Source organism: Citrobacter sp. CtB7.12 (genome assembly GCF_001297795.1).
Taxonomy (GTDB): Bacteria; Pseudomonadota; Gammaproteobacteria; order Enterobacterales; family Enterobacteriaceae; genus Citrobacter_A; species Citrobacter_A amalonaticus.
In genome coordinates this window covers 4,444-90,136 of sequence record NZ_LIFT01000018.1, presented here as the reverse complement: position 1 = coordinate 90,136, position 85,693 = coordinate 4,444, and the positions used below count along the sequence as shown (strand labels likewise).

The following is an 85,693-nucleotide window of genomic DNA, read 5'->3' as shown; positions in this document are numbered from 1 at the left end:
CGCTTGTCCGGGTTGTAAGTGCTGAGGATATCCAGAAGCAGCTTAAAACCCTTTTCACAGATTTATTCTTTACCCGCGCGGTAACGTTCGAAACACGCGATATCATCCTGGACACTATCGACGACCCAAATATTCCGATCGCAGCGTTTTGTTCACCTATGGTTGGTAGTAAGGTGGCGCGTGATGAGGGCTATGAATCAAAATCCATCCGTCCGGGTTACATGAAGCCCAAGAGTAGTATTGACCCAAATAAACTGGCCGTTCGCCCGGCTGGTGTCACACCAGAACAATACAGCACGCTCGACACCCGCAATATCAAGATTAAGCAGGCCATTCTTAAACAGTCGATTGCTATCCGGGCGCGTATTGAATGGCTTGCGGTTCAGGCTGTCACTACCGGGAAAAATATCATTGAAGGGGAAGGTATTGAGCGCTACGAACTGGACTGGAATATCAAAACCCAGAACATGATCATTCAGTCTGGTGGTGCAGCCTGGTCAGGTAAAGACAAGGCAACATTTGACCCAAATGACGATATTGAAGCCTATTCAGAACTGAGTGAAGGGGTAACAAATATCATCATCATGGGTGGAAACGTCTGGAAGAAATATCGCTCATTCAAAGCGATTAAGGATGTGCTCGATACTCGTCGCGGATCAAATGCTCAACTGGAAACGGCACTTAAAGACCTGGGTGATTCAGTGAGCTTTAAGGGATATATGGGAGACGTTGCAATCGTGGTTTATAGCGGTCGCTATACCGATGAAGACGGCACCGAAAAATATTTTCTCGATCCTGATTTGATGGTGCTTGGAAATACGGCCCTGCAGGGGATTGTGGCTTATGGTGGGATTCAGGACCCTGAACTTATCCGTATGGGGATCACCAAAGCAGAACTCGCGCCTAAAAATTACATCGTGCCTGGCGATCCGGCTATTGAATACGTCCAGACCCATTCCGCGCCGCAACCTATTCCGGCTCGTATTAACCGCTTTGTCACCGTTCGAGTGGCTTAAGGAGCATTCATGACTACGCATTACACTGAGCTGGTGGCTGGTACCGAGGCGCTGGTGTCTACTCTGGGGATATTTGTTGGTGGTAAGGGGGTTATCCCGGCGCTTACGCCGCTGATGCAGGATAACACCACTGGCGCTCTTGTTGTCTGGGATGGCGTGAACGCAGGACAGGCGGTGTATGTGTCGTGCTTTGCCGTTGATACCGCCAGTCAGACACAGGCGCAGGTCTATAAAGCGGGCGTGATGAATGTTGACGTGCTCAACTGGCCTGAGGCTGTGACGACCCTCTCTGCTAAGGTTGCCGCCTTTGTTGGCTCTGGTATTTCTGTTCAACCGCTGGCACTGGTGTAAGGGGATTACAATGAAAGAAAACAGCCTGATGGCAACTGCCGATGCCCTCTATCCGGATTCTGTTGTGCGCGAGCTACAAGAACTGGCAGACAAGATGAACGTAAGTGAGCGCCTGGTTGATATGAATCAGGTGATTGAACTGACCACACTAAGCCGCAGAACGTTACTGAACCTCGAGGCTCGTGGTGAATTTCCGGCGCGTGTACAGGTCACTGAGGGTCGCAAGGCCTGGTATCTGAGTGAAGTGATTGAGTGGATTAACAACATTCCCCGTTGCTCTGAGACATGCCAGATCCCTGTACCAGTCAAACCAGAAGCTTCGCTATGCCTCAAGACTGAACGAGTTCGCCGCCAGGTCCGTGATGGGAAAAGCAAGCTGGTAGGCTGATCGGACAGGCTCGATTGACCCGGTAATTGGGCGCGGGTCCTTTCGGGAGATCCGGCTTACTACGGGGCGGCGACCTCGCAGAATAGCGCTATTTATGAGATTTTCTGAGATGCTGGTGGTGGTGTTGTTGTTCGTTGTATCAGTATGATTTAGATGGTTTTTATTACTTCAATACACCCACCTGAGCATTAAAAAAACGGTATAAAGGTGGAAAATGGCTCAGCATCTACTGAATAAGAAGAACATGGCAAAAAGCTGTAAGGTCGGTGTGACAGCTTTCGACAAATGGGGCATCGAACCGATACAGCGTATCGGGCGTGAGGCATTTTATGATGTTGCCAGCGTGGTGAGTAACAGGGTTGAAAATGAGCTGAGTAAAATTATGGATCAGGGCGGCGACATTGATGACGCTGAACTGTTAAAGGCCCGGATTCGCCTGACGAACGCCCAGGCAGATGCGCAGGAGTTGAAGAATGCCCGTGAAACAGGCGAGGTTATTGATACTGCATTTGCCACTTATGTCCTTGCGAAACTTGCCGCAGAAATCGGTTCAATCATGGATAGTCTTCCTCTGACAATAAACCGTAAATTTCCGGACATGGAGACTCGCTACTCCAATGCTATCAAAGTTGAGGTAAACAGGGCGGTAAGCCGTGCTTCAACTGTTGCTGACCTTATTCCTGAAATGGCTGAGCGGTACATTGAAGAAAATCAGAAGGGCTGAATACTATGAATCCATGTGCAGAAGTCATGACAACTATCAAACTGAGTGGATCTTTAGCTTCTTTATTCGGCAGAGAACATCAGCGCCTTATCGGTCCGACGCGTGAAGCATTCAGAGCATTATCAGCCACTATTCCGGGATTTGAGAAATTCATGAACACCAGCAAGGCGCGAGGACTCACTTTCGCCGTGTTCGTGGATAAAAATAATGTTACGCAGGATGACCTCGATTTTCCAAATGGTGGTCGGACGATTCGAATCGTTCCGATCATTATGGGTAGTAAGCGTGCAGGTGTACTGCAGACCATTCTTGGTGCTGTCCTGGTGGTCGTTGGCGTACAGGGGTCAACGATAGGGCAAGCATGGGGCGGTGGTGTATGGGGGCCGGCAGCATGGAAAATTGGGGCGGCAATGATGGTGGGTGGTGTCGTGCAGATGTTGTCTCCTCAGCCCGCAGGGTTAGCCAGTAAACAGGATGCGGCTAATCAGGCCAGTTACGCGTTTGGTGGCGTGACGAATACCGTCGCACAGGGTTATCCGGTTCCTCTCTTATACGGAAAGCGTCTCATCGGTGGCGCGATTATTTCAGCTGGCATCTATGTAGAGGACCAGCAATGACCAACAAGGCACAATTATGGCCGGAAGGTGAGATATTTACCCGAGAGATATTGATACCGACCAAATACGAGCCTTTGCCAGTGCAGGTGACTTACACGGCTCCTCCTCTCGAGATCGTTGTCGAGACGTGGCAGAACAGAGACCCTGCGAAGGCTTACGCTCTGTTTCGACAGTTTATTGTTGACTGGGATCAGCAGGACAAACTTACCGACGATATTCTGATGCGCTTTCTGTCAGGCTACCCGGGTGCGGATGAGGCTATTTTTGCCGGGTGGTGTGAGTACATGAAAGAGGCATTAGCAACAAGATTGTCGATTTTACAAAATATTTCGACAGCGATACATTGACTTGAGCATTTGAATGAAATATTGGATTGATGGTATTTGATTTTTTATAGCAGTAATATAAAAAAGCATAGATTATGCACAGCTAACATTCTGTATAAACAAGGAATTTATATGTCATTAGCCCAGAAAATGAAGTTGCAAGACCTCAAGTCGAAAATTGAAGAACTGAGTACCGCCCGTCGTGACCTTTTAGCAAAACAGATGGGAGATGCCGCTACGGCAATTCAAGATGCCTCTTTAGCGTATTTTACTTCTAAAGGTTTTACCATCAGCGGACAGATGCCCAAAGTTAAGGCTACCTATAATGGCGGGATTGAGACTTCCATCGATTTTTCCAACCTCCAAGGTAATTTTTGGGGTTGTGATGGCGTAGTTGAATTTAAGTATGAGAAAAAAACTTTTGTACTTGAATATCAAGTAGCGCGAGGAAATGCTCCTGATCGAGGCACTTTAATAGGGAGTCCTGAGGAGGTAATGCAAAGGGAAATCGAGTATTACGAGGATAAACTTGTGCCTTACTTACAAAATGCTGGGGTTTCCGATCTGAGCGGGGCAGTGGTGCTTTATACAAGAGTGAAAAATGCAACAAATGGAGTGACCACGCAAAAATATCAAAGTGTTGAGGAGGCCCTTGACACTTTCATTGATTAAGTAAGCACCGATTTTTCGAGGTTTTTTTAAACCCTGAAGAAAATGTTTGATGTCTAAAGGTCGCGTGCGGCCTTTTTTTGTACCTGGTAATACTCTCCTTGAGTATCCTATGGGTATCCTAGAAATGACTAAGGGCCTACGTTTTACCGTAAGCCCTTGATATTTGGTGGCCCCTGCTGGACTTGAACCAGCGACCAAGCGATTATGAGTCGCCTGCTCTAACCACTGAGCTAAGGGGCCGTGGCGGTGAATTATAAAGTAACTCCTGCGCGCAATCCAGCCATAACCGTACGTATGCTGTTTTATTAAACAACGTATTTTCAATCCGTTATACTTTTCTCATGACGTATCGTTGTGAGGTATTCATGGTAAAAGATATTTTAGCGCCGGGGCTGCGGGTCGTGTTCTGCGGCATCAATCCGGGGCTCTCTTCTGCCGGGACGGGGTTTCCGTTTGCGCATCCGGCAAACCGTTTCTGGAAAGTGATTCATCAGGCCGGTTTTACCGATCGCCAACTCAAACCGGAAGAAGCAGAACACTTGCTGGATTTTCGCTGTGGTGTGACCAAACTGGTCGACAGACCGACGGTGCAGGCTAATGAGGTTTCGCGTAAAGAACTGCATGATGGTGGGCGTCAACTGATTGCCAAAATTGAAGATTATCAACCGCATGCCCTGGCGATATTAGGTAAGCAGGCGTTTGAACAAGGCTTCAGCCAGCGCGGCGTAGAGTGGGGAAAGCAGAGCATAACGATTGGCGCAACGCAGGTGTGGGTGTTGCCGAATACCAGCGGACTAAGCCGTATTACCCTGGATAAACTGGTGGAAGCCTTCAGAGAACTGGATGAGGCGCTGATCGTGCGCGGAATGTAAAAAAAAACGCCACCGGGAAGGTGGCGTTTGCAGTTTATGCGACGGGATTAATCGTCCAGGAAGCTACGCAGGACTTCAGAACGGCTCGGGTGACGCAGTTTACGCAGTGCCTTCGCTTCGATCTGACGGATACGTTCGCGGGTCACGTCGAACTGTTTACCTACTTCTTCCAGCGTGTGGTCGGTGTTCATATCGATACCGAAACGCATACGCAGGACTTTCGCTTCACGCGCGGTCAAACCGGCCAGTACGTCGTGTGTTGCTGCACGCAGGCTTTCAGTGGTCGCAGAATCCAGCGGCAGCTCGAGGGTAGTATCCTCGATGAAATCACCCAGATGCGAATCTTCATCGTCACCGATCGGGGTTTCCATGGAGATCGGCTCTTTAGCGATCTTCAGCACTTTACGGATCTTGTCTTCCGGCATCAGCATGCGCTCGGCCAGCTCTTCCGGCGTCGGCTCGCGACCCATCTCTTGCAGCATCTGGCGAGAGATACGGTTGAGTTTGTTGATTGTCTCAATCATATGCACCGGAATACGGATGGTGCGCGCCTGATCCGCGATAGAGCGGGTGATCGCCTGACGGATCCACCAGGTTGCGTAGGTGGAGAACTTGTAACCACGACGGTATTCGAACTTATCGACCGCTTTCATCAGACCGATGTTGCCTTCCTGAATCAGATCCAGGAACTGCAGACCACGGTTGGTGTATTTCTTGGCGATAGAGATAACCAGACGTAAGTTGGCTTCAACCATCTCTTTCTTCGCACGACGCGCTTTCGCTTCGCCGATGGACATACGACGGTTGATGTCTTTGACCTGCTCGATAGTCAGGCCGGTCTCTTCTTCAATCTGTTGCAGTTTCTGCAGGCCACGGTGAACGTCATCGGCCACATCGTGCAGTTTTTCGGACCACGGTTTGTTCATCGCGATAGCCGCGTTGAACCAGGTTTCACTGGTTTCGTTGCCGGTGAACAGGGTGATGAAGTTCTTCTTCGGCATTTTGCACTGCTCAACGCAGAGCTTCATGATCAGACGTTCCTGGGTACGAACCCTGTCCATCATGACGCGCATGCTGTTCACCAGGTAGTCGAACTGCTTCGGCACCAGACGGAACTGTTTGAACACTTCAGACAGCTTCAGGATCTCAGCCTGAGCATCGGCGTGGCTACGACCTTTCGCTTTGATGGTGTCACGCGTGACTTCGTACTGCGTACGCAGTTCACCGAACTTCTCGCGCGCCAGCTCAGGGTCGATGCTGTTGTCGTCATCGCTGCTGTCGTCGTCTTCTTCCTCGTCTTCGTCCTCGTCGTCATCCAGGTCTTCCTGAGACAACTCAGAGCCAACGTGAGTGGCGGTCGGCGCCAAATCTTCTTCCGCGTTCGGATCGACAAAACCGGTGATCAGATCGGACAGACGGGCTTCTTCAGCCTCAACACGATCGTACTGCTCAAGCAGATAGGTAATGGCTTCTGGATATTCGGCAACGGAGCACTGAACCTGGTTGATCCCGTCTTCGATGCGTTTCGCAATATCGATTTCGCCTTCGCGGGTCAACAGTTCAACGGTACCCATTTCACGCATGTACATGCGAACCGGGTCAGTGGTACGACCGATTTCTGACTCTACGCTGGACAGAACTTGCGCGGCCGCTTCTTCCGCGTCTTCGTCGGTACTGGTGGTGTTTTCAGCAAGTAGCAGATCATCGGCATCCGGTGCTTCTTCCATCACCTGAATACCCATGTCGTTGATCATTTGGATGATATCTTCAATCTGATCTGAATCGACGATATCTTCCGGCAGATGGTCATTGACCTCGGCATAGGTCAGATAGCCTTGCTCCTTACCACGGGTGACAAGAAGCTTCAGCTGTGACTGCGGGTTTTGCTCCATAAGACGGTATCCACACTTAATTCGTTTGATTAGCGTCAGCAAGCCGTTGCTGCCAACATTTAAAGCGAGGGCGTACTTATATTTGTGCCGCTGCCTCTCAGTGCGGCTGTCGGGGGCTTCCCGATCGCTATTCGGCACTTAAGCCGTTAAATAGTTCACCCTTCAAGTTGTCTCTGCGCTAGCGGCGTTCTCTTGCTGCCTTGATACAACTCGAATGATTTTGTCTGCTTCAGTTATTTCTTCGCCAGTTCCTGGTTTAATGTCCAGAGTTCCCGGCGTTCTTCGTTGCTTAAACCGTGTGTGCGCTCGCGGGCAATTAGCTCTTCCTGGCGCAGCTCAAGCATCGAATCAAACATATGGTTGAGTGAGTCGGTGAAGGTTTTTTCAGCAATATCCTTATCTGCTATATCGTCCCACATCGACAGTTTTTCAAGGGTGGCCGCATCATTTGTGCCACGATAGTGTTCTAAAAGCTGTCCGGTAGTCAGCCCGGGCTGGGACAAACACGTGTTGACCAGTTCGGCAAATAAACCAAGTCCGGGCAGTTTATTCTGATCCAGACCGCTTAACGGCGGCACCAGCGGCGCCAGTTCCGGATTTTGCACCAACAGTCCTATCAGTATACGCATGGTCGTGCGTTTTAGCTGCGGAGCGGGTCGGGAAGCCCCACTTTCAGACAATTTTGGCATCAATCGTTCAAGTTGGCTGTCATCCAGAATGCCAAGCTTGTTTCCCAATTCCTGGCGCAGATAAATGCGCAGCGTTTCACCCGGTACCTGTGTGATGAGCGGCAGCGCCAGCGTACTCAACTGCGCACGCCCGTCTGGAGTGCTCAGGTCCACCTGTGGCAGCAGGCTATTAAACAAAAACGCGGAGAGCGGCAGGGCCTGCTCCATCCGGGCTTCGAATGCCTCTTTCCCCTCTTTCCGCACCAGCGTATCGGGGTCTTCGCCATCTGGTAAAAACATAAAGCGTAGCTGACGACCATCTGTCATGTACGGCAAAGCGGTTTCCAGCGCGCGCCAGGCGGCGTCTCGTCCTGCCCGGTCACCGTCATAACAGCATATGACGTTATTCGTGGCGCGGAACAGGAGCTGGATATGATCGGCGGTGGTTGAAGTACCCAGCGAAGCTACGGCATAGTTAATGCCATACTGCGCCAGCGCCACCACATCCATATAGCCTTCCACTACTAACAGACGTTGCGGATCGGCGTTATCCTGCTGCGCTTCATAAAGGCCATACAGCTGGCGACCCTTATGGAAAATATCGGTTTCCGGGGAGTTAAGGTACTTAGGCAGGGCATCACCCAGCACACGACCACCAAAACCTATCACCCGACCACGCTTGTCGCGGATGGGGAACATCACCCGTTCGCGGAAGCGATCGTAACTGCGTCCCTGATCGTTGGTGACCAACATGCCCGCATCCACCAGTGACTGGCGATTTTCGCTATTGCCGCCAAACCGTTTCAGGACGTTGTCCCAACCGGGGGGCGCAAAGCCAATAGCAAAACGCGCGATCACTTCACTACTGAGTCCTCGCTTTTCCAGATACTGGCGCGCAGGGGTAGCGGCGGGTTGCATCAGAGATTGCTGATAAAACGTGTTCAGGCCATCCATCAGTTGATAAAGGCTTTGCCGTTGATGGCGCTCTATCTGGCTGGGACCTGTGCCTGCTTCAAACGGGACGTCAAGATTATGCATGGCCGCCAGTTCTTCGACGGTTTCCACGAACTCGAGCTTGTCGTAGTTCATCAGGAAGTCGATGACGTTGCCGTGCGCGCCGCATCCGAAGCAGTGATAAAACTGTTTTTCACCGTTTACGGTGAAAGAGGGGGTTTTTTCGTTATGGAACGGACAGCACGCATGATAATTCTTGCCCTGCTTTTTCAGCTTTACCCGCGCGTCGATGAGATCGACGATGTCGGTTCGTGCCAGCAGGTCATTGATAAATACGCGTGGGATTCGTCCAGCCATATGCCCCGTTTATTTTTTATGACTCATATACACAAAATCATTCAGGTTGCATCAAGGCGGCAAAAGAGCGAATCCTCAGGAACGTACATCAGTACGTGACTGGGGTGAGCGAGCGCAGAGGCAGCTTGAATGATGACGTATATAAACGAAAATAAGCCGCGCATTCCTTTCGGAAGCACGGCCTTACAACTACAACTCGGTCTGAATCGAGAGCCTCAGCCCCCGACAGAGATTAGTACAGACGAGTGCGGCGTGCGTTTTCGCGAGCCAGTTTCTTCGCGTGACGTTTCACAGCAGAAGCTTTAGCGCGTTTACGTTCGGTAGTCGGTTTTTCATAGAACTCACGACGACGAACTTCCGCCAGAACGCCTGCTTTCTCGCAGGAACGCTTGAAGCGACGCAGTGCTACGTCGAACGGCTCGTTTTCACGTACTTTAATTACCGGCATGTAACTCTCACCTTTAATAAATTCGGTTTGCCGCTGGCATCAGCGCCAGCTTATTTCAAAATGGTGCGGAATTTTACTGCAATTGCTGCTGCTTTGTAAAGCACCGATGCGATTTTGAAAGGGACTTTTATAAGGGGGGAGAGTATACACGAAATCGGGAGTGAGGGTATACATCTACCCGCATTCGACCTACACTGCGCGGTAATAAAGTGAGGTAGAAACAAGTCATGCGTGTACTGGGAATTGAAACATCCTGCGATGAAACCGGCATCGCCATTTACGACGACGAAAAAGGTCTGTTAGCCAACCAATTGTATAGTCAGGTGAAATTACATGCTGACTACGGCGGGGTCGTGCCTGAACTGGCCTCCCGCGATCATGTCCGCAAAACGGTGCCGTTGATCCAGGCGGCGCTGAAAGAGGCGGGACTGAGTGCAAAAGAGATTGATGCGGTGGCGTATACCGCAGGGCCGGGTCTGGTTGGCGCGCTGCTGGTCGGTGCAACCGTCGGTCGTTCTCTGGCGTTTGCGTGGAATGTGCCCGCTATCCCCGTACACCACATGGAAGGACATCTGCTGGCGCCAATGCTGGAAGATAACCCGCCGGAATTCCCCTTCGTGGCGCTGTTGGTGTCGGGGGGACATACCCAGCTTATCAGCGTGACTGGTGTCGGACAGTATGAACTGTTGGGTGAGTCGATTGATGATGCCGCCGGTGAAGCGTTCGATAAAACCGCCAAACTGCTGGGGCTTGACTATCCAGGCGGCCCGATGCTGTCGAAAATGGCGTCGCAGGGCACCGCTGGACGTTTTGTTTTCCCACGGCCCATGACCGATCGCCCGGGGCTGGATTTCAGCTTCTCAGGGCTGAAAACCTTTGCGGCGAATACTATCCGCAATAACGGCGGCGATGATCAAACCCGTGCTGATATCGCCCGGGCGTTTGAAGACGCGGTGGTGGATACGCTGATGATCAAGTGTAAACGTGCGCTGGAGCAGACCGGCTTTAAGCGTCTGGTGATGGCAGGCGGCGTCAGCGCCAACCGCACGCTGCGCGCGAAGCTGGCGGAGATGATGCAAAAACGTCGTGGTGAGGTGTTTTATGCCCGTCCGGAATTTTGCACCGATAACGGGGCGATGATTGCCTATGCCGGTATGGTGCGCTTTAAAGCGGGCGCCACGGCGGATCTCGGCGTGACCGTGCGTCCACGCTGGCCGTTGGCGGAACTGCCAGCAGCTTAAGTAGGGTTTGTCCTGCCCGGTGGCGCTACGCTTACCGGGCCTACGAATCTATTCTCTGCATTTACCGGATCGACAAGACCGCAGGCCGGGTCAGGCGAAGCCGCCACTCAGCAATACACCGCACTACATCCGCAACATTCCTCTGTCTTCCAGAAACGCAATAATCGTCGCCAGACCGTCACCCGATTTCAAATTGGTAAATGTCCACGGGCGCTCGCCGCGCATGCGCAACGTATCGCGCTCCATCACCTCCAGCGACGCGCCGACATAGGGGGCGAGATCGGTTTTGTTGATCACCAGGAAATCCGATTTGGTGATCCCTGGTCCGCCCTTGCGCGGGATCTTTTCCCCTTCGGCGACGTCGATCACATAGATCGTCAGATCCGCCAGCTCCGGGCTGAAGGTAGCACTCAGGTTGTCGCCGCCGCTCTCGACAAAAATCAAATCCAGATTGCCAAATTTTTCGCTTAATGCTTCCACCGCGGCCAGATTCATCGAGGCGTCTTCGCGGATGGCGGTGTGCGGACAGCCGCCGGTTTCTACACCGACAATACGTTCCGGCGCCAGTGCGCCCGCTTCGGTGAGAATCCGCTGATCCTCTTTGGTGTAGATATCGTTGGTGACCACCGCCAGTTGCCAGCGATCGCGCATTGCTTTGCATAACGCTTCCAGCAGGGCGGTTTTACCGGAACCGACCGGGCCGCCTACGCCAACGCGCAGGGGATGTTTGTACTCACTCATTGTCTCTCCTCAGGAGCGAAATAAACGGCAATATTGGGTTTCATGGCGTGCAGAGGCGATGGCCGCCAGCGGCGTGGCGGAACCCAGACGGTCGTCCGGACACGCCAGCGCTTGCGCCATGCCTTTGGCGTATTGCGCGCAAAGTGAAATAATCAGCCGTTGCGCGGCCTGTTGGCCAAACGGCACCAGCTTGACGCCGGCCATCACGGCGCTCTCGATCCAGCTGTAGCCGAGCGTTAACGCCAGGTCATGCAGCGGAATGCGCCACTGCACGCCGAGCCAGGCCATACCGCAGAGCTGACTGTCGGCAAAACGTGCGCGCCATTGCTGCGGGCACTCTGGCTGCCAGTCGACCACCAGTCGGGTGAACGCGACACCCCGGCTACGTTCTTCTTCCCGCAGCTCGCGGGTTTCCCTGCAGGCCAGCAGATACGCGCTCCAGCGTCGTGCGGCGTCAATATCATCCTGCTCACAGGCGTGATACAGACGGGCAAACAGCGGCAGGTCGACGGTGAAAACGTTATTTTCCATCTGTCGGGTTTGCCAGCATTCGAAGGTGTCCACGCTGTTCACCCAGCCGGTTTCAACCGCCCACTCCAGCCCCTGGGACCAGGTAAACGAGCCCACCGGCAGGCTGCTGCTGGCGAGTTGCAGCAAACGCAACTGCTGTTGTGCGTCACGCATCAGTGCGCATGGCTGTGGTGATGGCCGTGGGATTCACCGGCATACGCCCCGGCCTCGGGTTCAAACGGCAGATGGGCAAAGGTCACCTCTAACCTGAACTGGCGCAGCATGGTGTCCAGAACGTGATCGTGGTGATAGCGCAGTTCGTCCGGCAAAATTTGCAATGGGACGTGACGGTTGCCGAGGTGGTAGCAGGCTTTCGCAAGCAGGAACGGATCGGTGCAACGCACCACCGATACCGCTTCGCTGGCAGCGATAATTTCTACCACCTCCGTGCCATCTTCAGTGCTCAGGCAATCACCGCCGCGCAGCAGCAAGCCTCGGGGCAGCATCAGCCCCGCCTCACGCCCGTCATTGAGCTGTACTTTCGCCCGGCTCTTCACGCGGATATCAATCGGCAGCGTCAGCGTGGCGGTGATGTGCGCTGGGGTGTCAACGCGTTGCGTCAATAACAGCATCTCGGCTCCTCAAAATAAAAAGTAACGTTGCGCCATCGGCAGAACGTCAGCGGGGTCGCTGGTAATGAGTTCGCCGTCGATGCGGACCTCGTAGGTCTGGGCATCCACGGTGATAGTCGGTTGCAGGCTGTTGTGGATCATGTCGGCTTTTTTCACCGTCCGGCAGCCTTTCACCACGGCGGTTTGGCTTTGCAAATTGAGCTGCTGTGCGACACCGTTTTCTACCGCCGCCTGCGACAGAAAAGTCAACCGGGAATGATGACGCGCCGCGCCGAGCGCGCCAAACATCATGCGGTAATGCACCGGTTGCGGCGTGGGGATGGAAGCATTGATGTCCCCCATTGGTGCGCAGGCGATCATGCCGCCTTTCACGATCGTTGCAGGCTTCACGCCGAAAAAGGCCGGTGACCAGAGCACCAGATCCGCCAGCTTTCCGGCTTCAATGGAGCCGACTTCGTGAGCGATACCGTGGGTCAGTGCCGGGTTAATGGTGTACTTGGCGATATAGCGCTTCACGCGCAGATTATCGTTCTCCCCCGTCTCCTCGGCCAAGGGACCGCGCTGAACCTTCATCCGGTGCGCCACCTGCCAGGTGCGCAGGATCACTTCTCCCACGCGCCCCATCGCCTGTGAATCCGATGAGGTCAGAGAAAACGCGCCAATATCGTGTAACACATCTTCGGCGGCGATGGTCTCCCGACGGATCCGTGATTCGGCAAAGGCCACGTCTTCGGCAATATCCGGATCGAGGTGGTGGCAAACCATCAGCATGTCGAGGTGTTCATCAATGGTATTGACGGTATAGGGCAGCGTCGGGTTAGTGGAGGAGGGCAGGATATTCGGATGCGCGCAGGCGGTGATGATATCTGGCGCATGCCCGCCGCCGGCCCCTTCGGTGTGAAAGGTGTGGATGGTACGATCGCCAATCGCCGCCAGCGTATCTTCGACAAAGCCTGACTCGTTCAGAGTATCGCTGTGCAGCGCCACCTGAATGTCCATCTCATCGGCCACGGTTAGCGCGCAGTCGATAGCCGCAGGCGTCGCGCCCCAGTCTTCGTGAATTTTCAGGCCGATGGCACCGGCGGCAACCTGCTCGCGCAGTGCATCGGGGTGGGAGCCATTGCCTTTGCCCAGCAGACCGATATTGACGGGCAGCGTATCCGCCGCCTGTAGCATCCGGGCGATGTACCACGGCCCCGGCGTACAGGTGGTGGCGTTGGTGCCAGCTGCCGGTCCGGTACCGCCGCCAATCATTGTCGTCACGCCGGAGACCAGCGCCTCTTCCGCCTGTTGCGGGCAGATCCAGTGAATATGGGTATCCACGCCGCCTGCGGTCACGATCTTGCCTTCACCGGCGATCGCTTCGGTGGCGACGCCGATCGGGATCGTTACGTCAGGCTGAATATCCGGATTCCCGGCTTTGCCGATGGCAAAGATCCTGCCGTCTTTAATGCCGATATCCGCTTTGATGATCCCCCAGTGATCGACGATCAGCGCGTTGGTGATTACCAGGTCCACGCATTCCTGAGACGGCATCTGTCCTTGGCCCATACCATCGCGGATCACTTTGCCGCCGCCGAATTTCACCTCTTCGCCATAGGTGGTGAGGTCGTTTTCCACTTCGATCCACAGATCCGTGTCCGCCAGACGCACTTTATCGCCGGTGGTCGGGCCGAACATGTCGGCGTAAGCCTGCCGGGAAATCTCAGCCATGCTTCACCTCCAGCGCACCCATGACGTCGCCGCGAAAGCCAACAATACGCTGTGCGCCCGCCACTCGAACCAGTTCGACTTCTCGCTTTTGGCCCGGTTCAAAACGTACCGCCGTTCCCGCCGGAATATTCAGCCGAAAACCCAGCGCGGATTCGCGGGAAAAGCGGAGCGCCGGGTTGACCTCGTAAAAGTGGTAGTGCGATCCCACCTGAATAGGGCGATCGCCATGGTTTTCTATCACGATCGTGCGCGTTTCGCGCCCTGCGTTGATCGCAATGTTTCCCGCTGCGATCCGGTATTCGCCTGGAATCATGGGTTCTCCTTAGACGATCGGGCTGTGAACGGTGACCAGCTTCGAACCGTCCGGAAAGGTCGCTTCCACCTGGATGTCCGGGATCATTTCCGGAACGCCTTCCATCACCTGCTCACGGTTCAGAACGTGGCGGCCATCTTCCATCAACGAGGCGACGCTTTTACCGTCGCGCGCGCCTTCCATGATGAATGCGCTGATGAGCGCCACCGATTCCGGGTAGTTCAGTTTCAGACCCCGCGCCAGTCGGCGTTCTGCGACCAGTGCGGCGGTAAAGAGCAACAGTTTGTCTTTTTCTCTGGGGGTCAGTTCCATAAGCGTCTCTCAGGTTTGCCAGATGCGCGGCAGGTGCGGTGGTTTTTGGGTTAACAGCGGGCGTAAAAACTGCCAGATTTCGCGCATGACGCGCTGAACAATCAGGTTGTCGTCAGCCAGAAAACGAACCGTCAGCAGTGAGTCGACGAGCGTTGCCCCGGCATAATCACCGAGCGGAGCAAGACGTTCCCGCGCACCGTCGAGCATCTGTTCCGTAGCCGGATAGCAGAGCAGGGTACCGCACCACGGCTGGCTGGCGATGGCCGAGAGATCCCCATCCCTCAGCGTCAGGCGTTCAATGAGCAGCGGCTGCCCGTCGCGCCAGATCTCCAGACGGTTATGCAGCGTGCCGTGGCTGAACGTTTCTTGCATAACCGGTCGCCCGAGGCAGAGCAGATCCCAGCCCAGCAGGCGGCTTTCAGCGGTGAGATGAAATACGGAGCGGAGGCTGGCGTTAGCGCCGGGGAACAGGATCGTATCCTGCGGCAGCCATTCCAGCGTCGCGTTTGGGGCCAGTGTGAACGTCTGATGCAGGCACGCCTGTGGGCCTGCGCTACGATAAAACTTACCCGCGCCGGGCATGGTGATTAATACGTGACTGTTTTCGTCCAGCGTGACGGAAATGTGCAGCTCATCACCGCCGACAATTCCGCCGGGCGGGTGGAGTAAATAGAGGTGGCAAACATCGTCTTGCGGATAAAATGGCCGTTGAACCGTCAGGGGACCGACGTGGCGTGCGTGCGTGAGCACCGTTTTGTGCGCGGTATGGCTAAACCGCAGGTCGAGTTCGGCCTGCCAGCCCCGTGTCGGTGTCTTGTGCGCAAGGGTTTCCAGAGCGTTTCCCTTCTCAGCGTGAGGGTGTTTGCATAGCAAAAAGTATGCCTCAGCGCGGCGGGAAAACGGTCATATGAGACGCTTATGGAAAAAAGGGGCGACAGCCCTGCCGCCCCAACGGGGTTAAAGCAAAACGAGAGGCATCCAGATAAGCCCGGTCGCCAGCAGCAGCACCAGGAAAATCAGGCCGAAAATTGCCCCCAGCCGCCAGTAATCCACGGTCGGCAGATAACCGCTGCCATAGTAGATAGGGCTTGGTCCGGTCGCATACGGAGTGAGAATGCTGCCCAGACCAATAGCCGCACCGACCATCAGGCAGAAGACCGGTAAGGGAATTTCCGGCATCGCCAGCGCGGCGGCGATCATCATCGGTGCCAGCGCGGACGTATACGCCGTGGCGCTGGCAAAGAAGTAACGCAACAGCCAGAACACCACGATCAGCGCGATCATCACCATCACCGGTGAGTAGCCGCTCAATCCGCTCGCCAGCAGTTTGCCAAACCAGGTGATAAAGCCGGTGTTGTTCAGTCCGGTTGCGAGGGTGATAAGCGAGGCCAGCCAGAAGAAGACGTTCCACGCCGATTTATTACTGACGATGTCATCCCAGGAGATGATGCGCAGCACCAGCATCAGGGCAACGACGCTGTAACCGACCATCGCGGCATCGATGTAGTCCCCACCGAAGATCCACAGCACCAGGGCGCCTACCATCAGCACCAGCATCTTTTTCTCACGTGAGCAGAGCGGCCCCATCTCTTTGAGTTCCGATTCCGCCCAGCGTGGCACCTGATCGCCCGACTTCAGCACGGGCGGATATAGCACATAGGCGAGCCACGGCACCAACAGAACCAGCAGAATGCTCAGCGGCAGCATGCCTAAGAACCAGTCGCCCCAGCTCAGCGCCGTATGGGACGCGGTCTTCATCAGACCAATTAGCAGCAGGTTCGGTGCCATCGCCGTCAGGAAAATGGCGCTGGTCACGCAGTCGGCGGTGATCCCCATCCACATAATATAAGAACCAATGGAACGGGCGCTGGGATCGTTGGGTTTTGAGTTATAGAGCGGCGGCAGGTTGCGGATAATGGGGTAGATGATCCCTGCGCCGCGTGCGGAGTTAGACGGTGTAACGGGAGCAAGAATCAGCTCGGAGAACATCACCGCGTAGCCGAGAAACAGCGTGCGGTGCCCCATTTTTTTCACTAGCATCAGCGCGATACGCCGCCCGAGGCCGGTTTTTTCATAGCCGGTGCCAAACATGAAGGCGGCGAAAATCAACCAGATCACCGAGTTAGAAAAACCAGAAACTGCCCACGACAGCGCTTTGGACGTAAATTTGAATCCGTCCTGGGCGAGTTGTTCGGGGCTGAACAAAAGCCACGGCGAGAGAACCGCGATAATTGATATCCCAATCATCGCCACGACTGCGCCGGGTACCGGTTCCAGAATGAGTCCCACGATAACCCCGGTAAAGACCGCAAAGTAGAGCCAGGTGTGGCTCTCAAGACCGGTGGGGACGGGCAAAACAGCAATAATGGCGATGACCACCAGCGGAGCCAGATATCGCCACCAACCAGATAAAGGTGCCATTGTCGTATCCCTGCGAAAGAGGGAGAGGCCGAGGCCTCTCCGGAAGGGTTATTTGATGTAATGCACGTGTTCGCAGATTTCGTCGACGATGGGACCGCGACGTTCGGCGAACTGTTTTTTGTTTTCGGCGATCAGGTTGTTGCCGTGGGTGTCGATAGAGACAATCAGCGGACCGAACTCTTTCACCCGGCAAACCCACAGCGATTCCGGCATACCGAGCTCCATCCAGTGCACTTCTTCGATCTCTTCCACTTGAGTGGCTGCCAGCACCGCGCAGCCTGCCGGGAAGATCACGTGTAGCGCCTTGAACTTCTGGCAACCTTCTTCCGTTAGCGGCCCCATGCCGCCTTTACCCACCACCAGTTTGACACCCGTCTGCTCAATGAACTCTTTTTCAAAGGCTTCCATGCGCATGCTGGTGGTGGGGCCGACGGAGACCATCTCCCATTTTTCACCGTTCTTACGCACGATCGGTCCGGCATGGAAAATCGCTTTACCGTTGAGGTCGTAGGGGATCGGGCGCTTTAGTTCGATCAGGCGGCGGTGGCAGACGTCGCGGCAGGTCACCAGCGTACCGGTCAGATAGATCACATCGCCAACGCGGATGTCTTCCAGGTCTTCGGCTTTGATCGGGGTTGTGAGGATCTTTTTCATAACGCGCTCCGGGTGTGAGACAGGTTTTCGAAGGAGAGGTCAGAATGGACCAGCAGCGTACCGCGACGGTGCGCCCAGCAGCCGGTAGAGACAGCGACGCCAATGGTCGACGGGTGACGCGCGGCGGATTCAATATGCACGCCCATCACCGAACTGTTGCCGGTGAGCCCCTGCGGGCCAATGCCCAGCCGGTTCAACCCTTCTTCCAGACGCAATTCAAGCTCTGCCGCTTTGGGGTTCGGATGGCGGGTGCCGATCGGACGCAGTACCGCTTTACGGGACAGCACGGCGGCGGTTTCAACGGAGGTGGCGATCCCCACACCGACCAGCACCGGCGGGCAGGCGTTGACGGCCAGCGTCGAGATGTTTTCAAAGACGAACTTCACCACGCCTTCGTAGCCTTCGGAAGGCATCAGCACTTTGGAGCGCCCCGGCAACGTGCAGCCGCCGCCGGCCATGTAAACTTCAATTTCCGCGTCTTCGCCATCAGGGACAATGTCCCATGTCACCCACGGTACGCCGCTACCGGTGTTTTTACCGGTATTCACTTCGTCAAAAATTTCTACCGCGTTGTGGCGCAGCGGCGCTTTCACCGTGGCGTCTTCCACCGCTTGCTTGAGAATGCTTTGCAACTCACCCAATAGCGGGAAACGGGAGCCAACCTTCACGAAGAACATGATCTCACCGGTGTCCTGGCAAGCCGGACGGTTAAGATCGATAGCCTTCTGCATGTTGTCGAACATCGTGTGGTAGATGATTTGCCCCATCTTTGAGGTTTCGGCATCCCGTAGCTGTTTTAATTTGTCCACCACATCGTCGGGCATGCGCGTGGAAATCATGGCGGTAAAATTGGCGACTATTTCCGTCAGCGTACTAACCGCATTTTGATTATTTTGATTGCTCATCATGTCAACTCCAGTTCTTTTATTTGTCTGGAAATAAATTCTCCCTCACAAACTACCATTGAATGTGTGGTTTTATATTATTTGCCACTGTGTATATGCAATTAACAGTTCGTGAATGATGTTGAAGAAAGATGATGAAAATTGAGCAAAGGCAGAGATTAACCTTAGATTGAGAATTACACTTCAGGTATCAATTATCATGGACACCCCGAAAAATGCTCAAAAACTGGCCCTTAGCCAAAGACCTTCAGGTGTTGGTGGAAATCGTCCATACGGGCAGTTTTAGCGCCGCAGCATGCGCCCTCGGACAAACGCCTGCCTTTGTGACGAAGCGGATCCAGATTCTGGAAACTACGCTCGGCACTACGCTGCTTAACCGCTCGGCGCGCGGGGTGGCGCTGACGGAAAGCGGTCAGCGTTGTTATGAACAGGCACTGGTGATCCTGACGCAATATCAGCGCCTGATTGATGATGTGACGCAAATCAAAACGCGCCCGGAAGGGATGATTCGTATTGGCTGTAGCTTCGGATTTGGCCGCAGTCATATTGCACCTGCGATTACCGAATTGATGCGCAATTATCCTGAGTTACAGGTCCATTTTGAACTCTTCGATCGGCAAATTGATTTGGTTCAGGATAATATCGATCTCGATATTCGTATTAACGATGAGATCCCGGATTATTATATTGCGCATTTGTTAACAAAGAATAAAAGAATATTGTGTGCCTCCCCAGAATATTTACAAAAATATCCTGAACCCAAAACCTTGCAGGAATTAAGTCACCATGATTGCCTGGTGACAAAAGAGCGTGACATGACGCACGGAATATGGGAACTGGGAAATGGCACGACGAAAAAATCGGTCAAAGTGAGCGGGCATCTCTCTTCCAACAGCGGTGAAGTCGTTCTGCAATGGGCGCTGGAAGGCAAAGGCATTATGTTGCGTTCAGAGTGGGATGTGCAGCCGTTTCTGGTAAGCGGCAAACTGGTGCGAGTGTTGCCGGAATATGCGCAGAGCGCCAACATCTGGGCGGTATATCAGGAACCACTGTACCGCAGCGTGAAGCTCAGAGTCTGTGTGGAGTTTCTGGCAGCATGGTGCCAGCAGCGCTTAGGCAAGCCGGACGAGGGCTATCAGGTGCTGTAGGCCGGGCTGGACAACGCCATTTCCGGCCAACTTCACTCGGGATCTTTCTCGCGTCTCTTGCGCAGTTTGGTCCAGATTTTCGTTTCCTGGCGGCGCCACAGGCGCTGGATGTTGTCATGATGGCGCAGCAAAATCAGGCACGACAGCATGGAGACCGGGAAGGTGAACTGCGGTTTGAACCACCAGACATAGAACGGGGCAATCAGCGCGCTGACGATCGCTCCCAGCGATGAATAGCCGCTTAACAGAACGGTGAGCAACCAGGTGCCCGCCATTACGCCGGTGAGATCCCAACCGATAGGCGCGATAGCGCCAAAGGCTGTTGCCACGCCTTTTCCTCCTTTGAAGCCAAAGAAGACTGGCCAGATATGCCCCAGACAGGCGGCGATGGCGATAAGACCCAACCAGAACGGGCTAACGCCCAGCGCATACGCGCCCCAGACGGGCAACATCCCTTTCAGGACGTCGAAAATCAGGACCGCTGCGGCTGCTCCCTTGCCACCGATTCGTAACACATTGGTCGCGCCAGGGTTGCCGGAGCCGCTGCTACGCGGATCGGGCAAGCCAGCAATGCGGCAGACCAGAATGGCACTGGAAATGGAGCCGCAGAGGTACGCGAAGAGGATCATTCCAGGCGCGATTGCACTCATAAGCTGTTCCGTTTTGAAAATGTCGTGTAAAACGCTACTTCTGTGGATAATACGCATATTTCGCCGGAAGTGGTATCCGGGTTAGCCAAAAAGCAGGCAGGTCGTGATGGATATTGTATTTATAGAGCAACTTTCGGTAATCACCACTATTGGTGTTTACGACTGGGAACAGACGATTGAACAGAAGCTGGTGTTCGATATCGAAATGGCATGGGATAACCGAAAATCAGCAAAAAGTGACGATGTCGCCGATTGCCTGAGCTATGCGGATATCGCCGAGACGATTGTTAATCATGTAGAAGGCGGGCGTTTCGCGCTGGTGGAGCGCGTTGCCGAAGAGGTGGCCGAACTGCTGCTGACGCGCTTTAATTCGCCGTGGGTGCGCATCAAACTCAGTAAGCCCGGCGCGGTGGCGCGCGCGGCCAATGTGGGCGTAATCATTGAGCGTAGCAATAATCTGAAAGAAAAATAATTATCTTCATATTTGTTAAACCAAACGGATATAAAAGAGTCCTATACCCGTCATACTTCAGGTTGCATGTGCGTTGGCTGCACGCAAATTATTGAGGGTATGAAGCTGGATCATTTTGCGCTGTAAATTTTTCTACTTAGGGGTTTATTGATGAGCGATATGCACTCGCTGCTGATTGCGGCAATTTTGGGTGTGGTCGAAGGATTGACGGAGTTTTTGCCAGTTTCCAGCACCGGACACATGATCATTGTGGGCCACCTGTTGGGATTTGAGGGTGATACGGCAAAGACGTTTGAAGTGGTGATCCAGTTGGGGTCCATTCTCGCGGTAGTGGTGATGTTCTGGCGGCGTCTGTTTGGCCTGATCGGTATTCACTTTGGTCGTCCGTTGCAGCGTGAAGGGGAAAGTAAAGGCCGTTTAACGCTGATCCACATTCTGTTGGGGATGATCCCGGCGGTGGTGTTGGGACTGGTCTTCCACGATACGATCAAATCGCTGTTTAACCCGGTTAATGTGATGTATGCGCTGGTGGTGGGCGGTTTACTGTTGATCGCTGCAGAGTGTCTGAAACCGAAAGAACCGCGCGCACCGGGTCTGGACGACATGACTTACCGTCAGGCATTCATGATTGGCTGCTTCCAGTGCCTGGCGTTGTGGCCGGGTTTCTCCCGTTCCGGGGCGACCATTTCCGGCGGGATGCTGATGGGTGTGAGCCGTTATGCCGCGTCTGAATTTTCGTTCCTGCTGGCTGTACCGATGATGATGGGGGCCACCGCATTGGATCTCTACAAAAGCTGGTCGTTTCTGACGGCGGCTGATATCCCCATGTTTGCCGTCGGTTTTGTCACCGCCTTCGTAGTTGCATTGGTTGCCATCAAAACCTTCCTGCAATTGATTAAGCGGATCTCCTTCATACCGTTCGCGATCTATCGTTTTATCGTCGCCGCGGCGGTCTACGTGGTGTTTTTCTGACCGACCTCTCATGCCGGATGAGCGCAGCGCCATCCGGCATTCACACCTTAATTGACCGCCTTCGGGAAGCGAGTCTCTTTCCAGCGGGCAAGCGCCGCAATCCGGCGTCGGGTCAACTCCTCGCGAATCTCAATACCTTTAAATCCGGCCTCGACAACGTCTTTGGTGGGCACCGATTGCGCCACTTTCCACGCTTCCCGCAGCAAACGCCCCTGCGGATAATCCGCGGCTTCAAATCCCGTCCGTCCGCGCACGTCAGCTTCGCTGGTGAGCGCAATTTGCTCCACGCGTTGCGGTTTGCGCCAGGCATCGATTGAATCAAACAGTTTCACGATGGTTTTAGGTTGCAGTATCGGGAAGGTATGAATGAGATCGTGGAACTCCGCCACCAGTTTGGCTAAATCACGGATTTCATTCGGGACGCGCAGGCGCTGGCATAACTGTTCGACCAGTCTGACGCCCGCCGGGCCGTGCCCGTGGTGACGCGGCCAGAGCTCCGGCGGAGTCAGGCCTTTGCCGAGGTCATGACACAGCGTGGCAAAACGCACGTCAACTTCCGGACTGAGCAGCGCCGCCATCGACAACGTCATCAGGGTATGAATCCCGGTATCGATTTCCGGATGCCACTTCGCCGGAGCAGGGACGCCAAACAGCGCATCAACCTCCGGGAACAACACGCGTAGCGCGCCACAGTCGCGTAAGACCTGGAAATAGACCTGCGGGTTACGCGTGGTTAACGCGTTCTCGGTCTCTTTCCACACGCGCTCTGCCGTCAGGTGTTCCAGTTCACCGGCGTGCGTCATTTCGCGCATCAGGGCCATGGTTTCGTCAGCAATGCGGAAGCTCAGATGCGCATAGCGGGCGGCAAAACGCGCCACCCGCAGGACGCGAAGCGGATCTTCATTAAAGGCTGGTGAAACATGGCGCAGCAGGCGTTGCTCCAGATCGCGCCGACCGTGATAGGGATCGACGATCTCACCGTCACCATCTTGCGCCAGGGCATTAATGGTCAGGTCACGGCGCTGGAGATCGTCTTCCAGCGTGACGTCCGGCGCGGCATAACAGGTGAATCCGGTATAGCCCGAGCCAGACTTACGCTCGGTACGCGCCAGGGCATACTCTTCGTGGGTTTGCGGATGGAGAAAAACAGGAAAATCACGACCTACCTGCTGGTAGCCCGCGTCGAGCATTTGTTGCGGCGTGGCGCCAACCACCACCCAATCTTTATCTTTAACCGGTAGCCCTAACAGCGTATCCCGAACCGCACCACCGACCAGATAAATCTTCACGCCACACCACCTCTCCAGGGAAATACAATCCCTTAATCATATGACAGTGTGGCGGAGAAGGCGATTTAGTTCATCCAGCGGTCTTTGCGTTTTCGGCTTGGGATCATGTGCGGCAGGATCAAACCGAGCAGCAGGCCAAGCCCCAGCACGCCGCCGCCATACATAAACCACTGCATGATGATGGTGCGTTGCTTATCATCAAGCTGCAAATTCGCGGCGCTGACCTTCTTCTGCGCCACAATCAGCTCGTTCTTCAGCTTCTGATTCTCTTCTTTCAGCCCATTGATCACGCTGTCGCTCTGCGACACTTTCTGCTGCATGTCAGCCGTGCGTTGATTCCAGGTGGTGTCAATATTGTTGAGCTTATCGGTCAGCGTTTTGACCTGATTTTCCAGATCCGGCACGCGGGTGCGCAGGCTGGGCGTGCTGTTCAGCTCTTTCATCGGGATCCAGGCCGTCCGCCCGGTGCTGTCTTTAACCTGCGCGTAGTTTGTGTTGGCGTCAGTTTGTAACAGTGTGACTTCTTCGCCCGCGTTGACCGTGCCAACGAGGCGATAATTATCCCCCGGACCACTGCGGACCCAGGTGTTCAGTTCATCAGAGACATAGCGCTTTTCTTCGGCGTGAGACACGGCAGTAGCGCTAAGTGCGAGTAACATAAATCCAATCAGGCGTAATTTTGGCATCAGGCTGTCGTTATTGTCATAGAAAGTGGAACGATAGTAGTGGTATCAGTGTCTCTACGCAAAGCATTCAACATCAATCGGAATCATCTGTGTCCGGTTTACCGCTACTTCAAAACTTTTACGCCCGTCAAATTGCTCGTTGCATGGCAATTTGGCGCAAAATACTATCTACTGACAAAAAAGATCACCGTAAGTTCGTCGTGATTCTCTCTTATGTGACATAACCGGTAAGTACAAGGCCATGGCTCAGGAAATTGAATTAAAATTTATCGTTAATCACGACGCCGTGAACGCGCTGCGTGACCATCTGAATACGCTCGGAGGCGAGCATCATGCACCCAGCCCGTTGTTGAATATTTACTACGAGACCGAGGATAAGTGGTTGCGTGGTCACGATATGGGGCTGCGTATTCGTGGGGAGAAAGGTCGCTATGAGATGACCCTAAAAATTGCCGGACGAGTGACCGGCGGTTTACACCAGCGACCGGAATACAATGTTCCCCTGAATGAGCCCACGCTGGATTTAACGCAATTTCCGCCGGAGGTGTGGCCCAACGGTGAGCTGCCTGCCGATCTCCTCTCCCGCGTGCAGCCGCTGTTCAGCACCGATTTTGAACGTGAAAAATGGCTGTTGACCGTGGATGGCAGCCAGATTGAAATCGCCCTCGATTTAGGCGAAGTGAAAGCAGGTGAACTGGCGGAGCCGATTTGCGAGCTGGAGCTTGAACTGCTGAGCGGCGACACCCGGGCGGTTCTGAAGCTGGCGAATCAGCTGGTGAACCAGGCGGGTCTGCGCCAGGGCAGCCTGAGTAAAGCGGCGCGTGGATATCATCTGGCGCAGGGGAATCCTCCACGCGAGATCAAACCGACTGCGGTGCTGAAAGCACCCGCGAAAGCCAGCGTGGAACACGGGCTGGAAGCCGCTCTGGAGCTGGCGCTGGCACAATGGCAGTACCACGAAGAACTCTGGGTTCGCGACAATAAGGCCGCGAAGGCGCATGTGCTGGCCGCGATGGGCCTGGTGCGTCACACCCTGATGCTGTTTGGCGGCATCGTTCCGCGTAAAGCGAGCGCTCACTTACGTGATCTGCTCACCCAGTCGGAAGCGACCATCGCTTCTGCGGTTTCTGCCGTGACGGCGGTGTATACCACCCAAACGGCGATGGCGAAACTGGCGCTGACTGAGTGGCTGGTGACCAAAGCCTGGCAGCCGTTTCTGGATGCAAAGGCGCAGGCCAAAATGGCGGATTCTTTCAAGCGCTTCGCCGATATCCATCTTTCGCGTACCGCCGCTGAGCTGAAAAGCGTTTTTGGACAACCGCTGGGTGACCAGTATCACGATCAGTTGCCGCGTTTACGCCGCGATATCGACACCGTTTTACTGCTGGCGGGGTATTACGATACGCCGGTGGTTCAGGCCTGGCTGGAGAACTGGCAAGGGCTGTATCACGCTATTGCCAACGGCCAACACATTGAAATTGAACATTTCCGCAATGAGGCGAACAACCAGCAACCGTTCTGGTTGCACAGCGGGAAACGATAACCGGAGTGCCTGATGGCGCTGCGCTTATCAGGCCTACGGATCGACATGTTTTGTAGACCGGATAAGGCGTAATGCCCCCATCCGGCAACGTTACAAGGAACCTTTTAATGAAGCCGCTTTCGTCACCGTTACAGCAGTACTGGCAAACCATTGCAGAGCAGTTACCTGAATCCGTATCTGGCGTACAAGCGAAGTCAGTACTTACATTCAGTGATTTTGTGCGGGACAGCATCATTGCACATCCTCACTGGCTGACGGAACTGGAAAGCGCGCCGCCGCAGGCCGATGATTGGCAACAATACGGCGAATGGTTACAGGCGGCGCTGGCAACGGTGAATGATGAAGCGGCGCTGATGCATGAGCTGCGTCTGTTTCGCCGCCGCGTGATGGTGCGCATTGCCTGGGCGCAGGCGCTGTCGCTGGTGGACGATACCGACATTCTGCAACAGTTAAGCCATCTGGCCGAAACGCTGATCGTCAGCGCACGCGACTGGCTGTACGACGCCTGCTGTCGGGAATGGGGAACGCCGTGCAGTCAGGACGGTATCCCACAGCCGCTGCTGATTTTGGGCATGGGCAAACTGGGCGGCGGTGAGCTGAATTTTTCTTCGGACATCGATCTGATCTTTGCCTGGCCTGAGCACGGCTCTACCCAGGGGGGACGCCGCGAACTCGATAACGCGCAGTTTTTTACACGCATGGGGCAGCGGCTGATCAAGGTTCTGGATCAGCCTACCCAGGATGGTTTTGTCTATCGGGTGGACATGCGGCTGCGTCCGTTTGGCGACAGCGGCCCGCTGGTGCTGAGTTTTGCGGCGCTGGAAGATTATTACCAGGAGCAAGGGCGCGACTGGGAGCGCTACGCGATGGTCAAGGCGCGGATCATGGGCGATACCGACGGTCGTTATGTCGATGAACTGCGCGCCATGCTGCGCCCATTCGTCTTCCGCCGTTATATCGACTTCAGTGTGATCCAGTCGTTGCGCAATATGAAGGGGATGATTGCGCGTGAAGTTCGTCGCCGGGGGCTGAAAGATAACATCAAGCTCGGCGCGGGCGGCATTCGCGAAATCGAATTTATTGTGCAGGTATTTCAGTTGATTCGCGGCGGGCGTGAGCCGTCGCTGCAATCGCGTTCACTGCTGCCGACGTTAAGCGCGATCGCCGCACTGCATTTGCTTCCGGAAAACGATGCCGAACAGTTGCGACTGGCCTACCTCTTCCTGCGTCGACTGGAAAACCTGCTGCAAAGCATTAACGATGAACAGACGCAGACGCTGCCGGGCGATGAACTTAACCGGGCGCGGCTGGCCTGGGGAATGAATGCGGATAACTGGTCGCAGCTGATGGAAACGCTGGAAGGGCACATGGCGAACGTCCGGCGCGTGTTTAACGAGCTGATAGGCGATGACGAAACTGACACGCAGGAAGATGCGCTCTCGGAACAGTGGCGCGAACTGTGGCAGGACGCCTTGCAGGAAGATGATACGCCGCCGGTGCTGTCGCATCTTACGGATGACGATCGCCTGCGTGTGCTGGCGTTGATTGCCGATTTCCGTAAAGAACTGGATAAACGCACGATAGGCCCGCGCGGTCGCCAGGTGCTCGACCACCTGATGCCGCACCTGCTGAGTGATGTCTGTACGCGCCAGGACGCGTCTCTCCCGCTGTCGCGCATTACGCCGCTGCTGGTGGGGATTGTCACCCGAACCACCTATCTGGAGTTGTTGAGTGAATTCCCCGGCGCACTGAAGCATCTGATTTCGCTCTGCGCAGCGTCGCCGATGGTCGCCAGTCAGTTGGCGCGCTATCCGCTGCTGCTCGATGAACTGCTCGATCCGAATACGCTCTATCAGCCGACGGCGACCGACGCGTATCGTGATGAGTTACGTCAGTATTTACTGCGCGTCCCGGAAGATGATGAAGAACAACAGCTGGAAGCCCTGCGGCAGTTCAAGCAAACGCAACTGCTGCGTATTGCCGCCGCGGATATTGCCGGTACGCTGCCAGTGATGAAAGTCAGCGACCACCTGACCTGGCTGGCGGAGGCGATGATTGACGCCGTTGTGCAACAAGCGTGGCTGCAAATGGTGGCGCGCTACGGCCAGCCGACGCATCTTACCGAGCGGGAAGGGCGCGGTTTTGCGGTGGTGGGCTACGGCAAGCTGGGCGGTTGGGAATTGGGCTACAGCTCCGATCTCGATTTGATCTTCCTGCATGACTGCCCCGTTGACGTGATGACCGACGGTGAACGGGAAATTGACGGGCGGCAGTTCTATCTGCGGCTGGCGCAGCGCATTATGCATCTGTTCAGCACCCGCACCTCCTCGGGCATCCTGTATGAAGTGGATGCCCGGTTGCGTCCGTCAGGGGCGGCGGGGATGCTGGTGACTTCCACAGAGTCCTTTGCGGATTATCAGAAAAATGAGGCCTGGACGTGGGAGCATCAGGCGCTGGTGCGCGCACGAGTGGTTTACGGCGACCCGCAACTGACCTCGCAGTTTGATTCGGTGCGTCGCGATATTATGACGCAGCCTCGCGATGGCAAAACGTTGCAGAACGAGGTGCGCGAAATGCGTGAAAAAATGCGCGCGCATCTGGGCAATAAACATCGCGATCGCTTTGATATTAAAGCTGATGAAGGCGGTATTACGGATATCGAATTTATCACGCAATATCTGGTGCTACGTTATGCCCATGACAAACCCAAACTGACCCGCTGGTCGGATAATGTGCGCATTCTGGAACTGTTAGCGCAAAACGACATTATGGACGAGCAGGAGGCGATGGCCTTGACCCACGCCTACACCACGCTGCGTGATGAGTTACATCACCTTGCCTTACAGGAGCTGCCAGGCCATGTGGCGCAAACGTGTTTTGAGGCGGAACGTACGCTGGTGCGGGCAAGCTGGCAGAAGTGGCTGGTTGAAGAATGAAGTGTGCTATTATCGCGCGCAAATTTTGAATCTCTCAGGAGACAGGAATGAAAGTAACGCTGCCAGAGTTTGAACGTGCAGGAGTCTTGGTTGTCGGTGATGTGATGCTGGATCGCTACTGGTACGGGCCCACCAGCCGTATTTCACCTGAAGCGCCGGTACCGGTGGTGAAAGTCGATACCATCGAAGAACGTCCGGGCGGTGCGGCGAACGTGGCGATGAACATTGCCTCTCTGGGCGCAAATTCGCGCCTGGTCGGGCTGACCGGTATTGACGATGCCGCGCGCGCGCTCAGCAAAACGCTGGCGGACGTGAACGTGAAATGCGACTTTGTTTCTGTCCCGACCCATCCTACTATCACCAAACTGCGCGTGCTTTCACGCAACCAGCAACTGATTCGTCTCGACTTCGAAGAAGGTTTTGAAGGTGTGGATCCGCAGCCGCTGCATGAGCGTATCAACCAGGCGCTGAGCTCGATTGGGGCGCTGGTGCTGTCTGACTATGCGAAAGGCGCGTTAGCCAGCGTTCAGCAGATGATCGCGCTGGCGCGTAAAGCCGGAGTGCCGGTGCTGATCGATCCGAAAGGAACTGATTTTGCCCGCTATCGCGGCGCGACGCTACTGACGCCAAACCTCTCTGAGTTCGAAGCGGTGGCAGGAAAATGCAAAAGCGAAGAAGAAATTGTTGAACGTGGCATGAAGCTGATTGCTGATTTCGAGCTTTCCGCGCTACTGGTCACCCGCTCCGAGCAAGGGATGACGCTGCTGCAGCCGGGCAAGGCCCCGCTGCATATGCCGACGCAGGCGCAGGAAGTGTATGACGTGACCGGTGCGGGTGACACGGTTATTGGTGTGCTGGCGGCGACGCTGGCTGCCGGTAATTCGCTGGAAGAAGCCTGCTTCTTTGCCAATGCGGCGGCGGGTGTGGTGGTCGGTAAGCTGGGGACCTCCACTGTGTCGCCTATTGAACTGGAAAACGCGGTACGCGGCCGTGCGGAAACCGGCTTTGGCGTGATGACAGAAGACGAGCTGAAGCAGGCCGTTGCCAGTGCCCGTAAGCGTGGTGAGAAAGTCGTCATGACCAACGGGGTGTTTGACATTCTGCACGCCGGTCACGTCTCCTATCTCGCAAACGCACGTAAGCTGGGCGATCGCTTAATTGTCGCGGTCAACAGCGATGCATCGACGAAACGGCTGAAAGGGGAAACGCGCCCGGTGAATCCGCTCGAACAGCGGATGATCGTGCTGGCCGCGCTGGAAGCCGTTGACTGGGTGGTTTCCTTTGAAGAAGATACGCCGCAGCGCCTGATTGCAGGCGTATTACCGGATCTGCTGGTGAAAGGCGGTGACTATAAGCCAGAAGAGATTGCCGGTAGTGAAGAGGTGTGGGCCAACGGCGGCGAAGTGCTGGTGCTCAACTTTGAAGACGGTTGCTCCACCACCAATATCATCAAAAAAATTCAGAAAGACAGCGATAAATAACCACTGGCGGTGATGTCTGGAAATCGGGCATCACCCGTGTTCCCAAAGTGTGACATCAGGCAACTGATTTGCGCACAATATGTACAAACCTGCTACGCCTCCCGGTAAATACTGGTATCAGAAAAAAGCATATGACCTTAACAGAGATTCACCGACTGGAGGATATGCTAATGAACAACAGTGTTTATTCGATGAACAATTTCGATTTCCTGGCGCGGAGCTTTGCCAGAATGCAGGCTGAAGGTCGCCCTGTTGATATCCAGGCGGTTACCGGCAATATGGATGAAGAGCACCGCAGCTGGTTTTGCAAACGCTACGCGCACTACTGCCAGCAGGCAATGAACGCCAGAAAGTTAGAAGTGGAACATTGATATGTCAACGGGCCTTGCGGCCCGTTGCTGTTTTTACGCTTGCGGTTCTACTGGTGGGATGGCGGGCGCAGGTTTGACTTCTTCAGTGGCCTGACGCGCTTCCAGCTCGCTCAAACGTTGCTCCAGCAGCGCCAGCTTTTCACGGGTGCGTAGCAGTACCTGGGTCTGAACATCAAACTCTTCGCGGCTCACCAGATCGAGACGCGTCAGCTGAGATTGCAGCGTTTGACGGATTTTCTTCTCGACATCTTCCCCGAACTCCCGGATCCCTTTCGGCATCGACTCGTGAACCTGGCGAGCGATCTGCTCAATTTTTTTCGGGTCAATCATAGTGGTTTCCCTGAACTGGTAAGTGTTAACGCTCATTGTAGTGCGATCTGCGTAAGGCATAAACCAGAATTGTGTGATGTTAATGCGGGTAAAGGCGTTGATGAAGGTAATCAATAGGGTTATAGTTAATCCGCTTATTCTCAGGGCGGGGCGAAATTCCCCACCGGCGGTAAATCAACTCAGGTTGAAAGCCCGCGAGCGCTTTGGGTGCAAACCTAAAGGTCAGCAGATCCGGTGTAATTCCGGGGCCGACGGTTAGAGTCCGGATGGGAGAGAGTAACGATCCAGTCGGGCATGGACCCGCTCACGTTATTTTTTTGCCGCTTGTCGGTACTCCTAAGACTGCCCTGATTCTGGTAACCATAATTTTAGTGAGGTTTTTTTACCATGAATCAGACGCTACTTTCCTCTTTTGGTACGCCTTTTGAACGTGTCGAACACGCTCTGTCTGCGCTGCGCGAAGGCCGCGGTGTGATGGTGCTGGATGACGAAGATCGTGAAAACGAAGGCGATATGATTTTCCCGGCAGAAACCATGACCGTTGAGCAGATGGCACTGACCATCCGTCACGGTAGCGGTATTGTCTGCCTGTGCATCACCGAAGATCGTCGTAAACAACTCGATCTGCCGATGATGGTGGAAAATAACACCAGCGCTTATGGCACCGGTTTTACCGTGACTATTGAAGCGGCGGTAGGTGTTACAACCGGCGTTTCCGCAGCCGATCGCGTGACCACCGTTCGTGCGGCGATCGCCGATGGCGCAAAACCTTCCGATCTGAACCGTCCGGGACACGTTTTCCCATTGCGCGCTCAGCCGGGCGGCGTATTGACCCGCGGTGGCCACACCGAAGCGACCATCGATCTGGTGACGCTGGCGGGCTTCAAACCGGCGGGTGTCCTGTGTGAACTGACCAATGATGATGGCAGCATGGCGCGTGCGCCGGAGTGCATCGACTTTGCAGGCAAACACAATATGGCTGTTGTGACGATCGAAGACCTGGTGGCTTACCGACAGGCGCACGAACGTAAAGCCAGCTAACTCTGCCTTGCCGGATACTGGTGCAAGCACCTTATCCGGCAAATTTCGCTTTTTCAAACATCCTGTCGGTTAATAAACATCCAATCTTTTTCTCTATGATCGAAATCATCTTTTCGATTTCATACTATGCCAGTATATAATCCTACCTACTTATAGGTATGTTAAATTTTAACGCTAAATATCTGTTAATGTTAAATTTTAAGGGTAAAAGGATGTTTATTGCCTGGTACTGGATTGTATTAATTGTTCTGGTGGTCGTGGGATATGTTTGCCACATGAAACGCTACTGTAAGGCGTTTCGGCAGGATCGTGATGCGCTAATGGAAATCCGCAATAAATTACTTCGTCGTGATGATGAAGAACGCGTCATGACTAAAGAGCAGGAATAACCGCTTCCTGCCCTCTCTGTTACCCGATCCCCATCGTCTGAAGTATGACCAGACTCAGCCCCATCACCGACATTCCGCACAGAACGCCATAGCTGGGGTTGTTGTTGGGATCGATCTCTTTTGCCAGCGGCATCAGTTCATCCACCGACAGCGCAACCATAATGCCGGCGACTGCGGCCATAATCGCCGCCATAACGACAGGTGACACCAGGCTGCCAAGAATTAACCACGCCAGCACGCCGCCCAATATTTCCGCCATTCCGGAAATGCCCGCCCAGAAAATCGCGGTACGTTTAGAACCAGTGGCCGCATAGACCGGCCCGGCGACTGCCAGACCTTCCGGAATATTATGCAGGGCAACCGCCAGCGCGACGCCGAATCCTAACTCCAGGTTACTGCTGGCGGTGACGTAGGTGGCAATTCCTTCCGGGAAGTTGTGCAGACTGATCCCCAGCGTCAGCAGGATGGCGGTACGTTTAATCGAGCCAGGAATCGGCTGCGTTCTTTTTTGCATCAGATCCTGCGGGTGGGCATGTGGAAGCAGACGATCCAAACCAAAATAACCCAGCAGGCCGATGATAAACATGCCGTAGCCCAGAACTGGCGGCATTCCCTTTGTACCCAGCGCGGCGGGCAGCATCTCCATCAAAGAGATCAGCAGCATGATCCCGGCGGCAAATCCGAGCGAAAACGCCAGCAGGCGATTAGAGGGCTTTTGCCCCAGTACGCCAAGAAACGCGCCAATGAACGTGGCGGCCCCCGCCAGTAAGGTCAGAATTAAAGGTACTGACATCAATGACTCCTTATACATCTCGCTGACCTTCAAAATAACTGATGTTCATCATCATGGTTATCAGAGTTCTTCATTCATCGAAAGAGGGTATTGTAAGACCATCAAAATGACTCCCTGAGTAAGGATATCATCATGTCTTCAATTCGTATGCCAGCATTGTTTTTGGGACACGGCAGTCCGATGAACGTTCTGGAAGATAACCTGTATACCCGCGCCTGGCAGCAGCTTGGGGAGACACTGCCGCGTCCGAAAGCGATTGTGGTGGTGTCTGCCCACTGGTACACCCGAGGTACCGGCGTCACCGCGATGGAAGCGCCTAAGACCATTCATGATTTCGGCGGTTTCCCGCAGGCGTTGTACGACACGCATTACCCGGCGCCCGGCTCACCTGAACTGGCGCAGCACCTGGTTGATTTGCTTGCACCGGTGCCGGTTGCGCTCGACAAAGAAGCCTGGGGCTTTGACCACGGTTCCTGGGGGGTGCTGATAAAGATGTACCCGAATGCCGATATCCCCATGGTGCAGTTGAGCATTGATAGCACCAAACCGGCGGCCTGGCATTTTGAAATCGGGCGTAAACTGGCGGCGCTGCGTGATGAAGGCATCATGCTGGTGGCCAGCGGCAACGTAGTGCATAACCTGCGCACGGCGCGCTGGCACGGCGATAATAACCCGTATCCGTGGGCGACATCGTTCAATGATTTTGTCAAAGCGAACCTGAGCTGGCAGGGACCGGTTGAGCAGCATCCGTTGGTCAATTATCTCGATCATGAAGGCGGCTCACTGTCGAACCCGACACCGGATCACTATCTGCCGCTGCTGTATGTGCTGGGCGCATGGGATGGTAAAGAACCGATGACGATCCCGGTTGATGGTATCGAGATGGGCAGCCTGAGTATGCTGTCGGTACAGGTGGGATGATTAATGCCGGGTAAGGCGGAGTCGCCACCCGGCGTTCTCAATTACTCGACAAAAATATGCGGGTAGAAGCGGGACAGATCCTGAGTGATCAGCGCTCTGTCTTCGCGAATACCGATCCCGGCAGGCTGATCGTTGATCAACCAGCTACCGATCAGCATATAACTGTCGCCAAATTTCGGCAGTTGATGAAACTGCTGTACGATCATGCCTTCTTCACCGTACGGTCCTTCCACTGCTTCGATCGTTTTACCGTTCTCGATAATGGAGACGTTTGCGCCTTCACGCGAGAAGATCGGTTTCACGACGAATTTTTCCATCTGCGGATAATCGTCTTCGGCGAAATAAGCGGGAAGCAGGTTCGGATGGTTCGGGAACATTTCCCACAGCAGCGGCAACAGCGCCTTGTTGGAGATAATGCTTTTCCAGGCCGGCTCCAGCCAGCGCACGCCAGCGTCTTCCAGCTTAGTGGAAAACATCTCGCGCAGCATAAACTCCCACGGATAGAGTTTGAACAGGTTGGCTATCACCTGATCCTGTAAATCCGTGAACTGACCTTTTTCACCCAGCCCAATATCTTCGATATAGAGGAATTCAGTGGCGATCTCCGCTTCCGCTGCACAATCCTGCAGATACTGAATGGTGCCGCGATCTTCAACCGTATCACGACAGCAGGTCAGATGCAGAAGCTGGAAGCCGTACTGCTCACGCAGCTCGGCGAAGCGCTCGATGAGCTTTTCCTGCAGGCTGTTAAACTGGTCGCTGCCTTCCGGCAGATTGCCCGCATTGATCTGATCTTCAAGCCAGATCCACTGGAAAAACGCCGCTTCGTACAGCGAGGTCGGAGTATCGGCGTTGTTCTCCAACAGCTTCGGTTCGCCAGAGCCATCCCACGCCAGATCAAGACGCGAGTAAAGCGACGGCTGGTTTGTCTGCCAGGACTGACGAACAAAGCCCCAGGTGTGCTTAGGAATACGGAATTTGGTCATTAGTTCGTCGCTGGCGATCACTTTCTCGACCACCTTGAGACACATCTGGTGCAGCTCAGCGGTCACATCTTCCAGCTTTTCAACCTGGGCCAGCGTGAGTTTGTAATAGGCATCTTCACACCAGTACGGTTCGCCGTACATGGTGTGAAAATTAAAACCGTATTCCGTGGCTTTATCGCGCCAGTCCGGGCGTTCGGTAATACTGACTCTTTCCATGCGTATCAGCCACCCATTGAACGCGTGGAGGTGCCGCTTGCGCTACGCTGCATGGCGCTCTGTTTGGCTACAGATTCACCGAAGCCGCCGCGCGTTACGGTAGAGGTGGTTGCCGGTTTCGGCGCCATGGCGGTTTTAGGAACCGTCATCGTACGACCAGGCTGTGCGGCGCCGTAGTTTTTACCACCCGCATCGGTGTATTTACCGTAAGCCGGGCTGGCCGGGTTTTTCGAGCTGAACAGCGGTTGCTGCGCAAAGCCCGCGCCGCCGCCCATCATGCGGCCCATCATATAACCCGCCATCAGCGGCATCCAGAAACTGCCGCTGGACTGCTGTGCCTGCGCTTCTGGCGCCATGCCTGCCTGAGCAGGGGCTTGCTGACACTGGCCTTCACCGAACTCAGCGATACAATCTTCGCGAGTGGCATATTTTGGCGCGGTACGTTCCGCTTCTTTCAGCGCATTGTTGTATGTGGTGGTACATTCTGCACTTTTACCCGGATTGGCTGCCGAGCAGTCATCCGCATTCTGATACAGCGATACGGTTTCATCGCTTTTCTCACAGCCCGCCAGCATAAACACAGCGGTAACGGCTAACGCCACAGGCGTCAGATGGCGTGCGCTCCAGCTTTTGCGGAACGAGGCGTGATGGATGGATTTTGTCCGTTTCATTTTCGTCTTTCCTGGACCCAGTGGTTATTACTGCTCAGGATAGAGGATGAGTGGTTGAAAATGAAGCGAGAAGAGGCGGGAATGCGGAACAATGGCGGGATCTTTACGTTGCCTTACGTTCAGACGGGGCCGCAGCCCCGTCATCGCGTTTAATTACGGAACGGATTTTTACCGTTGCTGCTGGAAGAACGTACCGACGCCGGTTGCGTGGCGGGCGCTGTCGCGTTGGCGGCATAGCCGTCAGCGTTCGCGTCCATCTGCGGGGTTTCCGGCGCGACGTGTTCCGGCGAGGTGGAGATCGGTTTGCCCAACGTGTTGTTCAGCGCCACCAGATCCTGCTCGTTCAACGTACCCAGCGCTGACTTGATATTCAGCTGGTTGATCAGGTAGTTATAACGCGCATTCGCCAGTTGCTGCTTGGCGTTGTACAGCGTGGTGGTCGCATCCAATACATCAACGATAGTACGTGTACCCACGGAGTATCCTGCTTCCATCGCGTCTAATGAGCTCTGGGCGGAAACCACCGCTTGTTTGTACGCGTTAATGCTGCTGATTGACGCATTGATATTGTTGAAGGAAGAACGTACGGTCTGCACTACGCTACGGTGGGCACTTTCCAGTTGCTCACTGGCGCCAACAAAGTTGTATTGCGCCTGTTTCACCTGCGAGTTCACCATCCCGCCCTGATAAATCGGCAGCGAGAAGCTCAGGCCGACTTTGTTCTGGCCCATGTTGCTGTCGTCATACTGGGAGCCTACCGCGCTGCCGCGGGTTTTCGAACCACTGTAGGAGGTATCAGATACGCCGGTAGAGGCAGTTAAGTCCAGCGTTGGCAGGTGACCATCCTGCGCCTGGCGAATCTGCTCACGTGCCAGATCCTGGCTCAGACGCGCCTGCAACAACGTCAGGTTGCGGTTTTCGGCTTCTTTCAGCAGGGCGTTCACCGCCTGCGGCTTGTCGGTTTTGAAGCTGTCAACGTTCAGCGATGCCAGCTCCGGGTAGTAGTTGCCGGTAACCTGACGCAGTTCTTCAACCGCATTGTCGAGATCGTTACGGGCGGTCACTTCGTTGGCCAGCACGGTATCGTATTGCGAACGGGCGTTTTGCACGTCAGTGATGGCCACCAGACCCACGTTGAAACGCTGGGTGGTTTGATCCAACTGACGATAAATCGCCTCTTTCTGCGCCTGGGTGTAAGAGAGAACGTCAATGGCGTTCAGCACTTTAAAATAGGCGCTCGCGGTGTTGAGGATCAGCGTCTGCTGGTCCGTCTGGAAAGTCACGTCCTGAATACCCGCCGATTTTTCCTGCAGGGTCAGCGCACGCCATTTCGACATATCGAAAAGGGTCTGCGTTAATTGCAAGGACGCGCTGGTGGCATTTGAGTTCACGCCGTTAGCATCGCGGTAGCCGTTGCTGTAGGTGTAATCGGCACCTAAGCCCAGTTGAGGCAGTAAAGGACTACGTGCTTCGTTGATTTTTTCGAATGCAGCATCGCGATCGGCGGCGGATTTACGCAATTCCGGGTTGCTCAGGCGTGCTTGCTGATAAACTTGCATCAGGTTCTCTGCCTGGCTCAGTGTGCTGAACCCCGACAGGCTCAGGCCGATAAGGATGGGGAGCAATTTCTTCATTTGCATTCCTTGTTGTGAAGCAGTATTTAGCGCTGATCAAATTTTAAAAATAATTGCTGATTCTAGCAGAATCCGCCACCGCAAAAAGTTGGCGTTCTGTGCCATCAGGCGTTAATTTGCACCAATTTACCACAAGGTCGATGAAACGGCAGTCAAACGCCCTTGAAATTCACATTTAAATCACTATTGGTACAGGACGGCACAATGCGCAAATCAGGCAACTCGCCAGTAACTTTCGCCAAAAACGATGTAGAAATTATTGCACGAGAAACGCTATATCGCGGTTTTTTTTCGCTGGATCTTTATCGCTTTCGCCACCGTTTGTTCAACGGTGAAATGAGCCAGGAAGTGCGTAGAGAAATTTTTGAGCGCGGCCATGCGGCAGTCTTGCTACCCTTTGACCCTGAGCGGGATGAAGTGGTGTTAGTTGAGCAGGTGCGCATCGCGGCCTATGACACCAGTGAAACGCCGTGGCTACTGGAAATGGTGGCCGGGATGATCGAAGAGGGTGAAAGCGTTGAGGATGTGGCCCGCCGTGAAGCGATGGAAGAGGCCGGCATTGAGGTAAAACGGACGAAACCGGTGCTCAGTTTTCTGGCAAGCCCTGGCGGCACCAGTGAGCGCTCGTCAATTATGGTGGGTGAAGTGGACGCCACGACCGCAAACGGGATTCACGGTCTGGCTGATGAAAACGAAGACATTCGGGTTCATGTGGTAAGCCGGGAGCAGGCTTACCGTTGGGTAGAAGAGGGGAAAATTGATAACGCGGCTTCGGTCATCGCCCTGCAATGGCTGCAACTGCACTATAAAGAGCTAATAAACGAGTGGAAAAAATGAAGCGCTATACACCTGACTTCCCTGAAATGATGCGTCTTTGCGAAACGAACTTTTCGCAACTGCGACGTCTGCTGCCGCGTAATGATGCGCCTGGCGAAACGGTGAGTTACCAGGTGGGCAACGCACAATATCGGATTACGATCGTTGAATCGACCCGATACACCACGCTGGTGACCATCGAGCAGACGGCGCCGACCATCACCTACTGGAGCCTGCCGTCACTGACTGTACGGCTCTACCATGACGCAATGGTCGCCGAAGTGTGTTCAAGTCAGCAGATCTTTCGCTTCAAAGCACGGTATGATTATCCAAATAAAAAGTTGCATCAACGCGACGAAAAGCATCAAATTAATCAGTTTCTGGCCGATTGGCTGCGATACTGCTTAGCACATGGAGCGATGGCGATTCCGGTTTACTAGCGTCGTGAAACCTAAGGACACCATTTGGAAAGCCTGTTAAACCTTTCTCTGGCTGGTGAGGCCAGGGTCAGGATCTTACAAATTACTGATACTCACCTGTTTGCCGAAAAGCACGAAACGCTATTGGGCGTAAACACCTGGGAAAGCTACCAGGCCGTGTTGGATGCCATTCATGCCGAGGGGCAGGAATACGATCTGATCGTGGCGACAGGTGATTTAGCTCAGGATCAAACCGCTGCGGCTTATCAGCATTTTGCTGAAGGCATCGCAAGCTTTCGTGCGCCTTGCGTTTGGTTGCCCGGTAATCATGACTTCCAGCCTGCGATGTATAGCGCATTACAAGAGGCGGGGATCTCCCCTGCAAAATGCGTCATGGTTGGCGAGCAGTGGCAAATTCTGCTGCTGGACAGTCAGGTCTTCGGCGTACCTCACGGTGAACTGAGCGAATTTCAGCTCGAGTGGCTGGAGCGTAAACTTGCTGCGGCCCCTGAGCGTCACACTCTGTTGCTTCTGCATCATCACCCCATGCCTGCGGGATGCAGTTGGCTGGATCAACACAGCCTGCGTAACGCGGCGGAACTGGACAACGTGCTGGTGAATTATCCGCGCGTGAAATATCTGCTTTGCGGGCATATTCATCAGGAACTGGATCTCGACTGGAATGGCCGCCGTCTGCTGGCGACGCCCTCCACCTGCGTTCAGTTCAAACCCCATTGTGCGAACTTTACCCTTGATAGCATCGGCCCTGGCTGGCGTACGCTGGAGCTGTTTGCCGACGGTACGTTGAAAACAGACGTCTGTCGTTTGCAAGGGACTGAGTTCCGACCTGATACCGCTTCTGAAGGCTACTGATGTCTACGCTTCTCTACCTGCACGGCTTCAATAGCTCGCCCCGTTCGGCGAAGGCCTGCCTGCTGAAAAACTGGCTGCACGAACACTATCCTCATGTCGAGATGGTTGTGCCGCAGCTGCCGCCGTATCCGGCCGATGCCGCAGAGATGCTGGAGTCTATCGTACTGGAGCATGGCGGCGAGGCGCTGGGCGTGGTGGGATCATCATTAGGCGGTTATTACGCCACCTGGCTGTCACAGTGCTTTATGCTGCCCGCGGTTGTCGTCAACCCGGCTGTCCGGCCATTTGAACTGTTGACTGACTACCTCGGTCAGAACGAGAACCCCTACACGGGGCAGCAATATGTGCTAGAGTCACGCCATATTTACGATCTTAAAGTCATGCAGATCGACCCGCTGGAAGCGTCGGATTTAATCTGGCTGCTGCAACAGACGGGAGATGAAGTGCTGGACTACCGCCAGGCAGTGGCGTATTACGCCTCATGCCGCCAGACTGTTATTGAAGGTGGAAACCATGCATTCACGGGCTTCGAAGATTATTTCAACCCGATTGTCGATTTCCTTGGACTGCACAGTTGCTGACAATCATTTCGAATTGCTATTAAAACCATGACGCAAACTTATAACGCTGATGCCATTGAGGTACTCACTGGGCTTGAGCCGGTACGCCGTCGCCCAGGGATGTATACCGATACGACCCGCCCTAACCATCTTGGGCAGGAAGTGATTGATAACAGTGTCGATGAAGCACTGGCGGGCCACGCGAAACGCGTGGATGTGATTTTACATGCCGATCAATCTCTGGAAGTTATCGACGACGGTCGCGGCATGCCCGTGGACATTCACCCGGAAGAGGGCGTTCCGGCGGTTGAACTGATCCTCTGTCGGCTGCACGCGGGCGGCAAGTTCTCGAACAAGAACTATCAGTTCTCCGGCGGCCTGCACGGCGTAGGGATCTCCGTGGTCAACGCCCTGTCGAAGCGCGTGGAAGTGAACGTGCGTCGTGATGGTCAGGTGTATAACATTGCGTTTGAGAACGGCGACAAGGTTCAGGATTTGCAGGTTGTTGGCACCTGCGGCAAGCGTAATACCGGCACCAGCGTCCATTTCTGGCCTGACGAAACCTTTTTCGACAGCCCGCGTTTTTCTGTCTCGCGCTTAACGCACGTGCTGAAAGCCAAAGCTGTGCTGTGCCCTGGCGTTGAAATCACCTTTAAAGATGAAGTTAATAACAGCGAACAGCGCTGGTGCTATCAGGATGGCCTGAACGATTATCTGCGCGAAGCGGTAAACGGCCTGCCGACGCTGCCGGAAAAACCGTTCATCGGCAATTTTTCCGGTGACACGGAAACGGTCGACTGGGCGCTGCTGTGGTTGCCGGAAGGCGGCGAACTGCTGACCGAAAGCTACGTGAACCTGATCCCGACCATGCAGGGCGGGACGCACGTCAATGGTCTGCGTCAGGGGCTGCTCGACGCGATGCGTGAGTTCTGCGAATACCGCAACATTCTGCCGCGCGGCGTGAAGCTCTCAGCGGAAGATATCTGGGATCGCTGCGCCTACGTGCTGTCGGTGAAAATGCAGGATCCACAGTTTGCCGGACAGACCAAAGAACGTTTGTCGTCGCGTCAGTGTGCAGCGTTCGTCTCTGGTGTGGTGAAAGATGCCTTCAGCCTGTGGCTGAACCAGAACGTCCAGTCAGCCGAGCAGTTAGCGGAGATGGTGATCTCCAGCGCTCAGCGCCGACTGCGCGCGGCGAAAAAAGTGGTGCGTAAAAAGCTGACCAGCGGTCCGGCGCTGCCGGGAAAACTGGCGGACTGTACCGCGCAGGATCTGAATCGTACCGAACTGTTCCTGGTGGAAGGGGACTCGGCGGGCGGCTCCGCCAAGCAGGCGCGCGATCGTGAATATCAGGCGATCATGCCGCTGAAGGGTAAGATCCTGAACACCTGGGAAGTCTCTTCTGATGAAGTACTGGCCTCACAGGAAGTGCACGATATTTCTGTCGCGATCGGCATCGATCCGGACAGCGACGATCTGAGCCAGTTACGTTACGGTAAGATCTGTATCCTGGCGGATGCGGACTCCGATGGTCTGCACATCGCCACGCTACTGTGCGCGCTGTTTGTGAAGCATTTCCGCACGCTGGTGAAACACGGACACGTCTACGTCGCGCTACCGCCGTTGTACCGAATTGACCTCGGCAAAGAGGTTTATTACGCGCTGACGGAAGAAGAGAAAGCGGGCGTACTGGAACAGTTGAAGCGCAAGAAAGGCAAGCCAAACGTACAGCGCTTTAAAGGACTGGGTGAAATGAACCCGATGCAGTTGCGTGAAACCACGCTGGATCCCAACACGCGTCGTCTGGTCCAGCTCGTCATTGATGATGAGGACGATCAGCGCACTAACGCCATGATGGATATGCTGCTGGCGAAGAAACGCTCTGAAGATCGCCGTAACTGGTTGCAGGAAAAAGGCGACCTCGCAGATATCGACGGGTAATTATACGTTTCATTGTTAATAAAAAGGGTAAGCCATCATGGCTTACCCTTTTGCTTTCAGGATATCTGATTGATCTTGCCAGAGAGGTCTATTAGGCTCAATCGAGGCGAGAACGCGGATTGACGTTATGGCACTGACCGGGGATGGACGCCAAAAATACATAATAAGGAAACAGGATGAACAACACACATCTGTCTAAGAGCGTCGACGCCCTTAAACCCTCCGCTATCAGGGAATTACTCAAACATAGCAAAATGCCTGGCGTGATATCGCTGGGCGGCGGCATCCCCAGCCCGGAACTGTTTGATAATACAGGGCTGGAAATGGCCACGCGTAACATGATGGAAAACCAGTTTCTGGATGCGTTCCAGTACGGTCTGAGTGAAGGTTTTCCGCCTCTGCGGGAAGCGATCGCTCAGTTGTGTCAGAAGCGAGGCATTCAGACCGCGTCCGACGCCATTCTGGTGACCAATGGGTCCCAGCAGTCGCTGGATATTCTGGTGAGAACGCTGATCAATCCGGGCGACAAAGTGGTCGTCGAACGTCCGACCTATCTTGCCGCCTTGCAGGTGCTGCAACTGTCTCAGGCGGATATTCTGTCTGTTGGTACCGATAAAGACGGCATGATCGTAGACGATCTGGAAGTTTTGCTGCAGAACAACACGATCAAGTTTGTGTACATCGTGCCGACGTTCGGTAACCCGGGTGGCGTGGTTCTTAGTGATTCCCGTCGTCAGAAGTTGGTTCAACTGGCGAAACAGCATGACTTTGCCATCATCGAAGACGATCCCTACGGTGAAATCAATTTCACCAGCGAGACCTATAAAACGCTGTTCCAGCATGCCCGAGAGAGCGGATGCCTGAGCAGGTGATTTATACCTCGACTTTTTCCAAGATTCTGGCTCCAGGCCTGCGTGTGGGTTGGGTGGTACTGCCGGAATGGATCAGACAAAAAGCGACCATCGTTAAACAGGCGACCGATCTGCATACCAGCGCGCATTCGCAGGCAATGGCCGCCAGCTATTTGACGTTAGGTCGTCTGGACGATCAAATTCAGCTCATTCGTCAGGCGTACCGTGAGAAGTGCTATTTGCTGGCGGACGCGATTCGCAGTGAACTGGGCGAGCATATCTCATTCCATATGCCGCAGGGTGGGATGTTCCTGTGGGGGACGTTCCGTGATGATTTTGATACCACGGCATGGCTTTCCCGCACACTGCAGGAAAAAGTGGTATTCGTGCCGGGAGAGTTCTTCTTCTGTGATAAGCCGGACAAACGGACGCTACGGATGTCTTTTGCGACGCCAACGGCGGATGAGCTTGAAGAAGCGGTACGGAGATTGAAAAAAGCGTTGCCCTGAGGTCGCTGTTGCCGGGTCTGACACTAATGGCTGACCCGGCGCAACGCGGTATGTTTAAATACCGGATTCCAGAATACGAATATTCATCTCCAGCACATCGCCTTTAACGGCTTCGCTGTAGGCTTTCATATGCGGGGTTTGCAGGTGCGCTTCAAGATGCGCGATGCTTTCCCACTGCTCAATCATCACGATTGAATCAGGCGCCATGGTCTGAAAACTCACGTTTGCCGCATGATCTACCATCGGCGCGTAGCCGTGGCAGCCTTCTTCTTTCAGTACGGTTGGAACAATTTTCGCAAACTGATCGAGGACGGCCTGACGGTGATGTTGTCCCGGACGGGTGCGGATTTCAGCAATAACTGTAAGCATGGTTAACTCCTTCTAATTCCAGGTTACCAGTTAACCAAAAATCGCCTGCAGATGCTCGCGATATTCTGCAACAGAACGTGGTACATCCGGCATTTTAATGACGTCATTGGTAATAAAGGTCGGCAGCGCTTCCATTCCAAGGAATTGATTCGCCTTATGGAACGGCAGATAAACGCCATCAACGCCCACGCCGTGGAAAAACTGATCTTTATCGGTGAAGGCTTCCATCGGTGCGTTCCAGGTCAGAGAAAGCATGTATTTTTTCCCCTGAATCAGACCGCCGGAGCCGTATTTCTTCGAAGCATCTGAGCGGGTACGACCATCGCTGGCATACAGTGTACCGTGGCCTTCGGTGAACACGTCATCAATGTATTTTTTCACGGTCCACGGCGCACCCATCCACCAGCCTGGCATTTGCCAGATAACCACGTCCGCCCAGACGAAGTTCTGCACTTCTTCTTTTACGTCGTAATCGCTGTCAGCGCGGACGATTTTGACGCTATGCCCGAGGTCGCGTAGCGTGCCGTCAGAGACTTCCGTCAGGGTGTCGTTCAATTGGCCGTTGGAGTGTGCGAATTTTTTCGCGCCGTTGATAATCAGGATGTTGCTCATTATTAATCCTCTGAAATGCGTTTGAGGCTAATTTTACGTCAACAGCCGGTAGGGTGAAATTAGCAAAATGTGCAAAGTCTTTTGCATCTGGCGCAATAATCGACGATTACCACTTCACTGTCGCGATAAAACCCCCGTCTGGCGCATTGTCAAACGACACTGTCATTGTGTGCAGGGCTGCAATGCGACGGACAATCGACAGGCCCAGCCCGCTGCCGGTAACCTGCTGTCCGGGCGGGCGATAAAAGCGTTCGCCAATGTGAGGCAGGACTTCTGCCGTGACGCCGGGGCCGTTGTCTCTGACCGTAAACTGCCGGGCGTCAAGCGTGACATCCACCTCGCTACCTTTGGGGCTGTAGCGGATGGCGTTATCCAGCAGATTGCGCACCAGCAAACTGAGCAGTAGCGGTTGCCCGGTGTGCGTCACATTATGAGCGTTGATCTGCAAACGCACATCAATCTGCGCCTGCTGCGCGGGTTGCCAGATGTCCATTACCGCAGACTGAAGCACTTCCTCAAGAGAGAGCGTGGCGACGTCCTGCAGGTTATCCAGCGAGTCGAGACGGGAAAGCGTCAGCAACTGGTCGACCAGACGCGTGGCACGATCGATGCCCGTATGGAGTTGCATCAGCGCTTTATCGCGTGCCTGCGGATCATCATCAGAAAGCTGCGCCACCTCCGTCTGGACTTTTAGCGCCGTTAACGGACTACGCAGTTCGTGGGCGGCGTCTGAGGTAAAGCGCCGTTCGCGCACCATCATCTTATGGGTACGGGTAAAAAGCTGGTTGAGCGATTCGACCAGCGGGCGCACTTCACTCGGGACGCCGTGTGAGCTGAGCGGCTCGCTGGATTCCGGATCGCGCAGACGCAACGCCTGCGCCAGCTTTTTAAGCGGCATGAGCTCCCGATGCAGCAGCATAATCAACAACAGCAGCATCAGCGGCAGGGCGATAAGCCAGGGAACCAGTTGCGCCGTCACAATCGCCAGCGCCATATCTTCACGGTATTCCCACTCCTGACCGACCACGATGCGGTACTTACCATCGGAGGAAGTCAGCCAGATAAAACGCCATTTATCGTCATCGCCATTTAACTTGCCGTCATCAAAGCCTTCCCGGCGGTAGCTATAGGGGATGTTCTGACCATTATCGCCGTCGTGCAGCACCATCTTGCCGTCCGTGGTGTAGACGGCAAAGGTCAGCGCATCATCATCAACATGACCGTGCTTGAATTTCTTTGGCGTATGCGCCATCCGTTCGGTGGCGTGCAGTTCATTGATATCGAGCGTAACCAGGCGTTTGGCGAAGAGCATCAACTGGGTATCAAACAGTTCATCAACGTTATCCGTTGTTTTTTTCCAGGCGACAAAACTCGATGCCGCCCAGGTAATGGCTGACAGAATCAGAAAAATAAGGGTAAGCCTGACGCGCAGGCTGAGTCGCTGGGTCACGATGATACCTCGCCAAGCGTATAGCCGATGCCGTGAACGGTGCGAATGAAATCGCTGCCCAGTTTGCGCCGCAGATGGTGGACGTGCACTTCAACGGCATTGCTGGTGACCTCTTCGTCCCAGTTATACAGCTTCTCTTCAATGAGCTTGCGCGGCAGCACGCGACCTTTATTACGCATCAGCAATTCCAGAAGCGCGAACTCTTTTGGCTTGAGTATCAATGGCTCACCCGCCAGCGTCGCGACCCGATCGCCGGGACGTAAGCTCACTCGCCCATGGCGTAATTCACTGCTGGCCTGACCGCTGGCGCGACGCATCAGCGCCTCCAGTCTGGCGGCGACTTCTATCAGTGCAAAGGGTTTACACAGATAATCATCGGCCCCGAGTCGAAGCCCTTCGACGCGTTCGGCCAGCGCATCGCGTGCGGTGAGGATCAGCACCGGCTCGCGCTTTCCCTGTTCGCGCCAGTCGCGCAGAATATCGCGCCCGTCCATTCCCGGCAGCGTGAGATCGAGGATCACCGCGTCGTAAGGCGCGCTGTAGAGCGCTTCTTTTCCCTGACGACCTTCGGTAAACCAGTCGACGCTAAAGCCCATTTTACTCAGCCCGGTTTTAATGCCGTCACCAATCAACGCATCATCTTCAACCAGTAAAATTCGCATATTTTCATCCCTGCACCCGCTGTGATAAAGGCAAGTAAACCGCGATGTTGCACGTGATGTACAGCAAAAAAGAGACTTTTTTTGCCTTAAGAACTTGTTAAGGATTACCGTATTTAATGGATGTGAAATGACATCAAAGGGAGAAATGATCATGAAAAAACTGGCTGCAATTGTTGCCGTCATGGCGCTCTGCTCCGCACCGGTTCTGGCCGCGCAGCAGGGTGGTTTTTCTGGCCCGTCCGCGACGCAAACGCAGAGCGGCGGCTTCCAGGGGCCTAACGGTAGTAGCACGACGGTAGAAAGTGCGAAATCCTTGCGTGATGACACTTGGGTGACGCTGCGCGGCAACATCGTTGAACGTATTTCCGATGACCTCTATCTGTTTAAAGATGCGACAGGCACCATCAATGTCGATATCGACCACAAACGCTGGAATGGCGTGACGGTTACCCCGCAGGATACCGTTGAAATTCAGGGTGAAGTGGATAAAGACTGGAATTCCGTTGAAATTGACGTGAAGCAAATCAGTAAAGTCAGCAAATAATCCCTGTCAGGGCCGCGTTCGCGGCCCTTTTCTTTGTGACTCAACGCGTCAGATAAGGTAGTATCTGCGGCAATATTGCCTGAAAAGATACCGGGTATCTGGCGGGCTTACAGTTGAGGAATCACGATTAATGAGCGATATGGCAGAGCGCCTTGCGCTGCATGAATTCACGGAAAACGCCTATCTGAATTACTCCATGTACGTCATCATGGACAGGGCGTTGCCGTTTATTGGTGATGGTCTGAAACCCGTTCAGCGCCGCATCGTCTATGCGATGTCAGAGCTGGGGCTGAATGCCAGCGCCAAATTTAAAAAATCCGCCCGTACCGTCGGCGACGTGTTGGGTAAATATCACCCGCACGGAGACAGCGCCTGCTATGAGGCCATGGTGCTGATGGCGCAGCCGTTCTCTTACCGTTATCCGCTGGTTGATGGCCAGGGGAACTGGGGGGCGCCGGACGATCCGAAATCCTTCGCGGCGATGCGTTATACCGAATCCCGCCTGTCCAGATACGCCGAACTGCTGCTGAGTGAACTCGGCCAGGGAACCGCTGACTGGGTGCCAAACTTCGACGGAACAATGCAGGAGCCGAAAATGCTGCCTGCGCGTCTGCCGAACATCCTGCTTAACGGTACAACCGGTATCGCGGTCGGCATGGCGACCGATATTCCGCCGCACAACCTGCGTGAAGTGGCAAAAGCCGCGATCACCCTGATTGAGCAGCCGAAAACCACGTTGGACGAGCTGCTGGATATTGTCCACGGCCCAGACTACCCGACCGAAGCGGAAATCATTACCCCGCGCGCCGAGATTCGTAAAATTTATGAAAACGGGCGCGGCTCTGTGCGCATGCGCGCGGTGTGGAAGAAAGAAGACGGCGCGGTGGTAATTACCGCGCTGCCGCACCAGGTTTCCGGCGCGCGCGTGCTGGAGCAAATCGCCGCCCAGATGCGCAATAAAAAGCTGCCGATGGTAGACGATTTGCGCGATGAGTCAGACCACGAAAACCCGACCCGTCTGGTGGTGGTGCCGCGTTCCAATCGCGTGGACATGGAACAGGTGATGAACCACCTGTTTGCCACCACCGATCTGGAAAAGAGCTATCGCATTAACCTTAATATGATCGGTCTTGACGGGCGTCCGGCGGTGAAAAACCTGCTGGAGATCCTCACCGAATGGCTGGCGTTCCGTCGCGATACCGTGCGTCGTCGCCTGAACTATCGCCTCGAGAAAGTCCTCAAACGCCTGCATATCCTGGAAGGTTTGCTGGTGGCGTTTCTCAATATTGACGAAGTCATTGAGATCATCCGTACGGAAGATGAGCCGAAACCCGCGCTGATGTCGCGTTTTGGTATTACCGAAACGCAGGCCGAAGCGATCCTCGAACTGAAATTGCGTCATCTCGCCAAACTGGAAGAGATGAAGATTCGCGGTGAGCAGGATGAACTGGCGAAAGAACGCGATCAGCTACAGGCGATCCTCGCGTCTGAACGCAAAATGAATACCCTGCTGAAGAAAGAACTTCAGGCCGATGCCGACGCCTATGGTGACGATCGTCGTTCACCGCTTCGCGAGCGCGAAGAAGCGAAAGCAATGAGCGAACACGACATGCTGCCGTCTGAGCCTGTGACGATCGTGTTGTCGCAGATGGGCTGGGTGCGTAGCGCCAAAGGTCATGACATCGACGCACAGGGACTGAACTACAAAGCGGGCGACAGCTTTAAATCCGCTGTGAAAGGGAAGAGCAACCAGCCAGTGGTGTTTATCGATACCACCGGACGTAGTTATGCCATTGATCCGATCACGCTGCCGTCGGCGCGCGGTCAGGGCGAACCGTTGACCGGCAAACTGACGCTGCCGCCAGGCGCGACCGTTGAGCACATGCTGATGGAAGGCGATGAGCAGAAACTGCTGATGGCATCCGATGCGGGTTACGGTTTTGTCTGTACGTTCAACGATCTGGTGGCGCGCAACCGTGCCGGTAAGACACTCATCACGCTGCCGGAAAACGCCCGCGTGATGCCGCCGGTGGTGATTGAAGATGAAACGGATATGCTGCTGGCGATAACGACGGCCGGACGTATGCTGATGTTCCCGGTCAGCGATCTGCCGCAGTTGTCGAAAGGCAAAGGGAATAAGATCATCAACATTCCGTCTGCGGATGCGGCGCGTGGTGACGATGCGCTGGCGCTACTGTATGTTCTGCCGCCGCAAAGTACGCTGACGATTCACGTCGGGAAACGCAAAATCAAGCTGCGCCCTGAGGAATTGCAGAAAGTGACCGGCGAGCGCGGCCGTCGCGGGACGTTGATGCGCGGTTTGCAACGCATCGATCGCATCGACATTGATTCGCCGCGTCGTGCCAGCAGTGGCGACAGCGAAGAGTAAAATGCTGTTAAACGCCTGAAGGCATAAGTAGGCCTGATAAGAGGCAACGCGCCGCCATCAGGCAACACTATCGTGCCGGATGGCGGCGTTAATACCTTATCCGGCCTGCGGTTGTAACGATACCGCCAAGCCGGATGACAGTAAAATTTCCCGTAAAACCGTTGTTTATTCGTGAGTCGCGATTAACAATACAGTTTTCCAGAGAGCCACATTAACAATACCCTAACCTGATAGCAGGTGACGTAGAATCCCGGGCTCTTAGGCCTTCAGAGGTTGTTATGCTATTTATTTTTCGACTTATTATTACCGTTATCTATTCCATTCTGGTTTGTGTTTTCGGTTCTCTTTACTGCCTGCTCAGCCCGCGTAACCCAAAACACGTCGCGACCTTCGGGCATATGTTTGGTCGCCTGGCGCCGCTGTTCGGCCTGAAGGTAGAGTGCCGTAAACCCGCGGATGCGGAAAGCTACGGCAACGCTATCTATATCGCTAACCATCAGAATAACTACGATATGGTGACCGCCGCGAATATCGTGCAGCCGCCCACCGTGACCGTCGGGAAGAAGAGCCTGTTGTGGATCCCGTTTTTTGGTCAGCTTTACTGGTTGACAGGGAACCTGCTGATCGACCGTAATAACCGCGCAAAAGCGCACGGCACGATTGCTGAAGTGGTGAATCATTTTAAAAAGCGTCGTATCTCCATCTGGATGTTTCCGGAAGGCACCCGCAGCCGGGGTCGTGGCCTGCTGCCGTTTAAAACCGGGGCGTTTCATGCCGCGATTGCGGCCGGCGTCCCGATTATTCCGGTGTGCGTTTCCAATACCTCGAATAAAATTAATCTGAATCGCCTGAAGAATGGTCTGGTGATTGTGGAGATGCTGCCGCCGGTGGATATCAGTCAGTATGGCAAAGATCAGGTTCGTGAACTGGCCGCGCACTGCCGCTCGTTGATGGAACAAAAGATCGCTGAACTGGATAAAGAAGTCGCCGAGCGCGAAGCCGCCGGAAAAGTGTGATTCAGCGATAAATGCTTACTCATTCGTGCTGCAAGCCAACGCGCATGCAGCCTGGAGTATGACGAGTTTTTGCAGGAAACGAGTTCCTGCCCGTAATTTAGCCAGTTTTACATGGAGCTTATATGTCACTCAGTCGGCGTCAGTTCATTCAGGCATCGGGGATCGCGCTGTGCGCAGGTGCCGTTCCGCTGAGGGCCCATGCTGCCGGTCAGCAACAGCCGCTGCCCGTTCCGCCGCTACTGGAGTCCCGCCGGGGCCAGCCGCTGTTTATGACGCTGCAGCGTTCGCACTGGTCCTTTACCCAGGGCACGCGAGCGCCGGTCTGGGGGATTAACGGGCGTTATCTCGGGCCGACGATCCGCGTCTGGAAAGGGGATGACGTTAAGCTGATCTACAGTAACCGTCTGGCAGAAAACGTCTCGATGACTATCGCCGGTCTTCAGGTGCCGGGTCCGCTGATGGGCGGTCCGGCGCGCATGATGTCGCCAAACGCGGACTGGGCGCCGGTACTGCCCATCCGCCAGAACGCCGCCACGCTGTGGTACCACGCCAATACGCCGAACCGTACCGCGCAGCAGGTTTATAATGGCCTGGCCGGGATGTGGCTGGTTGAAGATGAGGTCAGTAAATCGCTGCCGATCCCCAACCATTACGGTGTCGATGACTTCCCGATTATTATTCAGGACAAGCGGCTGGATAACTTCGGCACGCCGGAATACAGCGAGCCTGGCAGCGGCGGTTTTGTCGGCGATACGCTGTTGGTCAACGGCGTCCAAAGCCCTTACGTGGAAGTGTCCCGCGGCTGGGTGCGTCTGCGTTTGCTGAATGCCTCTAACTCCCGTCGTTATCAGTTGCAGATGAGCGACGGTCGCGCGCTGCATGTTATCTCCGGCGACCAGGGCTTTTTGCCGGCACCGGTGTCAGTAAAACAGTTGTCGCTGGCACCCGGCGAGCGCCGCGAAATTCTGGTTGATATGACCAATGGCGATGAAGTGTCGATTACCTGTGGTGAGGCAGCGAGCATTGTCGACCGGATCCGGGGGTTCTTTGAACCGTCGAGCATTCTGGTGTCCACGCTGGTGTTAACGCTGCGCCCAACTGGTCTGTTGCCACTGGTGACCGACAGCCTGCCGATGCGTCTGCTGCCGACCGAGATCATGAGCGGTACGCCAATTCGCAGTCGCGACATCAGTCTGGGCGACGATCCAGGCATTAACGGCCAGTTATGGGACGTCAACCGCATTGATATCACTGCGCAGCAGGGTTCCTGGGAGCGCTGGACGGTGCGGGCCGATATGCCGCAGTCATTCCACATTGAAGGGGTGTCGTTCCTCGTGCGTAACGTCAACGGCGCGATGCCATTCCCGGAAGATCGTGGCTGGAAAGATACCGTCTGGGTGGATGGGCAGGTAGAGCTGCTGGTTTACTACGGACAGCCGTCCTGGGCGCATTTCCCGTTTTACTTCCACAGCCAGACGCTGGAAATGGCGGACCGTGGTTCAATCGGTCAGATTCTGGTGAATCCGGCGGCGTAATCCTCCTCTCTCTCGCGACGATGCGAGAGAGATTATCCTTCGATTTCTCATTCGTTCCGGCATATAATCGCCGGCCTTTGATTATTTTTTTACCATTTTTGGAAGCACTATGAGCGCAATATCCCTGATCCAGCCAGACAGAGATCTCTTCTCCTGGCCTCAGTACTGGGCGGCCTGTTTTGGTCCCGCTCCTTTTTTGCCGATGTCACGCGACGAAATGGATCAACTTGGCTGGGATAGCTGCGACATTATTCTGGTAACCGGCGACGCCTATGTCGATCACCCGAGTTTTGGTATGGCGATTTGTGGTCGAATGCTGGAAGCACAGGGCTTCCGTGTCGGCATCATTGCGCAGCCGGACTGGAACAGCAAAGACGACTTTATGCGTCTGGGCAAACCGAACCTGTTCTTTGGCGTAACCGCTGGCAACATGGACTCGATGATCAACCGCTACACTGCCGATCGCCGCCTGCGCCATGACGATGCCTACACGCCGGATAACGTCGCGGGCAAGCGCCCGGACCGCGCCACGCTGGTCTATACCCAGCGCTGTAAAGAGGCGTGGAAAGATGTGCCGGTGATCCTCGGTGGTATTGAAGCGAGCCTGCGTCGTACCGCGCATTACGATTATTGGTCTGATACCGTGCGCCGTTCCGTGCTGGTGGATTCTAAAGCCGATATGCTGATGTTTGGCAACGGCGAGCGTCCGTTGGTGGAAGTGGCGCACCGTCTGGCGATGGGTGAAACCATCGATCAGATCCGCGATGTGCGTAACACGGCGATTATGGTGAAAGAAGCGCTGCCTGGCTGGAGCGGCGTCGATTCCACGCGTCTGGATACGCCGGGGAAAATCGATCCGATCCCGCATCCGTATGGTGAAGATTTGCCGTGCGCCGACAACAAACCGGTTGCCCCGAAAAAGCAGGAAGCGAAAGCCATTACCGTGCAGCCCGCGCGTCCGAAACCGTGGGAAAAAACCTACGTTCTGCTGCCGTCCTTTGAAAAAGTGAAGGGCGACAAAGTGCTGTATGCGCACGCTTCGCGGATCCTGCACCATGAAACCAACCCAGGCTGTGCGCGTGCGCTGATGCAAAAGCATGGCGATCGCTACATCTGGATCAACCCGCCGGCGATCCCACTCTCTACTGAAGAGATGGACAGCGTTTTTGCCCTACCGTATAAGCGCGTGCCACACCCGGCATACGGCAACAGCCGCATCCCGGCCTACGAGATGATCCGTTTCTCGATCAACATCATGCGCGGCTGTTTCGGTGGTTGCTCGTTCTGTTCGATCACCGAACACGAAGGACGCATTATTCAGAGCCGTTCTGAAGATTCAATCATCAATGAGATTGAAGCGATCCGCGATACCGTGCCGGGTTTTACCGGCGTGATCTCCGATCTCGGCGGACCGACGGCCAACATGTATATGCTGCGCTGTAAGTCACCGCGCGCAGAACAGACCTGTCGTCGTCTGTCGTGTGTTTATCCGGATATCTGTCCGCATATGGATACCAACCACGAGCCGACGATCAACCTCTATCGCCGCGCGCGCGATCTGAAAGGCATCAAGAAGATCCTGATTGCCTCCGGCGTGCGTTACGACATCGCAGTGGAAGATCCGCGCTATATCAAAGAGCTGGCGAGCCACCACGTCGGCGGTTATCTGAAGATTGCGCCGGAACATACCGAAGAAGGGCCGTTGTCGAAGATGATGAAGCCGGGTATGGGCAGCTATGACCGCTTCAAACAACTGTTCGATCTCTACTCGAAGCAGGCCGGGAAAGAGCAGTATCTGATCCCGTACTTCATCTCCGCGCATCCGGGAACGCGTGACGAGGATATGGTGAATCTGGCGCTGTGGTTGAAGAAACATCGCTTCCGTCTCGATCAGGTGCAGAACTTCTATCCGTCGCCGCTGGCCAACTCAACCACCATGTATTACACCGGCAAAAACCCGCTGGGTAAGATTGGCTATAAGAGTGAAGATGTGGTGGTGCCGAAGGGAGATAAGCAGCGTCGTCTGCATAAAGCGCTGCTGCGTTACCACGATCCGGCTAACTGGCCGATGATCCGTCAGGCGCTGGAAGAGATGGGGAAAAAACATCTGATTGGTGGACGTCGCGAGTGTCTGGTACCGGCGCCGACGCTGGAAGAGATGCGCGAAGCGCGCCGTCAGAACCGTAACACCCGTCCGGCGCTGACCAAACACACGCCGGTGGCGCATCAGCGTCAGACGCCAGTCGCCAACAAAAAGCGTACCAAAGTCGCCGGGCGATAATGGGGTTGCCCGGTGGTAAACACCGGGCTTATTAAAAGAGAAGGGAATTAGCCGCCGAACTGATCCGGATCGGGCCCCAGGCGCTTGCCCTGATCGAGCTTCGCAATCTCACCAAGTTCGTCTTTGTCGAGTCGGAAATCCCAGACGTCGAAGTTCTCGGCGATACGCGATGGCGTGACGGATTTCGGGATCACGACCAGACCGTTATCCAGATGCCAGCGAATGACAATCTGCGCCGGTGTTTTACCGTATTTATCCGCCAGATCACGAATGATTTTTTGATCGAAAACGCCTTCGCCGCCCTGTGCCAGCGGACTCCAGGATTCCGTCTGGATTTTGTGCGTCGCATTCCACGCGTGTAGCTGGCGCTGTTGCATCAGCGGATGCAGTTCGATCTGGTTAATCACCGGCGTAACGCCCGTTTCGTCAATCAGGCGCTGGAGGTGGTTGACCTGGAAATTACACACACCGATGCTCTTAATCAGCCCCTCTTTTTGCAGATCGATCATGCCTTGCCAGGCGGAAACATAGTGATCGATTGCCGGAACCGGCCAGTGCATCAGATACAGGTCGAGATAATCTAACTGGAGTTTTTCCAGACTCTCCATCAACGCGTCGCGGGGGCGTTTCTGATCGTCATTCCATAGCTTGGTGGTGATGAACAACTCATCGCGGGGGAGACCTGCGCTGGCTAACGCTTTGCCGACGCCGTCTTCATTTTTGTAGGCGGCGGCGGTATCTATGGACCGATAGCCGACTTCCAGTGCTTTATGAATGGCGGAGACGACCTCGTCGTTACCGGCTTTCCATACGCCTAACCCCAGTTGGGGCATTACATTGCCATCCTGAAGCTTAATTACGGTTTGGTTTGCCATTTTTCCTCCTTCATGTGCTCATCACCGGAGGGGGACTCCGGTGATGTAAGGTGACTTAAGTCTGGACGAAATGCCCAAAAACGAAAGTCAGAGGTGAAAAAAGCTTAGCGCGCTGCCTCGTAAATGCGGCGGCTGACATCCAGGGTAATGTCTTTATGCTCACCCAGTTGCGTCATGCCGTGCTCTTCCAGTTTCGCCAGCAGAGCCGGGATTGAACTGCCGTCAAGGCCATAGCCAGACAGGCGAGTCGGGACGCCCAGTTGCTCGAAGAAATTACGGGTGGCTGCAATCGCGGCATCAATACGCTCATCTTCAGAACCGTCGGTGATGTTCCACACGCGCTCTGCATATTGCAGCAGTTTTTCGCGTTTGGTATCGCGTTTTTCATTCCACAGTGCGGGCAGAACGACCGCCAGCGTCTGAGCGTGATCCAGACCGTGCATCGCTGTTAGTTCATGGCCCAACATATGAGTTGCCCAGTCCTGCGGCACGCCTGCGCCAATCAGACCGTTCAGCGCCTGGGTGGCTGCCCACATAACGTTCGCACGTACATCGTAGTTTTCCGGGTCTTTTAGCGCTTTCGGGCCATCTTCCACCAGCGTCAGCAGAATGCCCTCCGCGAAGCGATCCTGAATTTTGGCATCAACCGGATATGTGACGTACTGTTCAACGGTATGCACAAACGCATCAACCACACCGTTCGCCACCTGACGTGGCGGAAGGGTGTAGGTATAAACCGGATCCAGTACCGCAAAGACCGGCTGCACATGGGCAGAATGGAAGGCCTGTTTGTCGCCGGTGGTTTTACGCGAGATAACCGCGCCTTTGTTGGATTCAGAACCGGTCGCCGGCAGCGTCAGCACAGAACCCATCGGGATTGCGCTTTTGATATCGCTACCGCTGGTTTGCAGGATATGCCACGGGTCAACGCCATCCGCATAGTGGGCGGCAGCAGCGATGAATTTGGTGCCATCAAGAACAGAACCCCCGCCGACGGCCAGCAGGAAGGTAATGTTCTCTTCACGGGCGATGTTGACTGCGTTCATCAGCGTTTCATACGACGGGTTAGGCTCAATGCCGCCAAATTCGCGCACGTCCAGGCCTTTCAGCGCCTCCTGGACCTGCGCCAGTACGCCCGTCTTTTTCACGCTGCCGCCGCCGTAGGTGATCAGCACGCGTGCGTCTTGTGGGATTTGTGCGCGCAGTTCAGCGATTGCGCCTTTACCAAACAGAATGCGGGTCGGGGTATGCAGATTAAAGTTATTCATTGCTCGTTCCCTTATGTGGGTAAAAAAAGAGGGCAGGAGGGTCTGCCGGATGGAGAACATTGTGGTCGTGCGCGGCTATCCTCTCAATGCTCATTTCTGCCAATGTCTTGCCCATTTCTCCAGGGCGCTGGAGAAAAGCGATAAATTTGCGCACAATCAAGGCGTCGTCATCCGTTGAGAAAATAACCCGTTATGAACCGCGAAGAGATCTGTTTACTGCTGACAGATAAAGTTAAGCAGTTGAAAAACAATGAACATAAGCTCAATGAGCTGCTGCCGGACATCCGTCTGCTGTACGGTACTGAACCGGGTTTACGGACACCCGTGATGTACGACCCCGGCATCATATTTCTCTTTTCCGGTCATAAAATCGGTTACATCAATGAGCGGGTTTTCCGTTATGACGCCAATGAATACCTGCTGCTGACCGTACCTTTACCCTTCGAATGTGAAACCTATGCGACTCCGGACGTACCGCTCGCCGGATTTCGCATCAATGTCGATATCCTGCAATTGCAGGAACTGCTGATGGACATTGGCGAAGACGAACACTTTCAGCCGTCGATGGCGGCAAGTGGGATCAACTCCGCCACGCTCTCAGAAGAGATCCTCTGCGCGGCGGAACGTCTGCTCGACGTCATGGAGCGACCGCTGGACGCACGGATCCTCGGTAAACAGATTATCCGTGAAATCCTCTATCACGTTCTGACCGGGCCACGCGGCGGCGCGCTGCTGGCGCTGGTGAGTCGCCAGACCCATTTCAGCCTGATTAGCCGTGTGCTCAAACGCATTGAAAATAAGTACACCGAAAACCTCAACGTCGAGCAACTGGCGGCCGAAGCCAATATGAGCGTTTCTGCGTTCCATCATAATTTTAAGTCAGTGACCAGCACATCGCCGTTGCAGTATCTGAAAACCTATCGGTTACATAAAGCGCGGATGATGATAATTCACGACGGCATGAAGGCCAGCGCGGCGGCAATGCGGGTGGGTTATGAAAGCGCGTCGCAGTTTAGTCGTGAATTTAAGCGCTATTTCGGGGTGACGCCAGGGGAAGATGCGGCGCGGATCCGCACTATGCAGGGGAGTTAACGTTATTGTGAGTCAGCCGGATGAACGACGTGTCATCCGGCTGGATTCAGGTCAGGCGCTGCAGTATTTCTTCTTAATCACTACCACCACCGTGCCGATCAACCCCGCCGCCAGCAGAAAAATGGGCAGGATCATCAGGAAGGTCATGACCTGATCTTCATGGCGCTTCACAAACGGGATCATGCTAAGTGCGTAGCCAAAGCTGGTGACCACGCCGACCCACAGCAGCCCGCTCAGCCAGTTGAAAAACTGGAAGCGACGGTTAGAGAGCCCGGAAATCCCCGCCATGGTTGGCAGTAGCGTGCGCACGAACGCCAGAAAACGGCCTGCCAACAGCGCCAGCAGACCGTGACGGTCAAACATGCAGGTCGCGCGCTGGTGGTATTTCGCCGGAAGTTGCGCCAGCCAGCCTTTTACCGTTTGCGTATTGCCCAGCCAGCGTCCCTGAATATAACTGAGCCAACAGCCGAGGCTGGCCGCTGTCGTCAGGATCAGCAGGGTAGGAACAAAGCTCATGACGCCTTGCGCGACCAATGCGCCCGCTAAGAGCAGCAGACTATCGCCGGGCAAAAATGAGGCCGGTAACAGGCCATTTTCTAAAAACAGCGTGGCGAACATCACAAAGTAGACGACGCTAACAACATGTGGGTCCGCCAGCGCGGCAAAATCATGTTGCCAGAGCGCAGCGATAATATCTTGAATGACAGCCATGGACTTTCCTGTGGAACAGCGTTTACGCCTTAATAATCCTATTGTACTCCTGAACGGACCCGGATGACTTGATCCCGGGCGCAACAAATGCAGACAATTTCGTTCGACGTGTCTGCATAGATGTCCATTGGCGTCAATTTTACACGAGGCGGGAAAATCCGGCGGCTAAATCTGCAATCAGATCGTCAACATTCTCTAAACCAATGTGGAGACGAATCAGTGTGCCGCTGAAATCCACACCCCCTTCCGGGCGAATTTCTGCAATCTGTTCAGGCTGATTGGCCAGAATCAGCGACTCAAAACCGCCCCACGAATAGGCCATGCTGAAGAGGCTGAAGTGATCCAGATAAGCGGACAGCTCGTCATTATTGAGCTTTTTATTCAGCACAAACGAGAACAAGCCGCTGCTCCCCGTAAAGTCACGTTTCCAGAATTCGTGTCCTTTACTGCCTGGTAACGCCGGATGATTGACCCGCGCGACCTGCGGATGGGCTGCCAGCCATTCGGCAATTTTCAGACTGCTTTCATGATGCTGGCGCAGACGCACGCCCAGGGTGCGCAGCCCGCGGCTGGTCATATAGGCCGTATCGGCATCGACCATTTGTCCCATCAAATAGGCATTCTCGCGCAGTTGATCCCAACAGCGGGCGTTCGAAACGGCGGTGCCGACCATGGCATCCGAGTGACCAATCAGGTACTTGGTCCCGGCCTGAATCGAAATATCAACGCCGAAGTCGAGGGCTTTAAACAATATGCCCGCCGCCCAGGTGTTATCGATCATAATGATGGCGTCCGGCACAACGCGTCTGACAGCGGCGACAATTGCCGGGACGTCGTGGACTTCCATGGTCACGGAACCCGGAGACTCGAGGAAAACGACTTTGGTGTTGGGCTGAAGATGCTTAACTATGTCAGCGCCAATCAGCGGATCGAACCAGCCAGTGGTCACACCCAGTTTGCCGAGGATTTTGGTGCAGAAATCCTGGCTCGGCTCATAGGCCGTATTGGTCATCAGCACGTGATCGCCCTGTTCGACAAAAGCCAGAATCGTATTGGCGACGGCCGCCGCGCCGCAGGGGAAGAGCGCACAGCCAGCGCCGCCTTCGAGTTCACACATCGCTTCCTGCAGCGAGAAATGGGTTAATGTGCCGCGGCGCCCGTAAAAAAGTTCGCCGTTGGCGCGGTTGCGGGTGGCGTGCTTTTTGGCTTCGACCGTTTCAAAAACCAGCGAAGAAGCGCGCTGAATCACACTATTCACTGAGCCCAGCGTGTATTTTTTACTGCGCCCTGCGCCGACCAGTCGGGTGTCCAGTTGTTTATCTGCCATGTTGGGTTTCCTGTTTTTATACGTCTGGACGTCTAAACTATCACGAATGGAAAAATGCGCATCCCCAGGAACGGGATAAAGCACAATATTTTATCAAAATCGCCTCCCGTGACGTTTTACTGCGTAAGCGCAAGGAAAAGAAACCAAAGGTGCGGCACTATGTAAATAGTAATGAGAACGACTATCAATTCGACGTCGTTTTGATATTATTACGCTCAGAATTTGTGATTTGCGTCCTGGAGATACAGAGTGGGTAATAATTTGATGCAGACGGATCTTTCCGTCTGGGGTATGTATCAGCACGCCGATATCGTGGTTAAGTGCGTGATGATTGGTCTGATTCTGGCGTCAGTGGTCACCTGGGCTATCTTCTTCAGTAAGAGCGTTGAGTTCTTCTCCCTGAAGCGTCGGCTTAAACGCGAACAGCAGCTGTTGGCGGACGCCCGCTCTCTGGATCAGGCAAGCGATATCGCAGCAAACTTTGGCGCCAAAAGCTTAAGCACCCAATTGCTCAATGAAGCGCAGAACGAACTGGAACTGTCTCAGGGCAGTGAAGACAACGAAGGCATTAAAGAGCGTACCGGTTTTCGTCTGGAGCGTCGCGTTGCGGCAGCGGGACGTCAGATGGGGCGCGGAAATGGCTACCTGGCGACCATCGGGGCGATTTCGCCATTTGTCGGTCTCTTCGGTACGGTCTGGGGTATCATGAACAGTTTCATCGGGATTGCACAAACGCAGACCACTAACCTCGCCGTCGTCGCCCCCGGTATTGCTGAAGCGCTGTTGGCGACAGCCATCGGTTTGGTTGCGGCCATTCCTGCGGTGGTTATCTATAACATCTTTGCCCGTCAGATTGGCGGTCTTAAAGCGATGCTGGGCGATGTAGCGGCACAGGTGCTGTTACTGCAAAGCCGCGACCTGGATCTGGATGCAAGCGCATCTGCCCGTCCGGTGCGTACCGCGCAGAAATTACGTGTAGGGTAATGTTTCATGGCAATGCGTCTTAATGAAAATCTGGACGATAACGGTGAAATGCATGAAATCAACGTGACGCCGTTTATCGACGTTATGCTGGTACTGCTGATCATCTTTATGGTGGCTGCGCCGCTGGCGACAGTGGATGTGAAGGTCAATCTGCCCGCGTCCTCCAGTACGCCGCAACCGCGTCCGGAAAAACCGGTTTATCTGTCGGTCAAAGCGGACAACAGCATGTTCATTGGTAACGATCCGGTGACGGACGAGACCATGGTGGCAGAACTGAACGCGCTGACCGAAGGGAAGAAAGACACCACGATCTTCTTCCGTGCGGATAAAACCGTCGACTATGAAACCCTGATGAAGGTGATGGACACGCTGCATCAGGCTGGTTATCTGAAGATCGGTCTGGTCGGCGAAGAGGTCGCGAAAGCGAAATAATCGTTGTCGCCATGGGCACAATGAAAGAAAGGCCGGGTACGGCGTTATCGCTACCCGGCTTTTTTATTGCCCATCGCGCCGGGTTTGCACCTGACGTTCATTGAGCGCAACGGTAGTGATGGTAATCGTGCGGGTGTTTCCTTCGGCCAGTTTGCGCGTCAGTCGCAGCGTGGCGGTCTCACGAGCCAGCAAATGCTGCCAGGTGCTCTCCAGTCGCGCCATGATTTTGTCACCCAGCGCCGGGTTCTGTTTGATAATGGCGTTGATCGCCGCGCCATAAATCTCTTCCTTCACCTGAAGCGCGTATATTTCCCGCCGGTTTTGCCATTTCAGACGAACCAGCGCCGCAGGAATAGAAGTCACTTCTTGCGCCACGCTTTCGAGGACCGCATTTTTATTGGCGATGAGTGCGGCAAGATTCTGCTTTAAGATAAATTGATCGCTTTTATTCTCATCTAAAGCCAAATAGACATTGTTATCTTCAACATCTTTAATCATTGTTCGTCGTCCAGAGAATAGAAAAGGGGTGAGTCTTTCTCCCGGGTAATTAAGTTAAGCCAAATTTCGTTGCCGTTTTCATTTATATGCGTGGTCATTTCAGTGATTATTTTACTTAAGGTCTGGGCATCGATATCGCCTTCAGCCTGTAACGCATTAATAACCCGAGCGAAAGTCTCAATTTTCGCTACTCGCTCAAGACGTTCTTTAAAATGACGGTCACGTTCTTCGAGTAGGATATTTTTAGATTGCCCGGTGGCGGTTGTGCTAATTAAGATATCGGCCTCATAATCACTGAGGGTTGTTTTTCCCTGAGTAAAATTATCATTATTTTCTACTGTTTCTTCCGTCTGACCTGACGCTGACAGATGAAAACGCGGTGGGACAAGGTGCTCAGGCAGCATGTCACAATATCCTTTAATATCAAATGTATAGTTATTTTTATTTGGCAGGTCGCGTTGACAATAACATGGGGTAATTTTAGAATCAAAAAAAATGGAGTCATTCTATGAACAGTATTTTTTATTCTGTCATTACCTTGCTATTGTTGACCGGCGGCGTGCTTTTATTAATGCGCGAGTTTAATAAACCGCACAACGCTGAAGAACTGACCTCTGAGACTCAATCAATACCGCTGACTAAAGAAGAGGGGGAGGACCATTTCTCCGCGCTGATGAATGCTATTACACCGGTATGGTACTGGCGCGTCAATCACGAATATATTGATTTCCTTCACGCAACAATAAAACGCATGACGATGGCGCAATTGAATGACACGCCAGGACTGTTTGACGCCCAGCGACGCTGCAGCGATCTCAATTCAGCGGTGTATAAATACTACGACACGATAAAAAAACGCTGTCTCAACGGCGAAAAAGTTCCCCATTCCGATCTTGATGTGCTGAACTTACGCCAGTGCTTCCGGGAGTTTAGCGTCGAGGCGTATCCATCGCTGGTGGCGCTGGTGTGGCCCGAGTATCAGCGCCCGTGGATCAATCCCGACGAAGTTTAAGGAGGATGTTGATCTGATGTTGCGCAATTGGGATATACTGTCGCCCGGTTTTTGCAACATCACAGGAATTTATGGAACGCTTTCTCGAAAACGTTATGTATGCGTCTCGCTGGCTGCTGGCCCCGGTCTACTTTGGTTTGTCGCTGGCGTTGGTTGCGCTGGCGCTAAAATTCTTTCAGGAAATTTTTCATGTTCTGCCCAATGTCTTTTCGATGGCAGAAGCTGACCTGATTCTGGTGCTGCTGTCCCTGGTGGATATGACGCTGGTCGGGGGACTGCTGGTAATGGTGATGTTTTCCGGCTATGAGAATTTCGTCTCGCAACTCGATATCGCTGAGGGACGGGAAAAACTGAACTGGCTGGGGAAGATGGATGCGACCTCACTGAAAAACAAAGTTGCGGCCTCGATTGTTGCTATCTCTTCCATTCATCTGTTGCGTGTATTTATGGATGCGAAAAACGTGCCGGATAACAAGCTGATGTGGTACGTCATTATCCATCTCACTTTCGTCTTGTCGGCGTTTTTGATGGGCTGCCTCGACCGGTTAAACCGCCATAAGCACTGACAGAACAGGCCGGGCAGCCCTTAACGCTACCCGGCGCTGAACGTTACTTATCGGACGATGCCTGCCAGAGGTTCAGTTGGCCGTCAGCGACATGCTTATCAATCTGCGTCAATTCTTCTGTGGTGAACGACAAATTTTTCAACGCCTGAACGTTTTCTTCCAGTTGCTCCGGGCGGCTTGCGCCAATCAGCACGGAAGTGACGCGATCGTCTTTCAGCAGCCAGCTAAGCGCCATTTGCGCCATTGACTGACCGCGCTGTTGCGCCATCTTATTAAGCAGACGCAGACTGCTGAGGTTAGCTTCCGTCAGCATATTCTCAGTCAGACCGCGCACTTTCTTCCCTTCGCGCTGCATACGTGAACCGTCCGGAATGCCGTTCAAATACTTCCCGGTGAGCAATCCCTGCGCCAGTGGCGTAAAGGCGATGCAGCCCACGCCATTGGCTTTCAGCGTATCCAGCAAACCGCTTTTATCCACCCAGCGGTTCAGCAGGTTATAAGAGGGCTGATGGATCAGCAGCGGGATCTTCCATTCGCGCAAAAGCTCAGCCATTTTTTGTGTCCGCTCCGGCGAGTATGACGAAATACCAACATACAGCGCTTTCCCACTTTGCACAGCGTGTGCCAGCGCAGACGCCGTCTCTTCCATCGGCGTGTTTTCGTCCACGCGATGAGAATAGAAAATATCGACGTAATCCAGGCCCATCCGTTTCAGGCTCTGATCGAGACTGGCGAGCAGGTATTTACGCGAGCCGCCGGAACCATAAGGACCTGGCCACATGTCGTAACCGGCTTTGGTCGAAATAATCAGTTCATCACGATACTGGGCAAAGTCTTCGCGCAGCAGACGCCCGAAATTTTCTTCGGCGCTGCCCGGAGGCGGCCCATAGTTATTGGCTAAATCAAAGTGAGTAATGCCTAAATCAAAGGCTTTTCGCAACAGTGCGCGCTGCGAGTCGAGGGCTTGTACGTGACCGAAGTTGTGCCACAGACCGAGCGATAGCGCAGGCAGTTGGAGGCCGCTGTTACCGCAGTAGCGGTACTGCATATTCTCATAGCGGTCAGGGGAGGCGTTCCAGGACATGATGTCTCCTTTCTTGTGATGAATTTTCGAAACAGCGTTTTCATTCTATGCTTATAGAATCACAAATCCCGGAGATATGCGATGACGCGTCTGACAGCAAAAGATTTTCCGCAAGAATTACTCGATTATTATGACTACTACGCCCACGGGAAAATCTCAAAACGGGAGTTCCTCAATCTTGCGGCAAAGTACGCCGTTGGCGGGGTGACGGCGCTGGCGCTCTTCAATATGCTCAAGCCCAACTACGCGCTGGCGGAACAGGTGAAATTTACCGATCCCGATATATTGCCTGAATATATTCATTATCCGTCACCAAACGGTCATGGCAGCGTGCGCGGCTATCTGGTGAAGCCGGTCAACACAACGGGCAAGGTATCCGCCGTGGTGGTGGTACATGAGAACCGGGGGCTGAATCCTTATATTGAAGATGTTGCAAGGCGGGTAGCAAAAGCGGGCTACATTGCGCTGGCACCCGACGGTTTAAGCTCGGTAGGTGGCTATCCAGGAAACGATGAAGAAGGGAAGGTCTTGCAGCAGAAAGTGGATCCGACAAAGCTGATGAATGACTTTTTCGCTGCCGTCGAGTTTATGAAGCAACACCCGGACGCCAGCGGGAAAGTGGGGATCACCGGATTTTGTTACGGCGGTGGCGTCTCAAATGCCGCTGCCGTGGCCTATCCTGAACTGGCGTGTGCGGTGCCGTTTTATGGTCGCCAGCCTGCCGCTGCGGATGTGCCGAAGATAAAAGCGCCGATCCTACTGCACTACGCGGCGCTGGATAAAAATATCAATGAAGGCTGGCCCGCCTATGAAGCCGCGCTGAAGGCCAACAATAAGGTCTATGAAGCCTGGATCTATCCCGGTGTAAACCACGGATTTCATAATGATTCCACACCGCGATATGACGAGGCTGCCGCCGAATTAGCATGGAAACGAACGTTGGGATGGTTTGATAAATATTTATGATAAAAAAAAGGAAAATAAACGATTGATTAATACTGATGGCATTTTTCATTATCTTTTATATGTATACAGCGCCTAGGGATATTGTTTGCGAGAGTAAAAAAACTAAAAGTAAGTATATATTCTTCACTCTTTGCCGATAACGAAGGTGAGTCTCGCCAGATGGCGAATCCCTTTAATATGGCAAGGATATATCTATGCGACTTTTGCAAAACTTCACCATTCGTCTTGTCATGCTGACAATACTGGGCGTCTTTTGTCTTCTCTGGTCAGGAGTGGGATTATATAGCGTTCACGCGCTGTCAAAAGTGTCAGAAGGCAACGAAGTCGATCGCCATCTTGTTCGCCAGATGACGGTGCTCAGCCAGGGCAACGATCAATATTTCCGCTTTGTTACCCGCCTCAGTCGTGCGATGGAGTTGAAAGCCAGCGGCGGCACGCCGGATTTCGCTCCCGTGCAGCAGGCGCTGGATAACATGAGCAAAAAGTTGCATGAAATGAAAACGCTCTCGCCAGGGCCGATGGATCCTGAGGTTGCCGCTGCGGTGCTGGCGAGCTGGCAGGATCTGCTCGATAAAGGCGTCACGCCGCAAATGCAACTGGCGCAGCAGGGCACGCAGAGTGCATGGAGTGAGCAGGCGAATAATGTGACGCCTGCGTTGAGCCGGGCGTTTGGTGCCAGTGCAGAACGCTTTAATAAGGCCGCAGGTGTGATGCTCGATCAAACCCGCGTCATGGTAGATGGCAAAACGTCGATCATCCGTACCCTAATCATTGGCGCGGTGATCCTGGGCATTGCAATTCTCTTCTTCACCGATCGCTATCTGGTGACCATGCTGGTGAAACCGCTGGCGCGGATCCGCCAACAGTTTCGCCAGATTGCTCAGGGCGATCTCAGTCAGCCGATTGACGATATTGGCCGCAACTGCGTCGGCCAATTAGTGCCTTTATTACGGGCGATGCAGGACAGTCTGCGCGACGCCGTGAATACTATCCGTTCTGGCAGCGATAATATCTGGCGCGGCGCCACTGAAATCTCCAGCGGCAACAACGATCTTTCATCGCGAACGGAAGAGCAGGCTGCGGCGCTGGAAGAGACGGCTGCCAGCATGGAGCAGCTCACCGCAACGGTGAAACTGAATGCGGATAACGCCCGTCAGGCAAGTCTTCTGGCTGATGCGGCATCACGCACGGCAGGAAAAGGCGGTTCGCTGGTGTCCGAAGTGGTCGAGACCATGGACGGAATTTCCGCCAGCTCGAAGCAGATTGCGGAAATTACGACCGTCATCAATAGCATTGCCTTCCAGACCAACATTCTTGCATTGAACGCTGCGGTCGAAGCGGCGCGTGCGGGTGAGCAAGGGCGTGGATTTGCCGTCGTCGCAGGTGAAGTGCGTAATCTGGCAAGCCGCAGTGCAAACGCGGCAAAAGAGATTGAAACACTGATTGCCGAATCCGTGCGCCGCGTCGACCACGGCGCGACGCTGGTGAAGGATACCGGCTCAACGATGGAGGCGCTCCTGCGTGGCGTGACGGAAGTGAACACCATCATGAAACAAATTGCCTCGGCGTCTGAAGAACAGAGCAAAGGGATTTCGCAGGTGGGCGTTGCGATTACTCAGATGGATGGCGTTACGCAGCAAAACGCCGCGCTGGTGGAGCAGGTTTCCGCCGCGGCTGCGGCGCTGGAGAGACAAACGGAAGATTTACAACGTTCTGTGCAACAGTTCCGGTTATCGCAAAATGACGCCCCCAGTCTCCCCGGAAAAGGTGCCGCTCCCGCCGGGCAGCGACGCCCGACTCCCACAGCGGCAGGCGATGAATGGGTGGCATTCTAAGGCCCAGTAAAAAGTCGCTGAACCCTCTGGCCTTTGCTTAAAATATCGCTATATAATTTATTGTATAGCGATTGAGGAGAGGTCATGAATAATCATTTTGGCAAGGGTCTGATGGCCGGATTAAACGCCACGCAGGCTGACAGCGCCCGAAACGTAGCGAAATTTTGTTCGGATTATAAACGTGGCTTCGTACTAGGATTCTCGCATCGCATGTTTGAAAAAACCGGCGACAGGCAACTCAGCGCCTGGGAAGCGGGGATCCTGACGCGTCGCTATGGGTTAGATAAAGAAATGGTGATGGATTTCTTTCGGGAAAATCAGTCCAGCATCACGATTCGTTTTTTTATGGCCGGCTATCGACTCGAAGGTTGATCCAAAGGGGGTATTATCTTGCTTTAATTAATTACACTACCGGCTATTCCCTTCGTTTTAGTATCCCCTCGCAGTATCATAGACTACATAACCATAACAAAAGTGTGGTAAATGGCGCACCGATCGCAGTTACGGTTTTGCGATTGATGCAAAATAAGAGCCAGGTCTTCGTAACGGAATAACTATAAAATGACTGGAGATAACACTCTCATCAATTCCCATGGCGTCAACCGCCGTGATTTCATGAAGCTTTGTGCAGCACTCGCCGCCACAATGGGGCTCAGCAGCAAAGCCGCCGCCGAAATGGCTGAGTCGGTATCCCGTCCGCAGCGCCCGCCGGTTGTCTGGATTGGTGCTCAGGAATGCACGGGCTGTACCGAATCCCTGCTTCGCGCGACCCACCCTACGGTAGAAAACCTTGTCCTGGAGACCATCTCTCTGGAATACCATGAGGTGCTTTCCGCCGCCTTCGGCCACCAGGTTGAAGAGAACAAACACAATGCGCTCGAGAAATACAAAGGGCAGTATGTGTTGGTCGTTGATGGTTCCATCCCGCTAAAAGATAACGGTATTTACTGCATGGTTGCCGGTGAGCCCATTGTGGATCATATCCGCAAAGCGGCAGAAGGCGCGGCGGCAATTATCGCTATCGGTTCCTGCGCTGCATGGGGCGGCGTCGCCGCTGCTGGCGTGAACCCGACCGGTGCGGTTGGCCTGCAGGAAGTTCTGCCGGGTAAAACCATCATCAACATTCCGGGCTGTCCGCCGAACCCGCATAACTTCCTGGCGACCGTCGCCCATATCATCACCTGGGGCAAGCCACCGAAGCTGGATGCGAAAAACCGTCCGACCTTCGCCTATGGCCGCCTGATTCACGAGCACTGCGAACGTCGTCCGCACTTCGATGCGGGTCGCTTTGCGAAAGAGTTCGGCGATGAAGGTCACCGCGAAGGCTGGTGCCTCTACCACCTCGGCTGTAAAGGGCCTGAGACCTGGGGCAACTGCTCCACACTGCAATTCTGCGACGTTGGCGGCGTCTGGCCGGTGGCGATTGGTCACCCATGCTACGGCTGCAACGAAGAAGGCGTTGGTTTCTATAAGGGCATTCACCAACTTGCTCACGTGGAAAATCAGACACCTCGTTCCGAAAAACCTGATGTGAACATGAAAGAGGGCGGCAACATTTCTGCCGGCGCTATTGGGTTGCTTGGCGGCGTTGTCGGTCTGGTAGCCGGCGTCAGCGTGATGGCGGTACGTGAACTGGGGCGTCAGCAAAAGAAAGATAACGCTGACTCACGGGGAGAATAACCGTGAACAGACGTAACTTTATCAAAGCAGCCTCCGGCGGGGCGTTGCTGTTAGGCGCTGCGCCGTCTATCAGCCACGCGGCTGCAGAAAATCGCCCGCCCATCCCCGGTTCTCTGGGTATGTTGTATGACTCGACGCTGTGCGTGGGCTGTCAGGCCTGTGTGACCAAGTGTCAGGATATCAACTTCCCGGCGCGTAACCCGGAAGGGGAGCAGACCTGGTCGAACAACGACAAACTGTCGCCGTACACCAATAACATCATTCAGGTGTGGCGTAGCGGTACAGGCGTGAATAAAGATCAGGAAGAGAACGGCTATGCATACATCAAGAAACAATGTATGCACTGCGTCGATCCCAACTGCGTTTCCGTCTGCCCGGTTTCCGCACTGAAAAAAGATCCGAAAACCGGCATCGTTCATTACAACAAAGACGTTTGTACCGGCTGCCGTTACTGCATGGTTGCCTGTCCGTACAACGTGCCGAAGTATGACTACAACAACCCGTTTGGTGCGCTTCACAAATGTGAATTGTGTAACCAGAAAGGCGTTGAGCGTCTCGATAAGGGCGGCTTGCCGGGCTGTGTTGAGGTTTGTCCTGCCGGTGCGGTCATTTTTGGTACCCGTGAAGAGTTGATGGCCGAGGCGCAAAAGCGTCTGGCGCTGAAGCCTGGCAGCGAATACCACTATCCGCGTCAAACCCTGAAAACGGGCGATACCTACGTGCATACTGTGCCGAAGTACTATCCACATCTTTACGGTGAAAAAGAGGGCGGTGGGACTCAGGTGCTGGTACTGACCGGGGTGCCTTACGAGAATCTGGATCTGCCGAAGCTGGATGAGATTTCAACCGGCGCGCGTTCCGAACATGTTCAACACACCCTGTATAAAGGCATGATGCTACCACTGGCCGTGCTGGCGGGCTTGACCGTGCTGGTTCGTCGTAATACCAAAAACGACCATCACGACGGAGGAGACGATCATGAGTCATGATCCTAAACCGCTGGGCGGCAAAATTATCAGCAAACCGGTCATCATCTTCGGGCCGTTAATCATCCTCTGTATGCTCCTGATCGTGAAGCGTCTGGTATTTGGATTGGGGTCTGTCTCCGATCTGAACGGCGGTTTCCCATGGGGCGTCTGGATTGCCTTTGACCTGTTAATCGGCACCGGCTTTGCCTGTGGCGGTTGGGCGCTGGCATGGGCGGTGTATGTCTTCAACCGGGGACAATACCATCCGCTGGTGCGTCCGGCGCTGCTGGCGAGTCTGTTTGGTTATTCTCTGGGTGGCTTGTCGATTACCATTGATGTGGGTCGTTACTGGAACCTGCCGTACTTCTACATTCCGGGTCACTTCAACGTGAACTCGGTTCTGTTCGAGACGGCGGTCTGTATGACCATCTACATTGGGGTGATGGCGCTGGAATTTGCCCCTGCGTTGTTTGAACGTCTGGGCTGGAAGGTGTCGCTGAAACGCCTGAATAAGCTGATGTTCTTCATCATCGCTCTCGGAGCGCTGTTGCCGACCATGCACCAGTCCTCAATGGGCTCGCTGATGATCTCGGCAGGCTACAAGGTGCATCCGCTGTGGCAAAGCTATGAAATGCTGCCGCTGTTCTCGGTATTGACCGCCTTTATTATGGGCTTCTCGATCGTCATCTTCGAAGGCTCTCTGGTTCAGGCTGGCCTGAGAGGAAAAGGCCCGGATGAGAAGAACCTGTTCATCAAGTTGACGAACACCATCAGCGTGATGTTGGCGATTTTTGTCGTGCTGCGCTTTGGTGAGCTGGTTTACCGGGGCAAGCTGTCGTATGCCTTTGCAGGCGATTTCTACTCAGCAATGTTCTGGCTTGAAGTCGTGCTGATGGTCTTCCCGCTGGTCGTCCTGCGCGTTGCTAAATGGCGTAATGATTCACGCATGTTGTACCTGTCTGCGCTCAGCGCGCTGCTGGGTTGCGCGACATGGCGTCTGTCCTATTCGCTGGTGGCATTTAATCCAGGCGGCGGTTACCACTACTTCCCAACCTGGGAAGAACTGTTGATTTCTATTGGTTTTGTGGCTATTGAGATTTGCGCTTACATCGTACTCATTCGTCTACTGCCGATACTTCCTCCTTTAAAACAAAACGATCACAATCGTCATGAGGCGAGCAAAGCATGAGCCAGAGAATTACTATTGATCCCGTAACCCGTATTGAGGGGCACTTACGTATCGATTGCGAAATCGAAAACGGCGTTGTATCAAAAGCATGGGCCTCCGGTACCATGTGGCGCGGCATGGAAGAGATCGTGAAAAATCGCGATCCGCGTGATGCGTGGATGATTGTGCAACGTATTTGCGGCGTTTGTACGACTACGCACGCGATCTCCTCGGTTCGTGCGGCAGAAAGCGCGCTGAACATTGACGTTCCGGTTAACGCACAATACATCCGTAACATCATTCTTTCAGCGCATACCACTCATGACCATATCGTTCACTTCTATCAGCTTTCGGCGCTGGACTGGGTGGATATTACCTCGGCGCTGAAAGCCGATCCGGCAAAAGCGTCAGCGATGCTGAACGGCGTGTCGACCTGGCATCTGAACAGCGCGGAAGAGTTCACGAAAGTTCAGAACAAGATCAAAGACCTGGTCGCCAGCGGCCAGTTGGGGATTTTCGCCAACGGTTACTGGGGACATCCGGCGATGAAACTGCCGCCGGAAGTGAACCTGATTGCGGTAGCTCACTATCTGCAGGCGCTGGAATGCCAGCGTGATGCTAACCGCGTGGTGGCACTGCTGGGCGGTAAAACGCCGCACATCCAGAACCTGGCGGTGGGGGGCGTTGCCAACCCGATCAACCTCGACGGCCTGGGCGTACTGAACCTGGAACGCCTGATGTACATCAAGTCTTTCATCGACAAGCTGAGCGACTTTGTTGAACAGGTGTACAAGGTCGATACTGCGGTTATCGCCGCGTTCTATCCAGAATGGCTGGAGCGCGGTAAGGGGGCGGTTAACTATCTGGCTGCACCGGAATTCCCGACCGACGGTAAAAACGGCAGCTTCCTGTTCCCTGGCGGTTATATTGAGAATGCCGATCTGGCGAGCTATCGTCCGATCTCCTCTCACTCCGACGAGTACCTGATCAAAGGGATCCAGGAGAGCGCCAAACATGCCTGGTATAAAGACGAAGCTCCGCAGGCACCGTGGGAAGGGACGACCATTCCGGAATATAACGGCTGGTCGGATGATGGCAAATATTCATGGGTGAAATCCCCGACCTTCTACGGTAAAACCGTCGAAGTGGGGCCGCTGGCGAATATGCTGGTTAAACTGGCGTCCGGACGTGAGGCCACGAAAGCGAAACTGAATGAAATCATCGCGATTTATCAGAAGCTGACGGGCAAAACGCTGGAAGTGGCGCAGTTGCACTCTACGCTGGGGCGTATTATTGGTCGTACCGTTCACTGCTGTGAACTACAGGGTATCCTGCAGAATCAGTACAGTGCGCTGATCGCCAATATTGGCAAGGGCGACCACACCACGTTTGTGAAACCGAATATTCCGGCGACAGGCGAATTTAAAGGTGTGGGCTTCCTTGAGGCACCGCGCGGGATGCTTTCTCACTGGATGGTGATTAAAGACGGTATCATCAGTAACTATCAGGCGGTTGTACCGTCAACCTGGAACTCCGGCCCGCGTAACTTCAACGATGACGTCGGTCCGTACGAACAGTCGCTGGTAGGTACGCCGATTGCCGATCCGGAAAAACCGCTTGAAGTAGTACGTACTATTCACTCCTTCGATCCTTGTATGGCGTGTGCGGTACACGTTGTTGACGCTGACGGGAACGAAGTTGTCTCTGTGAAGGTTCTGTAATGCGGATTTTAGTCTTAGGGGTCGGCAATATTTTGCTGACCGATGAAGCCATCGGCGTTCGTATCGTTGAAGCCTTAGAGCAGCGATATGAATTGCCGGATTTCGTTGAAATCCTCGATGGCGGTACGGCGGGTATGGAGTTGCTCGGCGACATGGCGAACCGGGATCATCTGATCATCGCGGACGCCATTGTCTCGAGAAAAAACACCCCGGGTACGATCATGGTCCTGCGGGATGATGAAGTGCCGGCGCTGTTTACCAACAAAATCTCCCCGCATCAATTGGGCCTGGCCGACGTTCTGTCGGCCCTTCGCTTTACCGGCGAGTTTCCGAAAAAATTGACGCTCATTGGCGTCATTCCGGAATCGCTGGAGCCGAATATTGGTTTAACGCTAACGGTTGAAGCGATGATTGAACCTGCGCTTGCGCAGGTTCTGGCTGCGCTGCGTGAGTCGGGCGTTGAAGCGATCCCACGGGAGGCGACGCATGTCTGAGGAGATTTCCGGGTTCCAGACTGCTCCGAAAGCACAGGTTCAGGCTGCGTTTGAAGCGATTGCGCAGCGTTCAATGCACGATCTGTCCTTTCTGCATCCTGATATGCCAGTGTATGTCTCTGACTTTACATTGTTTGAAGGGCAGTGGACGGGATGTGTGATTACGCCGTGGATGCTGAGTGCACTGATTTTCCCCGGACCAGACCAGCTCTGGCCAGTGCGTAAAGTCAGTGAAAAGCTTGGGTTGCGTCTGCCGTATGGCACGATGACATTCACGGTGGGCGAACTGGATGGTGTATCGCAATACCTCTCCTGCTCGCTGATGTCGCCGCTCAATCACAGTATGTCGTCTGAAGAGGGCGTACGTCTGGCTGATGACTGCGCGCGCATGCTGTTGTCGCTGCCGGTCAGCGATCCGGATGCGCCGCAGACAAGCCGTCGCGCGCTGCTGTTCGGGCGTCGGGGTTTGCAGAATGCATGAGCTGTCTCTTTGCCAGAGTGCGGTTGAAATCATTCAACAGCAGGCTGAACAGCATGGCGTAAAGCGCGTCACCGGCGTGTGGCTGGAGATTGGCGCGCTGTCCTGTGTTGAAGAGAGCGCGGTACGTTTTAGTTTTGATATTGTCTGCCAGGGGACGGTGGCGCAAGGCTGTGAATTGCACATCGATTACAAACCGGCGCAGGCATGGTGCTGGGATTGCAGTCAGGCGGTTGAAATCACCCAACACGATGCGCAATGTCCGCGTTGTCATGGCGACCGACTGCGTGTTGATACCGGCGATTCGCTGAAAGTGAAAAGTATTGAAGTTGAATAACCCATGATGTGACATGGGGCGGAGTCAGACATGTGTATAGGCGTTCCAGGCCAGGTTCTGGCCGTCGGTGAAGATATTCACCAGCTTGCGCAGGTGGAAGTGTGCGGCATCAAGCGTGATGTGAATATTGCGCTGATTTGTGAAGGCAGTCCTGCGGAACTGGTCGGGCAGTGGGTGTTAGTGCATGTGGGGTTTGCCATGAGCATCATCGATGAAGAAGAAGCCAAAGCCACGCTGGATGCGCTACGCCGTATGGAGTACGACGTCACCAGCGCATAAGAGTGAATGCCGGATAGGTTCTGTCCGGCATTTTTTTGCGTTAATTCTGACGCTTATCTTCGGTATTGGTCTCGAAATCGCTGGCATCATGACGTTCATGAAGCTGCTCATTCAACGGTCCGTTGGTCCGGTTCACGATTCGCCCGCGTTTAACTGCCGGACGTTCCGCTATCTCTTTTGCCCAACGCTGCACATTTTTATAGTTGCCCGCATCAAGGAATTCTGCCGCATCGTACACATTGCCCAGCACCACGTTGCCAAACCACGGCCAGATAGCCATATCGGCAATGGTGTACTCATCGCCTGCCACGTAAGCGTTATTCGCCAGCTGTTTATCCAGCACGTCCAGCAGGCGTTTGGCTTCCATCGTAAAGCGGTTGATCGCGTACTCAATCTTCACCGGCGCGTAGTGGTAGAAATGACCGAAACCACCGCCGAGGAAGGGCGCTGCACCCTGCAGCCAGAACAGCCAGTTCAATGTCTCTGTACGTTTTGCTAAATCCTGTGGCAGGAAATAACCATATTTTTCTGCCAGATACAGCAGGATCGAGCCCGACTCAAACACACGCACCGGTGGATTTTGCGAATGATCGCGCAATGCCGGGATCTTCGAGTTGGGATTCACCTCCACAAAGCCGCTGGAGAACTGATCCCCTTCGCCAATGCGAATCAGCCAGGCATCATATTCCGCACCGCTCACTCCCTGTGCCAGCAGTTCTTCCAGCATGATGGTGACTTTCTGGCCGTTCGGCGTACCCAGCGAATAGAGCTGAAGCGGATGTTTACCGACCGGCAGCGTTTTGTCGTGCGTCGGACCGGAGACAGGACGGTTGATGTTGGCGAACGCACCGCCATTGGATTTTTCCCACGTCCAGACTTTCGCGGGCTGATAAGTGTTATCTGACATGTTGATCTGCCTTCTGAGTGGTTGTGTTGAAGCAGTGTAGCAGGTCGCCATCCGTACCTTTAACAGATCGGCACATTTACACCTGTCTATTTTTCGTTGTTGCGCACGCACCCGCTGCGTTGAGGTGTATGATGGTCGGCGGTGTAGGGCAGGCAAGCAGAAGCTGCCCAGCTGTATAGTTTTGAGGTAAGGTGCATGAGCAAAGGAACGACCAGTCAGGATGCCCCGTTCGGGACATTATTGGGCTATGCCCCCGGTGGTGTAGCGATCTACTCTTCAGATTACAGCTCCCTCGACCCGCGGGACTATGACGATGACGCCGCGTTTCGCAGCTACATCGACAACGAATACATGGGCCACAAATGGCAGTGCGTCGAATTCGCGCGTCGTTTCCTCTTCCTGAATTATGGTGCGGTGTTCACCGATGTCGGCATGGCGTGGGAGATTTTCTCGTTGCGTTTCCTGCGCGAAGTGGTGAACGACAACATTCTGCCGCTACAGGCGTTTCCTAACGGGTCGCCTCGCGCACCGGTCGCCGGGGCGCTGCTGATCTGGCAGAAAGGCGGAGAATTTAAAGACACCGGCCATGTCGCGATTATCACTCAATTGCTGGATAACAAAATCCGCATTGCCGAGCAGAACGTCATTCACACGCCGCTTCCTCCCGGACAGCAGTGGACGCGTGAGCTGGAGATGGTGGTGGAAAATGGCTGCTATACCCTGAAAGACACCTTTGACGACACTACTATTCTGGGCTGGATGATCCAGACCGACGATACCCGGCACAGCCTGCCACAGCCGGAGATCGCCAATGATTCGCTGAAGATTGGCGCGGCAAGACTGGAAGAAAACGGCCAGTTTGACGGTAAATGGCTGGATGAACAGGATCCGCTGCAAAAAGCCTATGTGACAGCGAACGGTCACGTGATCAATCAGGATCCGTATCAGTATTTCACAATGACCGAGAGTGCCGAACAGGAGTTGATCAAAGCGACCAACGAGCTGCATCTGATGTATCTGCACGCTACAGACAAGGTGCTGAAAGACGACAATCTGCTGGCGCTGTTCGACATTCCCAAAATCCTCTGGCCGCGTTTGCGTCTCTCATGGCAGCGCCGTCGCCACCATATGATCACCGGTCGTATGGATTTCTGTATGGATGAGCGCGGGTTGAAAGTGTACGAATACAACGCCGATTCCGCGTCGTGCCATACCGAGGCGGGGCTAATCCTCGAACGCTGGGCGGAGCAGGGCTATACCGGTAAAGGACATAACCCGGCGGAAGGTCTGCTCAATGAGCTGGCGGGGGCCTGGAAACACAGCCACGCGCGTCCATTCGTGCACATCATGCAGGATAAGGATATTGAGGAGAACTATCATGCCCAGTTTATGCAGCAGGCGCTGCATCAGGCCGGGTTTGAAAGTAAGATCCTGCGTGGGCTGGATGAACTGCGCTGGGACGATGCCGGACAACTCATTGATGGTGAAGGACGCCTGGTTAACTGCGTCTGGAAAACCTGGGCATGGGAAACGGCGATTGAGCAGGTGCGTGAAGTCAGCGAAACCGAGTATGCCGCCGTGCCGATTCGTACCGGACATACCCATCAGGATGTGCGGTTGATCGATGTGCTACTGCGCCCGGAAGTGCTGGTCTTTGAGCCGCTGTGGACGGTGATCCCGGGTAACAAAGCGATCCTGCCGATCCTGTGGCAACTTTTCCCGCACCACCGCTATCTGCTGGATACCGATTTTGTCGTCAATGATGAACTGGCGCAAACCGGTTATGCGGTGAAACCGATTGCGGGTCGCTGTGGCAGCAATATCGACCTGGTCAGCCATCAGGAAGAGCTGCTGGACAAAACCAGCGGGAAATTTGCTGCACAGAAGAACATTTATCAGCAATTATGGTGTCTGCCAAACGTTGCCGGTAAGTATATTCAGGTGTGCACTTTTACCGTTGGCGGCAACTACGGCGGCACCTGCCTGCGTGGCGACGAATCGCTGGTTATTAAGAAAGAGAGCGACATTGAACCGTTGATTGTGGTGAAGGGGTGAGCTCTCAGCAGGATACGGTTATAGCCGGAGCATGTTTCTAAAGCCGAAAGCTGACCGATGCAGTCGATGTGTAAAAATCCGTAATCTCCCAGGGATTACGGATTTTTTTGCTTCTCAACCTGGTTCTCAGTACTGTCGATTTGCGGTTGTTGTGGCACACTAATTTTGTCATCTGAATAATACTTTCCTAACCTTTGGTTTTTCAAAAACCATAATCTGCTCTCTTTATTATCCAGAAGGTATTTGGTCATAGACGATGTTTAGTTATTAAGTTGGGTAGTGGAATTGTAATGACGCAGTAGGCTGTTTAATGTGAAAGAGAATGCTTAACGCACTCTTCTAAATACCACAGTATCCAGACAGATAAAATTTCTTCTCACTGTTTCTTGCCCTGATGGTGATGCTTAATTTGACATCGTTACCTTCTTCTTCCATATTTGATTTTTGTAATGAAGATTGTATCGTCGTAATCGAAATATCATTGTTTTTGAAAGTAGATGTGGTTTTATCTGATTGTGTCCGCTTTAATGCAAACATTTTTCCATTCAGTTTTATACTTGCTTTTTCTGAGAATTTTATCTTAACAGTATCATGAACAAAATCAGCTAAATAGCTTAAGTCATATGCCGTAGTATCTGTCCACGTTGTATGCCATTCTTTAGTATTTAAAGGATTTTCATTAAAATATCTGCATACGCTCTGTCAGCATCTAATCTTTCTGTAAACCCACATTGAACAATTGATGCCAGCTTTAACGGTTTTATTCTTGTCGAGTCAGTTTTTAGAACTGGACTTTTTTAAGGCATAGAGCAAATGCGCATGACCATTTTTTGTACTCTGTATTATCGTGTCAGGCTTCGGTAAACCTACAAGATCCCAGACGATTGCGCCATTATCATGGTCTATGTCGAAAACAAAACCATTCACAAACCATCTGTTATTAAACCCTATATATTTTTTAATAACGCCCTTTCTTTTAGGTTTCTATATACACCATCATTGAAGTCATCGCAGCATAATGCGTATTTTTGTATTTGACTTTTATAGTTTTCCATATTAAAGATATTATCTTCAAACAACATTTTACCTTCCTTTAGTGCTCCTTTTTGTAATTGTTTGGCGGCTATCAAAACAGGAGCTTTATTTTTATATTTATGCTCATTAATAAATCAATAATACATTTAAAGTTTTTGTCAAGTGACTAAAAGCCATATCAGATATTGTGTGTTATTTGGTTGTAAATGTTATTCAGTGAGGCTATCTTTATAGTCTAAAGATACGTTATGGTTATGGTACTAATAAGAAATAAAGTAAAACTAGATCTGTAAAAATTAATATTTATTATCTTGACAAGAAGATGTGTGCATATGTTATATAGTCTCAAAGACACTAAAATTTATGCAATATGAATACTTCGAGGTTGGCTCACACATGGATAACTTACTCCTTAAAAGATACCGCGAATATGCTCATACCGAGGAAGCCTGTGCAATCCTCTTTGTGAAAAAAAATTTGGCTCAATCAAAAGGATATTGGATAGACATATCTAACTGTCGACGCTATGAGATGTCATCAGACGATCTGCACTTCAAGTTTGTCACGGGTGGGCTATACAAGAGGAAAATTCACCCACAATATCCACCGAAATCTTCATACATCATAAATAGCAGGTTTGATGAGCATAGCTATTACTTGATGGTTCGCGCCTTAACATGGGAAACCGCGCACAAAGACATAGAGCAACAAAAATCTAAGCGCGTAAAGCCATTAAAGTTCGAGATAACAGGAGTCAGTTATGATAAGAACAAAGATAAAAAAGGATATTTCCGAGACGACGCGCCGGAAGAAATCAAGGTACTTGCGGAAAACCTAAATGACAGGACTCATCCACTTTGGGATATAGCTATACAATATATAAATGAACCAGAGTTCGTTTATGAAGTCCGGCAAGTGAGACTCATTGATCGATAAACAAATATTCTCGCGCCATGAAAAAAATAAAAATCTTTCTAACAGGGTGATGGCCCACTACGTGAACCATCATCCATTACAAGTTTATACTGTAAGTATCCCGCATAATCGTGCCATTCACATTTAGAGATCCTCCGGCATAATCAATCTGCCAACAAAGGAGATCGCTATGCGTAAAGCCCGTTTTACTGAGCATCAGATCATTGCCGTCATTAAATCGGTTGAAGCCGGACGAACTGTTAAGGATGTCTGCCGGGAGGCCGGTATATCTGAAGCTACCTACTACAACTGGAAGTCCAGATACGGCGGCATGGAGGCTTCTGATATTAAAAAGATCAAGGATCTTGAGGACGAGAATCGGCGTCTCAAACAGATGTTTGCCGACCTGAGCCTTGAGAACCGGGCGCTGAAAGATGTTATCGAAAAAAGCTATAAAGCCAGCCTTTAAGCGTGAGCTGGTCACTCATCTGATAATGACATCTGGACTCAGTATCCGTCAGACCTGCCGGAGTCTGAACCTGAGCAGAACGGTTTACCATTACCGTCCGGATACCACGCGTGACGAACCCGTTATTGTCGCGTTGCAGGCAATGGCAGAGCGATACCCACAGTACGGTTTTCCAAAACTTTTCCAGGTTCTGCGGCGGCAGGGATACCCGTGGAATCACAAAAGGATCCATCGTATTTATTGTCTGCTAAAGCTGAATTTTCGCCGTAAAGGCAAACAACGGTTGCCAGTGCGTAATCCCTCGCCACTGGCCACACCGGAAGCGCTGAACCAAAGCTGGTCTGTCGATTTTATGCATGATGCCCTGGTCTGTGGTCGTCGTTTTCGCACGTTCAATGTCGTTGATGACTTTAACCGTGAGGCGTTGTCGATTGAAATCGATCTGAATCTGCCAGCTCTGCGCGTGGTCCGTGTACTCGACAGGATCGCGGCAAATCGCGGCTATCCGGTCATGCTACGCATGGATAATGGTCCGGAATTTATCTCACTTGTACTGGCTGAATGGGCAGAGCAACATGCAGTAAAACTGGAATTTATTCAGCCGGGTAAGCCGACGCAGAATGCTTTTATTGAGCGCTTTAACCGAACATACCGTACAGAAATACTCGATTTTTATCTGTTCAGAACGCTGAATGAAGTGCGGGAAATCACGGCAAGATGGGTGTCAGAATATAACTGTGAACGCCCGCATGAATCACTGAACAATATGACGCCAGAGGAATATCGACAACACCATTATTTGGCCGGGATCTCAAAAAATGCCTGGAACTAAAACGGGTCTATTTACAATGTTTTAATTAAATTTTCGACTCAGATATATGAACCTTTGACTTTACACTTGTTTAGACATAATTGTGTACCTTTTGAACATGAGGATGGGATATTTTGGAATTCAATAAAAATTCCCGGCAGATACAAGTTACTTAATAAAAGGACCTTAAAGGAAAATAACACATTCTTCGATGAATTAAATTTAAGACTTTCTCGTTTTTTAAATGATTATGCTTTAAAACCTAATGAGCACGCTGCTTATAATAGTTTTGTTACTCAGTTGAATAGTAAAGGCATGCTACCTGAAACGGCGTATCAATTCATTCAGGGACATGTGCTGTATAATAATTACGTATACCCAATGCTAAAGATGTATCGCGATAAATTATACGGTTTAGAAATGGCTAGAATTGGTAAGGAGTGCAAGGGAGTAGAAAAAAATGGAGAACGTGAAATTAGATTAGGCACAATTGATAACTTCTACAATAAGACAAATGTCCTCGAAACATTGCTAAACAACACTCTTAATTATACCCATGAGAAGCAGTTTGTGATGCTGGAGACTAAGTTGAAAGGGATTGATGTTTAAGTTATCTGATAATTATAAATGTTTTTACTTTCTTAATTTAAATATTGGGCATGGCAATGTCAAGGCATTGCCTATTTGGTAATTTGATATATTAATACCATTTGGCATTATTTTTGTAGAAAAATGGTTGATGTCAATCATGTGCTGTAGTGTATTTTTATTCCTATTTTAGTGTTTATCAAGAAATAGCCTTCTTACTGATGAAATTTTGTAGGGGAGTGTTCAATTTTGTAAAATCAACGCAGAAAGTAGAGCTCAAATAATGTTAAGCATATATTTTATGAGGGGGTTAACTGGATGCGTGATTTTGGATAAAGAATGCACCTTATTGCTCTTGTCAAAAATATCTTCGGATGACATTGAAAAATTAATTTAGTTTATAGATAATTTTTTATTGTTCTTTTGGATTGAAAGATTAACGTAGCGGAATTTTCCTCCTTACCGGTTTTCGCTATGCTAAATCTGAAAATTTTTCTTCGTTCAGGGCGTTTGCGCCCGACAGCTGAAGTAATAAAATCCTCTTTGCCCTCGGGCTACTTCCGGTCCATGAACGCCAGTGAACTGCTGGCAACGACCCGCCGTCAACAGTGGCTGCAATCACTCTGGGATTATTCGTCCCTGCCGAAAGATATGTATAGCCAGTATTACCTTGCTCCGCTGGAGCATTGCGTGATGCTGATGCAACAATTTCCTCTTACGGAAAGTGGGCCATATGCCCGTGCCGGGGGGATGGCTGACTATATGCTGGAAACTGTGTCGTATGCGGCGCGGTTGTCGAAAAGCTACATGTTACCGGTTGGCGCTCCGCCTGAAGAACAGGCGGCACAAAGCGCGGCCTGGAATGCGGTGGTGGTCTATGCGGCCATGTTGCCTTCACTTGAGTATCTATGCCACCTCCACGTTGAGCTGGAGAACGGTAAACGTTGGTGTCCTCTGCTGGACGCACCTCCAGAACCTTATCGCATTCGTTTTGCGCCGGAACAGTCTCCGGAACGGCGGCAAAGTTTTGGCGCAATGCTGGCGTGGAAAATTATTCCTCCTGAAGCGATTGGCTGGTTGAGTAACTGGCCGGAAGCCATCAAGACCCTGTCAACATATCTGACCGGCTTTCGGGCGCAGTCGGGTGTGGTCAATGCCATTGTGTCTGAAGCTATTCGCCTCACTGCCGGAGCGCCAGAAAGTAAAACACTGGTTGCACCGGCGGCAATAGTTCCGGTTCCGGCTGAATCATTGCAGAGTGACTCGTTGCTGTCCAGATTAGCTGATGATGCGCGGGAGCTGGTTGCGTCGTATTCCGAAGACGAAATTCTTCTGGCAGCCGAACCTGCTCCTGCAACGGATGCAGCTCTGGTATTACAAGGTGGGCAAGAGGAAGCGGATGATACTGATACGTTACTGGCAATGATGGGCTTTGCCAGCGTTGATGCAACAGAAATCGGAGAAATCACGCCATCCGCCGAGTTGAACGATCCCGGAGAGGCATTCTGGCAATGGCTGGTCACGGGATGTCGTTCTGGCAGTCTGATTCCGAACAAACCTGACGGTCGGATTCATCTGGTCGCTGGTTATGTTTTCCTGCGTGCGCCTGGGATTTTTCACCAGTTTCTGACAGAGACGAATGCGGCGGTGGAGGATAAAGCCAGACTTCAGAAAGCGTTTGAGCGACTGGGGCATCACCGGCAGGACAATGGCACAATGTATACCTGTCAGTTGTATCAGGATGAACAGAGGGCAGGGCGTTTCCAGAAATTGAGTGGTTACCTGGTGACTGTCAGTAAGATTTTTACGGGTGATAACAACCCTGGCGATAATCCGCTACTGATTGTTTTAAAAGAATAGTTATCCGAACCCCTCTCTTGCTGATGTTAATCAATCGCGGTATCTTCTACCCGCACCTGCAAAATCAGGGGCCGGGATTGACCTCCTGAAACACTTCACTGACGACACAAGGCGTTTCTTGTGTCGTTCGCTTTGCTACATCTCAATGGTGGGCCGGGCGGGGGCGTCGAAAGATGCGCCGGTGTCAGTGAGGCCGGTAAGGTCAACCCTGTCCGGTTCCACCACCCATGAGATTGACCTCTCAGGTGGTGGGTATAAGTTGGTACTCACTGGAGGCTGCCTTATGGCTACAACCCTCGACCAGACTCACCAGTTGCTCACTATTCCTTTCAGCTCTACCACCGATTTCACGGTGTTAGCTGAGCACTGCGAAAACTTTGCTGAAGCGCTGATTGAATGCGATGACCCGGTGCTGAAAATGGCGCTCTGTGGCAGGATCAACACCTGCCTGACGTTGTTGCAACCCACGTTGTTAGAACCTGTCCCTCCCCATCTCGTTGAAAGTCTGACTGTTGATACTCTTCCTGCCCGTTCTTCTGGTTTCGGGCCTGAATGCACTGAGGTTTGCCAGTATTGCCTCGCTCTGACGCAAACACTTTCCGGGCAGGGGTTTTCCTCTGAAACGGAGAAATACCTTAGCTGGCTATTGTTTGACCTGATCCACCATTTCGCAGCGGAAATGAAAGCCCCACGCTGGATACGCACTGCTGAGGGGGTGAAGTTTATCGATGAGGTAGCCGCATGATGTACCAGGACAGGGGATACTGTTGGATGAGCTTGCATCTGACACTTGCCAGTAAGATTTTTACAGGCGATAACAATCCTGAAGGTAACTTGTTACTTATTGTTGTATAAGGATATTCTTATGGATGGCGTTTCCTTTGGGCTTCTTACTGAACAGTATTTTTACAGCAAATCATTACGACCGGCGACGGAGTGGAGCTACCAGAAAGTAGTTCGCTCATTCGAAGGATTCACATCGTTTAACCCTACGAAGATCGATCACCTGACGGTACTGAAATGGCGTCATATGGTGCTGAATGACCAGAACTGCGCGACCCGAACGTGGAATAATAAAGTTGCTCACATGAGGGCGTTGTTTAATTTTGGCATTAAGCAGGGGCTGTTGCCGCAGGCTGAAAATCCCTTTAATGGCGCGGTCGTTCGCCCGGGCACGAAAAAGAAGAAGACGCTGACACAGACGCAAATGAACTCGATGTACCGATTGATGGAGCAATATCTGGATGCTGAGACAGGGAAGGGGAATAGCGGTATGTTCAACGGTCGCAGAAATGCGTTACTTCCAGCGTGGTTCTGGCTGACGGCGGTGAATGTTTTTCGTTATACCGCGATACGGCAAAACCAGCTCCTGCATATCCGGTTGGGTGATATTAACCTTGAAGAAAAATGGATTGATCTGAATATTGAGGGGGCGAAAAACCATCGCGAGCATCGGGTTCCGATTGTCTCGTCGTTGTATCCATCGCTGGAGGAACTGGTGAGGAAAGCCGGGGAGGCTGGGATGGAGCCGGGTGATCAGGTATTTAATGTGGGTTGGTTTGACCTGATGAGAAAGAGTAAGTACCCGGAGGTGATGAACGAGTACCCGCTGAGAGCGTTCTTTCGCCGCTTGTCCCGGGAGTGTAAGTTTACGATCACGCCACACAGATTCCGGCATACGGTGGCAACACACATGATGAAATCACCTGAACGCAATTTGTACGCGGTGAAGAAACTGCTGGGCCATGTCAGCATCACATCGACACTGGAATACATTGATGAAAGTGTGGATAGCCTGCGGGATATACTGGAAACCGAATTGATGTAGTGAGGAAGACTTCAGGAATGTCGTCAAATACTTACATTGTTTGACATTGAAAAGATTTATTGCAAATATCAGACGCGAAAAAACAGACTTGCGGCAAACAAGTCTGTTTCTCAAGAGCCTTTTCAAGCACAAGTAACGGCGTTACATCGAGTTTTGTCTGGCTCGCTTTCGTGTCCGTCAGGATTGCATCTTGCAAAGCTGACCAACCGGCTTTGAATAGTGGTGCCCGGACTCGGGAACATTCAGCTATTTAGTGAACTGTTTTTAATCATAAATTCACATTGGCTTAGTTGTCAAGACCCATGTGTTGACCCTCATTTTATCTTTTAAATCAAAGTGTATACCTGTACATCCTCCTACGTTCCCCCGGTTCGATTCTTCATGATTATCAAAAAAGAATCGAATCTGGTATAAAACATAATTACATAATAGTAATGCTTTGGTATATACTTCATATATCTTTACAGGGGGGCATATGACAACAAAAGCTGTTTTTACGATGAAACTGGAACCTGAGCTGCGTGATACGTTCATGGCTGAAGCCGCGGCTGAAGACCGTCCTGCTGCTCAGGTTATTCGCGAATTAATGCGGGGGTATATCGAACAACGCAGAAAATTCCGTGATCATGAGGCTTACCTTCAACGCAAAGTTGAAGTGGCTCGTCAGTCTGTACAGAGTGCTCGTGGGCGTACAAATGACGATGTAGAAGCTGCATTTGCACAACGCCGTGCTCAGGTTACGAAAGGACATCCAGGATTGTGATCGTTTTGTGGACACCTGAAGCCGAGCAGGACCGTATTGATATATGGGACTACATTGTCGTGGATAATCCGGTTGCTGCCGTTGATATGGATTCACGTTTTAGCAGAACTGCCAGTAGCCTGGAGGAGCAACCGGAAATGGGGGTTCCTGGTCGGATTGTCGGTACTCGCGAAGTGTATCCGCATCACCATTATCGTCTGGTTTATGAGATCGATACCGATAAGGGTATTGTATGGATACTGGCACTAGTCACTACCTTTCGCGAGTGGCCTATGGTTTAAGCCATGATTCAGCACTCTTATGCTGCTGAACTAAAGAGCCTGAAGATATTTTTAATAAAATCAATTGATTATGCGTAATTAAGTAAACTAAAGTTAATGGCTAACATTTGCTCATAGTTTAATATATACTGAAGAAAATCATAATATTAAGATATTGATGAAGTTATGGTAATGAGTGGAAACAATGATTCAAGATCTGTAAAAAAAGGAATGGTAAGGATCCTTGTTTTTGCGTTTAAATTTTTTCTTCAATATTGTCTTGTTTCATTATTGTTAGGTCTTTTTATTTTTATATTGTTCTGGTTATTTAATAATCCAGTAAA

General features: G+C 53.1%; 89 protein-coding genes, 1 tRNA gene, 2 pseudogenes and 1 riboswitch. Of the genes and pseudogenes, 56 read left to right on the top strand and 36 right to left on the bottom strand.

Features of this window, described 5'->3' with window-relative positions; all coding sequences use genetic code 11:
- The 7 genes from AOY24_RS18590 to AOY24_RS18560 all read left to right on the top strand — a co-directional run.
- A partial coding sequence (locus AOY24_RS18590; RefSeq protein WP_054177141.1) for a major capsid protein occupies nucleotides 1-1,016 on the top strand: 1,016 nt, incomplete at its 5' end.
- A 9-nt stretch (nucleotides 1,017-1,025) separates the two neighbouring features.
- The gene (locus AOY24_RS18585) at nucleotides 1,026-1,367 is read left to right on the top strand and encodes a head decoration protein (RefSeq protein WP_054177140.1); all 342 of its coding nucleotides are present in this window, start codon (nucleotides 1,026-1,028) and stop codon (nucleotides 1,365-1,367) included.
- A 10-nt stretch (nucleotides 1,368-1,377) separates the two neighbouring features.
- A complete protein-coding gene (locus AOY24_RS18580) occupies nucleotides 1,378-1,755 on the top strand; it encodes an AlpA family transcriptional regulator (protein WP_054177139.1) in 378 nt (125 codons plus the stop codon).
- Nucleotides 1,756-1,969: 214 nt separating this feature from the next.
- On the top strand, nucleotides 1,970-2,479 hold the full coding sequence (locus AOY24_RS18575) for a terminase small subunit (RefSeq protein ID WP_054177138.1): 510 nt from the start codon (nucleotides 1,970-1,972) through the stop codon (nucleotides 2,477-2,479).
- A gap of 26 nt (nucleotides 2,480-2,505) precedes the next feature.
- Nucleotides 2,506-3,096: a tail assembly protein gene (locus tag AOY24_RS18570; protein ID WP_082366200.1), complete on the top strand. Its 591-nt coding sequence runs from the start codon at nucleotides 2,506-2,508 to the stop codon at nucleotides 3,094-3,096.
- Nucleotides 3,093-3,443 (top strand): hypothetical protein, encoded by a 351-nt coding sequence (locus AOY24_RS18565; RefSeq protein WP_054177136.1) that lies wholly within the window; start codon nucleotides 3,093-3,095, stop codon nucleotides 3,441-3,443. Before AOY24_RS18570 ends, AOY24_RS18565 begins: the two co-directional genes overlap by 4 nt.
- A 111-nt stretch (nucleotides 3,444-3,554) precedes the next feature.
- Nucleotides 3,555-4,094, top strand: a complete 540-nt coding sequence (locus AOY24_RS18560; protein ID WP_054177135.1) for a hypothetical protein — start codon at nucleotides 3,555-3,557, stop codon at nucleotides 4,092-4,094.
- A gap of 164 nt (nucleotides 4,095-4,258) precedes the next feature.
- Here AOY24_RS18560 and AOY24_RS18555 read toward each other — a convergent pair.
- Nucleotides 4,259-4,334 (bottom strand) — tRNA-Ile (locus tag AOY24_RS18555).
- Nucleotides 4,335-4,459: 125 nt separating this feature from the next.
- Here AOY24_RS18555 and mug point away from each other — a divergent pair.
- Nucleotides 4,460-4,966, top strand: coding sequence for a G/U mismatch-specific DNA glycosylase (mug, locus tag AOY24_RS18550; protein WP_042998198.1), 507 nt, complete (start codon nucleotides 4,460-4,462; stop codon nucleotides 4,964-4,966).
- Between the two features lie 47 nt (nucleotides 4,967-5,013).
- Here mug and rpoD read toward each other — a convergent pair whose 3' ends face one another.
- The 3 genes from rpoD to rpsU all read right to left on the bottom strand — a co-directional run bounded on the left by rpoD (nucleotide 5,014) and on the right by rpsU (nucleotide 9,285).
- A complete protein-coding gene (gene rpoD / locus AOY24_RS18545; RefSeq protein ID WP_042998197.1) occupies nucleotides 5,014-6,858 on the bottom strand; it encodes an RNA polymerase sigma factor RpoD in 1,845 nt (614 codons plus the stop codon).
- Between the two features lie 233 nt (nucleotides 6,859-7,091).
- Nucleotides 7,092-8,837: a DNA primase gene (gene dnaG, locus AOY24_RS18540; protein WP_044265580.1), complete on the bottom strand. Its 1,746-nt coding sequence runs from the start codon at nucleotides 8,835-8,837 to the stop codon at nucleotides 7,092-7,094.
- Between the two features lie 232 nt (nucleotides 8,838-9,069).
- Nucleotides 9,070-9,285, bottom strand: a complete 216-nt coding sequence (gene rpsU / locus AOY24_RS18535; RefSeq protein ID WP_001144069.1) for a 30S ribosomal protein S21 — start codon at nucleotides 9,283-9,285, stop codon at nucleotides 9,070-9,072.
- A gap of 227 nt (nucleotides 9,286-9,512) precedes the next feature.
- Here rpsU and tsaD point away from each other — a divergent pair, with 227 nt between their 5' ends.
- Nucleotides 9,513-10,526, top strand: coding sequence for a tRNA (adenosine(37)-N6)-threonylcarbamoyltransferase complex transferase subunit TsaD (tsaD, locus tag AOY24_RS18530; protein WP_054177134.1), 1,014 nt, complete (start codon nucleotides 9,513-9,515; stop codon nucleotides 10,524-10,526).
- Nucleotides 10,527-10,649: 123 nt separating this feature from the next.
- On the opposite strand, the gene ureG is transcribed toward tsaD, so the two are convergent.
- From ureG to ttdA, 10 genes are all read right to left on the bottom strand, one after another.
- Complete coding sequence (gene ureG / locus AOY24_RS18525) at nucleotides 10,650-11,267, bottom strand: urease accessory protein UreG (RefSeq protein WP_044255783.1); 618 nt, start codon at nucleotides 11,265-11,267, stop codon at nucleotides 10,650-10,652.
- Between the two features lie 9 nt (nucleotides 11,268-11,276).
- Nucleotides 11,277-11,951, bottom strand: a complete 675-nt coding sequence (locus tag AOY24_RS18520; RefSeq protein ID WP_054177133.1) for an urease accessory protein UreF — start codon at nucleotides 11,949-11,951, stop codon at nucleotides 11,277-11,279.
- Nucleotides 11,951-12,409 (bottom strand): urease accessory protein UreE, encoded by a 459-nt coding sequence (gene ureE / locus AOY24_RS18515; protein ID WP_042998193.1) that lies wholly within the window; start codon nucleotides 12,407-12,409, stop codon nucleotides 11,951-11,953. Before ureE ends, AOY24_RS18520 begins: the two co-directional genes overlap by 1 nt.
- A gap of 9 nt (nucleotides 12,410-12,418) precedes the next feature.
- Nucleotides 12,419-14,122: an urease subunit alpha gene (gene ureC, locus AOY24_RS18510; protein WP_042998192.1), complete on the bottom strand. Its 1,704-nt coding sequence runs from the start codon at nucleotides 14,120-14,122 to the stop codon at nucleotides 12,419-12,421.
- Entirely contained in the window at nucleotides 14,115-14,435 is a 321-nt protein-coding gene (locus AOY24_RS18505; protein WP_044328096.1) for an urease subunit beta, read from the bottom strand. Before AOY24_RS18505 ends, ureC begins: the two co-directional genes overlap by 8 nt.
- A gap of 9 nt (nucleotides 14,436-14,444) precedes the next feature.
- A complete protein-coding gene (locus AOY24_RS18500; protein ID WP_042998190.1) occupies nucleotides 14,445-14,747 on the bottom strand; it encodes an urease subunit gamma in 303 nt (100 codons plus the stop codon).
- Between the two features lie 9 nt (nucleotides 14,748-14,756).
- Nucleotides 14,757-15,581, bottom strand: a complete 825-nt coding sequence (locus AOY24_RS18495) for an urease accessory protein UreD (RefSeq protein WP_192926940.1) — start codon at nucleotides 15,579-15,581, stop codon at nucleotides 14,757-14,759.
- A 123-nt stretch (nucleotides 15,582-15,704) separates the two neighbouring features.
- Nucleotides 15,705-17,168, bottom strand: coding sequence for an anion permease (locus AOY24_RS18490; protein WP_042998189.1), 1,464 nt, complete (start codon nucleotides 17,166-17,168; stop codon nucleotides 15,705-15,707).
- A 48-nt stretch (nucleotides 17,169-17,216) separates the two neighbouring features.
- Nucleotides 17,217-17,822 carry a L(+)-tartrate dehydratase subunit beta gene (gene ttdB / locus AOY24_RS18485; protein ID WP_042324302.1) on the bottom strand — a complete coding sequence of 202 codons (606 nt, stop codon included), beginning with the start codon at nucleotides 17,820-17,822 and terminating at the stop codon, nucleotides 17,217-17,219.
- On the bottom strand, nucleotides 17,819-18,730 hold the full coding sequence (ttdA, locus tag AOY24_RS18480; protein ID WP_090048979.1) for a L(+)-tartrate dehydratase subunit alpha: 912 nt from the start codon (nucleotides 18,728-18,730) through the stop codon (nucleotides 17,819-17,821). The genes ttdB and ttdA overlap by 4 nt, the downstream gene beginning before the upstream one ends.
- 212 nt (nucleotides 18,731-18,942) lie before the next feature.
- Here ttdA and AOY24_RS18475 point away from each other — a divergent pair, with 212 nt between their 5' ends.
- Nucleotides 18,943-19,875, top strand: coding sequence for a LysR family transcriptional regulator (locus tag AOY24_RS18475; RefSeq protein ID WP_042998188.1), 933 nt, complete (start codon nucleotides 18,943-18,945; stop codon nucleotides 19,873-19,875).
- A 32-nt stretch (nucleotides 19,876-19,907) separates the two neighbouring features.
- On the opposite strand, the gene plsY is transcribed toward AOY24_RS18475, so the two are convergent.
- Nucleotides 19,908-20,525 carry a glycerol-3-phosphate 1-O-acyltransferase PlsY gene (plsY, locus tag AOY24_RS18470; RefSeq protein WP_042998187.1) on the bottom strand — a complete coding sequence of 206 codons (618 nt, stop codon included), beginning with the start codon at nucleotides 20,523-20,525 and terminating at the stop codon, nucleotides 19,908-19,910.
- Between the two features lie 106 nt (nucleotides 20,526-20,631).
- On the opposite strand from plsY, the gene folB reads away from it, so the two are divergent.
- Nucleotides 20,632-20,997 carry a bifunctional dihydroneopterin aldolase/7,8-dihydroneopterin epimerase gene (gene folB, locus AOY24_RS18465; RefSeq protein WP_042998186.1) on the top strand — a complete coding sequence of 122 codons (366 nt, stop codon included), beginning with the start codon at nucleotides 20,632-20,634 and terminating at the stop codon, nucleotides 20,995-20,997.
- A gap of 150 nt (nucleotides 20,998-21,147) precedes the next feature.
- The gene (bacA, locus tag AOY24_RS18460) at nucleotides 21,148-21,969 is read left to right on the top strand and encodes an undecaprenyl-diphosphate phosphatase (protein ID WP_042998185.1); all 822 of its coding nucleotides are present in this window, start codon (nucleotides 21,148-21,150) and stop codon (nucleotides 21,967-21,969) included.
- 47 nt (nucleotides 21,970-22,016) lie between these two features.
- Here the strand turns inward: bacA and AOY24_RS18455 are convergent, their stop codons facing one another.
- A complete protein-coding gene (locus tag AOY24_RS18455) occupies nucleotides 22,017-23,258 on the bottom strand; it encodes a multifunctional CCA addition/repair protein (protein WP_044265588.1) in 1,242 nt (413 codons plus the stop codon).
- A gap of 65 nt (nucleotides 23,259-23,323) precedes the next feature.
- Nucleotides 23,324-23,944 carry a TIGR04211 family SH3 domain-containing protein gene (locus AOY24_RS18450; RefSeq protein ID WP_042998183.1) on the bottom strand — a complete coding sequence of 207 codons (621 nt, stop codon included), beginning with the start codon at nucleotides 23,942-23,944 and terminating at the stop codon, nucleotides 23,324-23,326.
- A gap of 241 nt (nucleotides 23,945-24,185) precedes the next feature.
- Here AOY24_RS18450 and AOY24_RS18445 point away from each other — a divergent pair, with 241 nt between their 5' ends.
- From AOY24_RS18445 to glgS, 4 genes are all read left to right on the top strand, one after another.
- Complete coding sequence (locus AOY24_RS18445) at nucleotides 24,186-25,487, top strand: inorganic triphosphatase (RefSeq protein ID WP_054177132.1); 1,302 nt, start codon at nucleotides 24,186-24,188, stop codon at nucleotides 25,485-25,487.
- Between the two features lie 107 nt (nucleotides 25,488-25,594).
- Nucleotides 25,595-28,423, top strand: a complete 2,829-nt coding sequence (gene glnE, locus AOY24_RS18440; protein WP_054177131.1) for a bifunctional [glutamate--ammonia ligase]-adenylyl-L-tyrosine phosphorylase/[glutamate--ammonia-ligase] adenylyltransferase — start codon at nucleotides 25,595-25,597, stop codon at nucleotides 28,421-28,423.
- Nucleotides 28,424-28,470: 47 nt separating this feature from the next.
- Entirely contained in the window at nucleotides 28,471-29,904 is a 1,434-nt protein-coding gene (gene hldE / locus AOY24_RS18435; protein WP_042998180.1) for a bifunctional D-glycero-beta-D-manno-heptose-7-phosphate kinase/D-glycero-beta-D-manno-heptose 1-phosphate adenylyltransferase HldE, read from the top strand.
- Nucleotides 29,905-30,068: 164 nt separating this feature from the next.
- The gene (gene glgS / locus AOY24_RS18430) at nucleotides 30,069-30,275 is read left to right on the top strand and encodes a cell surface composition regulator GlgS (protein ID WP_080343280.1); all 207 of its coding nucleotides are present in this window, start codon (nucleotides 30,069-30,071) and stop codon (nucleotides 30,273-30,275) included.
- Nucleotides 30,276-30,308: 33 nt separating this feature from the next.
- On the opposite strand, the gene ubiK is transcribed toward glgS, so the two are convergent.
- Nucleotides 30,309-30,605 carry a ubiquinone biosynthesis accessory factor UbiK gene (gene ubiK, locus AOY24_RS18425; RefSeq protein ID WP_042324283.1) on the bottom strand — a complete coding sequence of 99 codons (297 nt, stop codon included), beginning with the start codon at nucleotides 30,603-30,605 and terminating at the stop codon, nucleotides 30,309-30,311.
- Between the two features lie 132 nt (nucleotides 30,606-30,737).
- A riboswitch (FMN riboswitch) is annotated at nucleotides 30,738-30,887 on the top strand.
- Between the two features lie 105 nt (nucleotides 30,888-30,992).
- Here ubiK and ribB point away from each other — a divergent pair.
- Nucleotides 30,993-31,646 (top strand): 3,4-dihydroxy-2-butanone-4-phosphate synthase, encoded by a 654-nt coding sequence (gene ribB, locus AOY24_RS18415; protein ID WP_042998177.1) that lies wholly within the window; start codon nucleotides 30,993-30,995, stop codon nucleotides 31,644-31,646.
- A gap of 212 nt (nucleotides 31,647-31,858) precedes the next feature.
- Nucleotides 31,859-32,035, top strand: a complete 177-nt coding sequence (locus AOY24_RS25215) for a hypothetical protein (RefSeq protein ID WP_042998176.1) — start codon at nucleotides 31,859-31,861, stop codon at nucleotides 32,033-32,035.
- A gap of 19 nt (nucleotides 32,036-32,054) precedes the next feature.
- On the opposite strand, the gene zupT is transcribed toward AOY24_RS25215, so the two are convergent.
- Nucleotides 32,055-32,828 (bottom strand): zinc transporter ZupT, encoded by a 774-nt coding sequence (gene zupT, locus AOY24_RS18410; RefSeq protein WP_042998175.1) that lies wholly within the window; start codon nucleotides 32,826-32,828, stop codon nucleotides 32,055-32,057.
- Nucleotides 32,829-32,960: 132 nt separating this feature from the next.
- On the opposite strand from zupT, the gene ygiD reads away from it, so the two are divergent.
- A complete protein-coding gene (gene ygiD / locus AOY24_RS18405; RefSeq protein WP_042998174.1) occupies nucleotides 32,961-33,749 on the top strand; it encodes a 4,5-DOPA dioxygenase extradiol in 789 nt (262 codons plus the stop codon).
- Nucleotides 33,750-33,790: 41 nt separating this feature from the next.
- Here the strand turns inward: ygiD and AOY24_RS18400 are convergent, their stop codons facing one another.
- The 3 genes from AOY24_RS18400 to tolC form a co-directional block, all read right to left on the bottom strand.
- Complete coding sequence (locus tag AOY24_RS18400; protein ID WP_042998173.1) at nucleotides 33,791-34,951, bottom strand: glutathionylspermidine synthase family protein; 1,161 nt, start codon at nucleotides 34,949-34,951, stop codon at nucleotides 33,791-33,793.
- 5 nt (nucleotides 34,952-34,956) lie between these two features.
- Complete coding sequence (locus tag AOY24_RS18395; RefSeq protein WP_042998172.1) at nucleotides 34,957-35,622, bottom strand: DUF1190 family protein; 666 nt, start codon at nucleotides 35,620-35,622, stop codon at nucleotides 34,957-34,959.
- Nucleotides 35,623-35,771: 149 nt separating this feature from the next.
- The gene (tolC, locus tag AOY24_RS18390; RefSeq protein ID WP_042998171.1) at nucleotides 35,772-37,256 is read right to left on the bottom strand and encodes an outer membrane channel protein TolC; all 1,485 of its coding nucleotides are present in this window, start codon (nucleotides 37,254-37,256) and stop codon (nucleotides 35,772-35,774) included.
- A gap of 204 nt (nucleotides 37,257-37,460) precedes the next feature.
- On the opposite strand from tolC, the gene nudF reads away from it, so the two are divergent.
- The 6 genes and pseudogenes from nudF (at nucleotide 37,461) to AOY24_RS18360 (ending at nucleotide 43,225) form a co-directional block, all read left to right on the top strand.
- Nucleotides 37,461-38,093, top strand: a complete 633-nt coding sequence (gene nudF, locus AOY24_RS18385) for an ADP-ribose diphosphatase (RefSeq protein WP_042998170.1) — start codon at nucleotides 37,461-37,463, stop codon at nucleotides 38,091-38,093.
- Nucleotides 38,090-38,512 carry a DUF1249 family protein gene (locus tag AOY24_RS18380; RefSeq protein WP_042998169.1) on the top strand — a complete coding sequence of 141 codons (423 nt, stop codon included), beginning with the start codon at nucleotides 38,090-38,092 and terminating at the stop codon, nucleotides 38,510-38,512. The genes nudF and AOY24_RS18380 overlap by 4 nt, the downstream gene beginning before the upstream one ends.
- A gap of 24 nt (nucleotides 38,513-38,536) precedes the next feature.
- Nucleotides 38,537-39,364: a 3',5'-cyclic-AMP phosphodiesterase gene (cpdA, locus tag AOY24_RS18375; RefSeq protein ID WP_042998168.1), complete on the top strand. Its 828-nt coding sequence runs from the start codon at nucleotides 38,537-38,539 to the stop codon at nucleotides 39,362-39,364.
- On the top strand, nucleotides 39,364-39,945 hold the full coding sequence (gene yqiA, locus AOY24_RS18370) for an esterase YqiA (RefSeq protein WP_042998167.1): 582 nt from the start codon (nucleotides 39,364-39,366) through the stop codon (nucleotides 39,943-39,945). Before cpdA ends, yqiA begins: the two co-directional genes overlap by 1 nt.
- A 27-nt stretch (nucleotides 39,946-39,972) precedes the next feature.
- The gene (parE, locus tag AOY24_RS18365) at nucleotides 39,973-41,865 is read left to right on the top strand and encodes a DNA topoisomerase IV subunit B (RefSeq protein ID WP_042998166.1); all 1,893 of its coding nucleotides are present in this window, start codon (nucleotides 39,973-39,975) and stop codon (nucleotides 41,863-41,865) included.
- Nucleotides 41,866-42,041: 176 nt separating this feature from the next.
- Nucleotides 42,042-43,225 (top strand): annotated as a pseudogene (locus AOY24_RS18360) (PLP-dependent aminotransferase family protein).
- A 54-nt stretch (nucleotides 43,226-43,279) separates the two neighbouring features.
- Here the strand turns inward: AOY24_RS18360 and AOY24_RS18355 are convergent.
- From AOY24_RS18355 to qseB, 4 genes are all read right to left on the bottom strand, one after another.
- Complete coding sequence (locus AOY24_RS18355; RefSeq protein WP_042998164.1) at nucleotides 43,280-43,594, bottom strand: putative quinol monooxygenase; 315 nt, start codon at nucleotides 43,592-43,594, stop codon at nucleotides 43,280-43,282.
- Nucleotides 43,595-43,624: 30 nt separating this feature from the next.
- A complete protein-coding gene (locus AOY24_RS18350; protein ID WP_054177130.1) occupies nucleotides 43,625-44,206 on the bottom strand; it encodes an NAD(P)H-dependent oxidoreductase in 582 nt (193 codons plus the stop codon).
- A 106-nt stretch (nucleotides 44,207-44,312) separates the two neighbouring features.
- Complete coding sequence (qseC, locus tag AOY24_RS18345) at nucleotides 44,313-45,662, bottom strand: quorum sensing histidine kinase QseC (protein WP_054177129.1); 1,350 nt, start codon at nucleotides 45,660-45,662, stop codon at nucleotides 44,313-44,315.
- Nucleotides 45,653-46,318 (bottom strand): quorum sensing response regulator transcription factor QseB, encoded by a 666-nt coding sequence (qseB, locus tag AOY24_RS18340; RefSeq protein WP_044265600.1) that lies wholly within the window; start codon nucleotides 46,316-46,318, stop codon nucleotides 45,653-45,655. The genes qseC and qseB overlap by 10 nt, the downstream gene beginning before the upstream one ends.
- Nucleotides 46,319-46,469: 151 nt before the next feature.
- On the opposite strand from qseB, the gene AOY24_RS18335 reads away from it, so the two are divergent.
- The 5 genes from AOY24_RS18335 (at nucleotide 46,470) to AOY24_RS18315 (ending at nucleotide 54,083) form a co-directional block, all read left to right on the top strand.
- Nucleotides 46,470-46,862: a YgiW/YdeI family stress tolerance OB fold protein gene (locus tag AOY24_RS18335; protein WP_042324346.1), complete on the top strand. Its 393-nt coding sequence runs from the start codon at nucleotides 46,470-46,472 to the stop codon at nucleotides 46,860-46,862.
- Nucleotides 46,863-46,992: 130 nt separating this feature from the next.
- Nucleotides 46,993-49,251 (top strand): DNA topoisomerase IV subunit A, encoded by a 2,259-nt coding sequence (gene parC, locus AOY24_RS18330; RefSeq protein ID WP_044265602.1) that lies wholly within the window; start codon nucleotides 46,993-46,995, stop codon nucleotides 49,249-49,251.
- 278 nt (nucleotides 49,252-49,529) lie between these two features.
- On the top strand, nucleotides 49,530-50,267 hold the full coding sequence (plsC, locus tag AOY24_RS18325) for a 1-acylglycerol-3-phosphate O-acyltransferase (RefSeq protein ID WP_042998159.1): 738 nt from the start codon (nucleotides 49,530-49,532) through the stop codon (nucleotides 50,265-50,267).
- Nucleotides 50,268-50,389: 122 nt separating this feature from the next.
- Nucleotides 50,390-51,802, top strand: coding sequence for a cell division protein FtsP (gene ftsP, locus AOY24_RS18320; RefSeq protein ID WP_042998158.1), 1,413 nt, complete (start codon nucleotides 50,390-50,392; stop codon nucleotides 51,800-51,802).
- Between the two features lie 109 nt (nucleotides 51,803-51,911).
- Nucleotides 51,912-54,083, top strand: a complete 2,172-nt coding sequence (locus AOY24_RS18315) for a YgiQ family radical SAM protein (protein WP_054177128.1) — start codon at nucleotides 51,912-51,914, stop codon at nucleotides 54,081-54,083.
- A 47-nt stretch (nucleotides 54,084-54,130) separates the two neighbouring features.
- Here AOY24_RS18315 and dkgA read toward each other — a convergent pair whose 3' ends face one another.
- Both dkgA and yqhD read right to left on the bottom strand, forming a co-directional pair.
- Entirely contained in the window at nucleotides 54,131-54,958 is an 828-nt protein-coding gene (dkgA, locus tag AOY24_RS18310) for a 2,5-didehydrogluconate reductase DkgA (protein ID WP_042998156.1), read from the bottom strand.
- A gap of 104 nt (nucleotides 54,959-55,062) precedes the next feature.
- Nucleotides 55,063-56,226 carry an alcohol dehydrogenase gene (yqhD, locus tag AOY24_RS18305; protein WP_042998155.1) on the bottom strand — a complete coding sequence of 388 codons (1,164 nt, stop codon included), beginning with the start codon at nucleotides 56,224-56,226 and terminating at the stop codon, nucleotides 55,063-55,065.
- Nucleotides 56,227-56,275: 49 nt separating this feature from the next.
- Here yqhD and AOY24_RS25550 point away from each other — a divergent pair, with 49 nt between their 5' ends.
- Both AOY24_RS25550 and AOY24_RS18300 read left to right on the top strand, forming a co-directional pair.
- Nucleotides 56,276-56,404 carry a hypothetical protein gene (locus AOY24_RS25550; protein ID WP_099433653.1) on the top strand — a complete coding sequence of 43 codons (129 nt, stop codon included), beginning with the start codon at nucleotides 56,276-56,278 and terminating at the stop codon, nucleotides 56,402-56,404.
- 14 nt (nucleotides 56,405-56,418) lie between these two features.
- Nucleotides 56,419-57,318 carry an AraC family transcriptional regulator gene (locus AOY24_RS18300; protein ID WP_042998154.1) on the top strand — a complete coding sequence of 300 codons (900 nt, stop codon included), beginning with the start codon at nucleotides 56,419-56,421 and terminating at the stop codon, nucleotides 57,316-57,318.
- 51 nt (nucleotides 57,319-57,369) lie between these two features.
- Here the strand turns inward: AOY24_RS18300 and yghB are convergent, their stop codons facing one another.
- Entirely contained in the window at nucleotides 57,370-58,029 is a 660-nt protein-coding gene (gene yghB, locus AOY24_RS18295) for a DedA family general envelope maintenance protein YghB (RefSeq protein WP_054177127.1), read from the bottom strand.
- Between the two features lie 139 nt (nucleotides 58,030-58,168).
- Nucleotides 58,169-59,356 (bottom strand): cystathionine beta-lyase, encoded by a 1,188-nt coding sequence (metC, locus tag AOY24_RS18290; protein ID WP_044255725.1) that lies wholly within the window; start codon nucleotides 59,354-59,356, stop codon nucleotides 58,169-58,171.
- A gap of 249 nt (nucleotides 59,357-59,605) precedes the next feature.
- On the opposite strand from metC, the gene exbB reads away from it, so the two are divergent.
- The gene (exbB, locus tag AOY24_RS18285; protein ID WP_042998151.1) at nucleotides 59,606-60,340 is read left to right on the top strand and encodes a tol-pal system-associated acyl-CoA thioesterase; all 735 of its coding nucleotides are present in this window, start codon (nucleotides 59,606-59,608) and stop codon (nucleotides 60,338-60,340) included.
- A gap of 6 nt (nucleotides 60,341-60,346) precedes the next feature.
- The gene (gene exbD, locus AOY24_RS18280) at nucleotides 60,347-60,772 is read left to right on the top strand and encodes a TonB system transport protein ExbD (protein WP_042324207.1); all 426 of its coding nucleotides are present in this window, start codon (nucleotides 60,347-60,349) and stop codon (nucleotides 60,770-60,772) included.
- Between the two features lie 63 nt (nucleotides 60,773-60,835).
- Here exbD and AOY24_RS18275 read toward each other — a convergent pair whose 3' ends face one another.
- Both AOY24_RS18275 and AOY24_RS18270 read right to left on the bottom strand, forming a co-directional pair.
- Nucleotides 60,836-61,267 carry a hypothetical protein gene (locus AOY24_RS18275; RefSeq protein ID WP_043001747.1) on the bottom strand — a complete coding sequence of 144 codons (432 nt, stop codon included), beginning with the start codon at nucleotides 61,265-61,267 and terminating at the stop codon, nucleotides 60,836-60,838.
- On the bottom strand, nucleotides 61,267-61,674 hold the full coding sequence (locus AOY24_RS18270; protein WP_042998150.1) for a hypothetical protein: 408 nt from the start codon (nucleotides 61,672-61,674) through the stop codon (nucleotides 61,267-61,269). Before AOY24_RS18270 ends, AOY24_RS18275 begins: the two co-directional genes overlap by 1 nt.
- 104 nt (nucleotides 61,675-61,778) lie before the next feature.
- Between AOY24_RS18270 and AOY24_RS18265 the strand changes: the two genes are divergently transcribed.
- Both AOY24_RS18265 and AOY24_RS18260 read left to right on the top strand, forming a co-directional pair.
- Nucleotides 61,779-62,282, top strand: a complete 504-nt coding sequence (locus tag AOY24_RS18265) for an ESA_00282 family adhesion-associated protein (protein WP_054177126.1) — start codon at nucleotides 61,779-61,781, stop codon at nucleotides 62,280-62,282.
- A 71-nt stretch (nucleotides 62,283-62,353) separates the two neighbouring features.
- Nucleotides 62,354-62,848 carry a TIGR00645 family protein gene (locus AOY24_RS18260; RefSeq protein ID WP_042998148.1) on the top strand — a complete coding sequence of 165 codons (495 nt, stop codon included), beginning with the start codon at nucleotides 62,354-62,356 and terminating at the stop codon, nucleotides 62,846-62,848.
- Between the two features lie 43 nt (nucleotides 62,849-62,891).
- Here the strand turns inward: AOY24_RS18260 and AOY24_RS18255 are convergent, their stop codons facing one another.
- Nucleotides 62,892-63,932 carry an aldo/keto reductase gene (locus AOY24_RS18255; protein WP_042998147.1) on the bottom strand — a complete coding sequence of 347 codons (1,041 nt, stop codon included), beginning with the start codon at nucleotides 63,930-63,932 and terminating at the stop codon, nucleotides 62,892-62,894.
- An 81-nt stretch (nucleotides 63,933-64,013) separates the two neighbouring features.
- On the opposite strand from AOY24_RS18255, the gene yghX reads away from it, so the two are divergent.
- From yghX to hybG, 11 genes are all read left to right on the top strand, one after another.
- Nucleotides 64,014-64,898: a YghX family hydrolase gene (gene yghX, locus AOY24_RS18250; RefSeq protein ID WP_054177125.1), complete on the top strand. Its 885-nt coding sequence runs from the start codon at nucleotides 64,014-64,016 to the stop codon at nucleotides 64,896-64,898.
- Nucleotides 64,899-65,092: 194 nt separating this feature from the next.
- Nucleotides 65,093-66,733, top strand: a complete 1,641-nt coding sequence (locus AOY24_RS18245) for a methyl-accepting chemotaxis protein (protein WP_054177124.1) — start codon at nucleotides 65,093-65,095, stop codon at nucleotides 66,731-66,733.
- Nucleotides 66,734-66,817: 84 nt separating this feature from the next.
- Entirely contained in the window at nucleotides 66,818-67,105 is a 288-nt protein-coding gene (locus tag AOY24_RS18240; protein WP_042998144.1) for a DUF2623 family protein, read from the top strand.
- 189 nt (nucleotides 67,106-67,294) lie between these two features.
- Complete coding sequence (hybO, locus tag AOY24_RS18235; RefSeq protein WP_054177123.1) at nucleotides 67,295-68,413, top strand: hydrogenase 2 small subunit; 1,119 nt, start codon at nucleotides 67,295-67,297, stop codon at nucleotides 68,411-68,413.
- Nucleotides 68,414-68,415: 2 nt separating this feature from the next.
- Nucleotides 68,416-69,402 carry a hydrogenase 2 operon protein HybA gene (hybA, locus tag AOY24_RS18230; RefSeq protein WP_042998142.1) on the top strand — a complete coding sequence of 329 codons (987 nt, stop codon included), beginning with the start codon at nucleotides 68,416-68,418 and terminating at the stop codon, nucleotides 69,400-69,402.
- Nucleotides 69,392-70,570, top strand: a complete 1,179-nt coding sequence (gene hybB, locus AOY24_RS18225; protein ID WP_042998141.1) for a Ni/Fe-hydrogenase cytochrome b subunit — start codon at nucleotides 69,392-69,394, stop codon at nucleotides 70,568-70,570. The genes hybA and hybB overlap by 11 nt, the downstream gene beginning before the upstream one ends.
- On the top strand, nucleotides 70,567-72,270 hold the full coding sequence (gene hybC / locus AOY24_RS18220; RefSeq protein ID WP_042998140.1) for a hydrogenase 2 large subunit: 1,704 nt from the start codon (nucleotides 70,567-70,569) through the stop codon (nucleotides 72,268-72,270). The genes hybB and hybC overlap by 4 nt, the downstream gene beginning before the upstream one ends.
- Entirely contained in the window at nucleotides 72,270-72,764 is a 495-nt protein-coding gene (locus tag AOY24_RS18215) for a HyaD/HybD family hydrogenase maturation endopeptidase (protein WP_054177122.1), read from the top strand. Before hybC ends, AOY24_RS18215 begins: the two co-directional genes overlap by 1 nt.
- Nucleotides 72,757-73,245 (top strand): hydrogenase-2 assembly chaperone, encoded by a 489-nt coding sequence (hybE, locus tag AOY24_RS18210; protein ID WP_042998138.1) that lies wholly within the window; start codon nucleotides 72,757-72,759, stop codon nucleotides 73,243-73,245. Before AOY24_RS18215 ends, hybE begins: the two co-directional genes overlap by 8 nt.
- Nucleotides 73,238-73,579, top strand: a complete 342-nt coding sequence (hypA, locus tag AOY24_RS18205; RefSeq protein WP_042324177.1) for a hydrogenase maturation nickel metallochaperone HypA — start codon at nucleotides 73,238-73,240, stop codon at nucleotides 73,577-73,579. The genes hybE and hypA overlap by 8 nt, the downstream gene beginning before the upstream one ends.
- A 30-nt stretch (nucleotides 73,580-73,609) precedes the next feature.
- Nucleotides 73,610-73,858, top strand: a complete 249-nt coding sequence (gene hybG / locus AOY24_RS18200; RefSeq protein ID WP_042998137.1) for a hydrogenase maturation factor HybG — start codon at nucleotides 73,610-73,612, stop codon at nucleotides 73,856-73,858.
- A gap of 40 nt (nucleotides 73,859-73,898) precedes the next feature.
- Here hybG and yghU read toward each other — a convergent pair whose 3' ends face one another.
- Nucleotides 73,899-74,765, bottom strand: coding sequence for a glutathione-dependent disulfide-bond oxidoreductase (gene yghU / locus AOY24_RS18195; protein ID WP_042998136.1), 867 nt, complete (start codon nucleotides 74,763-74,765; stop codon nucleotides 73,899-73,901).
- A 195-nt stretch (nucleotides 74,766-74,960) separates the two neighbouring features.
- On the opposite strand from yghU, the gene gss reads away from it, so the two are divergent.
- Nucleotides 74,961-76,820 (top strand): bifunctional glutathionylspermidine amidase/synthase, encoded by a 1,860-nt coding sequence (gene gss, locus AOY24_RS18190; RefSeq protein ID WP_054177121.1) that lies wholly within the window; start codon nucleotides 74,961-74,963, stop codon nucleotides 76,818-76,820.
- 665 nt (nucleotides 76,821-77,485) lie between these two features.
- On the opposite strand, the gene AOY24_RS25580 is transcribed toward gss, so the two are convergent.
- On the bottom strand, nucleotides 77,486-77,560 hold the full coding sequence (locus AOY24_RS25580) for a hypothetical protein (RefSeq protein WP_287118096.1): 75 nt from the start codon (nucleotides 77,558-77,560) through the stop codon (nucleotides 77,486-77,488).
- Between the two features lie 34 nt (nucleotides 77,561-77,594).
- Nucleotides 77,595-77,747 (bottom strand): replication initiation protein, encoded by a 153-nt coding sequence (locus tag AOY24_RS25435; protein ID WP_231912847.1) that lies wholly within the window; start codon nucleotides 77,745-77,747, stop codon nucleotides 77,595-77,597.
- Between the two features lie 504 nt (nucleotides 77,748-78,251).
- Here AOY24_RS25435 and AOY24_RS18185 point away from each other — a divergent pair.
- The 8 genes and pseudogenes from AOY24_RS18185 (at nucleotide 78,252) to AOY24_RS18145 (ending at nucleotide 85,370) form a co-directional block, all read left to right on the top strand.
- Nucleotides 78,252-78,791 (top strand): hypothetical protein, encoded by a 540-nt coding sequence (locus AOY24_RS18185; RefSeq protein ID WP_054177143.1) that lies wholly within the window; start codon nucleotides 78,252-78,254, stop codon nucleotides 78,789-78,791.
- Between the two features lie 169 nt (nucleotides 78,792-78,960).
- Nucleotides 78,961-80,071, top strand: a protein-coding gene (locus AOY24_RS25045) for an IS3 family transposase (RefSeq protein ID WP_152967212.1) whose coding sequence is annotated in 2 segments (ribosomal slippage) — nucleotides 78,961-79,214 and nucleotides 79,213-80,071 — 1,113 coding nt in all. Because the reading frame shifts where the segments join, the coding sequence is not laid out codon by codon here.
- Between the two features lie 54 nt (nucleotides 80,072-80,125).
- Entirely contained in the window at nucleotides 80,126-80,659 is a 534-nt protein-coding gene (locus AOY24_RS25040; protein ID WP_152967211.1) for a hypothetical protein, read from the top strand.
- 453 nt (nucleotides 80,660-81,112) lie between these two features.
- On the top strand, nucleotides 81,113-82,498 hold the full coding sequence (locus AOY24_RS18165) for a TraI domain-containing protein (protein WP_054177118.1): 1,386 nt from the start codon (nucleotides 81,113-81,115) through the stop codon (nucleotides 82,496-82,498).
- 64 nt (nucleotides 82,499-82,562) lie between these two features.
- Nucleotides 82,563-83,243: pseudogene (locus AOY24_RS18160) on the top strand (ash family protein); the annotation flags it as partial.
- 120 nt (nucleotides 83,244-83,363) lie between these two features.
- Nucleotides 83,364-84,326 (top strand): site-specific integrase, encoded by a 963-nt coding sequence (locus AOY24_RS18155; RefSeq protein WP_054177116.1) that lies wholly within the window; start codon nucleotides 83,364-83,366, stop codon nucleotides 84,324-84,326.
- Between the two features lie 475 nt (nucleotides 84,327-84,801).
- A complete protein-coding gene (locus AOY24_RS18150; RefSeq protein WP_054177115.1) occupies nucleotides 84,802-85,089 on the top strand; it encodes a hypothetical protein in 288 nt (95 codons plus the stop codon).
- A complete protein-coding gene (locus AOY24_RS18145; protein ID WP_054177114.1) occupies nucleotides 85,086-85,370 on the top strand; it encodes a type II toxin-antitoxin system RelE/ParE family toxin in 285 nt (94 codons plus the stop codon). The genes AOY24_RS18150 and AOY24_RS18145 overlap by 4 nt, the downstream gene beginning before the upstream one ends.
- The last annotated feature ends 323 nt before the right edge of the window (nucleotides 85,371-85,693 follow it).

Excerpts from the sequence above, each read along its gene's own strand:
- ftsP (WP_042998158.1), top strand. The coding sequence starts at position 50,390 with ATGTCACTCAGTCGGCGTCAGTTCATTCAGGCATCGGGGATCGCGCTG.
- metC (WP_044255725.1), bottom strand. The coding sequence starts at position 59,356 with ATGGCAGATAAACAACTGGACACCCGACTGGTCGGCGCAGGGCGCAGT.
- yqiA (WP_042998167.1), top strand. The coding sequence starts at position 39,364 with ATGTCTACGCTTCTCTACCTGCACGGCTTCAATAGCTCGCCCCGTTCG.
- glnE (WP_054177131.1), top strand. The coding sequence starts at position 25,595 with ATGAAGCCGCTTTCGTCACCGTTACAGCAGTACTGGCAAACCATTGCA.
- parC (WP_044265602.1), top strand. The coding sequence starts at position 46,993 with ATGAGCGATATGGCAGAGCGCCTTGCGCTGCATGAATTCACGGAAAAC.
- AOY24_RS18165 (WP_054177118.1), top strand. The coding sequence starts at position 81,113 with ATGCTAAATCTGAAAATTTTTCTTCGTTCAGGGCGTTTGCGCCCGACA.
- dnaG (WP_044265580.1), bottom strand. The coding sequence starts at position 8,837 with ATGGCTGGACGAATCCCACGCGTATTTATCAATGACCTGCTGGCACGA.
- AOY24_RS18350 (WP_054177130.1), bottom strand. The coding sequence starts at position 44,206 with ATGAGCAACATCCTGATTATCAACGGCGCGAAAAAATTCGCACACTCC.
- AOY24_RS18445 (WP_054177132.1), top strand. The coding sequence starts at position 24,186 with ATGGCTCAGGAAATTGAATTAAAATTTATCGTTAATCACGACGCCGTG.
- ygiD (WP_042998174.1), top strand. The coding sequence starts at position 32,961 with ATGTCTTCAATTCGTATGCCAGCATTGTTTTTGGGACACGGCAGTCCG.
- ubiK (WP_042324283.1), bottom strand. The coding sequence starts at position 30,605 with ATGATTGACCCGAAAAAAATTGAGCAGATCGCTCGCCAGGTTCACGAG.
- AOY24_RS18240 (WP_042998144.1), top strand. The coding sequence starts at position 66,818 with ATGAATAATCATTTTGGCAAGGGTCTGATGGCCGGATTAAACGCCACG.
- exbD (WP_042324207.1), top strand. The coding sequence starts at position 60,347 with ATGGCAATGCGTCTTAATGAAAATCTGGACGATAACGGTGAAATGCAT.
- AOY24_RS18505 (WP_044328096.1), bottom strand. The coding sequence starts at position 14,435 with ATGATTCCAGGCGAATACCGGATCGCAGCGGGAAACATTGCGATCAAC.
- mug (WP_042998198.1), top strand. The coding sequence starts at position 4,460 with ATGGTAAAAGATATTTTAGCGCCGGGGCTGCGGGTCGTGTTCTGCGGC.
- AOY24_RS18475 (WP_042998188.1), top strand. The coding sequence starts at position 18,943 with ATGCTCAAAAACTGGCCCTTAGCCAAAGACCTTCAGGTGTTGGTGGAA.
- hybE (WP_042998138.1), top strand. The coding sequence starts at position 72,757 with ATGTCTGAGGAGATTTCCGGGTTCCAGACTGCTCCGAAAGCACAGGTT.
- ttdA (WP_090048979.1), bottom strand. The coding sequence starts at position 18,730 with ATGATGAGCAATCAAAATAATCAAAATGCGGTTAGTACGCTGACGGAA.
- AOY24_RS18355 (WP_042998164.1), bottom strand. The coding sequence starts at position 43,594 with ATGCTTACAGTTATTGCTGAAATCCGCACCCGTCCGGGACAACATCAC.
- plsY (WP_042998187.1), bottom strand. The coding sequence starts at position 20,525 with ATGAGTGCAATCGCGCCTGGAATGATCCTCTTCGCGTACCTCTGCGGC.
- bacA (WP_042998185.1), top strand. The coding sequence starts at position 21,148 with ATGAGCGATATGCACTCGCTGCTGATTGCGGCAATTTTGGGTGTGGTC.
- plsC (WP_042998159.1), top strand. The coding sequence starts at position 49,530 with ATGCTATTTATTTTTCGACTTATTATTACCGTTATCTATTCCATTCTG.
- AOY24_RS18215 (WP_054177122.1), top strand. The coding sequence starts at position 72,270 with ATGCGGATTTTAGTCTTAGGGGTCGGCAATATTTTGCTGACCGATGAA.
- AOY24_RS18335 (WP_042324346.1), top strand. The coding sequence starts at position 46,470 with ATGAAAAAACTGGCTGCAATTGTTGCCGTCATGGCGCTCTGCTCCGCA.
- folB (WP_042998186.1), top strand. The coding sequence starts at position 20,632 with ATGGATATTGTATTTATAGAGCAACTTTCGGTAATCACCACTATTGGT.
- hldE (WP_042998180.1), top strand. The coding sequence starts at position 28,471 with ATGAAAGTAACGCTGCCAGAGTTTGAACGTGCAGGAGTCTTGGTTGTC.
- AOY24_RS18255 (WP_042998147.1), bottom strand. The coding sequence starts at position 63,932 with ATGTCCTGGAACGCCTCCCCTGACCGCTATGAGAATATGCAGTACCGC.
- yghB (WP_054177127.1), bottom strand. The coding sequence starts at position 58,029 with ATGGCTGTCATTCAAGATATTATCGCTGCGCTCTGGCAACATGATTTT.
- rpsU (WP_001144069.1), bottom strand. The coding sequence starts at position 9,285 with ATGCCGGTAATTAAAGTACGTGAAAACGAGCCGTTCGACGTAGCACTG.
- hybG (WP_042998137.1), top strand. The coding sequence starts at position 73,610 with ATGTGTATAGGCGTTCCAGGCCAGGTTCTGGCCGTCGGTGAAGATATT.
- AOY24_RS18585 (WP_054177140.1), top strand. The coding sequence starts at position 1,026 with ATGACTACGCATTACACTGAGCTGGTGGCTGGTACCGAGGCGCTGGTG.
- AOY24_RS18395 (WP_042998172.1), bottom strand. The coding sequence starts at position 35,622 with ATGAAACGGACAAAATCCATCCATCACGCCTCGTTCCGCAAAAGCTGG.
- ureE (WP_042998193.1), bottom strand. The coding sequence starts at position 12,409 with ATGCTGTTATTGACGCAACGCGTTGACACCCCAGCGCACATCACCGCC.
- AOY24_RS18300 (WP_042998154.1), top strand. The coding sequence starts at position 56,419 with ATGAACCGCGAAGAGATCTGTTTACTGCTGACAGATAAAGTTAAGCAG.
- zupT (WP_042998175.1), bottom strand. The coding sequence starts at position 32,828 with ATGTCAGTACCTTTAATTCTGACCTTACTGGCGGGGGCCGCCACGTTC.
- AOY24_RS18500 (WP_042998190.1), bottom strand. The coding sequence starts at position 14,747 with ATGGAACTGACCCCCAGAGAAAAAGACAAACTGTTGCTCTTTACCGCC.
- yghU (WP_042998136.1), bottom strand. The coding sequence starts at position 74,765 with ATGTCAGATAACACTTATCAGCCCGCGAAAGTCTGGACGTGGGAAAAA.
- AOY24_RS18155 (WP_054177116.1), top strand. The coding sequence starts at position 83,364 with ATGGATGGCGTTTCCTTTGGGCTTCTTACTGAACAGTATTTTTACAGC.
- yqhD (WP_042998155.1), bottom strand. The coding sequence starts at position 56,226 with ATGAATAACTTTAATCTGCATACCCCGACCCGCATTCTGTTTGGTAAA.
- ttdB (WP_042324302.1), bottom strand. The coding sequence starts at position 17,822 with ATGAAAAAGATCCTCACAACCCCGATCAAAGCCGAAGACCTGGAAGAC.
- AOY24_RS18565 (WP_054177136.1), top strand. The coding sequence starts at position 3,093 with ATGACCAACAAGGCACAATTATGGCCGGAAGGTGAGATATTTACCCGA.
- AOY24_RS18270 (WP_042998150.1), bottom strand. The coding sequence starts at position 61,674 with ATGCTGCCTGAGCACCTTGTCCCACCGCGTTTTCATCTGTCAGCGTCA.
- AOY24_RS25550 (WP_099433653.1), top strand. The coding sequence starts at position 56,276 with ATGGAGAACATTGTGGTCGTGCGCGGCTATCCTCTCAATGCTCATTTC.
- ureG (WP_044255783.1), bottom strand. The coding sequence starts at position 11,267 with ATGAGTGAGTACAAACATCCCCTGCGCGTTGGCGTAGGCGGCCCGGTC.
- rpoD (WP_042998197.1), bottom strand. The coding sequence starts at position 6,858 with ATGGAGCAAAACCCGCAGTCACAGCTGAAGCTTCTTGTCACCCGTGGT.
- AOY24_RS18265 (WP_054177126.1), top strand. The coding sequence starts at position 61,779 with ATGAACAGTATTTTTTATTCTGTCATTACCTTGCTATTGTTGACCGGC.
- tolC (WP_042998171.1), bottom strand. The coding sequence starts at position 37,256 with ATGAAGAAATTGCTCCCCATCCTTATCGGCCTGAGCCTGTCGGGGTTC.
- AOY24_RS18450 (WP_042998183.1), bottom strand. The coding sequence starts at position 23,944 with ATGCCAAAATTACGCCTGATTGGATTTATGTTACTCGCACTTAGCGCT.
- hybC (WP_042998140.1), top strand. The coding sequence starts at position 70,567 with ATGAGCCAGAGAATTACTATTGATCCCGTAACCCGTATTGAGGGGCAC.
- AOY24_RS18575 (WP_054177138.1), top strand. The coding sequence starts at position 1,970 with ATGGCTCAGCATCTACTGAATAAGAAGAACATGGCAAAAAGCTGTAAG.
- gss (WP_054177121.1), top strand. The coding sequence starts at position 74,961 with ATGAGCAAAGGAACGACCAGTCAGGATGCCCCGTTCGGGACATTATTG.
- AOY24_RS18315 (WP_054177128.1), top strand. The coding sequence starts at position 51,912 with ATGAGCGCAATATCCCTGATCCAGCCAGACAGAGATCTCTTCTCCTGG.
- AOY24_RS18400 (WP_042998173.1), bottom strand. The coding sequence starts at position 34,951 with ATGGAAAGAGTCAGTATTACCGAACGCCCGGACTGGCGCGATAAAGCC.
- ribB (WP_042998177.1), top strand. The coding sequence starts at position 30,993 with ATGAATCAGACGCTACTTTCCTCTTTTGGTACGCCTTTTGAACGTGTC.
- yghX (WP_054177125.1), top strand. The coding sequence starts at position 64,014 with ATGACGCGTCTGACAGCAAAAGATTTTCCGCAAGAATTACTCGATTAT.
- AOY24_RS18260 (WP_042998148.1), top strand. The coding sequence starts at position 62,354 with ATGGAACGCTTTCTCGAAAACGTTATGTATGCGTCTCGCTGGCTGCTG.
- nudF (WP_042998170.1), top strand. The coding sequence starts at position 37,461 with ATGCGCAAATCAGGCAACTCGCCAGTAACTTTCGCCAAAAACGATGTA.
- AOY24_RS18245 (WP_054177124.1), top strand. The coding sequence starts at position 65,093 with ATGCGACTTTTGCAAAACTTCACCATTCGTCTTGTCATGCTGACAATA.
- AOY24_RS18185 (WP_054177143.1), top strand. The coding sequence starts at position 78,252 with ATGGATAACTTACTCCTTAAAAGATACCGCGAATATGCTCATACCGAG.
- AOY24_RS18150 (WP_054177115.1), top strand. The coding sequence starts at position 84,802 with ATGACAACAAAAGCTGTTTTTACGATGAAACTGGAACCTGAGCTGCGT.
- hybO (WP_054177123.1), top strand. The coding sequence starts at position 67,295 with ATGACTGGAGATAACACTCTCATCAATTCCCATGGCGTCAACCGCCGT.
- AOY24_RS18560 (WP_054177135.1), top strand. The coding sequence starts at position 3,555 with ATGTCATTAGCCCAGAAAATGAAGTTGCAAGACCTCAAGTCGAAAATT.
- tsaD (WP_054177134.1), top strand. The coding sequence starts at position 9,513 with ATGCGTGTACTGGGAATTGAAACATCCTGCGATGAAACCGGCATCGCC.
- qseB (WP_044265600.1), bottom strand. The coding sequence starts at position 46,318 with ATGCGAATTTTACTGGTTGAAGATGATGCGTTGATTGGTGACGGCATT.
- glgS (WP_080343280.1), top strand. The coding sequence starts at position 30,069 with ATGCTAATGAACAACAGTGTTTATTCGATGAACAATTTCGATTTCCTG.
- dkgA (WP_042998156.1), bottom strand. The coding sequence starts at position 54,958 with ATGGCAAACCAAACCGTAATTAAGCTTCAGGATGGCAATGTAATGCCC.
- hybB (WP_042998141.1), top strand. The coding sequence starts at position 69,392 with ATGAGTCATGATCCTAAACCGCTGGGCGGCAAAATTATCAGCAAACCG.
- AOY24_RS18520 (WP_054177133.1), bottom strand. The coding sequence starts at position 11,951 with ATGCGTGACGCACAACAGCAGTTGCGTTTGCTGCAACTCGCCAGCAGC.
- hypA (WP_042324177.1), top strand. The coding sequence starts at position 73,238 with ATGCATGAGCTGTCTCTTTGCCAGAGTGCGGTTGAAATCATTCAACAG.
- AOY24_RS18490 (WP_042998189.1), bottom strand. The coding sequence starts at position 17,168 with ATGGCACCTTTATCTGGTTGGTGGCGATATCTGGCTCCGCTGGTGGTC.
- AOY24_RS18580 (WP_054177139.1), top strand. The coding sequence starts at position 1,378 with ATGAAAGAAAACAGCCTGATGGCAACTGCCGATGCCCTCTATCCGGAT.
- AOY24_RS18570 (WP_082366200.1), top strand. The coding sequence starts at position 2,506 with ATGACAACTATCAAACTGAGTGGATCTTTAGCTTCTTTATTCGGCAGA.
- AOY24_RS25215 (WP_042998176.1), top strand. The coding sequence starts at position 31,859 with ATGTTTATTGCCTGGTACTGGATTGTATTAATTGTTCTGGTGGTCGTG.
- AOY24_RS18380 (WP_042998169.1), top strand. The coding sequence starts at position 38,090 with ATGAAGCGCTATACACCTGACTTCCCTGAAATGATGCGTCTTTGCGAA.
- ureC (WP_042998192.1), bottom strand. The coding sequence starts at position 14,122 with ATGGCTGAGATTTCCCGGCAGGCTTACGCCGACATGTTCGGCCCGACC.
- parE (WP_042998166.1), top strand. The coding sequence starts at position 39,973 with ATGACGCAAACTTATAACGCTGATGCCATTGAGGTACTCACTGGGCTT.